This is a genomic window from Ruegeria sp. BA12, from assembly GCF_056539625.1.
This window is the reverse complement of record NZ_JBQFVF010000012.1, coordinates 1-111,396: the sequence shown is the minus strand read 5'-3', so window position 1 is coordinate 111,396 and position 111,396 is coordinate 1. Positions and strand designations below refer to the sequence as shown.

The window sequence follows — 111,396 nt, the reverse complement described above, 5'->3', positions numbered from 1 at the left end:
AAATGTGGCCCTGCAACGCGAGTTGGCCGAAAGCTGCGGCGGACCGGTTCTGGCCTATTGCGCCTCGGGCACGCGGTGTTCGGTAGTGTGGGCATTGGGGCAGTGCGATCGGATGAGTGCGGACGACATCCTGAACGCGACCACCAAAGCGGGTTACACGCTGGACAACCTGCGCCCGATCCTTGAGCAGATCCGCGGCGACACTGAGTAAACTAGCTAGGATTGTTGGGATCAGTTGTGGGCGTCGACAACCCGGCCAGCTGCGAAATTTCGGCAACCATTTGATCTGAGTCGGCGAAATTCAGGTTCGCTTCCAAATCCTCCGGTGCGATTGAATCGAACGGGACAGGCATCTGCGACATCTCTGGTTGTGCGGGCATGTCCGGTTCCTTATGGGATGCCACAGGCGACCGGGCCTCCAGAAACTCCTCGGCTTCAGATTGGGTCAACGCCGTAAGCGGTGCGCATTCGTTCAGGCGCACGGCGCGCATCCCGCCACATTGCCCCAAGCGACCAACGGCAGCGCGCGCGCGGTCGATCGTCAAGACCTGCGCCCGATCCAGCCGTGATCCCGTCAACGGCAGCACATCCCCAACGGCAAGGTCAGACAGCGACGCCAGCGGCAGGGTCATTCGGCAAATCACCGCGTTTAACTCTGCCCGTAAAACACCCGAAGCCTGTTCAAGGTTTGGACCTGTGTCCTCTTGCCTGACCTCCCCCTCCTGCTCTGCCAGATGATCGGGCAGGAAGACAGAAATCTGGCCCTGCCGCAGGCCACCGCCCAGTTCCACGGTAAGGTCAAACACCCGATACGTATCTTCAACCATCGCCAGTGACAATGTGCGCAAATCTGCCAAACGCGTCGAAAATTCATACCCCAACAAACTGGATTGATCCAAAGGCGCATCCACCAGTTCCACAGACCGTGCCAAGACCTGCTCGACCAACGGGGCAACCATCGCACCATCCGTGTGCGTGAAGGCACGAGGCGCAGGATCACCCGCCATTACCTCACCAATCGTTTGCACTTGAACGATGGCTGAAACAGCGCCCAGATCCATGCAGACAGCGGCAGAGATTCCATCGCTGTTCATAAACTGCAGCATCAACCAATCTTCCCCAACCGGCCCCGCCAGCATGTCCGGTGTACGGTTGGATTGTTTGGCCCCTATGACAACAAGCGGGAGTTGCAAATTGTCCCCGGCCGCGCGGGCAAAAGCCAGCCGCAGCGCCCGCAAGATCGAGCGTGGCTTATCGCCCTGCTCTTCCCGTCCCGCTGAAAGCTTGCGCGCCAATGCTGCGCTGACCGTTTGCGACATTCCCGAATCCGCTGTGTTTTTCCGCGTCTGACACCCTGTCTAAACCGGTGCTGGTTACGAATGTCTTTACAAGCACATCACTGCGCGGCCTGCCGATAGGCCAGTGGCAACCGAACACGGAAGGCCGCCCCGCCCTGACCGGGCAGATAGGTGATTTCACCGCCCAGTCGCTGCATAATCTCGCGGCAGATCGCCAAACCCAACCCGGCACCCCCGGCCTTGTCGACGCCAACACGGGCGAATTTTTCGAACACCATCGAGCGCGCCTCGGGCGGGATGCCACTGCCGTTATCGGCAAAATCAATCACAACTTGCCCACCAACATCATGGGCCGAGATTGTCAGTTCGGGCTCGTCGGCATCGCAATATTTCTGAGCATTGGAAATCAAATTGATGAACACCTGCCCCAGCCGATCCAGATCGGTTAACAGCGGGATACGCTCGGACGCTTTCGCGCGTTTGACGGTCAGTGTTTGCCCGGTTCCGGCCAATGCACTGGACACCGCCCGATCCAGAACCGAGCGAAGCGTATCCCCGCCCACGTTCAGGCTGACCTGTCCGCTTTCCAGCACGCTAAGATCAAGTAGGTCGTCCAACAATCGCGTCAGGCGCAAAGCTTCGTCGTGAATGATCGCGGCATAGCGCGTCTGTTCTTCGGGGCTCAGCCCGTCGGTGTCACGCATGATCTCGGAAAACGCGCGGATCGAGGTCATGGGTGTGCGCAACTCATGGCTGACCTGGCTAAGGAAACTATCCTTCTGTTCCGAGATTTGCGTGAGCTTGGTGTTTGCCTCGCGCAATTGCCGCGCGGTGCGGGAAAGCTCGGCGGATTTGACCTCCAGTTGGCTGGAATACTCCAGCAACTGCGCGGATTCGTCGGCCACCGCCAACAGGTCTTCGACCGAAACGGATGATCCCCCGACGATCTGGCCAATCATCGCATGCGCTGTGGCCGCACCGACAGAGCCGCTGAGTTCCCGTTCCAGACGTTCCAGAAAGGCGGGCGTGGGTTCCGGCAGGCTAGAGCGACCACCCTGCTGTTCTGCCTCGGCATGAAAGAAGTCTTGCGCCGGGCCCGCCCCCAAAATCCGCTGGGTCATGATCATCAAATCTTCGCTCTGGGCCACCGATCCCGTCCAGCCGCGCGGCGCGACCGAATGGTCGAAAACGTTAACGAATTGCGCTCCTTGCAGGCGTTCCAACGGGCTGGGAACGCTTAGCAACGATGCAACGCAGAACGCCACCGTATTCAGGGACAGTGACCACATTACGGTGTGTACCATCGGGTCCATACCTTCGATCCCAAACAGGGCCTGCGGGCGCAGCCAACCCCACCCGAAGGGCCCGTTTTGAACGACCGTTTCGGGTATCAACGCCCCACTCATCCCCGGCAACAGCAGTGTGTATATCCAAAGCAGGAAACCTACCGTCAGCCCCACCAGCGCGCCGGTCCGCGTAGCACCGCGCCAGAACAGACCGCCGACTAGTGCGGGCAGGATTTGAGAAATCCCGGCAAAGGCCACCAATCCGATTGACGCCAAAGCCGCGCCGCCACCGGACAGGCGGTAGTAAAAGAAACCCAGCGCCATGATGACAGCGATCGACACCCGACGCGCCATCAGAACGACATTCCGAACGTCCCCCGAAACCGAGCCGGACCCTTCCTGCGTGCTCAGCCAGATTGGCATGACCAAATGGTTTGACACCATGGTCGACAACGCCATTGCGGTAACGATAACCATCGATGTGGCCGAAGAGAAGCCGCCGATAAAGGACAACATCGCCAACCAATCATTGCCCTGAGACAAGGGTACAGTCAGGACAAACAGATCGGGATTTGACCCTTCGGGCATCAGGTCCAGACCAACGACCGCGATCGGCACCACAAAAAGGCTCATCAACAGCAGATACAGCGGAAAGGCCCAGGCAGCGGTCCTCAGATGCCCTTCATCCGCGTTTTCAACCACCATCACCTGAAACATACGCGGCAGGCAGATAAAAGCCGCGGCAGAGAGGAAAATAAACGTTGTCCAGCGCCCCGCATCCACATTCCACTGACCGATCTCAGAGGCGTCGATCCGGTCCATCATCGGCCCCACGCCCCCCGCAACGCCCCAGACCACAAAGGCACCAACCGCCAAAAGCGCGAACAGCTTGACCACGGATTCCAATGCGATGGCCGTCACTACTCCGTGGTGCCGTTCATTGGCATCCAGGTTCCGGGTCCCAAACAGGATCGCAAAGATGGCCAACCCTGCAGCAACCCAGAAAACACTGGCACCTTCGCGATACAGGCCCGAGGGGTCAGCCTCGGCAAAGATAGAAAACGACAGGGTAATGGATTGCAGTTGCAACGCGATGTAGGGGGTTCCGCCTAGCACAGCCAGAATGGTCACACAGATCGCCAGCGTATTGGATTTGCCATAGCGTGAAGAAATCAGGTCAGCGATCGAGGTCACTCGCTGACTGCGCCCGACCCGCACCAGTTTGCGCAGTCCCCACCACCAACCGACCATCACCAGCGTTGGCCCCAGGTAAATGGTTACAAACTCTAACCCCGACCGCGCGGCGTTGCCCACGGCGCCATAAAACGTCCAAGCCGTACAATAGATCGACAGCGACAGTGTGTAGATCAGTGGAGAACGAAGCCAAGCCCCCCGCCCGGCCGCCGCCATCCGATCCGCGGCAAACGCGACCCCGAACAGCAGAACAACATAGGCAAGGCAGACCAGAATAAGGACGTTCAGCGTGGCCATCAATCCGTCTCGGGCTCGGAATCGTCCGGAATGGCCATACGCCGGGCAGCAAAGCCAAACACTAGGCTGGCAACAATCAGGCCCGCCCAGCAGGCAAAGATGTAAAAAATCGCTGAGGACAGGGGCACCCCTTCCGGCGCACCCGGCTCATCAGGCCACAGCAACGGAATGGCCAGCAGCGCCGCCCCCAAAAATGGCAACAGGCGCGCGGCGTCTGACAGCCTGCGACGGCGATAACTCTGTCGCTCAAGAAAAAGCGAAGGCCGAACCCCCGAGGGCGGCCGGTCTTCGCCTGTGCTCATGACTGTGTCGCCTGCGCATGCAGGTCGCGCACTGCCGTCAGCATCTCGGTATTGGAAAACGGCTTGGTCATGAAGCGGCTGACACCGGCGTTTTCGGCCATTTCGCGATCTCGGGACTGGCCGCGGGCTGTCAGCATCAAAACCGGAAGGCCCTGCATATCCTCAAGCTCACGCAAGTCGCGTAGAATCTCCATCCCACTTTTGCCCGGCAACATCACGTCCAGAATGACCAGATCCGGGCTTGCCCCCTGAATGACCTGCAACGCGTCCGCGCCTTCGGCATGGGTTTCCACCTGCCAACCCTCACGCGTCAGCAGAAACCGAATGGCCTCGGCGATGTTGGGCTCATCCTCAATTAACAGAACCTTACGGCTCATTATCTGTCCTCCCCGTGACGGGCTACAAACTGGCAGACCCGTCTCCGACAGCTTACGCGCAGTGTCAGGAAACTGTCAAAAACCTTCGCTCAGAATTGACGGTTCGCGCCGCGACTTGCAGTCGCTGTGCGGGCAGACCCTGCAACTGGGCCCAACCCGGGCCACGGCCTGTTCGTCATGCGCCACGTCTTCGACCGAGCGTACCAGCATCACCGAGCGATAAACTGGCCCCTCGTCGTACCCGGAAACGGATTGCGGCCAGGCATAGGCATAACAGTCGAAGACAGCGGCCGTCCGACCAAGCTGTACAATGCGTTGCCGAATGGGCACCAAGGGCCTGTTCAGGGCCTGAAACAACGGCCACAGGGGGCAGGCTTCGCCAAAACGCGGCATAGCAAAGCCGGGGACGGATTTGTTGAACAGAATGCTGCCGGATGCGTCACACACCACCAGACCCGTCGGGCGGCCCAGATACCCGTCCGGCAGGGCCGCCAACCGACGCAGCACCGTCGCAAGATCCACCGAAAACCGGGACGCCAATTGCAGCGGGTTCAACGCAGATTCTGCCAAAGCCGCTTGCACATCCTCTAGCGGCATGGCCCGGGCATCTGCAGCATAGATGTCAAGAAAGTCTCGTGTCAGGGATTTGGCTGTCGCCGAATCCAGATCGCTCAGATCAATTTCAGCGCCGGGCCCACCCTGTTCGATCTGCGGGAAATGATGCCCGTTGGCGTCGAAAAACGCCTCGACATCCTCCAGCGGAACGCCCCGATGATCCCCGGCGGAATCGCTTTCATCAAGGTAAGCCACAAGCGATTTCGAGCTATCCGCCAAGCGTTCCGCATCCTGATGCAGGTTGCTGTGAAACCGGTCCCGCCATTCTGGTTCGATTTCCTGCGTGTCTGCCAGAATAGCCGCGGTTGAACGAATCGCAGCAGCGGTTGACAAGACCTCGTGCATGGACGCCGCCAGATGGGGATCATGAGTCAACCTGTCAGATAAGGTTTCGACTGTGCGCTCCAACGACACCACACGCCGATGCATCTGGGCCAGTACACCCGCCCATCCAGGGAACCGGCCCGCGAATTCTTCTAACCCGTCCAGTTCAGCCTGTTGACCAACGGCATCAGCCGCCGCCTCGCGTAGCGCGGCAATCAATGTGGCTTCGATCCCCTGTGTCAGCACCGAAGGTTCCACCGCCAGCACCGTCGCTATATTGACCAGCAACTTGCCACCGATCCGGCGGCGGTTGTGTTCGATAAGATTAAGGTAAGATGCCGATATCCCGACCCGCCGCGCCAGCTCAGCCTGGCGCATCCCGGCGATCTGACGCCTTTCCCGAATGCGACTGCCTGTCAGCGTATCGCGCATACCCTTACCCCTATCTTATACGAACTTATTAAGTCATTTCTTGAGGATGTTTTCAAAACTTGTTGTTCTTTTCTATTAGTTATGCGCAAATTTTCAAAACCACTTTACAAATTTAACACACCTGCACGCCGCATCGTTCACCAGCTATGATCAGAATCTGCGTACAGCCCCTTCTCATTTCACCCAATTCCCGGCACGATAGCTGGATGAGCGACCCCGCCTTTGAATATGCACCAATCGGATTAGTCGAATTAGAAAACCGGATTATCCGGCGCTGCAACCTGCAGTTCGCCCGCACCTTTGGCGGCGAGGTTGCGGATTATCGGAACATGCCTCTGTTGCATCTGTACCCCTCGGTCGCCGATTGGGAGCGCATAGGCGCACGCAGCCTGCAGGTGATGCGCGACACCGGGTATTACACGGATGAGCGGGTCATGCGGAGGCGCAACAGCGATCTGTTCTGGTGCCGTGCCCGCGGGCGCTCGTTAACACCGGACGATCCGTTCCGACATGGCATCTGGAGCTTTTCCGACATCTCGGAAGAACGTCCCCTGGTCGAACTGACTGTTCGCGAGCGTGAGGTTGCCATCATGTCTTGCCGTGGCCTGTCCGCAAAGGAAATCGGGGTTGAATTGGGCCTTAGTTATCGGACGATCGAAGCCTATCGCGCGCGCCTGCTTGAGAAATTCGGGGCACGCAAACTACCCGAATTGGTGGCGAAACTTTCAGGAATGCCACTGTAGCCCCTTTCCCCCCGGGGAAACTTGGGTAAAACCCTTATCTGTCAGGCCGAGACTGCGCTTTTCATGGCCGGGCGCTTGGCTTATAACGCTGCGTAATTAGACCAAAGCCCGCAGGAACAGACGGGCCAAAGGGGAACCGTCGAGGACACTCATGACAGACACCAAACACGAAGCGGATGTGGCATTCATCAAGGCACTGGCTGAATTGCTGCGCGAAAACGATCTGACCGAATTGCAGGTCAAACGCGAATATGGCGAAGAAGACAGCCTGAACGTGCGCGTCAGCCGCATGAACCAGGTCGCCGCTGCTCCGGTTCAGGTTGCCGTTCCTGCCGCAGCCCCGGCCGCGCCCGTTGCTGCCCCTGCCGCCGCGCCTGCAGCAGCCGAAGCCCCCGCCGCACAGGAAGATCCGGCCAGCCACCCCGGCGCCGTAACCTCGCCCATGGTCGGCACCGTGTATATGCAAGCTGAACCGGGCGCACCTGCGTTCATTTCGGTCGGCGCGTCGGTGTCCGAAGGCGACACGCTGCTGATCGTCGAAGCGATGAAAACCATGAACCATATCCACGCGCCCAAAGCAGGCACCATCAAGCGTATTCTGGTTGGTGATGGTGACGCTGTAGAATTCGGCACCCCTCTGGTCATCGTTGAGTAAGGCGGGCCCATGTTCGATAAAATCCTGATTGCCAACCGAGGCGAGATCGCCCTGCGCGTCATCCGCGCAGCGCGCGAGATGGGGATTAAGACGGTCGCCGTGCATTCAACCGCTGACAGCGACGCGATGCATGTGCGCATGGCGGACGAATCGGTATGTATCGGCCCTCCGCCCAGCCCGCAGAGCTATCTTTCGATGCCCGCGATCATCTCGGCCTGTGAAATCACCGGCGCACAGGCGATCCACCCCGGTTACGGCTTCCTGTCCGAGAATGCCGAGTTCGTGCAGATCGTCGAAGATCACGGCATCACCTTTATTGGCCCCACCGCGGAACATATCCGCATCATGGGCGACAAGATCACCGCCAAAGACACGATGAAACAACTGGGTGTGCCCTGCGTTCCCGGTTCGGATGGTGGTGTGCCTGACCTGGCAACCGCTAAAAAGATCGGCGAAGATTTCGGCTATCCCGTTATCATCAAAGCCACCGCAGGTGGCGGTGGGCGCGGCATGAAGGTCGCGATGAACGCCGATGAGATGGAAAGCGCATTCATGACCGCACGTGCCGAGGGCAAAGCCGCCTTTGGCAATGACGAGGTCTATATTGAGAAATACCTGACCACGCCGCGCCACATCGAAATTCAGGTGTTTGGCGATGGCAAAGGCAAAGCGGTTCATCTGGGCGAACGCGACTGTTCGCTGCAGCGTCGCCACCAGAAGGTGTTTGAAGAGGCCCCTGGCCCCTGCATCACGCCAGAGGAACGCGCCAAGATCGGCAAGGTCTGTGCCGACGCCGTGGCCAAAATCAACTATATCGGCGCGGGTACCATCGAGTTCCTGTACGAAAACGGTGAGTTCTATTTCATCGAGATGAACACCCGTCTTCAGGTTGAACACCCGGTAACCGAAGGGATCTTTGGCGTCGACCTGGTGCGGGAACAGATTCTCGTGGCTGCCGGTGAAGACATGTCGTTCGGTCAGGACGATCTAGAAATCAATGGCCACGCCATCGAAGTTCGGATCAATGCTGAAAAACTGCCCAACTTCTCACCCTGCCCGGGCAAGATCACGGCCTATCATGCGCCCGGCGGATTGGGCGTGCGGATGGATTCAGCGCTTTATGATGGTTACTCAATCCCGCCCTATTACGACTCACTGATTGCCAAACTGATCGTACAGGGCCGCGACCGGGCCGAGGCGCTGGCGCGTCTGGAACGCGCATTGGGCGAACTGATCGTGGACGGCATTGATACCACTGTGCCGCTATTTCACGACCTCCTGCAGGAACCCGATATTCACAGCGGCACCTACAACATCCACTGGTTGGAACGCTGGCTTGCTGAGAATATGCCTGACTAACCTACTGGGGGCGAAGGGCTGCAATCCTTCGCCCTTCGAGCATTCCGCATGAGCCTTTCCCCGGAACTCTTACTACACGGCTATTCCATCGGAATTTTTCCGATGGCTGAAAACCGCGACGCACCAGAATTGTTCTGGGTTGATCCCAAGTTCCGCGGAGTCTTTCCCTTGGATGGATTTCACGTCTCGCGCAGTCTGGCACGCCGCATCCGAAATTGCGGGTTCTCTGTCACCATAGATCAGGATTTTACCGGGGTGGTCGACGGCTGCGCAGATCGCGCCGACACCTGGATCAATGCCGAACTTCGCGAGCTTTACATACAAGTTCATCAGTCAGGCTATGCGCATTCTCTGGAAGTTTGGGAAAAGGATCAATTGGTTGGCGGTGTTTACGGCGTTACATTGGGGGCTGCATTCTTTGGGGAAAGCATGTTCTCACGCCGAACAGATGCGTCAAAAATCGCGCTGGCCTATCTGGTGGACCGACTGCGCCAAACCGGGTTTCGGCTGTTTGATACGCAGTTTCTGACAACTCATCTGGCGTCCTTGGGTGCAATCGAAATTCCGCGCTCGCAATACCGTCAGGACTTGGACGAGGCATTGAACGCCAACGCAGATTTTACCACGCCTTTGGTTCAGTCGCCCGAGGGTGTAATACAGCGGATCACCCAGACGTCATAGCGTGCATGATCCAGCGCGTTCAGGGCTGGAGACGTTGCAATCATCCAGCCGTCAAACAATTGATCCGACTTACCTTTTTCCCAGATCGTCAGATAGGCAAACGCATCACCTGTCGGGTTATCGACAGGATAGCGGCAATCCCCCAATGCAACATCCAGACCGAATACCTCTCCGGTCTGACCGTTTTGCATTTCGACATCGACGGTTTGGCCGCTGACTTTGTCCAGGCCCCGCAGGATTGCTCCGGGGGCGGATTGAACCTTTTCCTGAGCTGATGCGCCAGAGGCGACCAGCAGCGCAGCGATCAGGGCGAAACGCCTCATTCGCTGCTATCCCCGGCCACGAATTTGACCAGTAGTGAGATCAGGCTCACCGCGCCTTGGGTATCTTCGACCTGATCGCCCGGCTCGAAATAGAAAGGCGAACCACCGGGCATCACCTCAACGAAATTGCCGCCCAGCAGCCCTTCGGAAGAGATCACGATGGCGCTGTCATCAGGCACCAGAATACCGTCCCGGATCGTGAATGTCGTGTCCGCACGATAGGTGTCTGCGTTTAGGGTAACACCGGTTACCGTGCCGATCTTGACCCCGGCCAGACGTACATCCGTGCCGACACCGACACCTTCCAGCGACCGGAAGGAAGCCCCCAGTTGATACCCTTCACCGCCTTGCGACAGACCGGTGGATTGGCTTGCATAGACGCCGAAGGCAACGGCACAGGCCAATACGGCCCCGCCGACAAGAACTTCGGTCACATTATAAGTAGACATTGCTCGCCTCGTTTATTCCGGGCTCCAGGCCTCATAATCTTTGCGCTCGATCGGGTCTTGCCGACGCAGAGATCCCGCGGGTGCATAAGCCAGTGCGGTACCCGTCAGGTTTTCTTGATGGGGCTTTTCCCAGGATTTGTGCTGTAACGGTTTGTCGGTTGGCGGCTCGTCCCAGGTACGGTGCAGCCAACCGTGCCAATCCGGATCGATCCGGCTCGCCTCGGCTTCGCCGTTGAAAATCACCCAGCGCTTACTGTCATCGGCGTTTTGGTAGAACACGTTGCCTTCGTTGTCCTCACCGACCTTGACGCCCTTGCGCGCGGTATAAATCTGCGTGTTCAGAGTGGCCCCGTTCCACCAGGTTACGGCCCGCAATAGCGTGTTCAGGATTCCCATCGGCTGCCTCCGGTATTTCTGTCCCCGCAGATATGGACCAAAGGCACGCCAAGGTCCAGTGTCACAAAGGCTGCACTCACTATTCCGGCAAATAAGCCGTTACTTCGATTTCGATCCGGAATTTCGGATCAATCAAACCGCATTCGATCATGGATGTGGCCGGAGGGTTTTCTCCGAAATACTCTCGCAAAATCGGCCAGCAGGGTTCAAATTCGGCACGGTCCGGTAGCATGTATGTTACGCGAACAACATCAGCAAAGCTGGCCCCAGCCTCGCTCAGGGCTTTTTCGATTGTCACCAGTGCTGCACGACATTGTTGGGTCACATCATCGCCCTGCCCGACCGTCCCAGCCACATGAACCCAGCCACCGGCTACCACCGCACGGCAGTAGCCTATTTTGGCTTCGAATTCTCCGCCCGAGGAGATACGTTTGATCGTCATGATGCCTCCAAAAGAAAACGGCGCGGTCCATGCCGCGCCGTGTTTGCTAATTCGTTTTGAACTTAACCGGCCGAGGCCGATTCCGCCGCGTCCGCGTAGATAATCAGCGGCTGCTTGTCGGACGACACAGCCTCTTCGTTGACCACAACCTCAGTCACGTTTTTCATGCCGGGCAGTTCGAACATCGTGTCCAGTAGGATATCTTCGAGGATCGAGCGCAGACCCCGCGCACCGGTTTTCCGTTCGATGGCCTTCTTGGCAATCGATTTCAGCGCATCGTCGGTAAACGCCAGTTCGGCATCTTCCAGTTCGAACAGGCGCTGATATTGCTTCACCAGAGCGTTCTTGGGCTTGGTCAGAATGGTAACCAGCGCGTCCTCATCCAGATCTTCCAGCGTTGCCAAAACCGGCAGACGACCGACAAATTCCGGGATCAGACCGAATTTCAGCAGATCTTCGGGCTCCAGATCTTTGAAAATCTCGCCCACACCGCGTTCATCATTGTCACGTACGTCAGCACCAAAGCCCATGGCCGAGCCCTTGCCACGTTGCGCGATGATCTTGTCCAGGCCCGCAAACGCACCACCGCAAATGAACAGGATATTCGTCGTATCCACCTGCAGGAATTCCTGCTGCGGATGCTTACGACCACCTTGCGGCGGAACACTGGCCACGGTGCCTTCCATCAGTTTCAGCAGCGCCTGCTGAACGCCTTCGCCCGACACATCGCGCGTGATCGAGGGGTTTTCGGACTTGCGTGTGATCTTGTCGACTTCATCGATATATACGATGCCGCGCTGCGCGCGTTCGACATTGTATTCGCTGGCTTGCAGCAGTTTGAGAATGATATTCTCGACATCCTCACCCACGTAACCGGCTTCGGTCAGCGTGGTGGCATCTGCCATGGTGAACGGTACGTCCAGAATTCGAGCCAATGTCTGCGCCAGCAAGGTTTTACCGCAACCGGTTGGGCCGATCAGAAGGATGTTGGATTTCGCCAACTCAATATCGCCACCCGCCTTTTGGGCGTGGTTCAAACGCTTGTAGTGGTTGTGAACCGCAACCGACAGAACCCGTTTGGCCGTCGCCTGACCGATCACATAGTCGTCCAAAACCTCGCAGATATCTTTCGGTGTCGGAACCCCGTCCGAGGACTTCAGACCGCTGGCCTTGGTTTCCTCGCGGATGATGTCCATGCACAGTTCGACGCATTCATCGCAGATAAACACGGTCGGTCCGGCAATCAGCTTGCGCACCTCATGCTGGCTCTTGCCGCAGAAGCTACAGTAGAGCGTGTTCTTGCCGTCACCGCCTGAATTCGTCGCCATGTTCTACCTTTCGGGCTTCGTCCCTGCGGCCCATCCTGAACCGCGCTTGCCACCTGTTGGTGCAGCTTAGGCCAGCACCGAGACGGCTACAATCTCAAAATGCGCCCCCGCACCACCGGCCCGGGGGCTTAAACTCAGGCCTCGTCGCCGTCCAATTTGGCGCGGTTTTCAACGATTTCGTCGATGTGACCCCAATCTTTCGCCTCTTCCGGGCTCATGAAATTGTCACGATCAAGTGCTTTTTCAACTGCCTTTTTGGTCTGGCCCGTATGACGCACGTATATGTCATAAAGGCGATCCTTCAGTTTCTGTGTCTCGGCTGCGTGAATCATGATGTCGCTGGCCTGACCCTGATACCCGCCGCTGGGCTGGTGGACCATGATGCGGCTGTTGGGCAGCGAAAACCGCATGCCTTTTTCGCCACCAGCCAGCAAAACCGACCCCATCGAGGCCGCCTGACCGATTACCAATGTCGAACATTTCGGCTTGATATACTGCATTGTGTCGTAAATCGACAAACCCGAGGTCACCACTCCACCTGGCGAGTTGATGTAGATCGAGATCTCTTTGCTGGGGTTTTCCGCCTCAAGATGCAGCAGCTGCGCCACGACAAGATGGCTCATCCCGTCATGGATCGGGCCGTTGATGAAAATGATCCGCTCTTTCAAAAGGCGCGAGAAAATATCGTAGGCCCGTTCGCCCCGGCTGGTCTGTTCGACCACCATTGGGACGAGCGTATTCATATAGGTATCAACTGGATCGAACATTCTGAACCTGCCTGCTTTGCTATGGATCGGGACATTACCCGAAGAAACGTTACCCGAGTCTTAGTGTCGCCATCGGGGGGCTGCAAGGGGGACCGGATACTTCACCCCCTATCGCCGTGTTTTAAGGCCCAATCCCGCTGTCGCCAAAGTTATCGCGGTGATGTCCATCAAATCTCATCGCTGTCACATCACATCATTTTGATCCGTGCATATGGAAATACATGATCATAATATGTAACCAAACATAACGCGTATCGGATCCGCTCAAAACAACACCCACCCCGCTTACGCGTAGAAAAGGAAACAAACGATGGCCCTTCCCCAGCTTTCGCAAAATATGCCTCCCGAGTCGTTCGACAAGATGGTCAACAACGCGACGCGCGCGTCGAATTTTCTGAAAGCCATCAGCCATGAGGGTCGCCTGATGATCCTGTGCCACCTGGTGTCTGGCGAAAAATCCGTGACCGAATTGGAAGAATTGTTATCGGCGCGTCAGGCTGCCGTGTCCCAGCAATTGTCGCGCCTGCGCCTTGAGGGGCTGGTGACGCCCCGCCGCGAGGGCAAGGCGATCTATTATCGTCTGGCGGATGACCGCCCGCGCCGCATGCTGGAACTTGTCTACGACATGTTCTGTGGCGAGGAAAAAGGCTGAACTTTCAGCTTTTTACGATCCGTTGGCACAGGCCTGATAACCGTCGACCAATGCGCGCAGCAAATCCGTATATTGATCTGCGCCAGGGTTAAGGGCCACGCCGATCGGATCCAGATGATAGATTGCGGCGCCCGTTCCCTCAATCGCAGTTTTCACCAAACGAGTGTCGTATTGCGGTTCCGCAAAGGCGCAGACGATCTGATCTTCGGTAACTTTTTCCTGCAGGGCGGCCAGACGCGCGGGTCCCGGCGCCGAGGCGTCGCCCAAGCTGACGGATCCAGAGGTTTCCAAGCCAAAGCGCTTTTCGAAATACTGATAGGCATCATGGAATGTGATGAAGCTGCGTGCCTGCATGCCGCTTAAATCAGCAGCTATTTCATCCTGCAAGCCAGCCAGTTCGGCATCGGCGGCCTGTGCATTGTCTCGATACTGTTGCGCGTTTTCCGGATCAGCGGTCGCCAGAGATTCCGCGATTACCTGAATCCAAACCCGCGCATTTTCAGGGTCCAACCAGGCATGCGGATCAATTCCGTCATGGTCATGGTCATGACCGTGATCGTCGTGGCCTGCGTGCCCTTCTTCGTGGTCGTCGTGGCCTTCATGTTTGTCTTCGGCATGATCGTCATGACCATCATGATCGTCGTGGTCGTCATGATCAGAATGGTCGTCATGCTTGGCGTGGTCATCGTGATCATCGTGATCATCATGATGATCCTCTTCATGACCCTCTTCGGTAACATCGCGAAAATCGTACAGAACTGTTCCATCTGTATCCAGCAAAGTCACAAGCTGCGCATCCTCGGACAATGCACTCAGTGGCTTGGCCATCCAGGGAGTCAGCTCTTCGCCGACCCAGAACACCACATCCGCCGATTGCAATGCACGTGCCTGAGAAGGCCGCATCGCGTTACTGTGCGGCGAAGCACCCGGCGGGATGATCAGATCTGGCGATCCTACCCCATCCATGACGCGTGCCACCAAGGAATGAACCGGAGCAATATCAGTGGCGACCTTTGGGGCTTCGGCTGCAGCTTGACCTGCCAATCCGGCACCAATTACATAAAGGGAAAAACGGATCATGCGCACTCCAAGATGATATGTTATCACATTCTTTGGGCGCTTGATAAGCCTGGTGTTATAACATATCAAGCAGAAAATACCCGGAGCGCATCACCATGAGTACAGTTGGCTTCAGACAACACGACCACACGCATTGCGTTCATACAGCTCTGGCTCAGGCCGACGCAAAGTGCAAAGCGCAGCGCCTGCAATTCACACCGGTCAGGCGCCGCGTACTTGAGATTCTGCTGGAAAAACATCGGGCAATGGGTGCCTACGACATCCTCAGCGTCCTGTCCGCCGAGGGGATGGGTTCGCAACCGCCCGTGGCTTATCGCGCACTGGATTTTCTGGTGCAGAACGGGTTTGTCCACCGGATCGAACAACTGAACGCCTATACCGCCTGCGCCCACCCGACCCATGACCATATTCCGGCCTTCCTGATCTGCCGATCCTGCAAAGCTGTAGCCGAAACTGAAACCGAGCTGACGCAGGGCCGTTTGGGCGCTGCGGCCAGCACCTCGGGGTTTCGGATCGAGCGGGTTGTGGTCGAAGCCGAAGGTCTGTGCCCCGAGTGCATTGGGGATCAACCGTGACAAAAACGCTGATCTCTCTGAAGGACATGTCCATTCGCGTGGATGGCCGAACCATTCTTGAACATGTGAACGCCTCGGTTTACGAAGGCGAGATTGTCACGATTGTCGGACCAAACGGATCGGGCAAATCGACCCTTCTGCGCGCGATGATTGGTGCGGTCTCTCCTGCCCAAGGCACCGTGCAACGCGCGCCAGGCCTGCGTATCGGTTATGTACCCCAGAAACTGGCGCTTGATGCGGCCCTGCCGATGACAGTCCAGCGGTTTCTAGGTCTTCCCAAGCGCATCTCGGCCCGCGACGCCGTCAATGCATTAGACATTGCCGGGGTCCCCGACCTTCGCAGCAGGCAGATGACGAAACTGTCCGGTGGCCAGTTTCAACGCGTTCTTCTGGCGCGTGCTTTGCTGGAAAATCCGCAACTGCTGCTATTGGACGAGGCGACACAAGGGCTTGATCAACCCGGTGCGGCTGCGTTCTACCAACGGATTGAGCAGGTTCGCCGCGATTTGGGCTGCGCGGTCGTGATGGTCAGCCACGACCTGCATGTGGTCATGGCGGCCTCGGACCGAGTGCTGTGTTTGAACGGACATATATGCTGTGAAGGTTCGCCCAACACTGTCGCTGACGCACCTGAATACCGGGCATTGTTCGGCAGCGGCACCAAGGGAACCATGGCTTTGTATCAACATAAGCACAGCCATTCCCACCATCACGATCACCATCACGCACAGGACAATACCAACTGATGCTGGACGATTTTATGGTACGCGCCGCCCTTGCAGGGGTTGGCGTTGCAATTGCGGCGGCCCCTCTGGGTTGTTTCGTGGTTTGGCGTCGCATGGCTTATCTGGGCGAGGCGACCGCGCATGCCTCGGTTTTGGGGGTTGCGCTGGCGCTTGCGTTTTCGCTGCCCTTCCTGCCTGCTATTGTCGCTGCCGCTTTGGCCATGGGTCTGACCGTGACGCTGCTGCGTGGTAAGGGTTTTGCCATGGACACGTTGCTGGGCGTCATCGCCCATACTGCACTGGCAGCCGGATTGGTCACCGTAGCCTTGTTGGCGGATGTCCGACTGGATCTGAACGCCTTTTTGTTCGGCGACATCCTAGCCGTTACCAAAACCGATTTGACGACAATCTGGGTTGGCGGCACATTGATCCTTGCCCTAATGATCTGGAGGTGGTCGGCCTTGTTGGTGGCCACGCTCAACCCGGACCTGGCCTACGCCTCAGATATCGACCCAAAGCGCGAAGAAATGTGGTTGACCGTTGCCATGGCTCTGGTCGTGGCCGTTGCAATCAAGGTGGTTGGCGTTCTTTTGATCGCAGCCTTGCTGGTAATCCCTGCGGCGGGTGCGCGGTCTTTGGTCAGAACACCCGAAGCCATGGCGTTCTACGCCGCGATCATAGGCTCTGTGGCCGCATTGGGCGGGCTGTGGGGCGCGTATCTGGCCGACACGCCAGCCGGGCCCAGCATCGTTTGTGCGGCGGCTTTGATCTTTGTTGCAACCGCGCTGTTTGGTCCGTTGATCCGCAAGGAATAATACGGGACCCAAAGCTCTGGTTCCGTTCGGGAAAAACTGCTACGCAACACATAACTGACACAAATGGAGACACCGATGACCCGTGCAATTCTGATTGGCCTGGCCCTGTTCACCCTCACCGCTTGTGAAACCGCAAAGGGCGCTGGCAAAGACATCGAGAAAGCAGGCGACGCGATTCAAGGCGCGGCCACGGACGTGCAGGAAAACCTGTAAACCACTCCATTTATTGCTGGCTCGAGGCAGGAACCGCAACATATAGTTGATACCGGCCACGATCCGCAGTAAACTGCGGATCACAGGTGCATAGACGCGGTATTGCATTTCTGACAACACGACGGGGTTCTTGTGTACACACAAGAACCCCGTTCCCTTTTTTAAAGGGGATAGAGTGGCAGTCTGTTTCAAGCCAATGTCCGGCAAAAGGAAAAGGCGTCAGGTGCGCAGACGCGGTCCATGCATGCATCCTTGCGGATACTCCTGACGCCTTGCCGGGTCGACACGTCCGAGGAACGTCCCGAGCCAGTTGCCCCGGCCCCCTAAAGGGCCAAAGCCGCTGCGTCGTACCTGCTGGCACCACACAGCACGCGCCGACCTTCTGAGAGGGTAATCGCCTGATCCAAAGTCGAAACCTAGATCAGCCATTTGCCCACCGGTAAATCATTGCAACGAAAAACAAATCCTAAAATCCGCTCTCATCGCTCTGACCCCCTGGCCTTTGCGCCCCGCTTAGGTTCCGAAGAACCGTTGCAGTAATCAGACTGTTACATTCGGACCTGTCTCGAACAAGAAAATAGCACTGCAGCATGAAAATTAGACGGGGATAAGATGTTGATATGTGCCGGGAAGCTTATGTGGATAACTCTGGAAACTTCGAAGTGCCACTGGCTTGGCGGTGGAAAAATAAAATCATCCGACAATAACGCAATTTTGCAGTCTTTCTGCGAGTGCAAAGGCCATTAATCGGTCAAATTAGTAACAACCGTGAGATTCACCGATCCCCAGAGGCAAGTTTCCAAGAATCGATCCCACTTTTCGCAGCGGACATAATGTGAGTTTTGGGTCGAGCGCCATTGCCCACTTTCTGCAATACCGCGCTGAAGGATCGCGAAACCCGGCTGGCCTGTACCGAGGAACGCCGCTTTTGGGCATAGACCAATCCGAGCCCTGTTGCAGGTGGCACCATCACCGCCCGACCCGCCCCCTCACCGAGGGGATCATAGTTCCGCTTTTTGAGAAGCGCTCCGACCCGATCAGGATTACCTATTACGTGCTGCAACAAACCGCAGCCAGTACCCCCTACAGACCGATCGGGCCGGAAACGCTTCAGTTCACCTGACGTTCCAGAACGGTGCTGTAAGTCGTTCCGTTACGCAGGCTACGGAAATCCGCATAGATCTTTCCATCTTCGTACCGGGCGTCGATCAACGCGTTTGCGCCGATGATCATGGGCGAGGTTTCGATGATCCCGATACTTCCCGAACCGTCCAGGCTGATGGTGCCAGTGGCCTCATTTTCGTTCCACTCGGCATCGCCTTCACGACGCCATTTGCTGGGTCCCCAGAACACGTTGTCTTCCTGAATCTGGACATCCAGCATCCATTCAGCCTGATTGAACCTGGGCTCATCGCCGCGTTGATAATGGCTTGGTGAAACGGTTGTGTACGAGCCCAACCAAGTACCGCGCAGATCAGGCGCGGTATCGGCCAGCGCGGCCGTACCAAGGGTGAGGGTCGTGGCCAGAGCGGCTGCTCCGGCAGTCATGTATCTGGTCATTGGCTCTCTCCTTCTGTCGGGCCGATGCTGGCCTGCTCAACAGATTGGAAGGGCGCGATCCAGTTACAACTTACCTGAGGGAAACTTCATGATTGGTTCATGGACCCCTTAGACATCCACAGCGAACGGGGGCACGTCAAACCCCGCACCCCTGTCGCAAGCCTTTGTGAAGATTGATCTATTCGATTGCGATACTACCTGTGATCGTATTCACAAACTTCTTGGTGTCAGGATCGGTCAGCGACGAAAAACTCCCGCCCCCGGTTGCGCTGGCCCAACTGCCCGAACCGCCCGAGACGGTCCAGTCGCCCGTCAAAGCCCCATCCGCACCAAGGCCCGTGGCCGTCCAGGTCATCACCGCCTTATCGCCCGAGGTGGTATCGAACACACAATTCCCGGTGCCCGAGACCGCAGCCCCGTTGACCAGCAGCGCACCGAAGCACGAACCCGTTGCCCCCTCCAGCGGGTGCCCGGCGGTAACTTCGAAACTGTCATAGTCGGTCTGCGTTTTGACCACGGCGTTCCCGTCCGAGATGCCATAGACCTGGTTCGCGTTCGTCCCCATGCCCTTGGCTGCGGCGTCATAGGTCTCGGCCTGGGCCAAACCTGCGGACAAGCCTAGGGTCAGAACTGTGGCTGCGGTCGTCGTTAAGAATTTGTGCATAATAACCTCTCATTTCTGAGGGTCAGGCGTTGCAGGCACCCGAAGAATAAAGCCGCCCAAACGCGGTCCCCCGCGGACACAATAACAGATTGAGATGTGTGCGTCTAAAGTGGGGAACTATGCACCATGGATCAGCTTTCGAGCTTGCGGGCCACCAGATACGAAACCGGGAACGCCGCCACAAACCCCACGACAGCTGCGACCAGAATATGCGTCGCCGACGTGTAACCCATTGCCAAAACCGCAATTACAGCGGACCCGGCAAGGGTGGAACCAAGAAAGATGTGAAGGATCAGCATCAGGGTCAGCATAGGGTGCCTCGTTTTTCCAGTCTGTTTTCGCGCACACTAAAACCAAGCTTGAGGGTGGTCCTTGATCTGGGTCAGAATAAGTGGAAGTTCGAGGCGCGATCAGGCCCATGCCAAGGCCGTGCCGACCAGGACTAGGCCAATCCCGGCGACTTCGCGACCAGAGAAGTTTTCGCCGAACAGGAAGTAAGAGGCGATGGCGATCAGGATGACCTCGGCCCCCAGAATGCCGGTATAGATGATGCCCAACCGTTCCTCGCGCAGCGCGGCAAGCTCCAGTGTCGCCCCGGCCAGCAGGGTTGCAACGATCAGCAGGCCGAGGCCCACGCCGGGGAGTTTCCACCAGAACTTCATCGCGATCATGGCCACGGAATAGAGGCCCGCCGACCCGAGGGCGATGATGGGGATCAAGGATGTGGACATCTGCACCTCCTGCCGAGGGTTCCGTTGGGTCAAGTGTAGCAGGAGGGTGCGGTTGGGGCTGTGAGGTGGGTCACAGTGTGGGTGATGGGTTGAAAACCCATCCTACGTAGGGTGGGTTTTCAACCCACCAATCCACCCGTAGAGCGGGCTTCAGCTCGCCATCTCCATCCGATTAATGCGCGTTGGCTCGGCCAGGCGAATGGCGGGCTGAAGCCCGCCCTACGGTTTCCGTTTGAAAAGATACAGGTAGGATGCACCTACAATTACGGCAGAACAAATTGTATCGGCGATGTACCACGGTTCATAATGTGTCCAGCGGTAGGCAACGACGCCAACCACCCAAAGGCACACGAGAGCGAATTCGATTTTGGGGTTATTCCTGAACATACTCGCGAAACGTTCGATCTCTTTGACTGGAATTGCAACCGGTAGTGTAGACGGCCAATCAGCAGAGCTGAGGGCAGCGCCGGCCCGAGGGGAGGCGCAAACGCGCCGCCCGTTTTGCCGGAGGCAAACCTACGGTTTGACGGGGGCGGGTCGGCGCGGCCCGGCCCGGCGGTGCCGCTGGGCGGGTGAATACAGTATTTCCTACCATGCAAGGCCTGAGCTTATTTCAGTGTTTTTGACCAATCGAATCAAAAGAAGAATAAGGTAAGAAATATGCAGACACAGAGAAATGGGGTATCGGGTTAATAACAATACCTCGACCATCGCCGACGATAACTCCTGCAGAGGTCACGCCCAACAAAGATGATATCCTTTCCTGCCCTCCAACGCCCACAGAAATACTTGTATCGAGTTTTTCGGCGAAGTTCGCAACACCCGCAAAAAACACGCAGGCAGCAAAATAGATGAGCGCAAATCCTGCATATGCTCGATATACTCTTGATGCTGTCATCACTTGAGTGTTCTGAGGTGTAGCAAAGTTTCGGCTTAGCTCAACCTTGCTTACCAGCATCCAAGTAAGTGGAGCTGACACAAGGCATAACGGTATGAACCAAAGCGAATGCCATCCAACAAATAGAAAAGAGAAAACCAACAATCCAATCGAAAATGTCATTACTAATCGCTGCCTGCGAACCCAGCGAGCCAATAACTTTACATTCAAACGTGCATGTCGATCCAACTTCGACGTGTAGGCAGCAACGCCAAAGACTTTTTCGATGAAACCAAATACTGGAGGAATTAGGTCAGATGGTTGAAACTTGGACGTTATCAACGTGAACCGTAACACTAGCAATATCACACGTGCTAAAACAGCCGCTAAAGCAAGATTAGCAAAAAACTCAAAAGTCAAAGTGGAAAAAAAGTAGGCATCCAGAAATGGTCGCAGCGCCACCGGGATGTTCAACAAAAATCCAAATAGAAATATGTTGGAATAGCCGAATAGCGCAAGAACCGAAGAAACTACGAATATTACAGGATGCAGCGTAACCCATTCGAACATTTTGTTGACTGGGCTATCCATCCATCTTCAGCGCAGAAATAAACGCCTCCTGCGGGATATCAACCTTCCCGAACTGGCGCATCTTTTTCTTACCCGCTTTCTGCTTGTCCAGCAGCTTCCGCTTCCGCGTCGCGTCCCCGCCATAACACTTCGCGGTCACGTCCTTGCGCAGCGCCGAGAGGGTCTCGCGGGCGATGACCTTGCCTCCGATGGCGGCCTGGATCGGGATTTTGAACATGTGGCGCGGGATCAGGTCCTTGAGCTTTTCGCACATCGCCCGGCCCCGCATCTCGGCCCGGTCGCGGTGAACCATGGTCGACAGCGCGTCGACCGGTTCGTCATTCACCAGCACCGACATCTTGACCAGATTATCCTCGGTGTAGCCGGTCATCTGGTAATCAAACGAGGCATAGCCCTTGGTCACCGATTTCAGGCGGTCGTAGAAGTCGAAAACGACCTCGTTCAGCGGCAGGTCATAGACGACCATGGCGCGGCTGCCCGCATAGGTCAGGTCCAGCTGGATGCCACGGCGGTCCTGGCAGAGTTTCAGCACGTCGCCGAGGTATTCGTCAGGCACCAGAATGGTCGCCTTGATACGCGGTTCCTCGATATGGTCGACCTTGGAGGGGTCGGGCATATCAGCGGGGTTGTGCAGCTCGATCATCTCGCCGTCTTTCATGTAGACGTGATAGATCACCGACGGCGCGGTGGTGATGAGCTCGATATCGTATTCGCGTTCGATGCGGTCGCGGATAACCTCAAGGTGCAGAAGACCGAGGAAGCCGCAGCGGAAGCCAAAACCAAGGGCTGCCGAGGTTTCCATTTCGAAGCTAAAGCTGGCATCGTTCAGGGCCAGTTTGTCGATCGCGTCGCGCAGGTCTTCGAATTCGGAACTGTCGACGGGGAAAAGACCACAGAACACCACCGGCTGCGCGGGTTTGAAGCCTGTCAGGGCCTCTTCGGTGCCGTTACGGTCATTGGTGATGGTGTCACCGACGCGGGTGTCGCGGACCTGTTTGATCGAAGCGGTCAGGAAGCCGATCTCACCGGGGCCGAGGCTGTCGACCATCTCCATCTCGGGGCGGAAGACACCGACGCGGTCGACATGGTGCAGGGTGTTGTTCGACATGAACTTGACCCGCATGCCCTTTTTCAGCGTGCCGTCCATGATACGGACCAGAACGATGACGCCCAGATAGGCGTCGTACCAGGAATCCACCAGCATCGCCTTGAGCGGCGCGTCCAGATTGCCCTGCGGTGCGGGCAGTTGCTGCACGATGGCTTCCAGCGTCTCGTGGATGCCCTGCCCCGTCTTGGCGCTGACCTGAATGGCGTCGGTCGCGTCGATGCCGATGACGTCTTCGATCTGTTCGGCCACGCGGTCACAATCGGACGCGGGCAGATCGATCTTGTTCAGCACCGGCACGATCTCATGATCGGCGTCGATGGCTTGATAGACGTTCGCCAGCGTCTGCGCCTCAACCCCTTGGGTCGAGTCCACAACCAGTAGCGAGCCCTCGACCGCGCGCATGGACCGGCTGACCTCATAGGCGAAGTCCACGTGGCCGGGGGTGTCGATCAGGTTCAGCACGTATTGCTCGCCATTGTCGGCGGTATAGTCGATGCGGACCGTGTTGGCCTTGATGGTGATGCCACGCTCACGTTCGATATCCATGCTGTCGAGCAGCTGTTCCTTCATGTCGCGATCCTTGACCGTTCCGGTCTCTTGGATGAGCCGGTCAGCAAGAGTGGATTTGCCATGGTCGATATGCGCGACGATGGAGAAATTGCGGATATGAGCGAGGTCTGTCATGGGTTGGGATATGTCCGGAGATTTGGGTCTCGTCAAGCCGTGAAGCGTTGCAGCATAGGCGCGCAGTGGGTCTTTCTACCTAAATGCATTTACCCAGTATTTGCGAACGGATAGGATTATGCCGTTGATTGGCCCGAACACTAACGAGAAAGCAGTTTAAACGTTGGCCGACTATTCGATTTTCGTTCTTGGTGAAAGCCAACTGTCGATCACGGTGCCTCAGGGGTTGGACGGCATCACTCAGGGCACGGGCATACATTTGATCGGGCAGACGATCACGATTGACTCTCGCGCGGCGACCGAGGTCTTCATCACCGACGCGGGAAGCGACACCAATTTTGCCGACAACGATGGAAATCAGCGTTTGGATGGCGACCAGACGATAGACGGCACGCTATTCACCGACGGCACGCGAGTTGAGGCTGAGTACGGCATCACCTTAACAGATGGAGTGAACACTTGGCAGGCGGTCGCGTTCAACGTAACCAACTCTTCTCCGGCATACGGAACCGTTGAGGGGATTGCCTTTATCGGAGGGCCCGGTCAGTTTCCCCCCGCTGGCGTGCCCTTGACCGTTGTCAGCACGCAGGAAGGCCCGAGCTTTGATGAAAGCGAATATGTTACACCGATCTGCTATGATGCTGGAACTTTAATTGAAACGGAACAGGGTCACCTGCCAATCGAAGCACTGAAGCCGGGTGACAGGGTTTGGACACAGGATGATGGGTTTGTTTCGGTGCAATGGACGGGTGTCCAGGATGTCATTGCTGCAGGCCGCTTCAAACTAGTGAAAATTCCCGTTGGCGTTCTATCCAACTTTGCCCCGCTCAAAGTCTCCCAGCAACATAGGATATTGATTTCACATCCATTGGCCGAGTTGTTGTTCGCAGAGAATGAAGTTTTTGTCCCCGCCATAAGCCTTGTGGATGCCGGTATCGCATATCTGGCTACAGATCGAACGGCCCGCTTTCATCACTTTTTACTGGAACGGCATAACGTCGTCCGGGCGAACGGCGCAGCCTCCGAAAGTCTGCTGGCCGCATGTTTGGCGGATCAGCCAAACCCGGACAGGCTATTTTTTCCCGAACTCACGGGGCGTGTTATGGAAACAACAGACACGGCAAGACTGGCCTTAAAACGCCGTGAGGCCGCATTTTTGCTCCAATCGCTGTTGTCCATTGATCCGCAAACCCGATTGATTCATACTCCGCCGCAGACCGAGAGGGGCGTCAGATCACTCCGGGCAGGCAAAAACGAGGCAAGAGCATGAAAAAGTTCCTCCTAATCGCACTATGTGCCACATCTCTGACGGCGATAGCACCAGTCGAAGCTGCGCAGATCAAACAGGCGTGTCTGGCGTCTGATCGTACAGCCGCGACACGGGATCGATGCAACTGCATTCAACGCGTGGCCAATCAGGCATTGACCCGCAGCGATCAGAAAACCGTCGCGAAGTGGTTCACCGACCCCCACCAGGCGCAAGAGTTGAAGATGTCGCAAACTGCGCGCGATGATGCGCTGTGGGATCGGTATCAGAACTTTGGCCAGATGGCACAGGCGATCTGCAGCTAAGGCATTCTGAATCCTTGACCTGATCCGTCCTGCGCCCCAGAAAAGGCGCAGCGAAAGGTGTATCCAATGGTAATGAAAGGGCTGACCCTGCGTGGGCTCGAAGTGTTCGAAGCCTTGGCGCGGACGGGATCGGTGGCGCAGGCGGCCGAGATCACCGGGCTCAGCCAGCCTTCAGTGTCACAGCAATTGCGTAATCTGGAAAACGCTCTTGGCACCGAATTGGTGGATCACGGACGACGCCCGATGCGGCTTACCCAGGCCGGGCACAGCTTTCTGGCACGAACCGAGTCAGTTCTGGCCGAGCTGCAAATAGCACAAAGCGAGTTGACCGTGATGGACCTGGGGCACCTCACCACTTTGTCCATCGGGCTGATCGACGACTTTGACAATGACCTGACGCCTCGATTGGCGACCCTATTGGCCGACAGCCTGACACGGTCGAATTTCAAGCTCATTACCCTGCCCAGCCTGGATCTGTTCGCCGAGTTGGAAGCGCAACGCCTGCACCTGATGGTCTCGGCCCATTCCGGCGAAGTGCTTGAAGGTGTGGTCGAATATCCCTTGGTCCGCGACCCATTTATTCTGGTGACCCCCAAGGGGGTCGACAATGCCACGCAGGACCTGCCCTTTCTGCGCTATGCCCGTGAACAGCTGATCAGCCGCCAGATCGAGTCGCATCTGGCGCGGCAGCAACAGAAATATGAGGAACGGTTCGAGATCGGTTCGCATCTTGCCTTAATGGCCATGGTCGCACGCGGGTTGGGCTGGGCGATCACAACACCGCTGGGCTATATGCGGGCAGCGCGTTTCCACGACGCGCTGGCGGTCCATCCCGTACCATTCGGAGAGTTTTCGCGCACAATTTCCCTGTTCACGCGCACCGATTGGTCCGATCAGGTTCCACAAGAGGTCGCGGGCATGATGCGTCGCCTTATGCGCAATCAGATCGTCGACCCGGCGTTGGTGCAACTGCCATGGCTGACGGATAAACTGAAAGTAATGGGCTAGGCCCGCAGATGCGCTTGAAGCCCTTCAACGGCAGCTTCGATTAGGTCCAGCGCCCCGTCGAAATCACGGGTGTAATACGGATCGGGTACATGATCGGCACCCGTTTCGGGTGCGAAATCGGTGAGCAACTGTACAGGGGTAGTGCTCCCAGCGGGGCGCAACGCCTCGATACTTGCAATGTTTTTGGCGTCCATACCGATGATCAAATCGAACCGTTCGAAATCCTCGGCTACAAACAGCCGGGCTCGCAGGTCGCTAAGGTCAATTTCGCGGGCCTGTGCCGCTGCCTGCATCGGCCCATAAGGCGGATTACCAATATGCCAACCCGAGGTTCCGGCGCTATCGGTGGTGTGATGCGGCGCGCGGGCGCGAAACACGCCTTCGGCAGCAGGAGAACGGCAGATATTGCCGAGACAGACAAAGAGGATACGGTGGGTCATGGGCCAAGGTGTAACGCGAAGGGCAATGATGGAAAAGATCGTCATACTGACAGGGGCCGGTATTTCTGCCGAAAGCGGGTTGGGTACCTTCCGCGATGAAGGCGGGTTATGGGCACAACACCGGATTGAGGACGTCGCCACTCCCGAAGGTTTCGCCCGCGATCCCGCTCTGGTTCACCGGTTCTACAACGCCCGACGCGTGCAGGCCGCCAAGGCCAAACCTAACGCTGCGCATGCCGCGCTGGCACGGTTGCAATTGGACTTTCCCGGCGAGGTGGTGATCGTCACTCAGAACGTCGACAGCCTGCACGAATCTGGCGGCGCCGAGCATGTGATCCACATGCATGGCACGTTGGCCGGAGCGTTTTGCCCGGCATGCAGCCACCGCTGGGCATCACCACCCGAGATGGCCGTGGGCGAACCCTGCCCTACCTGCGGTGCCGCCACCGCGCGACCGGATGTGGTCTGGTTTGGCGAGATGCCCTATCACATGGACGCAATCTACGACCATCTGGCCGAAGCGACCCTGTTTGCTGCCATCGGCACCTCGGGTCAGGTCTATCCAGCCGCCGCCTTCGTTCATGAAGCCTTGCAATCCGGCGCCCGCACGGTCGAACTGAACCTCGAACCTTCAACCGGAGCCTCCAGTTTTGATGAGGTCATTCTCGGCCCCGCAACGGAAACAGTCCCATCTTGGGTAGATGGCTTGCTCAGCCCCAGATGACAGCAGACACCGGCAGGATTTTCCGTTTATAGTGAAGGCCTAACCAGCTGGGAGAGCATCATGTCAGACCCTCAATCCCCGCACGAGGAAATCCTCGAGGATGGCACTTTGGACGGCCGCGACGCTTTGGGCGATCAACTCGCGGGACTGTGGTGGACGTTCCTGTTGCGCGGCATCTTCGCTGGGGCACTGGGCATCGCTGCGCTGTTCTGGCCGACAGGCAGCATTTCACTGCTGTTGCGTCTGGTCGGTCTGCTTCTGATCGTGGATGGCGGCCTGACTTTGCTGGGCTTTGGTCGGCGTGGATTGATAGGGGGCGTAGGGGTCGGCGCCCTGTTGATCGGTCTGGTACTTCTCCTGTGGCCCGAAGGCGTGGCGCGGCTGACCTTCTTCTTGTTAGGGGCGTGGGCCCTGATCATCGGCGTTGGCTCGCTGATGGCATGGCGGCAAATGTCGGATCAACACCCCGATGCGCCCTCAGTGCGCAATTCCGGGGTCATAGCGCTGCTGATCGGGTTGGTGCTGATCTTCTGGCCCGGCAGCGGAATGGTGGCGCTGGGATGGGCCATTGCCTTCGGGGCCCTGGCCTTTTCGGCGGTGATGTTCTGGCTGACCGCCCGGTTCAAACGCGCCCATGACCGGGTCGCCATGCGCGTGGTCAATCGCTAACCACCTCCGGAAACGGCAACAGGCCGGGCAAAGCCCGACCTGACGCATGGATGAGGGCCGCAGCGCGGCCTGAAGACAGGCGTAGCCTCAGTTCGAATGTGTCCCGTGGCCGCCAGCGTCCTGACGTTCCAGATCAACCGGCACCTCGATCTCGATCTCTCCGGCCTTCTCAAAAATCAGCGTCACCGGTACGGTCGCGCCTTGCTCGAATGGGGCAGTCAGCCCCATGAACATCACATGGTCGCCACCGCGCTTCAGCATGTGGGTTTCACCGGCTGGAATGACAAAACCTTCTTCGACGTGCATCATCTTAGCTACGCCGTTGTCATCAATCTTGTGGGTATGCAGCTCAACACGTGCAGACGCATCGGATTCCACGCCAATCAACCGGTCGTCAGCCTCGCCCGTGTTTTTGATCATCATAAAGGCAGCACCGGCCTTGGCTGCTTTGCCTGCGGAGCGCGCATAGGCGTCATCAACGGCAATCGTATCCTGAGCAAAAGCAGATGTTGCCAGCGTTGCAGCGACCAGAGTGATCAGAAGTTTGGATTTGAGGGACATTGCACCTCTCCTTGTATAAGTGTCTGAAAGAAAATGTGTCTTCAGATCACAACCGGAGGCGCGCGCGCCGGTCTGAAGGGAACCGGCAGGGCAACCAGATTACCCGCCTTGCGCAAAGGCGCGGGCTGAAACTGTTCTGGCGCAACGGGCATGGCGGCTGCCGGGACAACGACCGCCCCCAAGAGGGTCAGCGCGTATTCAGGGCAGAAATGAGGGGGCTGAGTCGGCTGGCCTTCGGCGTCCATATAGACCACCACCGGGCCTGTACCAGTGCAAAGCACCATCTGCCCCACCGCCCTGTCCATTCCGCGCGATGCAGCCACCCCCTGCCCTGTCAGAATGACAAGCAGCGAAAGCGCCAAAGGCAGAAATCTGTTCAGAACGGGTTTCATCCTGCGCCTGATATAGGCCGGACTCAAAGCGGGCTTCAAGCGCAATCGAATACGCCTGAAACCCGCAACCACTGGGTTCGTGTCAGCTGTCCACGCCAGGACGTTTGACGGACCCTTTGGTCAGGCTCGTATGCAACCTGTTCACCTGTCGTTGCATCCGAAAGCATGTCCCAAACGTCTTGCCAAAAAAGGCAGCCAACAGGGAGAGGAAATCAGACAATTTAAAAGACATGGGGGTAAACTCCGCCAGATGAATATGACCAAACATAAAACAGTCTTGGCGCAGGGTATGTGAACAACATCACCGTGGCTGAAAATTTAATTCCAGTTCAGGAGCAGGCCGCGCAAGAAAAAACCCTGCACCTTGCGGTACAGGGTTGAATTCTTTCAAGGAAAAAGGGCTTAGGCCGTGGCTTGCGCCTTGGCAATTTCCTTTTTCACTTTCAGTGCGTTTGCCGACAGCTCTTCGTCCTTGGCTTTGGCCAGGAACGAGTCCAGACCACCACGGTGGTCGACCGAGCGCAGTGCAGCCGCCGAGATGCGCAGCTTGACGCCACGACCCAGGGTCTCGGACTGAAGGGTAACGTCGTTCAGGTTCGGCAGAAAACGACGACGAGTTCTGTTTTTGGCGTGGCTGACATTGTTGCCAGTCATCGGGCCTTTTCCGGTCAGTTCGCAACGGCGCGACATGGTTTCTTCCTTTGTTTCTGGAGGCCGGGCATGATGCCAGCGGCCAAATCACAAGGGGCGCAACCCGAAGTCGCGCCCGAAAACTGGTTGGATGCGTGTAGTGGGAATCGCCAGAAGGGTCAAGACAGATCGCGCGAAATCTTTGCTCAGGCATCACCGGGCGGTTGGATACACGCCTGCAAAAGCGGTTTTTTGTTCTTGCGATGGCGTTCCAACAGATGCGACTGCTGCCGTCCGCGCGGAATATAGCGGGCGGGCCGCGGTGTCAGTTTCTTTTCGATCAGCTCAGGAAATATCTCAAAAATCTCGCGGCGGGCCTCTGAACTCAGAGTTTTCAGCGCCTCGGGCCCTGTAAACAGGCTTTCTGTCGGCGCGCCTTCGGCAAAGATGACCTGATGTTGATCGAAAAGCAGATGGTAGTACTCAACCGATGTGACGTCTTTGTCCACGAATATACCGGGCAAGGCTGTTAGCTTGATGGCGGGAATCAGCACTTCGCGTTCGTCGAACATGCGTTGGGCAATGGGGGACTGGACCAGCATCCGATGCTGTCGCGAGACCAATAAGTCCCGACTTGGAAAACCGCCGCCCAGCGCCCCTGCCAGAATTCGAATGGGATAAAGTTTGGGGTTCCCCTTCAATCCGTCTAGATCAAAGCGTCGCCTCCCGATCCAGCGAATCTTTTGCAACCCCTTACCCAGTGTCTCAATCATGTCACCGGTGCAGAGATCTTGGATAAGCACCGGGCCGGATCGTGTCAAAATCTCAGTGTCGCGTGTGAAGCATGGAACCCCTGTTCCGTTCTCGAATGCCTGATAAGAGACGGACGGCCCAGACGGTAGGTTCGACGGCAGGATAAAAGTGCCGCTTGAGACCGAGTAGGAAACACCTTCGGCAACGGTGAAAGTTCCAAACGTATCGTCGGTGACGACCGTACCGACGGGCAGGTTCAAGCTGTCCGTTCCGCCGCCACCGCGAACGTCGCCCGTTACGTTTGTGCTGTTGATGTTCAGGGTGTCGTTGCCCTGCCCCAGCCGAACATCACCAACGGTAGATCCCTGAAGGTTGACCGTATCATCATCAATTCCGGCATTCACTTGCCCGACCACAGTACTGCCGGTGATAACGATATCGTCGTCTCCGCGATTGCCCCGCACGGAACCGGAAATCGTACTGTTGGTAACGGTTACGTCGTCATCGCCCTGTCTGGCGCGAATATTGTCAATTGGTCCGGGTACCGTTGTCCCGTTTAAAGAACCGGTATTGTCGGTGACTTCAATGTCGTCGTCGTTATTCGTCCCGTTGATATCGGGCATGTTCGACGGTTCCTGTCGCCTGAGCCAATCGCACAACTCAAAATTGCATTCGCGTCGATCTTACACGACAAATGATGAACGCGCCACTCTGCCCGGCCGGTTAGTCTGCCGCCAATTCAGTCAGCATTTGTTTGGCCGCGATCGATGGGCTAAGGACACCTTCACCTACCTGAGTGCTGAAACGATCCATCATCGCACGCGCCTGTGGTGTTTCGAGCCGGGCCAACAGGGCATGCCGGACCTCTTGATCGAACCAATATCGCGCTTGATTGGTTCGATTGGCCTCCCAATGGCCAGCTTCACGCCGCCAATCAGTCAGCGATTGCATTTCGGACCACGCGTCTTCCAAGCCGTGTTCTTCCACCGCCGACACTGTCATAGCCTTGGGAAAGGTCTCGGGGTCCTGCGGGCGCTTTCGCAACAGGCGCAGCGCTCCGGCATAGTCAGCGCAGGTGCGGATGGCAGTAGGCTTCAGATCTCCGTCAGCCTTGTTGATCAGAATCATGTCGGCCATTTCCATGATGCCGCGCTTGACACCTTGCAATTCGTCTCCGCCTGCTGGGGCCAGCAGCAACAGGAACAGGTCGGACATTTCGGACACAACGGTTTCCGACTGGCCCACACCCACGGTTTCGATCAGCACCACATCGAAAGCGGCGGCCTCGCACAGGGCAATCGCCTCGCGCGTACGTCGGGCCACACCACCCAGATGCGACTGGCTGGGGGATGGGCGGATAAAGGCGTTTCTCTCGCGGCTCAGACGTTCCATCCGGGTTTTGTCGCCCAGAATCGAGCCTCCGGAGCGGGACGAGCTAGGGTCAACCGCCAGCACCGCCACCCGCAGCCCCTGGGCGATCAGCATCATGCCAAAGCTTTCGATAAAGGTGGATTTGCCAACCCCTGGCGTCCCTGACAGGCCGATACGCAGCGATTGCCGTTTGGATTTAGCCAGATGCGCCAGCAATTCGGTCGCCTGTGCCCGGTGATCCTCACGGCCGCTTTCGACCAGAGTGATGGCGCGGGCAAGTGCGCGCCGCTCACCGTTCAAAATCCTGTCGCTCAGGCTGTCTATGTCCATTTCATCCTCGATGTGTTGCGGCACGACTACTTGCCGCCCCGACAAACTGTTTGTCCAGACTGGACCGCTGCGGAAATACGCCGCACACCAATTATTCGCACCCATGTGTTGCCGTTCCTCCGCTGTTAGCGGTTGCGCTACTCCTGTTCGCGCCGCGCACATGGCGGAACTGGACCTTGCCGTTTCGTTGGCGGATAAAGCCCGCATGACACGACTGCCCATTGAAGACGCCATCCCAGACCTGCTTGCGGCCCTCCAGGATTCAGGCCGCGCTGTTCTTCAGGCCCCTCCGGGGGCAGGTAAAACAACACGAGTTCCCCTGGCGATACTCGAGGCGGGCTTGTGCGAAGGCAAGATCGTGATGTTGGAGCCGCGCAGATTGGCCGCGCGCGCTGCTGCCGAAAGGATGGCCGACACTTTGGGCCAACGCGCGGGTGAGACCGTAGGTTATCGGGTGCGGGGCGAAGCCAAGGTTTCAAAATCAACCCGGGTCGAGGTCGTGACCGAAGGCATTCTGACCCGGATGTTGCAATCCAATCCCGACTTACCGGGTGTGGACGCCGTGATTTTCGACGAATTCCACGAACGATCCCTGAACGCCGATCTGGGATTGGCCCTTTGTTTGGAAGTCACCGGCGCTCTGCGGGATGACCTGATGCTACTGGCCATGTCGGCAACGTTGGATGCCGAGCCGGTTGGACGGTTGATGGGCGCGCCAATGGTCACCTCCGAAGGGCGCAGTTTTCCGGTCGAAACACACTGGCTGGACCGCCCTTTGGGGGCGCAGGCACGGCGGCTGGACGCTCTGGTCGATCTGGTTGTTCAGGCTGAAAGGGACACGCGCAAAACCGGCGGCGGGGTGTTGGTGTTCTTGCCAGGTGAGGGTGAAATTCGCCGGGCCGAGGCCGCCTTGTCCGCGCGCCTGCCGGAGAACTGCGTGCTGCGCCCCCTATTCGGGGCCATGCCTTTTGCCGCCCAGCGCGCTGCGATTGCGCCGGTGGATCAAGGGCGCAAAGTGGTGTTGGCCACGTCGATTGCCGAAACCTCACTGACCATTCCCGACATTCGGGTCGTGGTTGATATGGGGCAAGCGCGACGGGCGCGGTTCGATCCCGGTTCGGGCATGTCCCGTTTGGTAACCGAGCGTGTAACCCGCGCCGAAGCCACCCAGCGCGCCGGTCGCGCAGGCCGCGTGGCCGAGGGCAAGTGCTATCGGTTGTGGTCCAAGGGTGAAGAAGGTGCGTTGTCTGCTTATCCTCCGGCCGAGATCGAGGCCGCGGACCTGACAGGTTTGGCATTGGAACTGGCGCTGTGGGGTGCCGAACCGGGCGATCTGGCCTTTCTGACACCGCCGCCCGAAGGCACGATGGCCGAGTCAAAGGCTCTGCTGACGATGCTGGGCGCGCTGGATGCCAAGGGGCGGATTACCGAACACGGGCGCGCCCTGGCTGCCCTGCCCCTGCATCCGCGTCTGGGTCATATGTTGGTGTCTGCCGGTTCCGGTGCCGCCACTTTGGCCGCATTGATGGCCGAACGCGATCCGCTAAAGGGCGCGCCGTCAGACCTTTTGCTGCGGCTAGAGGCGCTGCGCGACATCCGCGCGTTTCAACGCAACCGCGTCTGGCAAGTGAATTCGGGCGCAGTGGATCGGATCAAAGCCGAAACCAAACGTCTGCGTACCAAGGGCCAGGCCAGTGATCTGAGCCCCGCCGCCATGGCCGCGTCGGCCTATCCCGACCGCATCGGACAGCGCCGCAAGGGTGACGTTCCCCGCTATGTTCTGTCAGGCGGCAAAGGGGTGGTGCTGGACAGCGGCGATACGCTGGCCGCGGCACCTTATCTGGTGGTCACGGACACCGACGGTAATCCGCGCGAAGCACGGGTGCGCATGGCCGCCCAGATCAGCGAAGGCGAAATTCGCGATCTGTTTTCCGGGCAAATCAGCTGGGTCGACAGCTGCGCCTGGTCAAAACGCGACCGCCGGGTGGTGGCGCGCAAACAGGAAAGGTTCGGCGCGATAACGCTGAGCGACCGTCTGTGGAAGGACGTGCCGGACGATGCCGTGGCGCAGGCCATGCTGGATGGCGTGCGCGATCTTGGATTGCGTCTGGACGGGGCGGCGGCGCGGTTGGCGGCGCGCGTTGAATTGGTGCGGACCGAAGGGGCTGATCTGCCTGACTTTACCATCGAAGGGCTAACAGAGTCGCTTGAGGACTGGCTGCTGCCCATGCTCTCGGGCGTACGCAACGCCGAAGAGTGGAAGCGGTTTGACCTGCTGCCCGCTCTGCGCGCCCGGCTAGACTGGATCCAGACGCAAGAACTGGATCGCCGCGCGCCCGGATCGTTCGAAACACCGCTGGGCCGAAAGGTGCCGATTGATTATGGCGGCGCGGTGCCTGAGATTTCCGTGCGCCTGCAAGAGTTGTTTGGCGTCACGCAGCATCCGGTTGTGGGGGGCGAGGCGTTGAAAATCACCCTGCTTTCTCCTGCGCAACGACCGATCCAGATCACCCGTGATCTACCGGGATTCTGGGCGGGCTCTTACGCCGATGTTCGCAAGGATATGCGCGCGCAATACCCCAAGCATCCCTGGCCCGAAGACCCGACACTGGCCGACCCAACCCTGCGCGCCAAACGGCGGAAATAACCACGACCCCGACATTCGTGATAGAGTTGGTTCAGGCAATTGTTTGTATCAGCCCTATTTCACTGTTATGTGCCGACGTTTCAGGCAAGAAAAGCACAGGATCGATCGACCAATGACGAAATGGCTGCGAAAAATCTGGGACGAGGTCGCCCGACCGATTTTCCTGCGCCCGCAACGGGTGCAGTTTGCAGCCCTTTGCACCCGTGAAACCCCAAGCGGACCAGAGGTTCTATTGATCACAAGTCGCGACACCGGGCGCTGGATCATTCCCAAAGGTTGGCCGGTTGATGGCATGGACGGTGCCGAAACTGCACTGCAGGAGGCGTGGGAGGAAGCAGGCGTGCGGGCGCCGAACCCCTCCAAGGAACCGATCGGGCACTATACTTACGATAAAATCCTGAACGATGGCACGGCCTATCCCGTTCTGACCAGTGTCTATCGGGTTGATGTTCAGGATCTGGAAGATGACTTTCCCGAAGCTGGCAAACGCGAGCGGGTCTGGGTTTCGCCCTCAACTGCGGCTGATCGTGTTAACGAGCCGGAATTGCGCGATTTGCTGCTGCAAGTGTGATAGTTTCGCAAAAAATTGATAACATAACTGTTGTCCCGAGGGGGGAAACCGTCTAGCCGCGTGCCGAAATGCACTGGCTGCTTGAAAAAAGATCATGTCGAATTTGACCTCGAAATCCCGCTGGCAGGCTCTGGACAGCGACCTTCACCGTATCTCGCGCGTTGAGAATGCCAACGCCCATGTGGCGCGCCCGCTGTTGGCCCCTGGTATTTCGCTGGCCTTTATTGCGCTGGCCGGGTTGTCGGCGGCGATAGTGTTCGGGCTGGCGGATGGCGGCCTGATCGTTGCTGCGGCAGCCGCCTTTGGGGCCTATATGGCGATCAATATCGGTGCCAATGACGTGGCTAACAACATGGGGCCCGCGGTTGGTGCCAATGCCCTGACTATGGGCGGCGCCATCGTTATCGCCGCCATCGCCGAAAGCGCCGGTGCCCTGTTGGCAGGCGGAGATGTCGTTTCGACCATCTCTAAGGGGATCATCGATCCGGCCTCGGTTCAAACCAGCAATGTATTCATCTGGGCAATGATGGCTGCGCTGATTTCGTCGGCCTTATGGGTCAACCTGGCCACATGGGTCGGGGCACCGGTGTCAACGACGCACTCGGTTGTCGGCGGCGTGATGGGGGCCGGCATCGCCGCAGCGGGTCTGAGCGCCGTCAACTGGAGCACAATGAGCGCGATTGCTGCAAGCTGGGTAATCTCGCCAGTATTGGGTGGGTTGATCGCGGCTGGGTTTCTGGCGCTGATCAAAACCAAGATTCAATATCAGGACGATAAAATAGCGGCTGCACGGCGCTGGCTTCCGATCCTTGTGGCCGTAATGGCTGCGGCGTTTGCCACCTATCTGGCCGTTAAGGGTCTTAAGCGGATCGTGAAGATTGAGCTTGAGGTGGCGCTGCTGATCGGCCTTGCAACGGGGTTCCTGGTCTGGTCGGTCACGGTGCCCTGGGTACGGCGCAAATCCGAGGGGATGGAAAACCGCACCAAATCACTGAAAACTCTGTTTGGCCTGCCGCTGGTCATCTCGGCCACATTCCTCAGCTTTGCGCATGGCGCCAATGACGTGGCCAACGCGGTCGGCCCCTTGGCCGCTATCGTACACGCAGCGGAATTCGGCGACTTTGCCGCAAAAGTTGCGATCCCCAACTGGGTCATGGTGATCGGAGCCTTTGGAATTTCGTTCGGCCTGTTTCTATTCGGGCCCAAATTGATCCGCATGGTCGGTAGTCAGATCACCAAACTGAACCCAATGCGGGCCTTCTGCGTGGCGCTGTCCGCAGCCATTACCGTTATCGTGGCCAGCTGGCTTGGCCTGCCGGTCAGCTCAACTCATATTGCCGTAGGCGGCGTGTTTGGGGTTGGTTTTTATCGCGAATGGCATTCAGATCGCCGGTGGAAACAGTCCAACCGCCAGCGTCCGGTCGAACAGCGGCTGGCCCGGGAAGAGCATCAGCGCCGCAAGCTGGTGCGGCGTTCACACTTCATGACTATCGTGGCCGCCTGGGTGATCACGGTCCCCGCAGCAGCGGCGATGTCAGCGACAATATTTCTAATCCTGACGGCCTTCGCCTAATCCGGCCTAAGACGCAATTTGATCCACAGAAATTGCGGTTTCAGGCGCGTCCTCGATCAAATCTCGTATCTTGGCGCAGATCGGGGTTTCGACGCCAATTTGCGCGCCCAGGCGAATGATCTCACCCTGAAGACTGTCGATTTCGGTCGGGCGACCTGCCATCAGATCATAGGCCATCGAGGTGCGCGCGCTGGGGTCAATGGTCAGCATTCGCGCAGCGATCCTGGAAAAGATCGGCGTTGGCAGGCGCAGGATATGCGGCGTCATCCATGCAGGCAGCGGAGTAGTCGAAGCGACCGGATGGTTCGCGGCGTTCAACACCATCAGAGCCTCGGCCATCTGATCGGCCATCAGGCGTCGCCAGTTCCGGTCCAGCAGTTGATCTTTCAACGTCATCCCCGACAGCGCATTCAGCGCGTTGTTGAGGTTGATTACCAGCTTACCCCATTGGACCGCTTCGATGTCATCGCTTTCCACAACCGGCATGTCAGCACTACTCAGCCTCTGACCCAGCGCACCGGGACCGCTTTGGATGACGATCTCACCAGAGGTGGCGCGATGAAAGCTGGCCGGTTCAGTCGGCACCACATTGAACGGCACCATTCCGGCGCGCACGTCATGCTCTGACAGAACCATGCGCAAAGTACGGGCGTTTTCCATACCGTTTTGCCACGATACCACCGGAATTGAGATGGGCGTGTATTCCGCGATCTGCGCAGCCATTTCCGCTGTGGCACCTGATTTAACGGTCACGATGACGACTTGGGCACCGGCCAGACAGGTTGCATCTTCGGTCAGGGTCAAATCTTGCGCGGCCACATGCCGGGTCAGGCCCGAAAAATCCGAAATCGTCAGTCCTCTTTCTTGGATCGGATCTAATATGCGTGCACGGCCCAAAAGGGTAACGACATGCCCTGAGTGCGCCAACAATGCCCCGCAATAGCATCCGATACTGCCTGCACCCGCGATCACGATTTTCATGGCATCCCTCCCGGCGCAAAGGATCGCCGGGAACGAGGGCACGGACAAGACCCCCTGACGTCTGGTCAGCGTGCGCGCCTTGGCCGTGTCCGTTCCAGTTCATCCGAGATCGGTATGAACTCTTGATCATCACCCGGCGGCAGGTGGAACGCACCTTTCGCCCAATCGGCGGTTTTCCATTCACGCGTGGCGGCCTCGATCTTTTCCTTCGAGGATGACACAAAATTCCACCAGATATAGCGCTCTTCGTTCAATGTCGCCCCGCCCAGCAGCATCAACCGCGCGCCTTGCGGCCCAGCCTTGACTGAAAGGGGATCGCCGGGGCGGAACACCATCATACGGCCCTGTGTGAACGTATCGCCTGCGATCTCGACGGAACCTTGGGTGACATAAACACCCCGGTCTTCATGGTCATCCGGCAAAGGAAACGACGCGCCGGGATCAAGTCGCACGTCCAGATAGAAGGTCTCGGACAGCATCGTAACCGGGCTGGTTTCACCATAAGCTGACCCCAGGATTAAACGGGCGCTGACACCTTGGTCCTGAATATGTGGCAGCGCACCTTGCTTGTGATGCTCGAAATCCGGAGCCATATCCTCATGCGCTTCGGGCAATGCTATCCAGGTCTGGATGCCGAACAGGCTGTGTTTCTTGTCTCGTGTCTTCTGACTGGTCCTTTCGGAATGAGTCACCCCGCGCCCGGCAACCATCCAGTTGACCTCGCCGGGGTAAATCATTTGATGCGTGCCAAGACTGTCGCGATGCTCGAACTCTCCTTGATAGAGATACGTCACCGTCCCAAGACCGATATGCGGGTGTGGTCGGACGTCGATGCCGTCACCAGTCAGGAATTCGGCTGGACCTACTTGGTCAAAAAAGATGAATGGCCCAACCAGCTGCCGTTTACTCGAGGGCAGCGCCCTACGTACTTCGAACCCGCCCAGATCACGAGCGCGCGGAATGATCAATGTGTCCAGCGCCGTGTTGTGTGACAGAGATTCGAGGCTTTGGGTCGGGTTCCAACTCATTGCTGCGCTCCTGCGATCAGGTAGTTGCGTTCACCATCGCAGAATACACGGTATTTTCAGCTTGAGTATTCGCCATTTCGCACAGATTAAGTGCAATTTCGATGTTATGTTATTTCATCCCATTGCTCAAAGTGCCTCTCTTGGCCAAAGCCGGGGGAAAAACGGCCCGTCGATGCGGTCGCCTTCGCTGTAACCGGCGGCCTCGAACTGCGCACGTTCGTCTTTCGCCCAATCTCCGCGATATCGGATAATCCCGTCCGGCGCTGTCATCCGCAGGCTAAACCGACGCACTGTTTCCGTCGGCGTGACCGAGGACAGACCACCATGCAGTGTTCGCATATCGAAATAGATGCAATCCCCTAATTCCATATCCCACTGCAACAAGTCATAGGCGCCGGGATCGGCGTTGATATCCGGGGGCTGGTGATACGTTCGGCCTGCGACCTCAGTGGCCCCAAGACTGGGATGACCATCCGCAAACCGAACCCGCATGAACAGCTTGTCCCATAGGTGAGAGCCTTTGACAAAGGCGATCCCGTTCTCTTTGTTCACCGGCTCAAGTGGCAGCCAAAGGACGCACATGGTGCCTTCGAAATCAAAATAGGACAGGTCCTGATGAAAGGGTGGGCGCGAGGCCGATCCGGCCTCACGCAGGAACCAGTTATCCATCACAAGGTTGATCGACGGGGCATCCAGTAAACCCGCAGCCAGCGGTGCGCATGGCGAGTGATGCACGAAATCCCTAAATTGCGGAATCTTGTTCCACGCCCAGAAATCCTCGAAATATGCAGGGGCGTCTGGGTCCTTGGTGTGACGAGTGAAATTGTCGGTCGGGTTGGCAAGGTCCGCACTGATACCTTCGCGCAACAAGTCCAACCAATGTTCCGAGAATTTCGAGCGCAGCACAACGGCACCGTCCCGCTTGAAGGCCGCAATTTCATCGGGCGAAACCGATTGTGTCTTGTCCATTTTTCAGCCTTTCGCATCGGTATACCGACGATGGCACTGCAACCCGCACAGGGTCAAAGAAATTCGCCGGGGCTTGGGGTGATCACAGAGTGGTGAAGATCGCCTCGGAATTGATCTGAACCGTGCTATCTTTGCGCTGTGGCGCGCTCAGGTTGCTATGGATGTTACCTTGCAGGAGGTCCCGACATGACGAATTCACACTTGTCTCGTAGATCCGTAATGGCGCTAGGCGGGGCTGTTCTGGTCGCTGGTGGCTCGGGCTTAGTGCTTCCCGCGCGCGCTGCTGGGCTAGCACCGACACCGTCTATGCGCGGCGGGTCGAACAACTACCGCCCCGGCGCAGCCATCGTCGACCGGATCGGCGGCGGCGGGTTCTGGATGACCGGTACGGTACGACGCGCGGGGGATGGTGCCCCCCTGCCCGGCCAGCGCATCCAAATCTGGGCTCATACAACCGAAGGGCATGAGCGGGATCCGCAAAGCCATGGTGCTACACTGACCGACGCCAATGGTGAGTTCCGGTTGGAGATGCCGCAGATCGTGCCCGCCTTTGGCCAGCCGCACGGGCATCTGGCCTATGACAGCGGCGAGTTTGAGACGGTATTCCTGCGTCCGATCATGGCAAGTTCAAAAGACCAGACCCTTGCCGCGCATTTCGTCCTGCAACCCGCCTGATTTACGTGATCCGCAGCCTTTTGATCTGGGCGGCTGTGATCGCCGCCATAGCTGTGCCGCTGATTGCGGCGGCGCATAGCCCTTTATTGGAGTGGCGCGACCCAGTCTACATCGTGGCCGGGTTTGCCGGAGTGCTGAGTATGGGGCTGTTGTTGCTGCAACCCTTGCTGGCCGGGCGCGACTTGGCTGGATTACTGCCTTTGGCCAGCCGGCGCTGGCATCGACGGGTTGGCATCACTCTGATCATCGCCCTTGTGGTGCATGTGGGCGGCTTGTGGATCACCAGCCCCCCGGATGTTGTGGATGCGTTGCTGCTCGTCTCACCCACCCCGTTTTCAGCCTGGGGCGTCGTTGCGATGTGGGCCGCCTTCGCTGCCGCCTGTCTGGGCATCTTTCGGCAGCGTCTGGCCCCGCGGTACCGTATCTGGAGGCTGGGTCACACAGGGTTAGCCGCCATAACCATTGTCGGCAGTGTCGTGCATGCGATGCTGATTGAAGGGACGATGGAGATCATGACCAAAACCGCCCTCTGCGTTCTGGTTCTGTTGGCGAGCGTCCGAACGCTCGCCAGATTGCGTGTGTGGGATATCCGGCGGCGCAGTTAAACGCCCAGACACCAGCGCATGACCGCCTTTTGGGCATGCAGACGGTTTTCAGCTTCGTCAAAGATTACCGAGTTCGGTCCGTCCATGACCTCGGATGTCGCCTCTTCCTCGCGGTGCGCAGGCAGGCAATGCATGAACAGCGCATCCGGCTTGGCATGAGACATCAACTCGGTATTCACCTGATAGGGGCGCAGCAGGTTGTGACGACGCTCTTTGGCCGATTGGGAATCGTGCATCGAGACCCAAGTATCGGCCACGATCAGATCGGCATCTTCCACGGCTTTGTAAGGGTCACGCTCGACCACGATTTTCGAACCCTTCTGACGGGCGAACCCCATGAATTCTTCCTCGGGGTCGAACTGAGCGGGACCGGTGAAGGTCAGATCGAATCCAAACTGGCCCGCCGCATGCAGGAACGAGGCGCAGACGTTGTTGCCGTCTCCGGTCCAGACCACTTTTTTTCCTTTGATCGGCCCGCGATGTTCTTCAAAAGTCAGCACGTCAGCCATGATTTGGCAGGGATGCGTACGGTCGGTCAGGCCGTTGATCACCGGCACGTCGGAATATTCAGCCATCTCGGTCAGGATGGTTTCATCGAACGTCCGGATCATGATCATGTCGACATAACGCGACAGGACACGGGCCGTGTCGGCAATGGTTTCGCCGTGGCCCAGTTGCATGTCCTTACCCGACAACACCATGGTCTGCCCGCCCATCTGCCGTACGCCCACATCGAAGGACACGCGCGTTCGGGTCGAGGGTTTCTCAAAGATCAGTGCGACCATGCGGTCCTTGAGCGGCTGATCATTATCCTGCGCGGCTTTGGGGCGACCCAAACGGGCCTGTTTCATTTCGCCGGCCTGATCGATCATCGTCCGCAGATCGCCTGCATCGGTTTTGTGGATATCGAGGAAATGGTTCATATCGTTTCGCTTTTGGCTGTCGGTCGCCGGGGGCTCTGCCCCCGGCCCCCCGGAGTATTTAGAAAAAGATGAGGATTACGCGGATTCGAGGCTGGCTTCGACTTGTGCGGCAGCCTTGTCGAGGCGGATCATGGCCTGAGCAATGTCATCCTCGGTCAGCGTCAGGGGCGGCAACAGGCGGATGACATTGTCGGCGGCGGGAACGGTGATGACCTCATTGTCATAGCCCGCGTTAACCACATCGGTATTGGTCGCCTTGCATTTCAAGCCCAGCATCAGGCCCGTACCGCGCACCTCTTCGAACACGTCGGGGTGATCGGCGATCAGGCCTTCGAGCTTCTGGCGCAGCATCCCCGCCTTGCGGTTCACGCCTTCAAGGAAAGCAGGCGTTGCCACCTGATCGATTACCGCGCAACCCACGGCGCAGCCCAGAGGGTTGCCCCCATAAGTCGAGCCATGGGTACCCACGGTCATACCGCTGGCCGCGTCTTCGGTGGCCAGCACCGCGCCTAAGGGGAAGCCGCCGCCGATGCCTTTGGCAACCATCATAATATCGGGGGTAATACCCGCCCATTCGTGGGCAAACAGCTTGCCGGTGCGGCCAACGCCGCATTGCACCTCATCCAAAATCAACAACAGGCCATTGTCGTCGCATATCTGGCGCAGGGCTTTGAGTTCCGCGTCGGGCACCGGACGAATGCCGCCCTCACCCTGAATCGGTTCGATCAGGATCGCGGCGGTCTTGTCTGTGATCGCATTGGTCACGCCGTCAAGATCGCCGAATGTGACATGCACGAACCCGGGCAACAGCGGGCCAAAGCCCTTGGTCATCTTTTCAGATCCAGCCGCCGCGATACCAGCCGACGACCGGCCATGGAACGAGCCGTCAAAGGTAATGATCTCGACCCGTTCGGGTTGCCCCTTGTCAAAGAAATACTTGCGGGCCATTTTCACGGCCAGCTCACAGGATTCCGTGCCCGAGTTTGTGAAGAAAACCGTATCGGCGAAGGTATGTTCAACCAACTTATCCGCCAACGCTTGCTGCTGCGGGATGTTGTACAGGTTCGAGACATGCCAAAGTGCGTGCGCTTGTTCAGTCAGCGCGTTGACCAGCGCCGGATGTGCGTGGCCAAGCGCATTCACCGCAATCCCGGCACCTAGGTCAAGGAAACGTCGGCCATCCGCCTCGGTCAGCCAGGCGCCTTCGCCCTTCACGAAAGTCAGGGGCGCGCGATTATAGGTCGGCAGAACGGACGGGATCATCGGATCATCCTTTTCGTTAGGTTAAGCCCCGTGAGTGATACACGAAGGCCGGATTCGTCAACAGATTTGGTGGGATTTGCGCGGATTTACAGCGCGCAATGGATCAAACAGGCCGGTTACGCAGTAATGCGTCGGCGTCGGAGTCGCAGGATATGTGCGTGTTTGATCATGCGGGGCCGTATAGCCGTGTGTTTGACTTCTGAAAACCCCGAATTTCCAAAATCAGAAACTTCACTTTGAAACTCAGCTTTTATCGCTTGCCATTTAGGGCGCAGTGACGCACCGCTGGGTCATGACACCCGCGCGCCAGAACCCTGCCCTTGCGGCTTTGCTGATCGTCACCGCCAGCGCCTTTCTGGCCGCAACCACACTTCTGGCTAAAGCGTTGGGGACGGATACCTTAGGCCCGGCGTTGCATCCGATGCAGATCAGCCACGGACGGTTCCTGTTCGCGTTTCTGGTGATCGTCAGCGCGGTGGGCGTTTTGCGCCCACGGTTAAGCCGCCCGCATTGGGGGTTGCATATTGGGCGGACGAGCTTTGGCTGGGTGGGGATTACGCTGATGTTCGCCTCGGTCGCGTTCATCCCGATCTCGGATGCCACTGCGATTTCCTTTTTGAACCCCGTCTTTGGCATGGTCCTGGCCATCCCGCTGTTGAAAGAGGGCGTTGGGCCGTGGCGCTGGCTGGCCGCTGCTGTTGCTCTGACCGGTGCATTGATCCTGCTACGCCCGACACCGGCCAGCTTCCAACCTGCGGCGTTGCTTGCCCTGACGGCGGCGGCTGTGATCGGGATGGAGCTGATCTTTATCAAAAAGCTTTCGGGCCGTGAAATTCCCATCCAGATTCTGTTGATCAACAACGCGATGGGGCTGACCATCGCCTCGGTCGCGGTCAGCTTTGTGTTCCAGATGCCAACGCCCGAACAATGGATCGCGCTGGTGGCAATCGGGGTGCTGATGGCCTGTGCCCAAGCCTGTTTCGTCAACGGGATGGCGCGCGCGGATGCATCCTTTGTGGCGCCAATCAGCTATGCCACACTGATCTTTGCCGCCCTCTATGACTTTGCGGTGTTTGGCGTTATCCCGGATGTGGTTAGCCAAATCGGTTCTGCAATCATTCTGACGGGCGGACTAATCCTTGTCTGGCGCGAGGCACGCGTCAGAACCGCCTAGCTAGGCGTTTTTTTGGGATTGCGGGATCCAAAACCTGCACCGTCATGCTTTCAGCCTGTATCCCTTTCGCAGCATCTGCCAGGTAATGGCGCAGACAATCAACGTTGCGCCACTGCAAACCGCGAAACCCAGTGCGGGTGAGCTGTCAGACACCCCGATCATGCCATTTCGCAACCCATCAATCAGGTAGAATACCGGGTTCACGTGGCTGAGGCGGTTGAGAACAGGTGGCAATGCCTCGACCGAATAGAATGTACCCGACAGGAAGGCCAGCGGCGTGACGATGAAATTGGTAATCGCCGCCATTTGATCGAACTTGTTGGCAAATATTCCCGCAAACAGGCCCAACGCCCCCATGAAAGCACCGCCGAGAACAACAAACAGCAGCGCAATCAACGGGTTCCGCGGCACCAGCCCCAGCACCAGCGCCAGCGCAACGGCAACCACACAGGCGATCAGAACACCACGCACGATGCCTCCCGCCAGATAGCCCAATAGAATTTCCAACGGAGACAGTGGTGGCATCAACGTATCAACAATGTTGCCCTGTACCTTGGCAATCACCATCGAAGACGAGGTGTTGGCAAAAGCATTCTGAATCACGGTCATCATCATGATACCCGGCGCCAGAAATGTCAGGAACGGCACCCCCATCACGTCGGGTCGGCTGGGGCCAATAGCGATGTTGAAGATCAGCAGAAACAGACCTGCGGTCACCAGCGGCGCCAACAGGGTCTGGGTCCAGACCGCCAGAAAACGCAATGTTTCGCGCTGAGCCAACGTAAAAAGACCCATCCAGTTAACCGCTCCGAAACGGTGTTCGTTCTGCTCAAGGGGTATCCGCATCATCTGACCTCAACCTGATTCGAAGACTGCTTGTAACTCGGGGCGCAGTGATTAGAATAGGGGGCTGAGACGATTTCCCAAGGCGGCCCGAATCCGGGGCCGCTTTCCGCTTTTGAAAGGCAAATGATGTCCTGGACTGACGAGCGTGTAGAGCTGCTGAAGAAAATGTGGGGCGAAGGCCAGTCGGCCAGCCAGATCGCCAAGGAACTGGGTGGGGTGACCCGCAACGCCGTAATCGGCAAGGTGCACCGTCTGGGCCTGTCGAACCGTGCCACCGGTGCATCCCCGGCCAAGGCCGAGCCCAAGGAAAAACCGACCCCCGCGCCCAAGGCCGAGGCCAAGCCGAAACCGACACCCAAAACCGAACCGGCCCGCCCGGCCCCCGCACCTGCGGCCGAGGCCAAGCCCGCTGTGCCTGCCCGCCGCCAGATCATTCCGGCTGGTCAGCCGCTGCCACCGCAGCCTTCGGCCAACGAAATCAGCCCCGAGGCTTTGGCCAAGGTCAATGAGATCGAGAAGAAGGCTAAGAAACTGACGTTGATGGAACTGACCGAGAAGACCTGCAAATGGCCTGTCGGCGACCCTGCGACTGAGGATTTTTGGTTCTGCGGCCTGCCTGTGGAAGCCGGCAAACCTTATTGTGAGGCGCATGTGGGCGTGGCATTTCAGCCGATGAGCTCGCGCCGCGACCGTCGGCGGTAAGGAAGATGCGCCAGGATCCGACTGCACTGGAGGATGCCTGGCTGAAACGGGCAAAACGCTTGTTGGCGCTGGCCGAAACCGGCCAGCATTTCACCAAAGACCCATTTGATCGCGAACGCTATGACGAGATCGCAGCCATGGCCCGCGCCATGCTGGCCGATTTGGGCCGGGTGCCCCTATCGCGGATCGAGGGGCTGATCTCGGATCATGCTGGTGGTTATGCCACGCCCAGCATCGACATTCGCGGCGCTGTAATCCGTGATGGCCACATTCTGCTGGTCCGCGAACGACTGGACGGGCTGTGGGCCATGCCGGGTGGTTTTGCGGACATTGGCAGCTCTCCAGCGGAAAATATGGAACGTGAAGTCTGGGAAGAGGCTGGGCTGCAGGTCCGTGCCAGACACCTCTATGCTCTGCGCCACAAGGCACGGCATCCCTACCCGCCGGATTCGCGAGATTTTTATAAACTTTTCTTCCTGTGCGATGAGGATGGCACGGACGCCCCGCAGCCGGGTGCCGAGACCAGCGACGCGGCCTTCTTTCCCCCGGACAAAATACCTGCACTATCTTTGGCACGAAATATTCACGCGGATGTCACAGCAGCGTTCCGCGCCCATTCAACAGACCAATCCCAAACTCTGTTCGATTGACCTATTGCGCCGGGTGCGAGGACGAATCCGGCATCGGCACCCAACCCGGCAGTTCATCGGGGGCGACCGAGACATGCAGTTGCTCGGACTGGTCCATCCCGACTTTGCGATGCTTGCGCAGCAGGAAAACCTTGCCCCACCCCCGCCAGGTCCCGACCGAAGTTGCAGTAGTTGAAGTTGGGAACCGGTCGCGCCAGCCTTCGGGCAGCGGCAATCCATGCTGCTCGGCCTTGTCCAGCATCCAGATCAGGGAAATATTGCTGAGGGGACGCGCCTCTTCAAACCCGTTCAATTGCCCGCCCACGTCGCCATGTGTGCCACGGAACCAGACCTGTTCCACATGCCCCTTGAATTCGGGCGTACATTTCCACAGAACCGGCTCGTACACCTCGCGCGTCTCGTCCAGCGCCATTGCGTGATAGCCATGCCGGGTGGCGGGGCCAAGTTCATGGTTGTGAAATGCGTGCTTATCCTCGGCCCAGCGCCATAGCAGCGGAAGACGCAGGCCCAACGCCTTGACGGTGTCCCAGACACCGATCATTTCAATTGCGAGCTCGTCATGACAGAATTTTTGGCGGAACTCACAGGCTGCCTCGCCGCTAGGCGTACATTCATAGTGGCGATAGGCCTGCTTGATGTTGCGCTCGGTCGCGTGTTCGGCCTTGAGCAGACCGATCATGTCGATCACGCCCGCAAGGCTGCGCACGCCGTAAGCGCCGCGCGAATAGCCGATGAAAAATATCTTATCACCAGGTTTGTAGCGTGACGCCAGATAGCCATAGGCCCGCCGGATTTGCCGGTTGATGCCGCGCCCCATCATCACGTCCAGAGAAGTTTTCCAGCTTTCCCACTGCACACCGGATTCGTAAAAGACTGAGACCTTGCCGCCCATCTCGCGGCACAGATGGTAGGTCTGACCCGCATGAGTTTCAAACCCCGGCTCCAACGTCGACATGGTGCCGTCAAGGATAATGACATGACTAATAGGTTCACGGTGCAGCGCCTCGGCCGAATGTTCGGACCGCAAAGGCCGTCCGAGCCATCCAAGTATCTTTTTACTTAGCCGTGACAGAACCATGCGTCAGCAATTCCCAAACTCTTAGGGGTGTGAATGGCATATCCGCCTGCCGTACCCCATGTTCCCAAAGCGCGTCCTGCACCGCGTTCGCCACAGCGGCCAGCGCGCCCACGGTGCCGGCCTCTCCGCATCCCTTCATACCCATTGGGTTCGAAGTTGACGGAACCGGCGCCGAGGTAAACTTTATCATGGGTATCTCAGACGCACGGGGCAAGGCGTAGTCCATCAACGAAGCCGTGAGCAGTTGCCCCTGCGCATCATGCTCAACACGCTCGGAAAGGGCTTGACCAATGCCCTGCACCACGCCGCCATGCACCTGCCCCTCGGCCAACATCGGGTTAATAAGATTGCCGAAATCGTCAACTACGGTGTAGCGGTCGACCCATGTTTCGCCGGTGAAACAATCAATAACGATTTCGGCAACATGTGCGCCATTCGGATAACTGCGTGCGTCCAGCGTAATGCGCGCCTCATGTTGCAGAAGATCGGTTCGGCCATCGGCGCGGGCCATCTCGGCCGCTTCGATCAATGTAGGCGTCAGGTTTGACCCTGGCGCGCGGAATGTTTCGTGATCAAAATTCACGTCAGCCTCCTCGACGCCCATCTTATCGGCCAGATAAGGCGCGAATGCGGCGATCATGACGTCGATTGTGGCCAGGGTGGCCGTGTTTTGGACTGTAACGGACCGCGATCCTCCTGTCCCTCCTCCGGCAGGTAACTGATCGCTGTCCCCCTGGATGACATTGATCTGATCCAACGGAACTCCGATCTGATCCGACAAAAACTGGGTATAGGCCGTCTCATGGCCCTGGCCGTTTGATTGCGTCCCCACATAGAGGTTCACGGTGCCATCTTCGCAGAATGCGATCTTTGCGTTCTCGGAAGGGTCGCCCAAAATACTTTCGATATAGTAACAGATGCCCTGCCCCCGGATCAGGCCGCGTTCGGCATCAGCCGCCTTACGGGCAGCAAAACCTAATGTCTGTTCACTCGCGCGGCTCAGGACCATGTCGAAATCGCCGACGTCATAGACCTCACCAGTCGTCGTTTTGTAAGGAAAAGCTTCAGGCCGGATGAAGTTTTTGCGCCTCAACTCCCACGGATCGACGCCCAATTCACGCGCGGCGCGGTCCATAGCCCGTTCAAGCACATAGATAGCCTCAGGCCGACCAGCGCCGCGATAAGCGTCCACCTGCGTTGTGTTGGTAAAGAACCCTTCGACCCGCAGATAAGAGGTCTGCACATCATAGGCCCCCATCAGAACTTTGCTGAACAGATTTGTCTGGATTGCCTGACCGAAATGGCTGTTATAGGCCCCAAGATTGACCTTGCTATGCACGCGGTAAGCGGTAATTCGGTGGTCTTCATCAAAAGCCAGCTCAGCCAGCGAAGTCAGGTCGCGCCCATGGTGATCAGACAGCATCGCCTCAGATCGGTCCGACATCCAGTGAACGGGTTGGCCCAGTTTCATCGCGGCGACAGCGACACAGAAATACTCGGAATACGGCATCACCTTCATGCCAAACCCACCGCCCACGTCGGGCGTGGTGACCCTAATGAATTCAGGTTCCAGCTTCAGCTTCTGCGCCAATTGCCCGCGCATCGCCCAGACGCCCTGCCCGCTATAGGCAAAGTGCAACCGCCCATCGGACCAAGCAGCCTGACAGCCGCGCGGCTCAATCGATGTAACGATCACCCGGTTATCCGCAACGTTCAGTTGCACTCTGTGCGCGGCGTCCTGAAAGGCCGCTTCGGTCGCTGCCTCATCCCCCATGCCCCAGTCAAAGGCACGGTTGTCAGGAGCTTCGATGTGCAGCGGTTCGCCGCTCATCTCCAGGTCAAGCTTGGCGGGCAGATCCTCGGTTTCCATCCAGATCAACTCGACCGCATCACGGGCCTGTATCTGCGTTTCGGCGATGACCACCGCGACCGGCTCACCGACAAAACGCACGCGGTCCTTGGCCAGCATGTGGCGATCCGGCGCCGCCGCTTTCGAGCCGTCCCGGTTCGACACAAGCGCCGCGTTTAAAACCGTGTCGATCCCGGCCTCAGTCAGTTCGTCCAGCGCCATGACCAGCCGCACGCCATTCGCCTCACGCGCGGCATCCAGATCCAGCGCGGTGATCCGCCCATGCGCAACCTGGCTGCGAAAAAACGCCGCAAACAGGGCGTCGCCGGGCACAGCATCGTCGATGTATAGCCCCTTCCCGGTTAGAAACCGCTGATCCTCGGTCCGTTTGACCGGCTGACTTTTTCCGAACTTGTCCATTGGATGCTCCTGCCTCGGCCTGTAGGGGCGACTTTAGGCTGCACCGGTTCGTTGTCCAGAGTACCCGCAGACCCTTCCCCTTCCCCTGCGCATTCGTTATTGCAGGCGCTGACCCAAGATTGATGACGCAGGACGCACCCCATGGTGATGGAAAAGACATTCAACGCGGCCGAGGCTGAGGCCCGCATTTACGAGACCTGGGAACAGGCCGGAGCCTTCAAGGCAGGCGCAAACAAATCGCGCGACGAAAGCTTTACCATCATGATCCCGCCGCCCAACGTGACGGGCGCGCTACACGTGGGCCACGCCTTCAACAACACGCTGCAGGACATTCTGATCCGCTGGCACCGTATGCGTGGCTTCGACACGCTGTGGCAACCGGGTCAGGACCACGCCGGTATCGCCACCCAGATGCAGGTGGAAAAGATGCTGGCTGCGACCCAACAGCCCGGACGGCGCGAGTTGGGCCGTGAGAAGTTCCTTGAGAAAGTCTGGGAATGGAAAGGCGAATACGGCGGCACGATCATCGAGCAGTTGAAGCGTCTGGGCTCATCCTGCGACTGGTCGCGCAATGCCTTCACTATGGCCGGTGCGGCGGGCGATCCACGCACGGGGCACGAGAACTCCGCCAATTTCCATGACGCAGTCATCAAGGTCTTCGTCGACATGTACGAAAAGGGCCTGATCTATCGCGGCAAGCGACTGGTCAACTGGGACCCGCATTTCGAGACCGCGATCTCGGACCTTGAAGTCGAGAATATCGAGGTCGCGGGTCATATGTGGCACTTCAAATACCCCTTGGCGGGCGGTGAAACATATGAGTATTTGGAAAAAGATGAAGATGGAAATGTGACTTTCCGCGAGGAGCGCGACTATATCTCGATCGCCACCACGCGGCCCGAAACCATGCTGGGGGACGGCGCGGTTGCGGTTCACCCGTCGGATGAGCGTTACGCGCCAATCGTTGGAAAACTATGCGAAATCCCGGTTGGCCCGAAGGAGCATCGCCGCCAGATTCCGATCATCACCGACGATTATCCCGATCCCGATTTCGGCTCGGGCGCGGTGAAGATCACCGGTGCGCATGACTTCAACGACAACATGGTTGCCAAGCGCGGCGGCATTCCGATGTACCGTCTGATGGACACCAAAGGCGCGATGCGGGCCGATGGCGCCCCTTACGCAGACGAAGCAGGGAAAGCGCAGGAATACGCGCGTGGGCGTAAATTTACCGAGAACGAAATCGACGCAATCAACCTTGTCCCTGATCACCTGCGTGGCCTCGACCGGTTTGAGGCGCGCGCGAAAGTGGTCGAAGAAATCACCGCCGATGGACTGGCCGTCTTGTGCCGCGCCGATGACGCACGTCTGGGTTCGACCGCGCTGAAGCCCGAGCATGAAGGTGCCGACAAGCTGGTCCCGCTGGTCGAGAGCAAACCAATCATGCAGCCCTTCGGCGACCGCTCGAAAGTTGTCATCGAGCCGATGTTCACCGACCAGTGGTTCGTCGACGCCGAAAAGGTTGTCGGCCCCGCGCTGGACGCGGTCAAAGACGGCACGGTCAAGATCATCCCCGAGTCAGGCGAGAAGACTTATTATCACTGGTTGGAAAACATCGAGCCCTGGTGCATCTCGCGTCAGCTGTGGTGGGGGCACCAGATTCCGGTTTGGTATGGGATCGACCTGTCCGCAGAAGGGTTCAAAGACGACGAGAACGACGGCGATCTTGATCTGGTCGAGTTAGGCCGTTTGCTGAACGAAGGCGGCATGCTGCACCGTGGAAATGTCATGGAATGCGCGGCGAGCCTTGAGGCCGTTACAGAAAAATTCCTCGACGACAATGCCAACATCCCCAGCCCGTTGAGCCACGCGACCGTTATCGAAGTCGCAGACAAACAGGAAGCGATCCATCAGTTCGCTGAAAGCCTTGCTCAATACGCTGTCGACCAAGACCCGACCAAGCTTGTCTATCCGGTGTGGCGCGACCCCGACGTCCTCGACACCTGGTTCTCATCAGGTCTCTGGCCCATCGGCACCCTGGGCTGGCCCGAGCAGACCGAGGAACTGGAGCGCTACTTCCCCACGGATGTGCTGATCACCGGCTTCGATATCTTGTTCTTCTGGGTCGCCCGGATGATGATGATGCAGCTGGCCGTGGTCGATCAGATTCCGTTCCACACCGTCTACCTGCACCAGCTCGTCCGTGACGAGAAGGGCAAGAAGATGTCCAAAACCACCGGCAACGTCATCGACCCGTTGGAGATCGTCGACGAATTCGGCGCTGACGCGCTGCGTTTCACCAACGCCTCGATGGCGGCGATTGGCGGCGTGCTGAAACTGTCCCGCGAGCGCATCACCGGTTATCGCAACTTTGGCACCAAACTGTGGAACGCCGTCCGCTTTGCCGAGATGAACGAGGTCTTCACCGACGCCGTGCCGCAACTGGACGTAGCCGACTTGAAACCCAAAGCCGCCGTCAACCGCTGGATCATCGGCGAAACCGCCCGTGTGCGGGCCGAGGTCGACGCGGCGCTGGAAAGCTACCGCTTCAACGACGCGGCCAATGGGCTCTATGCCTTTGTCTGGGGCAAGGTCTGCGACTGGTATGTGGAACTCTCTAAACCTTTGTTGCAAGGCGATGACGCCAAGGCGCAAGCCGAAACCCGCGCCACAATGCGCTGGGTTCTGGATCAGTGCATGGTCCTGCTGCACCCGATTATGCCTTTCATCACCGAAGAACTGTGGGGTCTAACCGGCAACCGCGCCAAGATGGTCGTCCACGCCGACTGGCCGACTTACGCCGCCGCCGACCTGATCGACGCTGATGCGGATCGTGAGATGAACTGGGTAATTTCGGTGATTGAAAATACTCGCTCGGCCCGTGCGCAGATGCGGGTTCCCGCAGGGCTCTATGTGCCGATGTTGGTGACCGAGATCGACGCCCACGGACAGGCAGCGTGGGACCGCAACGAGGCGCTGATCAAGCGTCTCGCACGGATCGACAGCCTGACCAAGGTCGACGACCTACCCAAAGGAACGATTTCCATTGCCGCACCGGGCGCCACTTTCGGCCTGCCACTGGCGGATATCATCGACATCGGTGCTGAAAAGGAACGGCTGGAAAAAGCCAAGGGCAAGTTGGCTAAAGAACTGGGCGGTCTGCGTGGACGTCTGAACAACCCGAAATTCGTGGCCTCGGCCCCGGAGGAGGTTGTTGCCGAAGCCAAGGCCAATCTCGCCGCCCGCGAAGAGGAAGAAGAAAAGCTGAACGAGGCGCTGGCCCGCCTAGCCGAAATCGCCTAATATTCATCTTTTCAAAAATACTCAAATCCCAAACCCCGCCGCGTTTGCCACGGTGGGGTTTACTTTTGCACACACGGCCCTTGCCCCCACTTGCAAGCCCTTGCTAGCAAAGGCGGATATAACCCCGAGGTCTCAGATGGCACGCGCATTCCCCCCGATCCAAACCATCTCAACCGGGCTGGTGGTCGCCATTGTCGGGTTCTTCAGCTCTTTCCCTATCGTGTTGCAGGGACTGGCGGCCATGGGGGCCTCGGCGCAGGACTCCGCGTCGGGCCTGATGATGGCGGCCATTGCCATGGGAGTGACGGCCATCGGTCTCAGCTTGTGGTACCGGCAACCCATCAGCGTTGCGTGGTCCACTCCGGGCGTTGCGCTGTTGGCCGTGTCCGCGATGCCTGCAGCAGGGTTTTCTGACGCGGTCGGCGCGTTCCTGTGCGCGGGAGCGCTGACCGTGCTGGCCGGGCTGTGGCGACCTTTGGGACGGTTGGCGGCGGCCATCCCGACAACATTGGCGCAGGCAATGCTGGGTGGTGTTCTGTTGCCCCTGTGCATCTTGCCCTTCAAGGCCGCTGTTGAACTGCCCTGGCAGGCTTTGCCGGTGATCCTGACTTGGTTCATCGCAGGGCGGGTGAACCGCTTGTTTGCGGTTCCGGCAGCGGTTGTCGCCGCAGCAATTGTTGTGGTTCTGAATGCGGGCGACACGCCCGTCACGCCAACCCATCTTGTCGCCGCACCGGTCTGGACAATGCCAACCTTCTCGCTGGCCTCTGCCGTCGGTATTGGCCTGCCGCTGTTCATTGTCACCATGGCCACGCAGAACATCCCCGGTATCGCGGTGATGCGCAGCTTTGGCTACACACCCGCCCCCGGCAGGTTGTTCTCTTCGGTCGGTTCGGCCAGCATCCTGTCGGCCCCGTTTGGGGCGCCGGCCACCTGCCTTGCAGCGATCACCGCCGCCATGTGTTCCAACGAAGACAGCCACCCAAACCCGGCCCAACGGTATTGGTCGGCGGTGATGGCAGGCGTATTCTATTGCCTGTTTGGTGTATTCGCGGTGGCCATCACCGGGTTTGCCGTACATGCTGATCCGCTGCTGATGGGCACCCTGACAGGGATTGCGTTGATCGGAGTGCTTGCCAACGCCACCCACGCAGCGCTTGATGTTCCAGCGGAGAGGGAAGCCGCTATTTTGACATTTGCCATCACTGCTTCAGGTATCTCGGTCTTTGGTCTGGGCGCGGCAGTCTGGGGTTTGCTGGCTGGTGGCATTGCGTATCTGGTCACGAAGCGAATTCGCTAGCGGTGCTCACTCGGCTTGGGATATAGTTTGACCATGCTCGGATCGCTTGGAAAACTGATCGAACGCCAGATCAAAAAGGCACAGGCCGAGGGCCAGTTGCAGGGGCTCGAGGGTGAAGGCAAACCATTGCCGGATCGGTCGGGTGAGGCGCAGAGTGATCCGGCCATCGCCGCCGGGCACCGGATCATGGCGCAGGCCGGTGTGCTGCCGGAAGAGTTCGAGATCAGGAAAAAGCTTGATGCCGCCCGAAAGGATTACGCCGAGTTGACCGATGCAGATGCACGTAAAGCTGCCATGGCGCGCATCGCCGATTTGGAGATGCGGTACAACATGGCCCGAGATGCGCGACGGGCCTTTATGCGCTAGCTACTTGAATTCAGGTTTTCGCCCCTGCATCTGCGCCATCACAACCTCCATCTGATCAGGTTTTCCGATCAGTTCGACCTGTTCGGCGGATTCTTCCAACAGAACCTCGGCGCGGGTCTTGGTTTCGGCCACTTCGATCAGGCGCTTGGCGGCGCGAATGGCCGAGGGACTTTTGCCCGCGATGTCTTCGGCCAGCGCCAATGCCTCGGTCAGTGGATCGTCTGACAGTTTCGTCACCAACCCCCAGTCCGCCGCCTGCTGCGCGCCGATGGGACGCGCGGTGTAGGTCAGCAGGCGCAGTACGTCCGAGCGCACCAGATGTGGCAGTAAAACCATCCCACCCATGTCGGGAATAATGCCCCACTTCATCTCCATCACCGCCAGCTTGGCGTCGGGGTGTGCGATGCGAATATCCGCGCCCAGCGCGATTTGCAGCCCGCCACCATAAGCAACGCCCTGAATGGCGCAGATCACCGGAACTGGAACACGCCGCCAGATCAGGGCAAGTTCTTGCATATCATTCGCATCCCCGTGGCTGCGGGTCATCAGCCACTCAGTCGGGTCCATATGCGCCATCTTGGCAAAGCTGGCCATATCAAGCCCGGCGCAAAAACTCTTGCCCTCGCCCGACAGGACCACGGCGCGTGCGTCCGAGGCTGCGACCTCTTGCCCGGCAGACAGCAACGCCTTGATCATCGCGTCGTCCAGCGCGTTCATCTTGTCGCCGCGCGTCAGCGTGACATGGGCGATGTGGTCTTTGTACTCGACGGATACGCGGGTCATGCGGGCCTCCTGATCTTGTTGACCCAACCATGCCCGGAAGGTCTGCCAAGTTCCACCTCAACGTTGGGGCACTTCTGGCTGCGCGTCGCAGATGGTTGTCTGACGAGTGGGTATGGGGTTATCTCGCACCATGACTGACCCACGCTACACTCCGCTTGCCCTGTCACTGCCTGCAACCGTGCCCTTTGTCGGGCCGGAAACGCAGGAACGTCAGCGCGGCGCGCCCTTTGTCGCCCGGCTGGGGGCGAATGAAAGCATCTTTGGCCCTTCCCCCCGCGCTATCGAGGCGATGGCAGCAACGGACATCTGGAAATATGGTGACCCCGAAAGCCACGACCTGCGACATGCACTGGCCGATCATCACGGTGTAAAGCCGGAAAACATCGTGGTCGGAGAAGGCATTGATGGCCTGCTGGGTTATCTCGTGCGGTTGCTGGTTGGCCCCGGCGATACAGTTGTGACCTCGGACGGGGCGTATCCGACCTTCAACTACCACGTGGCCGGGTTTGGCGGCGCGTTGCACAAGGTGCCCTATCGTGACGATCACGAGGACCCCGCGGCGCTGTTTGCCAAAGCCGTCGAGGTGGACGCAAAACTGGTCTATCTGGCGAACCCCGACAACCCAATGGGCAGTTGGCATCAAGGCGCGGATATCCTGGCCGCGATGGAGGCCCTGCCTGCAGGATGCCTGCTGGTGCTGGACGAAGCCTATGTGGAATGCGCGCCAGAAGGCACCGCAGCCCCGGTTTCAGCCGATGATCCGCGTGTGATCCGGATGCGCACATTTTCCAAGGTGTATGGCATGGCCGGGGCGCGGGTTGGCTATGCGATCGGCGCGCCGGGATTGATCGAAGCTTTCAACAAGGTCCGCAACCATTTCGGAATGAACCGGGCTGCACAAGCGGGGGCCTTGGCGGCCTTGCAGGATGCCAACTGGCTGTCGCAAGTTCAGGCACAGATCGCTAAGGCACGCGACCGGATCGGCCAGATCGCACGGGAAAACGGCTTGGTACCCTTGCCCTCGGCCACCAATTTCGTGGCGATTGATTGCGGTGGCGATGGAGCGTTTGCCAAAGCGGTGCTTGAGGGGTTAGTGGCACAAGGGATATTTGTGCGCATGCCCTTTGCCGCCCCACAGAACCGTTGTATCCGCGTCAGCTGTGGTACGGTTACGGATCTGGATGCCTTTGCTGCAGCTCTGCCAAAGGCGCTGGCCACTGCGAAGGCCACGATTTGACCCGGGCTTTGGAGGGTTCAGCGGCCAACGCGGCAGCTGCGGCCTCAAGCGCACCCGAGCCGCGCGGGATGTTCAGGGCGGCCATGGCGGTTTCCACCCCTCCCAGCATCGCCATGACCATCTGGCCGTTCACGTGGCCCATATGCCCCAGACGGAAACAGCTGTTCTGATCCTCCATGCCCAGCCCAATGCCAAGGGTCAGGCCCAGCTGGCGCTCGGTATACTGGCGCAGTGGTGTTCCCCGCCCATCGGTCAGACGCAAGGCGGTAACCGCGTGGCTGCGATGGCCGGGGTTGGATACGTTTATCTCAAGCGCGCCACCTTCTGCCCAGACCTCGCATGCCGCCCAGATGGCCTTGGCGAGGTGATCATGGCGAGCCCAGACATTCTCGATCCCTTCAGCATGGATCATGTCGAGCGCTGCCCGCAGACCATACAGATGATGCGTCGGCGCGGTGCCGTTGAAGTATTGGTAAAACACCTGCGGGTTCACACGCGGCTGCCAGTCCCAGTATTGCGAGACGCGCGGCATCGTTGCCCGTTTGGCCTGTGCTTTGTCATTGAAGAACACAAATCCCACGCCCGCCGGGGTCATCAACCCCTTTTGGCAGGCCGACACCATGACATCGACGCCCCAGGCATCCATCTCGAATCGATCACAGCCCAGCGAGGCGATACAGTCCGCCATCAACAACGCCGGGTGGTTCAGATCGTCCAGCAACGCCCGCAACGCCGGGATATCGTTGCGGATCGAACTGGACGTGTCCACGTGAACCGCCAGCACGGCCTTGATTTGATGAGCCGTGTCAGCACGCAGGCTATCGGCGATGCGATCCATATCCCAAGGCGAGGATGCACCGAAATCGATCAGCTCGACCTCGGCGCCAACTCCGCGCGCCATCTCGGCCCATCCGTGGGTGAACAGGCCCGAGGCCGGGGCAAGCACCGTTTCCCCCGCTGCAATAACGTTGGACAGGGCTGCTTCCCAAGTGCCATGGCCGTTGGCAATATAGATGGCGACGTTGTGATCCGTGCCCGCCACGCGTTTCAGATCGCGTGTCAGGGTCGGCACCATCTCGATCAGCTCGCCGTCATAGATGTTGGGTGACGGGCGGTGCATGGCCTGAAGCACAGCGTCAGGCATGACCGAGGGTCCGGGAATCGCCAGATATTCGCGCCCCTGCGCAAGAGAGAGATGGTTTGTCATGGGATCAACCTGTTTGAATTGACGCCCAACCTAGCGCAGCAAAAAGCCGCGTCAATCCATCAGCTTTGAGGCGTCACGCGCAAGGGCTTCGATCCCGGCCCAATCACCGCTCTGCACCATCTGTTTGGGCGCAACCCAGCTGCCGCCAGCGCAGGCGACATTCGTCAACGACAGGTAATCGCTGGCATTGGCTGGCGAAACACCACCCGTCGGACAGAACGTGATCTGCGGCAGCGGCGCGCCGATGGCTTTCAACGCGAGCGCGCCGCCAGAGGCCTCAGCGGGGAAGAACTTCAGCATGTCATAGCCTTTTTCCAGCAGGCGCATCGCCTCGCTGGCCGTGGCCGCGCCGGGCAGCAGAGGCAGGCCTTCGGCCTCACACGCTGCAATCAATACGTCTGTTGCGCCGGGCGAAACACCGAACTGCGCGCCTGCCTCTTTTGCGGCGCGTACGTCTTCGGGGGTGACCAGCGTGCCAGCGCCCACCACCCCACCGGGCACCTGCGCCATAGCCCGGATGGCATCCAGTGCCGCCGGAGTGCGCAAGGTCACCTCCAGGGCGGGTAAGCCACCTGCCACCAACGCTTCGGCCAAAGGCCGGGCTTGCGCGGCATCGTCGACGACCAGAACCGGAACGATAGGTGCCAGCTCGCAGATTTCGCGGGTTCGTTGGGTTTTTGACATGAAGATTACACTCCGAAAATGCTAGCACCCGCGTCGGCAGACCCGACGTTGTTGCGAAATACGGCGAACAGATCCCGTCCGACCCCGTGCTGATTGGCGGACAGATCCGCAGTGACCGGGGTGCGATCCAACACACCCGGAGTGAGGATTTCCAATTCGCCTTTCACTGCGTCAACGCGCAGCACATCACCATCCTGGAGATAGGCAATTGCACCGCCCTCCAGCGCCTCGGGGCAGACATGGATCGCGGCGGGAACCTTGCCCGAGGCACCTGACATACGGCCATCCGTGACCAACGCCACCTTTTGGCCCCTGCCCTGGAGGATCGCCAGGATTGGCGTCAGTGAATGCAATTCGGGCATGCCATTGGCCTTTGGTCCCTGGAAGCGGACCACAACGATCACGTCCCCGGTGAAGTCGCCCGCCTTGAAGGCCGCCTTGACCTCGGCCTGATCATGGAAAACACGCACGGGCGCTTCGACGATCTGATGTTCGGGCGCGACTGCGGAAACCTTCATAACGGCGGTGCCCAGATTGCCAGTCAGGCGTGACAGTCCACCGGTGGGCTGGAAAGGATCTTTGGCGGGGCGGACAATCTTGTCGTTCAGGCTGTGGCCCGCGCCCTCTTCCCAGACCAGATCGCCGTCTTTCAGCTTGGGTTCCTTGGTGTAATTGTGCAGGCCCTGCCCTGCGACTGTCAGGGTGTCCGGGTGCAAAAGCCCATCGTCGAGCAGCGTGCCGATGCAATACCCCAAACCACCAGCTGCATGGAAATGGTTCACATCCGCCAAACCGTTGGGATAGACCCGCGCGACCAGTGGGACGACGGCGGAAATATCGGAAAAATCCTGCCAATCCAAAACGATACCACCCGCCCGTGCCATTGCGATCAGGTGGATCAGCAAGTTGGTCGAGCCACCGGTAGCCATCAGCCCGACGATGCCATTCACGAAGGCTCGCTCATCCAACACCTGATAAACCGGCGTGTAGTTATTGCCCAACGCGCTGAGTGACAGGGCACGGCGCGCACCCTCTTCGGTCAAGGCATCCCGCAGCGGCGTGTTCGGATTGATGAAGCTAGAGCCCGGCAGGTGCAGCCCCATGAACTCCATCAGCATCTGGTTGGTGTTGGCAGTACCGTAGAAGGTACAGGTGCCAGGGCCGTGATAAGCAGCCATTTCGGCGGCCATAAGCTCATCGCGGCCAATTTCTCCGGCAGCGAATTTCTGGCGCACCTTGGCCTTTTCATCATTGGGCAGGCCGCTGGTCATCGGGCCTGCGGGCAGGAACACGGCGGGCAAATGGCCGAAGGCCTGCGCCCCAATTATCAGACCGGGAACAATCTTGTCGCAAACGCCAAGGAAAACAGCTGCGTCGTAGGTATTGTGGCTCAGCGCGACGCCCGTGGCCAATGCAATCACATCGCGCGAAAACAGCGACAGCTCCATCCCGGCCTCGCCTTGGGTGACGCCGTCGCACATGGCAGGTACACCACCTGCAACTTGCGCAGTGCCACCGGCAGTGCGGATCGCATCGCGGATCAGGCCAGGGTAGCGTTCAAACGGCTGGTGAGCTGAAAGCATGTCGTTATAAGCGGTCACAATACCAAGGTTTCCGGCGGCGCCGGTCGCCATCGCCTGTTGATCTGTCCCCGCCCCAGCATAAGCATGGGCCTGACCGCTGCAGGACAGATGCGCGCGAGCCGGGCCTTTGGATTTGGCCTGTTCCATCCGTTCCAGATGCGGGCCACGCAGGTCGGCGCTGCGGTCGATGATCCGCTGGGTGACGTCAGTGATAACAGAATGAACCATGGTTAACCTCCGATCTGACGCCAGCGACGTCCGTCGCGGTGCATCAGCATCAATGCTTCTTCGGGGCCCGAACTGCCCTGATCATAGCGTGCCGGGCGATCGCCGCGATCTTCCCAGCCTTGAATGATGGGATCGACCCAAGCCCAGGCGGCCTCGGCCTCGTCTCCGCGCATGAACAGGGTCTGGTCGCCACGTATGACGTCCATAATCAGCCGCTCATAGGCATCCGGCGCGCTGGCCTCGACGCCCAAAGCGTCGGCAAAACTCATGTCCAGCGCCACATCAGACAGGCGGAACCCGCCTGGGCCTGGATCTTTGATGGTGGTGCGTAGGGTGATGCCCTCGTCCGGTTGCAGGCGGATCACTAGCACGTTCCCGTGCAGCGGGCCAACATTCGGAAAGATCGTATGCGGCGGGTCACGAAAGAACACGGCAATCTCGGATTCCCGCGCCCGCAGCCGCTTGCCGGTGCGCAGATAGAACGGAACACCCGCCCACCGCCAGTTGCCCAGATGTACCTTCAGCGCGATGAAGCTTTCCGTACGACTGCCGGGGTTGCCAACGTGATCGACATAACCACCCTGCCCGTGTTCGGCGCGGTATTGGCCGCGCGCGATATCTTTCTGCTCAACAGGCTCCAACGCTTCGATCACCTTGACCTTTTCATCGCGCACAGCGTTGGGCGCAAATTTCGACGGCGGTTCCATCGCCGTCAGACACAAAAGCTGTACCAAGTGGTTCTGAATCATGTCCCGCATGGCACCGGACTGGTCATAATAAGCGCCGCGCCCTTCAACGCCCACAGTTTCAGCAACCGTGATCTGTACGTGGTCAATATGGGTCGAGTTCCATAGCGGTTCGAACAGGGAATTGGCAAAACGCAGGGCCATCAGGTTCTGAACCGTCTCTTTGCCCAGATAGTGGTCGATCCGGTAAATCTGATGTTCTTCGAAGCAGGTACGCAGCCCCTCGTTCAACGCTTTGGCGGACGCCAGATCATGACCAAAGGGTTTTTCCACCACGATGCGGCTGTCTGATGTGGCCAACCCGTGTTGGTTCAGCCGGTGCGCAATGCCCGAAAACAAGCCAGGCCCCACCGACAAATAGAACGCTCGCACGACGTCAGGGCGCAATGCTTTGGCCAAATTCGACCAGCCGGTATCGCCTGACGCATCAACAGGGACATACGAGACCCGGCTGAGAAAGCGATCCAGAACGTCCTTTTTGAATTCCGGCGCAAACTCCGCCATCGAGGCGCGTATCTGATCGCGGAACGCATCACTGTCCATGTCCGATCGCGCCGAGCCGATGATACAGGCGTCCTCGGGCATCTGCCCGACCTCAAAGCGGTGATACAGGCCCGGCAGAATTTTACGTTGCGCCAGATCGCCGGTCGCTCCGAACAGCACCAGATCGAACGGGTTAACCGGAATTACGCGTGAAACCATCGACGGGCTCCTTCAGTTCTACCTCTGCCAACATAGCACCAGAAAGTCGCAGCACTTGTGGTTTGAGCGATGTTAACGCTAACATTTGCAATTTGCATAAGCAATGCAGATGCAGAAAGCAAGCCCGGATTTGGGATGTCAGCCCTGATTGCGCAGCCACTCCATGACGGCGGGGCGCACCGATTGCTCACCCCGGTGCCGCGCATCCGCGATGATCTTGCGCAAAGATTGCAGATCGGCCCGCAGCAACACGCTTTTGACCGGACCGATCGAGGCCGGACGCATGGACAGTGTCCGAATACCCATCGCGGCCAGGCACAGCGCCTCAACCGGGCGACCGGCATCCTCACCGCAGAACGAAAGCGGCGTATTGGAGGAGTTGCAGCGCTCAACGATCTGCGCGATAAAACTCAGAAAGCTGACATTCAGCGTGTCATAGCGACGACGCACCAGTTCATTTTCACGGTCAGCAGCAAAGAAGAACTGCTTCAGATCATTGCCTCCGACCGAGACAAAATCGACCTCGTCAAAGAACTTTTGCGGCGCAAAGGCCAGCGATGGGGTTTCCAGCATCGCCCCGACCTCAAGCGTTTCGGGCAGGATATGACCCAGACGCTTTTCACGCTCGATGGTTTTATTGACCTCCCAGCGGGCCTCGTAGAACTCGTCGGCTTGCGCCACGAAGGGGAACATGATCGACAAGGGGCGGCCATTGGCGGCACGCAAGAGGGCCTGCAACTGCATCCGCATCACGCCGCGTTTGTCCAGACCGACGCGGATCGCGCGCCAGCCCAGCGCCGGGTTCGGTTCCGCCACGTGCTTCATGTAAGGCAGAACCTTGTCGGACCCGATATCCAACGTGCGAAAGATCACGCGCTTGCCTTCAGCAGCGTCCAGAACCCGTTGATATTGTGTCACCAATTCTGACCGCTTGGGCATCTGGTTGCGGATCAGGAACTGCAGCTCGGTTCGGAACAAGCCCACGCCCTCGGCCCCTGAATTATTCAATGAGGGTAGATCAGCCATCAGCCCCGCATTCATTACCAGATTGATCCGCTCCCCATCCCGCGTCACTGTCGGGGTTTCACGAATTGAGGCATAGCGTTCCTGCGCCTTGGCCTGCATCGCGATTTTATCTCGCACAGCGTTTGCCACGGTGTCTTCGGGACGCAGATGGACAATGCCCTGATCCCCATCGACCAGGATATGGTCGCCGTTCAGCGCCTCGGTCGTGATCCGGCCCACATGTACTACCAACGGAATAGCCAACGCACGTGCCACGATAGTGGCATGACTGCCGACCGAGCCTTCCTCAAGCACGATGCCTTTCAGTGATCGTCCGTATTCCAGCAGGTCTCCGGGACCGATATTGCGGGCGATCAGGATCGGATCAGGTGGCAGGTCAGCGCCATTTGTATTGCCTTGGCCTGTCAGAATGCGCAGCAACCGGTTGGACAGGTCATCCAGATCAGCCAGCCGTTCACGCAAATACGGATCGGTTACCTGCCCCATCCGCGCGCGGGCCTGCGATTGTTCTTTTTCAACCGCTGCCTCGGCGCTTAGGCCCAGGGCGATGTCCTCTTCCATCCGGCGCATCCAGCCTTTGGAATTGGCAAACATGCGATAAGCCTCAAGGACTTGAAGCTGTTCCTTGTCGCCGCCCTGCGAGATTTCAAGCATCTTGTCGACGCCAACGCGCAGCTCTTCGACCGCTTCATTCAGGCGTTCACGTTCGCGATGTGGATCATCGGCAATCGGGTTGGTGACCACGACGCGGGGCTCATGCAGCCAGACATGACCTTCGGCGTATCCTTCCTGTGCGGGACCACCGCTCAGCTGTACTGATTGCTGGTGCAGGGGCGACAGGGCCGCACCCTCGCCGATAAAGGCGCCCAGCTCGGCCATCTCGGCCAGAACCATGGCGACGACCTCCAGCGCATAAACCTCATCCGCCGAAAACTGGCGCGCCTCGCGGGATTGCACCACCAGAACGCCCAGTTTTTCACCCAGCCGTTGAACCGGCACGCCCAGAAAGGACGAAAACCGTTCTTCGCCGGTTTCCGGCATATAGCGGAAGCCTTTGGCCGACGGCGCGTCAGGGGTATTCACGACCTTGCCAGATTGGGCGACGCGGCCAACCAGACCTTCGCCCATACGCATCCGGGTCTTGTGCACCGCTTCGGGTGCCAAGCCTTCGGTGGCGCACAGCTCCAACGTGTCTTCGTCGCGAAACAGATAGACCGAGCAGACCTCGGCCCGGATGCTGTCGGCGATCAGATGCGTAATCCGGTCAAGACGTTCCTGACCGGCGGCTTCGCTCGCCATTTCTTCGCGCAGCCGCCCAAGCAGCTTGCGGGATTCTGTTTCGGTGCCGTCCGCCATGGCCCAACCAAATTATTGTGTCAGGCGAAATCCTTGGCTGAAATGCTCAGGCCGCCTTGTCCAGTTCAAAGGCATCATGCAGTGCCTGAACCGCAAGTTCCATGTATTTCCGATCCACAAGGACGGAAATTTTTATCTCAGAGGTTGTAATGACCTTAATGTTGATCCCCTCATCCGAGAGTATCTTGAACATTTTGGCCGCAACACCCGACTGAGAACGCATTCCGATGCCCACCACCGAGACCTTGCAGACATCTTCGTCCGCAACCAGTTCGGCATAGTTCAGCTCACCCGCGTCCTTGATCGCCAACAACGCTTTCTCGGCACGCGCGACCTGATCGGTCGGGCACGAGAAGGTCATGTCGGTGCGCCCCTCGTCCGAAATATTCTGAACGATCATGTCCACGTTCACGCCCTCATCGCTGAGCGCGGTAAAGATGATCGAGGCGATACCGGGTCGGTCCGCCACCGAAACGACGGTCATCTTAGCCTCGTCACGGGAATAGGCCACACCGGCCACAACATTGGATTCCATGATATCCTCCTCGTCAACGACCAGCGTTCCGGCCTCGTCGGATTGTTCCTCGAAACTTGAGAGAACGCGCAGTTTCACCTTATACCGCATCGCCAGCTCGACCGAGCGGGTTTGCAGCACCTTGGCCCCCAGCGAGGCCAGTTCGAGCATCTCTTCGAACGAAATACGGTCCAGTTTGCGCGCTTTTTCACAGATGCGCGGGTCGGTGGTATAGACGCCGTCCACATCCGTATAAATATCGCAACGCTCGGCGCCGAACGCGGCGGCAAAGGCCACGGCGGTGGTGTCCGAACCGCCCCGGCCCAGCGTGGTGATGCGCCCTTCGGGGCTGATGCCCTGAAAGCCTGCGACAACGGCCACTTTCATGCCTTCGTCGAATTTTTGGGTCAGATTTTCGGTCGGAATTTCTTCGATCCGGGCCTGACTGTGGGCACTGGTGGTCATCAGCGGCACCTGCCAGCCCTGCCAGCTGCGCGCGGGAATATCCATTTCCTGCAACGTCAGCGCCATCAGACCGGCGGTCACGTTCTCGCCCGAGGACACCACGGCGTCATATTCACGCGCATCAAATAGGGGCGAGGTTTCGTTGACCCATCCCACCAACTCATTGGTCTTGCCCGACATTGCCGAGACAATGACGATCACGTCATAGCCCTTGGCCACCTCAACACCGATGCGTTTCGCCGCGCGGCGGATACGGTCAAGGTTGGCAACCGACGTGCCACCGAATTTCATTACGAGTACGGGCATGGGGGTGGTCTCTCCGCGCCTTGGAATTCAGGTTCCGTGCGTCTTATGCGAGGGGGGCCCCAAGGGCAAGGGTTCAAAACCGCCCCGAATGCCGCATGGGGCTGCTTTACATCCGGCAGCGAGGCTGTCAGCCTTAGCCATCGAATTTTCCAAGAGGTTTTCCATGTTCCGCCTTGCCCTCGCAGTTGTCCTGCTGTCTTCCCCTGCCCTTGCACAGGTTTCAACTCTGGCCGCAACTGACGGCAAGAATGCTTTGGGCACTGTGCCCTGCGCCTCGGGCGGCGCACCGCTCGACAGCTGCCATGCCGAATTGCGCCACCATGACGACGGCACGACGACGTTGGCTGTGTCATTGGGCGGCGGTGAAGTGCGCAGCATCTATTTCACCGATGGCGTGCCGAATTCCAGCAGTTCACCTGCCAAGATCAGCCATGAAACACGTGGCGACCTGACCGTGATTTTCATCGACCCGGATGAGGTCTACGAAATCCCCACCGCAGCGTTGATACGTCAGTAAGCGTGGGGGCGACCGTCCCAGTTTTCGAAACAACCCGTTGTTTCCAGTGACAACGCATCGAACCTTTCAATCAGGCCCTCTGCGGCCTGATCCAGGGTGATATCGGCTTCGGGCCCGCCCATATCGGTCTGCACCCAGCCCGGGTGATAGATACCTACGGCAATTCCATCATCGCGCAAATCCGTGGCCAGATTGCGTCCCAGACTCAAGGCTGCGGCCTTTGACGCGCGGTAGATATAGCTGCCTCCCGGCGCGCGGGTGTGCGAGGCCATCGTCGATGAAATAATCGCAATCTTTCCCCGCGCGGCCCGCAGGTTCGGCAACAAAGCCTGAACGGTTAGAAACACGCCTGTCACGTTGATGGCAAAGCTTTGCGCCCACATGTCAGCGGGATAACCGTCAATGCTCTGCCCTTTGTCCAGATAGACCCCGGCGTTGCAGATCAGCAAATCGACGGGTTGATCTGCCAGATACGTGGCCACGTCGGAATGTTGCGAAGGGTCGGTAACATCCAGAACCACCTGCGCACTGCCATCCCGCGCGGTGCCGGTCAGCTTGTCCCCGCGGGCCCGGTAATTGTCAGCCAGCGTTCGGCCAATGCCACGATTGACCCCCGTAATAACTACATGCACAGCTTAATTTGTCTTTCTGCTGGGAACAAAAGGCAAAGGTGCCACTGGAACCCCATCGTCGATCAGGGCCTGCGCTTCGTCCGGCTTGGCCTCACCATAGATCGCACGCTCGGGCGCATCACCAAGATGGATTTTGCGCGCTTCGCTGGCAAAATCCTTACCCACATAGTCCGAGTTCTCTTCGACCTTGCGGCGCAGCTCGGCCAGCACCTTTTCAATGTCTGGCGCAGGGGCGGCCACATCTATCGTTTCAGCCTCGGGCATGGGGGCGATGGTCTTTGCCACGGCCTCACGGGCCGGGCGAACACGTGGGGTCATGATAGCCTTTTCAACATCCGCACATCCACACACAGCGCATGTGACCATGCCCGTGGATGCCAGTTTGTCGTAAGCGGCGGCCGATTGGAACCAACTGTCAAATGTATGGCCGTTGCTGCATTTCAATGCGTATTGAATCATGATCCGTCCAAATGTCGGTTGTCGAATTGATAACCACAGACATGGCAATATCAAGCCCTACCAGAGGCATCTTAGCGCATGATTGGCTCAAGTTTTTGAAACATTTGCCCAAGTTCGGGGAAATTGACGTGAACTGCGGCTTTTTTCGGCACAAACCATTGTCTCTGCCGCTGTTTGAATTCGGGAAAACACGCAGCAACCGATGTCACCAATAACGGAAAGACATCCACAACGCACAATACTGCGCCTTTTTTCTGATGACGTTTTCGATAGCAAAACTGCCCCATTGCCTGCGTGTCGCACTCTCCTCGAATGCCGGCCTCTTCCCACGCCTCCTGGCCTGCGGTCTGAGACGCAGTCAGCCCATCAATCAGCCACCCTTTGGGAATGATCCAACGGCGTGATTTGCGCGTTGTAATCAACAGCACTTCGGGTTGCCCTTGCTCAACACGATAGCACAAAGCCGCCGATTGCTGCAGCACCGGCAGGTGCCGGGCAATGTTGGAAACATGAGGCGAAAGCCTTGCGTCAATCACGCCGAGCCGCCTTTCATATGGATATTTGCCTGTTTGCCCGCGTTGTTTTGGTTTATTTAGCGGACGCTCAAATCATCAATACCATATGCGGTGAAATTCTCCAAGCCTTTGAAGAAAAATCACATTCGGGCGGCAAGTTTGCGCACCAGTTCATCGTGGGGAATATCGGCATCGACCGCCAAACGGCGCAGGCCGAAATGCACGCGGGCAATCTGCTGGTAATACCGCGTGTAGACATAGTTGGTGCCGCCTCCGGCAATGGCCCCCAATACCGGCACGGATTGCGCCGCCAATTTCTGCCCCAACACAACTGACAGCCGCGGAGCGACCGCTGCGATCAATTTCTGCATGGCAGGTCCTGTCAAGGTCAACCTGACCGAGAAGAACCCCAGATCGGCACCGTCGTCATTGGACAAAGGCCCGGCGGCGGACAGGACACGCACGCAATCAAATTTCACACCATCTTCCGACGGATCAAACCCTTCGCGCGCAGCCGCCCCTTGTATGGCACGCAACAGCATCGCGGTCGTCGCAGGTAATTCCATCAATGCAGTGGACATTCCGCCCAACCCTCCGGCTGCACCCATGGCCGTGGTTACCGCGGTGTTGACCCAGGGATGCTGGTCCGGCACAGCCCGTCTTGACCCTTCGGCAGCATGCATTGCCAACCACAGGGCCTGTTCCGTCGCACCCGTAAGGCCCTGCCTGATCGGTTCGGGCAATTGCTCCAACAAGGATTCTGCCGAACCTCCGAGGCTATTCAACAGCTTGACGCCCGGCCCTCCGGCCGTTCGGTAGTACCCCGCCAATCGGTCCAGTTCCGCCTCAGCATCCAGCTTTTCAACAAGAACCACGTCCTGCATAGATACCCTCCTGCCCATTAGACATCGGGATTTATGGCCAAGGTTTCAATAGTTCAGCGAGTCCAACGGGTAACAAGCCCGTCCACCCCGTCCCATACACCCGAGAATAATTCCAGCCCCAGAATTCGGTCCGGGTTGGTCGGAGGGGGCATTTCAACCCCATTCAGACGGGAAAACCCGAACCGGGCATAATAAGGTGCATCACCAACCAACATGACCCGATCCCAGCCCATCGCCCGGCCAGCTTCGATACCTTCGTGGATCAGAAAGCCCCCAAGACCCTCGCCTTGATGGGTCGGGTGTACGGCTACCGGCCCCAGCAGCAAGGCATCGTGATCACCCACATGCACCGGCCAGAACCGAATAGCCCCAGCCAGAATGCCCTGCCCGTCACGCGCAACCAAAGACAAGCCTGAAACCGGCGGCACATCATCGCGCAGACGATACGAAGACAGCGCCTCGCGCCCGGGCGCAAAGCACAGGTCATAGAGGGCTTCGACCTCCCACCAATCATCCGGCTCTTCCGGCCTGATCCCGAACTGCTGCACCTCAGCCCTCTTTTCCTTGCTGGCATTCGCCCTAGCACTTCGCTACGCCTTGGGCAAACGCTTGGAGTAGAGATGTTCTATCGACCCGAAGACGGCCATGGTCTGCCGCACAATCCATTCAACGCTGTTATTACCCCCCGCCCGATCGGTTGGATCTCCACCCGCAGCCCCGATGGGATCAACAATCTAGCACCTTATTCCTTCTTCAACGGGGTCGCCTACACGCCCCCACAGGTGATGTTCGCTTCAACGGGCACCAAACACGATCAGGACGGCGGTAAGGACAGTGTTTCGAACATCGAAGCAACCGGTGTGTTCTGCGTGAACGTGGTGGCACACGCACACCGCGATGCGATGAACGCCAGTTCCGCAGGCCTGCCCAAACATCACGATGAATTCGAACATGCTGGCCTGACACCGGTTGGATGCGAAACCATCCCCTGCGCTCGAGTCGAGGGCGTCCCGGCTGCTCTGGAATGCAAATTGACCAAGATTGTCGATCTGCCGGGCGAGGCAAATCGGGTTGTTTTCGGAGAAGTAACCGGTGTCCACCTGCGAGACGATTGTTTGAGGGATGGAATATTCGACGTGACGACCTTCAACCCGCTCGCCCGGCTTGGATATCGGGACTATTCAGTCGTAACCGAGTTGTTCTCGCTTAGTCGCCCAGACGATTAGGAATTACAGGGGGGCGCTGCCCCCGCCGCCCTTTGGGCGCCTCCCCCGAGGTATTTTCAGCCAGATGAAGCAGGGGATCCTGTATTCATCTGGTCGCAAATACCTCGGAGCGCGAGGCAGAGCCTCGCAAAATACTCAGTGGCCGCCCAGAATGCCGGTGCGAACAGAATAATCCACCGCCAGTTGGTAATCGGGGTCATCATCGCTGTCGACCATCAGATGCCCTGCTTTGTTCAGCAGCTTGTGGCAATCGCGGCTGAGGTGGCGCAGCATGACGCGTTTGCCTGCGGCCTCGTACTTCGACGCGACGTTTTCGATGGCCTGCAGCGCGGACTGGTCCACAACCCGGCTTTCTGCAAAATCCACGATCACCGTGTCAGGATCACTTGGCACATCGAACAACTCGACAAAACCCTCGGAGGAACCAAAGAACAGAGGCCCTTGGATTTCGTAGACTTTTGCGCCTTTTTCGGTTTCCGATTCACGCGTGATGGCATGGATACGCTTGGCGTTGTTCCACGCATAGGCCAGCGCGGAGACGATGACACCAACCACAACCGCGACCGCAAGGTCTTCCATCACCGTCACCACAGTCACCAGAACGATCACGAACGCGTCCGTCAACGGCACCTTGCGCATGATCTTGAACGAGTTCCAGGCGAATGTACCGATCACCACCATAAACATCACCCCGACCAGTGCGGCCAGCGGGATTTGCTCGATCAGCGGTGAGGCAAACAAGATGAACACCAGCAGGAATAGCGCCGCCGCGATACCGGCGATACGGGTCCGGCCACCGGACTTCACGTTGATCATCGACTGACCAATCATTGCGCAGCCGCCCATGCCACCGAAGAAACCGGTGGCGACGTTGGCAACGCCTTGCGCGATGCATTCCTGCGAAGCTCCGCCGCGCTTACCGGTGATCTCTCCAACAAGGTTCAACGTCAGCAGGGATTCGATCAGGCCGATTGCTGCCAGAATGACGGCATAGGGCAGGATAATTTCAAAAGTTTCCCAGGTCAGCGGCACCATCGGGATGTGGAACGGCGGCAAACCTCCCTCGATAGACGCCAGGTCACCGACGCGAGGCACGTCCAAACCAAAGCCAATCACCAGCGCGGCAACGACAAAAATACCGGCTAGCGGCGCAGGAATGATGCGCGTGATACGCGGCATGACCCAGATCACCGCCATGGTCAGTGCGACCAGGCCCAGCATCGTGTAAAGCTGCAGACCCGAAAGCCATTCGCCGCCACCTACGCCATGGCCGGTGTTTTCCATGGTGCCAGGCACTTTGAACTGACCCAACTGCGCCAAGAAAATCACGATAGCCAGACCATTCACAAAGCCCAGCATCACCGGATGCGGCACCAGCCGGATGAACCGGCCCCAATGCATGGCCCCGGCGATCACTTGCAGGATACCCATCAACACCACGGTCGCGAACAAGTATTCAACCCCGTGTTGGGCTACCAGCGCCACCATTACAACGGCCAGCGCCCCGGTCGCACCCGAAATCATGCCCGGACGGCCACCAATCAACGCCGTAATAAGACCAACCATAAAGGCCGCGTACAAACCAACCAGCGGATGCACGCCGGCCACAAAGGCAAAGGCCACTGCTTCGGGCACCAACGCCAGCGCCACAGTCAGACCGGACAGCAGTTCGATCCGCAGGCGCGAGGCGGTCAGCCCTTCGTCCGGCACCCAACGAAGATCGGGTTTAGCTATACGATTGGCAAAGCTTGCCAGCATGGCTCGGGGCATGGGACGGTCCTGTTGGTATTTTGGGTTCGCGCGAAAGGGGTCTTTTAGCGGTCAATCCCCGCAGGAGATACCGCGCCAGGTGGGACCCAGATATGCAACAGATGCATACCGGGCCATCAACCAACACAAACCGTTGAACCCACTTGCCAAATCCTCCGCTGCCCCTCAGACAGTCTGCATCGTATTTTTTCATTCGGAGCGCAGCCATGACCCAGACGAAAATCGCAATCATCGGCGGATCTGGTATCTACGATATCGACGGGCTGGAAAAGGCGGAATGGGTTACGGTTGAAACGCCGTGGGGTGCACCTTCGGACCAGATTCTGACGGGGGCTCTGAATGGGGTTGAAATGGCCTTCCTGCCCCGTCACGGGCGTGGCCACGTTCATTCACCGACCGAGGTGCCCTATCGCGCCAATATCGATGCGCTGAAACGGCTGGGGGTTACGGACGTGATCTCGGTTTCCGCCTGCGGGTCGTTTCGCGAGCATATGGCGCCGGGGGATTTCGTCATTGTCGACCAGTTCATTGACCGGACATTTGCGCGCGAGAAAAGCTTTTTCGGCACTGGTTGCGTCGCCCATGTCAGCGTGGCGCATCCCACCTGCCAGCGCCTGTCGGACGCTTGTGAGAGCGCAGGCAAGGCGGCAGGTATCACCATCCATCGCGGTGGCACCTATCTGGCGATGGAGGGGCCGCAGTTCTCATCCCTGGCCGAATCCAAGATGTATCGCGAGCATTGGGGATGTGACGTGATCGGCATGACTAACATGCCCGAAGCGAAACTCGCCCGCGAAGCCGAACTTTGTTATGCCTCGATCGCCATGGTGACCGACTATGACAGCTGGCACCCGGATCACGGCGAGGTCGACGTAACCGCCATTATCGCCACCCTTACCGGGAATGCGGAAAAAGGCCGGGCGCTGGTCAAGGGCCTGCCCGATCTGTTGGGGGCTGAACGCGCGCCCTGCCCGCATGGCTGCGATCGGGCATTGGAGTTTGCGATCCTCACTGAGCCCGAAAAACGCGATCCGGCGTTACTGGCCAAGCTGGATGCGGTCGCTGGCCGGATTCTTTAAACCACACTACTTCGCAAGGGTCTGCTGCACCTCGTCCCACAAGCCATACGACCAGAGGTCGTTGTGGGTGCCGTTGGGGATGACATAAAGTTCGGCCGTGTCGCCCGACATCGCCGCCAGCGCTTGGCCGTGATGCACCGGAACGGTTTCATCCTCGGTTCCGTGGAAGATCAGCGTTGGCACCGTAACATCGCCGATAAAGTCTCGGGTGGCGAACTGATCCTTCATCAAGACCGAAACCGGCAGAAACGGATAGCGCTCGGCCGCGACATCCACAGTCGCGGTGAAGGGGGCCTCTAGCACCAGTAACTGTGCATTCGGACGCTGTTGGGCGACAGCGGCCGCCACGCCGGTGCCAAGGCTTTGACCGTGCAGGACGACGGCTGCACCCTCAGACTCCAGTTGGTCAAACATGTGAACCCCATCTGAGATCAGCGCCAGTTCCGAGGGTTCGCCGCCACTGCCTGGAAAACCGCGATAACTGGGGGCGAGCAGGCCAAAACCACTGTTCAGGATTTCCCGCAGCCGGTCGGCCCGGTCACCCAGATTGCCGCTTTGACCGTGGAAAAAAAGAACGGTCGGCGCATCTTCAGTGGCCGGTGGCGCGGACCATGCCGTCAGCACAACCCCGTCGGACATGGGCAGAGAGATCACGTCGACATCGGCCAGCCCAACCTCATTGGGGGCGGGCAATTCTCCGGACGGTTTGTATAGCAGCTCATCCTGATTAGCGTACATGTACCCCACGATCCCGGCGTAAATCACGACGCTGATCAGGATCAGAAGGATCAGCACACGTTTCAGCCGCCCGTCGTTTGAGCGGGACATGTCCTTGAACGCTTTTGCATAGTCGGGATGTGTCTGCGTCACCTTCGCCTCCGATCCTTTGATATGCCCTAGGTTGTAGGGCCAGACCGGCGTTTCAAGGACGGTACGCACGCTTTAACACAATCTTTAACTTACTCAACTCGGGCACATTGTGACCGATGAAGGTGGCAAGGTCGCCCTGATCCTCGCAATTTGTTTATCTTAAACACGCCACAGAACCGCATTTGTGCCACAAAATCATTTCAGTACACCCCAAACAGAGGAGCACCATGAAACGACTCGAAGCCCTGGACGCCGCCCGCTTTTTTGCTTTCTGCGGCATGGTGCTGGTGAACTTCCGCATCGCGGCGCAAGTTGCGCCGGGGCAAGACTGGGCGTCAAACCTTGTCGACGCGTTGGAGGGGAGGGCCGCCGCGCTGTTCGTCATTCTGGCTGGTATAGGATTGGGTCTGTCGAGCATCCCCGCTGGTGTGCTGCTGCGGCGCGCGACCTTTCTGTTCGTTCTCGGCCTGATCAACATGACCGTGTTCGACGCTGACATTCTGCATTTCTACGCATTGTATTTTGTGGTGGGGGCGTCGTTTCTTTCGGCCTCGGGACGTATGTTGTGGCTGGGGGCGTTGGGAATTGTTGCGCTGGCCGTTTTGGCCAACCTTATCTTTGACTATGAGCGGGGCTGGGATTGGTCCACGCTCAGCTATACCGACCTCTGGACCCTGCCCGGCTTTTTACGAAATGCAATTTTCAACGGTTGGCACCCGGTTTTACCTTGGGCTGCTTTCCTGCTGATCGGCATGGCCATCGGGCGATCACAGCTTCGCACGATCTGCATTCAACACCGTCTGATCATGTGGGGATTTGGCGCTGCCGTGTTGGCCCTTATTCCACAAAGGTTGATGTCCGAACCGGAATTGGTTGCCTATCTAGGCACTGCGTCGATTCCGCCAGGGCCGTTCTATATCCTGGCCAGCACCGGATCGGCGTGCGTGGTGATCGGACTGTTGCTGAAGCTATGGCCGAAGATCGAAAAACTGCGCTTTGGCTCTGCCCTGACCGCTCCGGGACGGCAGAGCCTGACCCTATATGTGGCGCATATCCTGATCGGGATGGGATTGCTGGAGGAGCTTGGTTTGCTAAATGGCACACTCAAACCAACGCAGATCGTGGTTTACGCGCTCGGGTTCTGCGCTTTGTCCTCGGGTTTTGCCCTATTGTGGTTCCGCCGGTTCAAGCGCGGCCCACTTGAGGCATTGATGCGTCGCGTCACCGAGCCACGAAAGGCTTGACCTCACCGTCGCGGCGGGGCTTGGTGAGGGCGAAACCAAACGGGTAACCCCATGTCTTTTGAACTTTGGCTGGCTTTCGTGGCCGCATCGACCGCCTTGCTGCTTATCCCCGGCCCGACTGTGTTGCTGGTGCTTAGCTATGCCTTATCAAAAGGGCGCAGCGTCGCCGTGGCCTCGGCCACAGGGGTGGCGGTAGGGGATCTGGTTGCAATGACCGCTTCGCTACTGGGGCTGGGGGCGCTGGTGCTGGCCTCGGCTACTTTGTTTTCTGTGCTGAAATGGGTGGGTGCGGCCTATCTTGTGTGGCTGGGCATCAAGCTGCTGCGTAGCGCGCCCTCGGGCGGGTTAGAGGCGCCAGCGACCGGGCGAAATGTCACCGCACAAAGTGTCTTTGGCCATGCCGCCGCCGTTACGGCGCTGAACCCGAAATCCATTGCCTTTTTCATCGCCTTCGTACCGCAATTCCTGCGTCCGGCGGACCCATTGGGCCCGCAATTCGCTATCCTGATCGCGACTTTCGTGGGTCTGGCCTGGCTGAACGCGCTGGCCTATGCGCTGCTGGCTGACCGGCTGCGCCGGATGATCGGACGCGCCGGGGTAATCACTGCGATGACCCGGTTCGGAGGGCTGACTTTGATTGGAATGGGGGTTGCAACCGCCGTGCTGCGCCGCCCGGCCTGAGGGTTCAGCTCACTTCGTGTTCTTTCATGAACCCACGGATAAAACGTCGTATTTCGCGAGCGGCTGATGTATCCAGTTCCCTGCACAATTCAACAAATGCGTCCCGCTCATCCTTGTCCAGGCGCAGGACCAACTGGCTGTTTTTCTTGGCAGATACCTTGCTGTCCATCTTTCCCGCACACCCTGTTCAATGCCTAAATCCACAAGCGATACACCGCATATACAATGCATAGCAAATTCAGGTACCGGCGACCTACCAACAAAACAGAGTTTTGGCAATCAACCTTCCCGCGACTCAGGCATTCCATTTACCAGTCCGGCGCGTCCATCGTGGTCACCCACCGCACAGCATCTCTATTTCGTATTATCAAAGCTCAATTCCGCTCCCTGTCGGGAAGTCAGCGATAATCTTTCCTTGCAAGGCTGTCCTCAATGGGCCAAATACGCCCGCGTGTTTTGACGTCAGAGGGATTGGCAATGTCCAGAAACAAGTCGGTCAAGGATTACATCCGAACCATCGTCGATTTCCCGCATGAGGGGATCATGTTTCGCGACGTCACCACACTGTTCGCTGATCCGCGCGGTTTTCGTATGGCAATCGACCAGATGTTGCACCCCTATGCGGGTGAGCAGATCGACAAAGTCGTGGGCCTCGAGGCGCGCGGCTTCATACTGGGCGGTGCCATTGCCCATCAGCTGAGTGTTGGCTTCGTGCCGATCCGCAAAAAGGGCAAACTGCCCGGCACAACCATCAGCCAGGATTACAAACTGGAATATGGTGAGGCCATCGTCGAGATTCACGATGACGCCATTCAACCGGGCGAGAAAATCCTTGTCGTCGACGATCTGCTGGCAACGGGCGGCACCGCCGCTGCCGGGATCAAGCTGATTGAACGGCTGGGGGGTGAGATCGTATCATGCTCGTTCATTGTCGACCTGCCGGAACTGGGCGGCCGCAAGGCGTTGGAAGACATGGGTATGGATGTGCACGTTCTGTGCGAATTCGAAGGGCTGTAAACGCCCGTCATTCAATTTCCCAAAGGCAAGGCGCGGGAAGCGGCACGATCAATCCGCCCTCAAAACCGCACCCGGATTCATGATCCCCTGCGGGTCCAGCGCAGCTTTGATGGCACGCATTGCAGACAGCTTTGTCGCGCCGCCATAGCGCTCAAGATCATCGACTTTCAGACGCCCTACCCCATGCTCGGCACTGACCGAGCCACCAAAGGCCTCCACCAGATCATGCACAGCGTGTTTGACGGCCTGTCTCTCGCCATCAAACTCCGAACGGCTGTGGCCCAAGGGCGGGAACACGTTGTAGTGCAGATTGCCATCACCAACGTGACCAAAACAGTTGATGCGGAACAACCCAAGCGCGGCCACGACCTCGGCCCCGCGTTGAATGAATTCGGGAAATCGGGAAATCGGGACCGAGATATCGTGACTGGACACCGACCCGATCAGCCGGTTGGCCTCGGGGATACGCTCGCGCACGGCCCATAGGTCCATACGCTGCGCCTCGCTTTGCGCAATAACCGCCTCCCCGACGAGGCCAGCTTTGTCCGCTTCGATATACAGCGTTTCCAGCGCGTCGGCGGGCGAGTGCCCCGCAAACAATCCAAGCTCGATCAGAACGCACCATTCAGGCTGGGTCTCAAATGGCTGGCGCACATCTGGCAAAACCTCGGTCAGGAATTGCAGCCCCTGCTTGTGGATCAGCTCAAAGGTGCTGACCGCTTCACCCAGTTGGTCGTGGGCCAATGATAGTAAATCGATCGCCGCTTGGGGCGAAGCGACCTGAACCATCGCGGTTCCGACCGCCTCGGGCCGCGGAGAAAGTTTCAACGAGGCGGCGGTGATGATCCCCAATGTACCCTCCGCACCTATCAGCAGGTTACGAAGATCATAGCCGGTGTTGTCCTTGCGCAACCGGCTGAGCCCGTTCCAGATTTCACCGCTGGGCAGAACCGCCTCAAGCCCCAAACAAAGGTCGCGCGCATTGCCATAGCGCAACACGTTGACCCCACCCGCATTGGTAGCAAGGTTGCCCCCGATCCGGCACGATCCCTGCGCTGCAAGAGCCAGAGGGAATAACCGGTTCGCCTCTTCCGCGGCGGTTTGTACATCAGCCAGAATGGCACCTGCCTCGGCAATCAGAATGTTTTCGGTCGGGTAAACCGCCCGGATCGCGGTCATCCTCTCTAACGAGATCAAGAGGGGCGCTGGCCCGTCCGGCATTACCTGTCCGCCTACCAGCCCTGTGCCACCACCGTAAGGCACTACCGGTACCCGCTTATCCAAGGCCAATCGAACCAGCGCTGCTACTTCATCAACCGTTCGCGGTAAGGCCAACAAACCGGCATGTCCGGTAAAACGCCCCCGTGGCTCTTCCAGATAGCGTTCCGTGACCGGGCGCATAATATCTTCACCCAGATCAGCCCGGATCAGACGGGCCAGTTTCTCATCGGCAGGATTCAGTGTCATGCCACCTCATTGCCCAAGCGAACGCGCCCGGACAAGCCCTATTCCAGTTCGATCAGATACTGCGGCTCCAGCACGACCACTGTTGGCTGACTTGGCAGAGTACGCAGCGACACGGTGATTTCGGTCGCTCCCTTGCGTTCAACCGGAAAATCATTGCGGATATCGACCAAAAACCGGTCCAGCGAAAAGCCGGAAAACCAGTGCATCGGGATGATAACGGAACTTTTCAGCCGCTTGAGGACCGAGATCATCTCGGGCAGAGGCATCGTCGTTCCCCCATCCACCGCCGCCATGACAACATCCAGCCGCCCCAACGCCGCAAATTGTTCATCGGATGGTATATGGTGCAAATGGCCCAGATGGCCGATGCACAGCCCTTCCACCTCGAACACAAAGATCGAATTGCCGCGCTCTTCAACGCCGCCATACGCAGATCGGATATCGGTCGAGACATTGCGCACCAGCATCTCGCCCAGATCAAGGTAATGATCGATCCCCAGCCCAAACTCGCCCCACCCCGGCAACACATGCGGGATTGCAGGATCGGGATGAGCGGTCCAATGAGTACTGTGCGCATGGTTCATGGTGACCACATCCGGGATCAAATCGGCACTACCGATAAAGCCGGTGAAATCCGTCACTGCGTTCAACCCGCCCTGCGTCTGGATCAGGAAAGAGGCATGGGCGATATAGCTGATCCGCACGGAAAATTCCGGGATCGGGTCCTGCCACGCCGCCTTGTGAATATACTCGATCCCCGGCGCGGCATCCGCGATGGCGATACAATGGCTCGGCCGCCGCTCCTGCGCCACAGCACCGCCCGAGATCACCATCAATACCGCAACAATCCAGCGCATGGGGCAAGTGTAGCGCAGAACGCCAACAAGTCATGCCCCTTGTTCATCTGGCCAAAAATATCTCGGGGGAGGCGCGGCTGGCCGCGCCGGGGGCAGAGCCCCTAGCCCGCGTCCGTCTTGCCGCGCCGATCCGACCGCAGGCTGGCATACAGGACATGCGTCCGCCACCGCCCGTTGATCTGCAGATAAGACTGCGCCACGCCTTCATATTTAAAGCCCGAGCTTTCCAGCAACCCGCGCGAGGGCTTGTTTTCGGGCAGGCAGGCGGCCTCGATCCGGCTCAGATCCAAGCGGGTGAAGGCATAGTGGACAATCGCGCCAATCGCCTCGCGCATATACCCGTTGCGGGCAAAGGTTTGACCGGTCCAATATCCCAGCGTCCCGGCCTGCGCCGGGCCGCGTCGCACGTTGTCCAGCGTGATCGCCCCCAGAAGCACATCATCGGATCGACGGAATAGGAACAAAGGAATCGCTGTGCCACTGGCCACTGAACGCTGCGCCCAGTAGACGCGATTGGTGAAAGATTTGCGCGTCAGATGATCCTTAGCCCAGATCGGCTCCCACGGGGTAAGGAATTCTTGGGACGCTCGCCGCAGCGCCGCCCAATCGTTGAAATCAGAGTGAACGGGCGGGCGCAGGCTTAGGCGCTCGGTCTCGAGTTTCAGCTTGCGTCTGCCCAACAGCATCACGCCGCACGCCTCTCCTGCAATTCTGACAGCGTGGGCGCGGCGGAAACTGGACCGTAGAGCGCCAAGGCCGCCGGCGCCTGAAGCGCCATCTTTTCCGCAAACGCACGAACATCCCCCGTGCTGACTGCATCGATCTTGGCGACCGTATCCTCAAGCGACGGCACCCGGTCCCAAATCTGAACCAGACGCGCCAGACGTTCCGCCCGGTTTGATGGGCTTTCCAGCCCCATCAGCATCCCGGCTTTCATCTGCGCGCGGGCGCGGGCAACCTCTTCGGCGCTCATGTCTTCGGCGGCACGCTTCATCTCATCGATGGTAATCGTGGCCAGCTCTGCGACCTGATCCGCCGAGGTGCCTGCGTAGATCGTTGTTGTTCCGGTATCAGCATAGGCCCCGGTCTGCGCAAAGATCGTGTAGCATAGGCCACGCATCTCGCGCACCTCCTGAAACAGGCGCGAGGACATGCCGCCACCCAAAGCGGTGGAGTAAATCTGTGCCGTATAGATCTCATCGTCGCGGTAGCCGGGGCTTTCCAGCGCGAGTGCGAAATGGGCTTGTTCCAGCTCTTTCTCTTGTCGCGCTTCGCCACCGGTGAAGCGGGCCGTTTCAGGAACCAGCCCTTTGCGCGGTTGCAGATGGCCAAACATCTCTTCGGCCGTTTTCATCAGCGCGTCGTGATCCACCGCGCCCGCGGCAGACAAGATCATCTGTTCCGGCCCGTAGTGCTCAGCGACAAAACCCGACAAGTCCTCGCGCGAGAAGGCGCTGACCCGCTCAGTCGGGCCCAGAATGGTGCGGCCCAGCGGTTGATCGTGATAGCTCTGCTCTTGCAACCAGTCAAAAATCACGTCGTCCGGCGTGTCATAAGCCTGGCCGATCTCTTGCAGGATCACGCCGCGCTCGACCTCGATCTCGCGCGGGTCAAAGATAGGGTTCAGAACGATGTCACCAATCACGTCCATCGCCAGCGCCACATCGTCTTTCAGAACGCGTGCGTAATAGGCCGTCACCTCGCGCGAGGTATAGGCGTTGATATACCCGCCCACATCCTCGATCGCTTCGGCGATCTGCAGCGCAGACCTGCGCTCAGTTCCCTTGAACGCCATATGTTCAAGGAAATGGGCAATACCGTTCTGCTCGATCCGTTCATGCCGCCCACCGGCGGTTACCCAAATGCCGATGGCCGCCGATTGCAGCCCCGGCATATGTTCACTGACGATACGAAAGCCGTTCTTCAATTGGTCTTGTCTGACAGTCACTCAGCAATATGCCTTTTGATATGATCCTCAATGGCACCCAGATCATTGGCGATGCGGGTCACCCGTTCCGGACGTTCATATAGATCAGACATGCGAGAGGGAAGAGGCGGATGTACGTCACTCGCCTTCTCAACCGCCGCCGGGAATTTCGCCGGATGAGCGGTGGCCAAAGTGATCATCGGAACGTCAGCCGCACGGTGATCTTCGGCGACCTTGATACCGACCGCGGTGTGCGGGCAAACCAGCTCGGCGCTGTGGGCCAATGCGGATTTGATGGTGGCCAGTGTTTCATCCTCGGACACGCGGCCCGAGTCGAAATTCTCGCGCAGTGCTTCCATCGCGCCCTGACTGACGTTGAAGCCGCCATTCTTCAGCTCATCCATCAACTGCGATACAGCGCTGCCATCCTCGCCATAGGCATAGTACAGCGCACGTTCAAAGTTCGAGCTGACCTGAATATCCATCGACGGGCTGATCGAAGGAATGGTGTCGCCCTTGAAGTACCCCTGCCCCGAAAGGCAGCGATGCAGAATGTCGTTCTGATTTGTGGCCACAACCAACCGATCAATGGGCAGCCCCATGCACTTGGCGATATAACCGGCAAAGATGTCACCAAAATTGCCGGTAGGCACGGTGAAGCTGACCTTGCGATGCGGTGCCCCCAGGCTGGCCGCAGCCGAGAAATAGTAGACCACCTGCGCCAACACGCGGGCAAAGTTGATCGAGTTCACACCCGCCAGTTTCACCCCATCGCGAAATTCGAAATCGTTGAACATGTCCTTTACGGCAGCCTGACAATCGTCAAAGTCGCCATCAACGGCCAATGCATGCACATTGCTGTCTGCCGGCGTGGTCATCTGGCGGCGTTGCACCTCGGACACACGACCATGGGGGAACAGAATGAACACGTCCACGGCATCCAGCCCCCGGAACGCCTCAATCGCGGCCGAGCCCGTATCGCCGCTGGTTGCGCCCACGATGGTCACACGTTCACCGCGCCGCTTCAGGGCCACCTGGAACAGTTGCCCGATCAGTTGCATGGCAAAGTCTTTGAACGCCAGTGTCGGACCGTGGAACAACTCCAGTAGGAAGTGGTTTTCGTTCAGCTGCTTCAGTGGCGCACGGGCATCATGACCAAAGCCTTCATAGGCGCGGGCGATGATCGCCTTGAACTCATCCTCGGCAAAGGACCCGCTGACATAGGGCCACATCACGCTGAACGCGATTTCCTCATAGGGCAACCCTGCCAATGCTGCGATCTCTTCCTGGCTCATCACCGGAATTTCGGCAGGCAGGTACAGGCCACCATCGCGGGCCAGCCCGGTCAGCATCGCCTCTTCAAAGGTCAGTTCAGGCGCTTGGCCACGGGTCGAGATGTATTTCATTGCTCTTCACTTTCAGAAGGGGCGCGATTGCGCCACAGGAAATAACCGGTCATCGCGGCCCAGACCAGAGCCAGACCAAACCATGTGATTGCATATTGCAGGTGGTCATTGGGAATACCCGCAGTGTCGACAGACAGGGGCGTCACGCCCGGGTCAGTTTGTGAACGGGCGATAAGAAGCACCGGTTCAGCCCCCAAAGCAGCGGCCAGATTGGGCACGTCGCGGGCAAACCAGATATTGCTTTCCATGTCCGGTTCGGGTGTGTACCCGTCGACCTCATCGGGCCAATGCAGATTACCCGTTACCTCCATCTGACCCACCTGCCGTTCAGCCTGCTTGGCAGTGGTCGGAACAAACCCCCGGTCTACAAGAATTGTTCGGTCTTCAGTGCTGAAACGCTGAATAATGCGGTAACCTGCGCCAACAAGTTTGACCGAAACCAGAACATGGATTTCCCCGGGCTCCATCTCACCAGAAATCGTTACCGGCAAGTACTTGTCATCCTCAGGAGAAACGCTGTCGGGTAAGGCAACCGGTGCTGCCGTGATGCGAGTATCAATCTCGGACAGAACACCCTGTTTCCATGTCAGTCGCTGCATCTGCCAGAAGCCCAGAGACAACAGGATCGCCACACCGGCAATACCAAATATCAGCAGGAACAGGATGCGGCGCATATCGGGACCAGATTTCGTTACCTAAAGGCTCGGGTTGAACCGGCGCCTTGTTAAGGGTGCCACGTGCAAGATTGCAACCACGCAATTGTATCGGGCGCAATCTTGCGCCCTGGATAGAGAAAAAGCCGCCCCTTGGGGCGGCTTTTGCAATTGGATCGCCTGACCGGCGTTAAATCAGCGGGGCCTGACCCCAGATGTAGACGGCGAAGAACAGGAACAGCCAGACGACATCCACAAAGTGCCAGTACCAGGCTGCCGCTTCAAACCCGACGTGTTTTTCAGGGGTAAAGTCACCGCGTAGCGCCCGGATCAGGCAGACCGAAAGGAAGATGGTACCGATGATCACGTGGAAACCGTGGAACCCGGTGGCCATGAAGAAGTTAGAATAGAACTGATCGTCGCCGAATTTCCAGCCTTCGTGCGCCAGCAATTCATAATATTCAAAGCCCTGCAGGGCAGTAAATGCGATACCCAGTACGATACCGATAGCCAGACCGTTGATCAGCGCCTTGCGGTCATTGTCATGCACCAGCGCGTGGTGCGCCCAGGTGATCGCACAGCCCGACAACAGCAGAACCAGCGTGTTGATCAGCGGCAGGTGGAAGGGGTCAACCGCGTGAATATCCGGCTGGATGTACTCGGTGCCAGCATAGTCGTACATCGGATACATGCGGTGTTTGAAGAACGACCAGAACCAGGCGAAGAAGAACATCACCTCGGACATCACGAACAGGATGAAACCATAACGCAGACCGATGCGTACCACCGGTGTGTGATCACCGGCGCGGCTTTCGGCCACAACCTCGGACCACCAGGCGAACATGGTGTAAAGAACGGCCACCAGACCGGCCCAGAACACAAACGGTGTAACACCGTGCATCCAAAGGACGGCCCCGAACAGCATCACAAAGCCACCGATCGCGCCGATCAGCGGCCAGATCGACGGGGCCAGAATGTGATAATCATGGTTTTTTGCGTGTGCCATCAGCGTCCCTCACCTACAGGCGTTAGTTCGTATTTGTATCTGCCTGCTCATCCAGGGCTGCGTAGCCCTCGGGCAGGTCTATTTCGTAGAATGTATACGACAGAGTAATCGTATGCACATACTTGGCTTCCAGATCCTCGACGATTTCCGGGTCGACGAAGAAGGTTACCGGCATCTGCACCCGCTCACCGGGTTGCAGCACCTGCTCTTCAAAACAGAAACAGGCGATTTTCTGAAAATACCCACCGGCCGAATACGGCGCGACGTTGTAAGACGCCTGCCCGGCAATCGGACGGTCGGTCGGGTTGTGGGCTTCGTAAAAGGCCAATCCGGTCTCACCGATGCGCACTTCCATCTCACGCTCGACCGGTTTGAACTCCCACGCCATGCCTTTGGCTTTCGAGGCGTCAAAGCGGACAGTGACCTTGCGGTCCAGAATATCCTCGGGCGCGGTTTCGGCCACACCAACCGTACCGCCAAAACCAGTGACCCGGCAGAACCAGTCGTAAAACGGCACCGCCGCCCAGGCCAAACCGCCCATCAGCACGACCACACTGACCGTCTGCATCACTGTTTTTTGCGGACCGGACAAGGCCATCAGTTCTGAACCTCTTGTGTCGGCTGACCCAGGCTAGTGCCCGAGACTTTTACGATCGTTAGCCCAAAGATGATCACAATGAAGGCAGCCAGCGTCAGACCCACCCCCAGATTGCGGTTGAACCGGCGCTGGTGCAGTTCATGGCTTTTGCGCAGACTCATGACCAACCTCCCAATCCATAGGGTTTCAACAACGCCTCAGCCAGAATCGCGCCGAAGTGCAGGAACAGGTAGAGCAGCGACAGCTTAAAGAATGAGCGCTCGACCTTGAAGTTATCTGCCTCTGAGTCATCCTCGGTGCGACGCGAGATCTGCCACGCTCCGCGCAGGAACAGGGCGTTCATCACAACAGCAACGGTCAGATAGATCGGGCCACCGATGCCCGAGAAGGACGTGCCAACCGCCAGCAGCGCCAGCAGTACGGTGTAAACAAGAATGTGCCAGCGCGTCGCGCGGCGGCCGTGTGTCACGGTCAGCATCGGCACACCCGCATCGTCGTAATCCGAGCGCATGAACAGCGCCAGAGCCCAGAAATGCGGTGGAGTCCACATGAAGGTCAAGGCAAACATCAACCACGGCTCAAGCGTCATCGACCCCGTGGCCGCGACCCAACCGATTACCGGAGGGAAAGCCCCTGCCGCACCACCGATCACGATGTTCTGCGGCGTCGAACGCTTTAGCCACATCGTGTAGACCACGACATAGAAAAAGATGGTGAAACCCAGGAAGGCTCCGGCAAACCAGTTCGTTGCCAGACCCAGCATGATCACCGACAGGCCAGACAGCGCCAGCCCAATGGCCATGGCCTCGCCAGCATCAACCTTGCCGGACGGAATCGGACGGCCTTTGGTGCGCTTCATCACCTTGTCAATGTCAGCGTCCCACCACATGTTCAGCGCACCCGAGGCACCACCACCGATGGCAATGAACAAGATGGCGCAGAAGCCGACAAAGGGATGGACCGGCACAGGTGCCGCCAGCAGACCGACAAGCGCCGTGAACACCACCAACGACATGACCCGCGGCTTCAGCAGGGCGAAATAGTCGCCAAAGCTGGCCTCGTCCGCGCGGGTCTGCGCGGTCACGGTGCTGGCATTGAAGCTTGCGTCGCTCATGTCGGGTCCTTTTGGGGCGAAAGCTGCGCGATCACCGCGCAGCCTGCATCATGTATTCATCCGGCCAATGCCCGGATCAGTTCGAAGCAACCTGATAGGCCGCAGGCTGACCTGCGTACTCTTCCAGAGCGCCTTGCAGCCATTGCTCATAGGCTTCTTCGCTGACAACCTTGACGGTGATCGGCATGTAAGCGTGGTCCTTTCCGCACAGTTCAGAACACTGACCGAAATAGATGCCTTCCTTGTCAGCCTGGAACCACAGCTCGGCCAGACGACCCGGTACGCCGTCCTGCTTCACGCCAAAGGACGGGATGGTCCAAGAGTGGATCACGTCCGACGCAGTCACCTGCATAACGATGATCTTACCGACCGGCACAACAACGGCCGTATCGGTGGCCAGCAGCCACTCATCATCGCTGTAACCGGAATCGGCCAGCTTAGCGCGCATCGCATCATCCAGAACGAACGGCGTTACGTCGGCATCCGCCGGGCGGGCACCTTCGTCCAGAGTTGCGGGGTGACCCAGCAGATAGCTGTCGAACGCAAAATCGTGATCAACATATTCGTAGGTCCAGTACCACTGGTTGCCCACCACTTTGATTACCACGTCACCTTCGGGAATTTCCTGCTGTTTGAACAGAACCGGAAGTGAGAACGCACCGATAAAGACCAGAACCAGGATCGGCCCCAGGGTCCAAGCAATTTCAACCGGGGTATAGTGCGAGAATCGCGCCGGTGTCGGGTTTGCGCGCTGATTGTAACGCATGATGCAGTAGACCAGTAGACCCGCGACCAGCAGACAGATGACGGTGATGATCACCAGAATCATCGCGTCCAGTCTGTGAATCCCCACGGCAAGGTCTGTAGCTGCAGGCTGGAAATTTACACCGCCGGCAACCGGCTTGCCAATAATCTCAAGCTCCTGAGCCATGGCGGGAAGGCTGGAGAGGGCTGTTGCAAGCCCGGAAAGCATCAAAGCGTTCTTCATTTTCTGTCCTGATCGTCTGATCTTAGCTTCTCTGGCGAAAAGGTGTGAATCAGTCGCACCTCTCCCGTTGTCTTTGGCCGCGTTAAAAACCATATTCCGGCGGGTAGATAAAGCAAAATGCTTGCGTCAAACAGACGCTATTTTTGATCTGGATCAAACCGGAAAGGTCCCAACCGATGCCCAACGACCCGTTTCGCCCGTTTGAAAGCGTTCTTCCGCAGGACGAAGCGCTTGCAGTTTTGCAGTCGGCCACCGCCGGGGCCGTGGATGGTGAGCTGTTTGTCGAGCGGCGAAAATCCGAGTCTCTGGTCTTTGACGACGGGCGTTTGAAGACGGCGTCCTATGATGCTTCCGAAGGATTCGGCCTGCGTGCTGTGCAAGGTGAGGTGGCGGGCTATGCACATTCCACCGATGTTTCGATCCCGGCGCTGAAACGGGCCGCCGAAACCGCGCGTCTGGCGGTAGGCGATGGTGGTGGCACCTTGGCCGAGGCGCCCCGCGCCACCAACACGCGGCTTTATACGGACGAGGATCCGATCGAATCGGCAAGTTTCCCGGTGAAAATTGAAACACTGCGCGAAATCGACGCCTTTTCCCGCGACCTCGACCCTCGCGTCGTGCAAGTCAGCGCCACGATCGCCGCCGCTGTGCAAGAGGTCGAGATCCTGCGCCCCGACGGGGTTCTGGTGCGCGATGTGCGTCCGATGACCCGCCTGAACATCTCGGTCATTGTCGAACAAAACGGCCGCCGTGAAAGCGGCTCGGCCGGGGGTGGCGGACGCGTTGGTCTGGATGGCCTCATCGACCCGACAGACTGGCAGGACAAAGCACGCGAGGCGCTGCGGATCGCTTTGGTCAATCTGGACGCCATCCCTGCCCCGGCGGGCGTGATGGAGGTGGCCCTGGGCCCCGGCTGGCCCGGTATCTTGCTGCACGAGGCCATCGGACATGGGCTGGAAGGCGACTTTAATCGCAAGGGCAGCTCGGCCTTCGCGGGCCTGATGGGACAGCAGATCGCGTCAAAAGGCGTCACCGTCGTGGATGACGGCACGATTGCCGACCGACGCGGATCAATCACTGTAGATGACGAAGGCACGCCCAGTTCGCGGACAGTGCTGATCGAGGATGGCGTTCTGACTGGTTATATGCAGGACCGTCAGAATGCGCGTCTGATGAATGTTGCGCCCACCGGAAACGGGCGGCGGCAAAGCTATGCGCACAAGCCCATGCCAAGAATGACCAATACGGTGATGTTGGGCGGCAACGCCGATCCTGCTTCGCTTGTGGCCGATATCAAAGACGGTATCTGGGCCGTGGGCTTTGGTGGTGGGCAGGTGGATATCACCAACGGCAAGTTCGTGTTTTCCTGCACCGAGGCGTACCGCGTTGAAAACGGCAAGATTGGCGCCCCGGTCAAGGGTGCAACCCTGATCGGCGACGGACCCTCCGCCCTGAACCGCATCCGGGGATTGGGCAATGATATGGCGCTTGATCCGGGTATGGGCACCTGTGGGAAAGACGGCCAATGGGTGCCGGTAGGTGTCGGCCAGCCAACCGTTCTGATGGACGGCCTGACCGTCGGCGGATCTGCTGCCTGACACAGAATCGGTCACCGGCAAGGTTAACGCCACGTGTGGACAATCAATCGATATTGATGCCTGTCTGAGAATTTCCATCGGGCAGGCAGTTTATTTTCCTGTTTGTTATCTGACGGTTACACCAAACACGCTATCAATTCTGGGAAATTTTCTGAATAATTTGACAAGATTTACAAGCTGTTAACCCCCTCAGTCGTAAACCAGTTCTGCAATCAGGCGGAGCAACGGATGACCGAAGAGCAGCTTTCTTCCTATCACCCCACACTCCCACCCACCACGGAAGAGGACCGGTTCTCCTGGCTTCGTCTGTTGCGCTCGCGCAAGGTCGGCCCGGCGACGTTTCGTCGGCTGCTGCGCGAACATGGCTCAGCGCAGAATGCGCTGGCCGCGCTGCCTGAAATGGCACGTGCCGCCGGAATTAAAGGGTATGAAATTTGCCCGCCTGGCGTGATTGAGGCGGAGCTCAAGGCCGCAAAAGCCGCAAACGCGCGGCTATTGTGCCTTGGGTCCGCTGATTTCCCCACTGCCCTGAACGATTTGTCCGATGGCCCACCGATGCTTTGGGCCATTGGCGACGTATCCGTGTTGCGCAAGCCCTCAATTGCGATGGTCGGTGCGCGCAATTGCTCGTCTTTAGGGGCGCGGATGGCGCGTGGCCTGGCAACCGACCTCGGAAAACAGGGATATGTCGTGGTCTCGGGCCTGGCCCGCGGGATTGACACCTCGGCGCATTTGGCGGCGCTGAATACTGGCACGGTGGCGGTCATGGCCGGCGGCGTAGATGTGATTTATCCTGCGGAAAACACCGATCTGGCAAGGGACATCGCCCAATCTGGCCTGCGCCTGTCGGAACAGCCCATGGGCGTGGCACCGCAAGCCCGGCACTTTCCCCGTCGTAACCGCATTATCTCGGGCCTGGCACAGGCTGTTGTGGTGGTTGAAGCGGCAGCAAAATCCGGCAGCCTGATCACCGCACGCGACGCGCTGGATCAAGGGCGCGAGGTTCTGGCAGTACCCGGCCATCCTTTCGATGCCCGCGCCGCCGGTTGCAATCTGCTGATCCGCGACGGGGCCACTCTGGTGCGGTCCGCCGAAGACGTTATCGAAGCGTTGCCAGAACAACAGTCCGAATTATTCGAGACCACAGTTCCCGAAATGACACCCGAACCCGTCGCCTCGGGTGCCGCCCTTCATCGCGAAATTCTGGCTCGGCTTGGTCCTTCGCCCATCGCCGAGGACCAGTTGATCCGCGACATCGCAGCCACGGCAGGCGAGATTGGTCCGGCGCTGGTTGATCTGGAATTGGACGGGCGCATCCAACGTCAGCCCGGTGGGTTGCTGTCACTAACGGCCTGAGCAAGCGTCTCACGCCCCGCGCTGATTTTTTGAAGGCTATCGCGCTGAAATCGCCGTAAAATTCACGTATTTAAAGGAACGCATTGACAATTCGCTCTTGCCCTACACATCTTGCACGATCATAGAAGGCGCCCAATCCGTCGAGCGAGGTTTCCCCTTAAATGCCTGTTGTTGTTGTAGAATCCCCGGCCAAAGCCAAAACAATCAACAAATACCTTGGCCCTGATTACACTGTCCTGGCATCTTATGGTCATGTTCGCGACCTGCCCCCCAAGGACGGTTCCGTCGACCCCGAGCATGAATTTGAGATGAAATGGGAGGTCGGCAACGACAGCCGTAAACATGTCAAAGCCATCGCCGACGCGCTGAAGGAAGACAATGCCCTGATCCTTGCCACTGACCCCGATCGTGAGGGTGAGGCGATCAGCTGGCACTTGCAAGAGGCGCTGACCAAGCGCCGTTCGATCAAAAAGGATACGCCCGTCAGCCGCGTGACCTTCAACGCCATCACCAAAGACGCGGTGACCGAGGCGATGCAGAACCCGCGTGAGGTCGACATGCCGTTGGTCGAGGCGTATCTGGCCCGCCGCGCGCTGGACTATCTGGTCGGGTTCAACCTGTCTCCGGTTTTGTGGCGTAAACTGCCCGGCGCGAAATCGGCAGGACGTGTGCAATCGGTCTGTCTGCGCCTGATCGTCGAGCGCGAGATGGAGATCGAAGCGTTCAAACCTGTCGAATACTGGTCGGTACGTGCCCTGTTTGAAACGCCACGTGGTCAGACCTATGAGGCACGCTTGGTCACTCTGGCGGGCAAAAAGCTGGACAAGCATGACTTGGCCAATGCCACTCAGGCGGAAATGGCGGTTCAGGCGATCACCAGCCGCGCGCTCAGCGTTACTTCGGTCGAAGCCAAGCCCGCCGCGCGCAACCCCAGCGCACCGTTCATGACCTCGACCTTGCAACAGGAAGCCAGCCGCAAGTTTGGCATGGGTGCCCGCCATGCCATGCAGGTGGCGCAACGGCTGTATGAGGCGGGTTACATCACTTATATGCGGACGGATGGTATCGATATGGCGCCCGAAGCCGTGGCCGCCACCCGCGATACAATTGCCGACCGGTATGGCGCGGAATATGTGCCGGACAGCCCACGCATGTATAAGAACAAGGCCAAGAATGCACAGGAAGCGCACGAGTGTATCCGCCCAACGGACATGGCGCGGGATGCCAAGGCACTGAAGGTTACGGATGAGGATCAGCGCAAGCTGTATGACTTGATCTGGAAACGCACCATCGCCTGTCAGATGGCTGCTGCGCGATTGGAGCGAACTACAGTTGAGGTAGGCAGCGCCGATGGCCAGGTTGGCCTGCGTGCTACCGGTCAGGTGGTGCTGTTTGACGGCTTCATGCGCGTGTATGAAGAGGGCCGCGATGATGTGGCCGATGACGACGAGAAGCGCTTGCCGCAGATCATGCAGGGTGATCCAGCACCGTTTGCCAAGACATCGCTGAAAGATCAGTTCACCAAGGCCGAAGACAAGGCCGCTATTCTGTCCGACAACGAATCCGTTCTGGCCCTGCAACACCACACCCAGCCGCCGCCGCGCTATACCGAGGCCACCTTGGTCAAGCGGATGGAAGAGCTGGGGATCGGGCGCCCCTCGACCTATGCCTCGATCGTGACCACGATTCAGGACCGAGAGTATGTACGCAAGGACAAGAACCGTTTGATCCCCGAAGAAAAAGGCCGGATCGTTACGATCTTTCTGCTGAACTTCTTTCGACAATATGTGGGCTATGAGTTCACAGCCAATCTGGAGGAACAGCTGGATGATGTCAGCGCCGGTGGCCGCGACTATAAAGAACTGCTGGGCAAGTTCTGGCGTGATTTCTCGGCCGCCATTGGCGAGACATCGGAATTGCGTATTTCCGAGGTGTTGGACAAGTTGGATGAGGCACTGGCGCCGCAATTGTACCCCCCGCGCGAGGATGGTTCTGATCCGCGCGTCTGCCCGAAATGCGGCGTGGGCCAGTTGCACCTGAAAACCTCGCGCACCGGCGGGTTTGTGGGCTGCGGCAACTACCCCGAATGCACCTATACCCGTCCCATCGCGGGCGAAGGGGCCGAAGGCGACGAACGTCTGCTGGGTGAGGATGCAGGTGATGAGATCTGGCTGAAATCCGGCCGGTTCGGTCCTTACGTTCAGCGCGGCGAACCCACGCCAGAGAACAAGAAGCCGCCGCGCGCGTCCCTGCCCCGCGGGTGGAGCAAGGATGACATGGATCTGGACAAGGCGCTGACGTTGCTGTCCCTGCCCCGCCAGATCGGCGAACACCCCGAGGGCGGTATGATCAGCTCGAATTTTGGGCGGTTTGGACCGTATCTGATGCACCAATTGCCCGAGGAAGCAAAACCGGTCTATGCCAACCTCAAAGACCCCAACGATGTGTTCGAGATCGGTATGAACCGCGCAGTTGAAATGCTGGCCGAGAAGCGCGCCAATCCGGGGCGCGGGCGCAGGGCCGCTGCCAAACCGCTCAAAGAGCTGGGCGAGCACCCCGATGGCGGCGCAATGCAGGTTCTTGATGGGCGGTATGGGCCATACGTGAAGTGGGAAAAGGTCAATGCCACCATTCCCAAGGATATCAAGCCCGAAGACGTGACGCAGGAAATGGCCATTGAGCTGGTCAATGAGCGGGCTGCCAAGAAGGGCACCAAGAAAAAGGCCGCACCCAAGAAAAAAGCGGCAGCCAAGAAAACAACCAAGAAGGCGGCCACCTAAGGGTGGCTAGGTAGAAATACCACCACCCCCTTGGATTCGTTGACTTCCCCGTGACGTGGCGGCACAACCTGCCCATCACCAAGTCATTGGGGGAGTTTTCCATGAAGAAAGTCTATGCCAATGCCACCGAAGCGCTTGATGGGGTGTTGTCGGATGGCATGATGATCGCAGCAGGCGGGTTCGGCCTGTGCGGTATTCCTGAATTGCTGTTGGAGGCGATCAAGGAGTCGGGCGCTCAGGACCTGACCTTTGCCTCGAACAATGCGGGCGTCGATGATTTCGGCATCGGCATCTTGCTGCAAACCAAGCAGGTCAAAAAGATGATCAGCTCATATGTTGGCGAGAACGCGGAATTCATGCGTCAGTACCTGGCGGGTGAGTTGGAATTGGAATTCAACCCGCAAGGCACTCTGGCTGAGCGTATGCGTGCCGGTGGTGCAGGAATCCCCGGCTTCTATACCAAGACAGGTGTGGGCACCGTGATCGCTGAGGGTAAGGAGCATAAGGACTTCAACGGCGAAACCTATATCATGGAAGAAGGCATCTTTGCCGATCTGGCCATCGTCAAGGCATGGAAGGCCGACGACACCGGCAACCTGATCTTTCGCAAGACCGCCCGCAACTTTAACGTGCCCGCAGCGACCTGCGGCAAGGTCTGCATCGCCGAAGTCGAAGAGATCGTGCCACGCGGTTCGCTGGATCCCGACCAGATCCACTTGCCCGGCATCTACGTGAACCGGATCATTCAGGGCGATCACGAAAAACGCATCGAACAGCGCACCACCCGCAAGAAGGAGGAAGCATAATGCCCTGGGACCGCAATCAAATGGCCGCCCGCGCGGCGCAGGAGCTGGAAGACGGCATGTATGTGAACCTCGGCATCGGGATTCCGACGCTGGTGGCGAACTATGTGGGTGATAAGGACATCACTCTACAATCCGAGAACGGCATGCTGGGCATGGGCCCCTTCCCGTTCGAAGGTGAAGAAGACCCCGACCTGATCAACGCAGGAAAACAGACGATCACTGAATTGTCGCGCACGTCCTATTTCGACAGCGCCACATCCTTTGCCATGATCCGGGGCGGCAAGATTGCTGCAGCGGTTCTGGGCGCTATGGAGGTTGATGAGGAAGGTGATCTGGCCAACTGGATGATTCCAGGCGTTCTGGTCAAAGGCATGGGCGGCGCGATGGATCTTGTCGCCGGTGTTGGCCGCGTGATCGTTGTGATGGATCACACTAACAAGCACGGCAAGTCCAAGCTACTGAAGAAATGCACCCTGCCCCTGACCGGAAAACAGGTAGTGGATCGCATCATTACCAATCTGGGTGTTCTGGACGTGGTTGAAGGCGGCCTGAAGATCGTCGAAATTGCCGAAGGTGTAACCGAAGACGAGATTCGCGCCGCCACCGAGGCCAAGATCGTCAACTAATCCACTAGATTGAAAAGGCCCGCCAGTTCTGGCGGGCCTTTTCAATTCAATGTCTGGAACACACAGCCATCCGAAATCAGCTCGGGCGGGGTTGAACAAAGGGCCTTGGCGATCTGAAAAGCCGCAAGGACTTTGGGCACGTAATCCCGCGTCTCGGCATAAGGGGGAACTCCACTGTGCTTGCGCACAGCACCTTCACCCGCATTATATCCGGCCAGCACTAGGATCGGATCATTTCCAAATTCTTCCATCAACCAGTTCAGGTATTTGACACCGCCCGAGATATTCTGAGACGGCTGCAAGCTGTCCTTAACACCAAATCGTTTGGCGGTGGCTGGCATCAACTGCATCAACCCCTGCGCCCCGGCTGAGCTGACCGCATTCTCACGACCTGCAGATTCAACCGAAATCACGGCCAGCACCAAAGCCGGCGATACATTTGTTCCTACGGTTGAGCGCAGAATCTCGATCCCTTGTTGTTGCGCAATGTTCTGGAGCGTCTGCAAACGCGGTGAGGCCACATTGGTCGCGGCCAGCGCGTTTATGGCTGCATCTAACCGCCAAGCTCCTGCTTCGGCCAAAGCAGGTGAGATTTTATCCCAGAAAGCCTTGTAAGACCCGACCGGCTTGTTTTGCGATCCAGTCCCTGGAACACTTGGGGGTACAACCTTGGCGCGTTTGACGATCTCAGGAATAACGAGCTCGGCCCCGGTGCTGGGCGCGAAGGGCGCCGATGCATGTTCTTCGGGCGAAATCTGAACAGTTATCTTGGGTCGCGTCCCCGGTTTGGGGGGCTTTACTCTTTTATATACGCCCCTGGGTTCAACTTCATTCGCGATAGCGGGCAAGGGCCCTGACATCATCAAAGCCAACGTGCCGGCGCAGATCATTGCGTCCCGGAGTTTCATTTTGCCTGCCTCATGTTTTTTCTTTTACGGGATTTGAACCGCGAATCCCGTTGTAAAGCCAGAGAAACACGTCGAAATGGGGCAATTTCGCCTCATTTGGCGCAATTTTGCATCGGCAACACAGAACACCCCAATCGGTAACGAACTTTTATTTGTTTATTTTCAATAGGTTGAAGAAAAAACTACCAAAAAGTTAAGCGGAAAAGAAAAAAAATGGTGTTTAGCCCAATTCCTGCCACGCCTGACAGGCAATCATAGTGCCATACCGAGACGGTCGGGAGCGGACTGAGAGAGAAAGCTCTGATAGACCCCGAGGTTTATTTGACTTTTGATCCTTTAGGAGGGACGTAACATGATCAAGTTCATCAAGAACTTCCGCAAAGACGAAGACGGCGCCGTAACAGTTGACTGGGTCGTTCTGACTGCAGCTATCGTTGGCCTGGCCGCAGTTGCTTACAGCGCGATCGGTGATGGCACCGCAGCTCTGTCGGGCAAAATCGGTACCGAAATCAACGGCACCACGGTTGAAGACATCAAAACCAAGTTCGGCACGACGACCTCCGGCGGCTAATAGAAACGCCGGTAGAGATTTATATGGTGGGGCCATGCTTGCTTAGGCTTGGCCCCTCTTTTTATGCAATATCCCTAAAGTGGTACTCCTATGCTGAAGAGACTTGCAAAATTTTCTCACCAAGAGGACGGGGCCGTAACGGTTGATTGGGTCGTGCTGACAGCCATGCTGGTTGGCTTTGGCTCTTTCATCGGTCTTTACATCGCAGATCCTGTGCAAAACCTGGACGCAAAAAATGGTGCCGCAGTCTCTGCGGTTGAGGTTCAAGACATACGCACAAAGTTTTCCGCCACCAGCCCCTGATGCGGAAACGCCTCAGAATGAGTGCGGAATTACAATCACGAAATTAATCGAGATTGTCCCCCTTTTCGACACAATTTAACATTACGAAGAAATGGACTTCGTCGTAATGTCGCGGCGAACAAACCAAAATAGAACAATACGAGGGGACGTGAATGCGTGCAGTATTTGGACTTGTCCTGATTGTCGGGGTGGCTTTGGCCGGAGGCGCCGTCTATTTGGCGCGCGACTACATCGCACAGCATCAGGACCAACTCGCCCGAGAACGCCTGGCCGCGCAACAAGCGTTGGAAAATGCCGCCCTGGAAGGGACCACTGGCGTTCTTGTATCCAACCGAGCCATGAAATACGGAGAGCGCCTGACCAAGGAAGACGTTCGTGTCGTCAACTGGCCTGACGAAGCAATCCCGGAAGGCAGCTTCGTGGACATGGCCGTTTTGTTTCCTGAAGACGCTAAGGGAGACCGATTCGTCCTGAGAGCGATGGAAAAAGACGAGGCCCTCATGGAGGTCAAAGTCACCAATCCTGGGGAGGCCGCAGGTCTGACCTCACGGATAGAAAAAGGTAAACGCGCTTTTGCGATTAGCGTTGATGTTGCGTCTGGTGTTTCTGGCTTTTTGCGCCCTGGTGATAGTGTAGATGTGTATTGGACCGGAACCGTTAACAGCAACCTTCAGGCTGGAGTCGGCGAAATCACCCGCCTGATTCAGACCAACATCGAATTGGTCGCGATTGACCAGTCAGCGGGATCAGATCTGACGGGCACAACAATTGCGCGTACTGTGACAGTAGCCGCCACCCCAGAAGAAATCGCGGCTTTGGCCCAAGCACAGAACACAGGTCGCTTGTCATTGGCCTTAGTTGGGGTGCAGGACGACACAATCGCAAGTGCGGTTGAAGTGGACCAGCGAAAACTGTTGGGAATCAAAGAAGCAGCCCCCGCCCCGGTTCAGGCTGAAGAACGGAAATGCTACACGAGAGTTCGACGTAGCGGAGAAATTGTGCAAACCGAAATTCCTTGCACAAACTGACGTTAAATCAGAGATTTACCAACACAAGCCGCGCCAACTGCGCGGCTTGTTTCGTTATGCATGTTGCGCATTGTCCACATAAGGAAAATTCCAGAAACCCTTGATTATTGCAATAAATTCGTAATTCGCGCAGTGTTACCTGACATAGGGCATAGACCCAAAAAACGAGGCGTGATCGGAGAGGCAGGTCACATGACAATACGTACTTGGATCAGCGCAACCCTTATGGGGTTGGCGCTTATAGTTGGTCCGGTCGGCCATACGGCCTGGGCTGAAACTTTGCGCGTGGTAAAGAATGGTTCAGCGGAAACGCTGGACGTTCCGATGAACCGCGCAATTGTGGTGGAAAGCGAAGAACCTTTCGCCGAACTTAGCATTGCTAATGCCGGAATCGCCGATATCTCGTCGCTTTCGGATCGCACTATTTATGTGCTGGGTAAGGCTCCGGGCCTGACCACGCTGACCCTGTTTGACGGCGCGGGTAACCTGCTGGCAAATGTTCGGGTTCGCGTATCGCCGGATGTATCTGAATTCAAAGAGCGTTTGGTTCAGATTTTGCCAGGTGAACAGATCGAAGTGCGCACAGCCAATGATGGCATCGTCCTTTCGGGAACGGTTTCCAGCGGCGCAAAACTGGCGCGGGCACTGGAACTAGCCGAGCGTTACGCGCCCGAGCGTGTTTCGAACCTGATGTCAGTCGGGGGCGTACAGCAAGTCATGCTGAAAGTACGTTTTGCCGAGATGAACCGCTCGGTGGCCAAAAGCCTGACCGCTTCGCTGGGCTTCGGCGGCGGTGACGTGACAGGTGGTTTCAACACCCTCAACAATGCGGGCGCTCTGGCCAACGCACTGAACGACAACATCCCCATACTTCAAACAAATACAGGCGCCATCCTGTTCGGCTTTGGGGCCGGATCGACGCAGGTGCGTTTGCTGCTGGAAGCATTGGAGGCCAAAGGTCTTGCCCGCAGTCTGGCAGAGCCAAACCTGTCTGCCCTGTCGGGTCAGGAAGCAACCTTCCTTGCCGGCGGTGAAGTTCCCATTCCGGTGCCGCAAGAAGATGGTGTTATTGCCATTGAATACAAGACGTTCGGCGTTGAAATCGACTTTATTCCGCGCGTTGTGGATGGCGATCTGATCAATCTTGAGCTTGCCGCCGCCGTGTCCAGCATTGACACCAGTTCAGACTTTACTATCCAAGGCGATACAGTTCCTAGCTTTGTCACTCGTCAGACCAGCACGACGGTTGAATTGCGAGATGGTGAGAGCTTCGCAATCGCGGGGTTGATTCAAGATGACTTTGCAGACCTGAACAGCCAAGTTCCCTGGGTCGGTGATATTCCGGTGCTGGGAGCGTTGTTCCGCTCTGCGGAATACCAGCGCCAACAAAGCGAACTGGTTATCATAATCACTGCGCATCTGGTTTCGCCGACACGTGGTGAAGCGCTGGCATTGCCAACAGATCGGGTCAAGCCGCCCAGCGAATTTGATCTGTTCGTGAACGGCAAAGTCGGTCGTACAACGCGCCCGGGTGCCGGCGCAGCCTCGGAAGTGGCCAAGCAGGACTTTGGCAGCTCCTACGGCTACGTTCTGGATTGATAGGAGGATAGGACCAATGCAGAAGTGGATAATCACACTGGGTCTTTCGGTTGCTGTCGCCGCTTGCACGCGTGAAGCCGGGTATGAAGTTGATCAAGGTGCTTTCGGGAATGCGACCCTGAACAACACCCAGGTCATGAACGGCGAACTGACCTATGCCCAAATCCTGGGTCAGCGGTTCGCGGCCGAGGTTCCGACGCAGATCAACTTTGCCTTTGACAGCGCAAAGCTGGACGAAACGGCTCAGCGGGTTCTGTTGCGGCAGGCTGCTTGGATCAAACAGTTCCCCGAAGCGCGGTTCCGGGTCTATGGCCATACCGACGCCGTCGGTTCGACTGGTTACAACAAGGCACTGGGCCAGCGACGCGCCAATGCGGCGGTTGCCTTCCTGACACAGCAGGGCATCTCGCGCTCACGTCTTGAGGCTGTCGTTTCCTTCGGCAAGTCACGCCCGTTGATCGATACCCCGAATCGCGATCGGCGCAACCGCCGCACCGTGACCGAGGTTTCGGGCTTTGTGGATCGCAACCCGCTGGTTCTGGACGGCAAGTATGCCGCCATCGTCTATCGCGAATATGTACAAAGCGCGACGTACGAGGCGCAACTGCGTAGCCAGACACGAGTTGGCGATACAACCGAACAATAAGTCGGATTTGGGCGACATCGTCGCCCATTTCCCTACAATTGGTTCTTTTGCGCCTAAATCTTGCCTAAGTTCCAAGCCAAATTTTCAACAATTAGGTGACCTGCGGCCAAATCTGGCCGCGACGGGGCAAGAGCGAACCAGACAGAATCCTCGGGTTCTCTGGGTTGGTCGGCTCTCGCGACAAGGATTGTGTTAATGACGAGCGCATCGCCACAAGATGATAAAAACGCCATTCTGGCCTGCACCATCAGCCGTGACGTCCAGAATTTCGACCTTCTGATCGAAGATATGGAGGTTGCACTGGGAGAACGATGGGGTGATCTCGGTTTTGCCGAAGCTCTGGCATTCTTCAGCCAACCTGATGCCGATTCTTTGGAGTTTGTCGCCTTGGCGATTGACGGCGAAGATGAGGACAACTTGTCCTTGATGGGTGAGATCATCACGCGAGCCAAAGAAAAGAAGATAAAAATCGTCCTAATCGCCGAAGACGTCACTCCGGCGTCTCTGCACCAACTGTTGCGCAAAGGCGCGGACGAGTTCGTCCCCTACCCTCTGCCCGAAGGCGAATTGCAGGAAGCTATCGCCCGGATGAACCAGCCCGATCCAGTTGCAGTACAGCAGGCCGCTGCACCTTTGGCGCAAGGTGAATCGAAAGAAGGGGCCCTCTTTGTGGTCCACGGACTTGCCGGAGGCGTCGGTTCCACCACTATGGCAGTCAATCTGGCCTGGGAATTGGCCACCGTATCGGACAAAGACGCGCCATCAGTCTGTCTGTTGGATCTGGATCTGCAATTCGGCACAGTTTCGACCTATCTGGATTTACCACGGCGCGAAACTGTCTTTGAAATGCTTTCGGACACATCGCTGATGGATGACGACGTATTTTCTCAAGCGTTGCAAACCTATGAAGAGAAACTGCAGGTTCTGACAGCGCCATCGGACATGGTGCCGCTGGATCTGATCACACCCGAAGATATTCAGCGCGTGATCGAAACGGCTCGTCGGAACTTTGATTATGTGATCGTGGACATGCCCTCGACGCTGGTTCACTGGTCTGAAACCGTTCTTCAGGCCGCACATGTGTATTTCGCCATGATTGAACTGGACATGCGCTCGGCTCAGAACGCGCTGCGCCTGAAACGTGCGCTGCAGGCCGAGGAACTGCCTTTCAACAAATTGCGCTTTGCTCTGAATCGGGCGCCGAAATTTACCGATCTGAACGGCAAAAGCCGGGTCAAACGGATGGGTGAAAGCCTGGGTATCTCCATTGACCTGCAATTGCCGGATGGCGGCAAGCCGGTCATGCAGAGTGGCGACCACGGACAACCGCTGGCCAATGCAGCCGCCAAGAATCCGCTGCGTCGCGAAATCGCGAAGCTTGCGAAATCGCTTCATAGTTTGGGCAGCAGCGACGCTGAGGCCGCGTAACCAGTACTAAAGGGAGAGAGCCGCCGTGTTTTCACGTTACAAGAAACAGCCCGAAGCGCAGCCGGTTCAAACTCCGGCCGCGACACCTGAACCTGTTGCGGAAAAAAAGCCCACAGCTAATGCCGTCGCTCGACGGCCCGTGCAGAAAAAGGCGGCCGAACCGGTGGCCGGAGATCGCGATCGCAAGCGCAAGGAACGCCTTGGCGAGATCAAGATCGAACTGCATCGCGAACTGTTGGAAAACCTGAACCTAGCGGCGCTCGAAAATGCAGGCGAATCCGAATTGCGCGCGGAAATCAGCTCGATTGTCAGCGAAATTTTGGAAACCCGGAACATTGTTCTGAACCGCGAGGACCGCTCGCAGTTGAACAAGGAACTGTATGACGAAGTGACGGGTCTTGGCCCGCTTGAAACCTTGCTGCAGGACGATACTGTCAACGATATTCTGGTCAACGGTCCGCAACAGATCTTTGTGGAACGCGACGGTAGGCTGGAAATCAGCGACATCACCTTTAAAGACGAAAAGCACCTGATGCGGATCATCGACAAGATCGTGTCCGCTGTGGGACGTCGTGTCGATGAATCCAACCCTTACGTTGACGCTCGCTTGGCTGATGGTTCGCGTTTCAATGCGATGGTGCCGCCGATTGCCGTGGATGGATCGCTGGTCTCAATTCGTAAATTCAAAAAAGACAAGCTGGGCATCGATGACCTGGTGAATTTCGGTGCCTTTACCGAAGAAATGGCCGCTTATCTTCAGGCCGCCGTGTCAACCCGTCTGAACATCATCGTTTCAGGTGGTACGGGTTCGGGTAAAACCACCACGCTGAACGCCTTGTCCAGTTTCATCGATGACGCAGAACGCATCCTGACAATCGAGGATACGGCGGAACTTCAGCTGCAACAGACCCATGTGGGTCGGATGGAAAGCCGTCCGCCAAACGTCGAAGGCAAAGGTGAGGTCAGCCCGCGCGACTGTTTGAAAAACGCCCTGCGTATGCGTCCTGACCGCATCATCGTGGGTGAGACGCGTGGCGCCGAGGTGATCGACATGTTGCAGGCCATGAACACCGGCCACGACGGTTCGATGACCACGATCCACGCCAACTCGGCGCGCGACGGGATTTCGCGCCTGGAAAACATGATCGCGATGGCCGGTATCGAAATGCCAATCAAAGCGGTAAGAAGCCAGATTTCGTCAGCTGTGAACCTGATCGTGCAGGCCAGCCGTTTGCAGGATGGTTCGCGTCGGATGACCTCAATCACCGAGATTACAGGCATGGAAGGCGATGTGATCTCGATGCAGGAAATCTTTAAATTTCAACGTGTTGGACTAACACCGGACAACAAAATCATCGGTCACTTCACAGCGACCGGCGTGCGCAGTCACTATTCTGAGCGCTTCCGCCTGTGGGGCTTTGACCTGCCCGCTTCGGTCTATGAACCAACGAATATGTAGGAGATCTGGCAATGCAACTGCCTGTTGAGGCGCTCATCTATGTCGTGATCTTCGTCGCGGTGTTCGCCCTAGTCGAAGGCATCTATCTGGTGGCTTTCGGCAAATCCATCAGCCTGAACAGCCGTGTAAACCGGCGTCTGGATATGCTCGACAAAGGTGTCGGGCGGGAACAAGTGCTGGAACAGCTGCGCAAGGAAATGCAGCAGCATATGAAAACGCAGAGCATCCCGCTCTATTCGCTGTTGGCTGACAAAGCGCAGAAGGCAGCTATTGCCTTCACCCCGAAACAACTGATCATGGTCATGATCCTTTTGTCAGGCTTTGCTTTCGTCGGCCTGAGCGTCGGCACCGCAACGGAAATGGTTCTGCGGGTGGCATTGTCGGTCTTTATCGGTGTTGGCGGTGTCTACACCTGGGTGAGCCGGAAGGCCGGTAAACGCATGGGCATGATGGAAGAGCAACTGCCTGACGCGGTTGAATTGATGGTCCGATCCCTGCGCGTGGGCAACCCATTTGTGTCGTCTATTCAGATTGTCGCAAACGAAGTACAGGACCCACTGGGAACCGAGTTCGGTGTCATTGCCGACGAATGCGCCTATGGCCGGGACGTGGGTGAGGCGCTGAGTGATCTGGCTGAACGTCTGGACATGCAGGACCTTCGCTTTCTGGCGGTGGCCGTGGGTATCCAACAACAGTCAGGCGGTAACCTTGCTGAAATTCTGGCTGGTCTGGCCAAGGTGATCCGCGCCCGTTTCCGCCTGTTCCGGCGTGTAAAGGCGATCACCGCCGAGGCAAAATGGTCCGGCAAGTTTCTGTCAGGGTTTCCCCTTTTCTGCCTGCTGTTCATCATGGTGACAGATCCCAATTACTATGACGACGTGGTTGATCATCCCCTGTTCATCCCGGCCTGTTTCTTCGTGGGCATCATGCTGACGCTGAACCTGATCGTGATGCGCGTTCTTACCAACATCAAGGTCTGAGGGAATTGCAATGGAAGTTCTGGCCCCAATCAACGACCTGATCAAACAGTACCTTGGCGAATTCGGTCCACTTATCGTGATCGGCGTTTTGGGTCTGGCGATGATCTTAATCGCTGTTACTCTGATGTTGAACCAACCAGAGGACCCTCTGAAAAAGCTGCAAAAATCCACTGCCGCACCAAAACACGATAAGAAATCCAAAAAGGACAAGCTTCGCAACACCAGCCGCAACGAGCAGCTTGAAAAGTTCGCAACATTCCTTGAGCCGCAAAACGAAGCCGAACTGTCGGCAATGCAGCTAAAGCTGCGGCAAGCCGGATATCATTCAAAGGATTCTGTGCGTTTCTTCCACTTTGCACAATTTGCGCTGGGTATTATCGGCATTCTGGTCGGCGTCATGTTGGTTACCGTACTGTCGGGCGGCCAGGAATTCACCGGTCAACAGATGGCTCTTAGGGTTCTGATTCCAGCAGGTGCAGGATATTTTCTGCCGCGCTACTGGATCACCCGGCGTGTTGCCGAACGTAATGAAGCAATTGTCGCCGGTTTTCCCGATACGCTGGACCTTATGCTGGTCTGCGTCGAGGCCGGACAATCTCTGGATCAAGCCATTGTACGGGTTGCGCGTGAGATGAAGGCCTCCTACCCCGATATCGCGCAAGAGTTCGAAATTGTCGCTTATGAATTGAAGGCTGGTAAGGACAAGGACACGGTTTTGCGTGACTTCGGAACCCGCTGCGGCGTGCAAGATGTCAGCTCATTCGTGACCGTCATGATCCAGTCCGCGACGTTCGGCACCTCGATCGCCGAAGCGCTTCGGGTCTACGCTGGCGAAATGCGCGACAAACGGGTCATGCGCGCCGAAGAAGCCGCGAACAAGTTGCCAACCAAGATGACTCTTGCCACAATGATCCTGACGGTGCCGCCTTTGCTGGTTATTCTGGTCGGACCTTCGGCAAAAGGAATCGCTGATTTTGCGGCGGGTAATTAATAACCCAAATTTAGTAGGCTTCAGGCGCATCCACGTCGGTATACGCCACATGCTAAAGGCCGCCATGGTGATCGCCATGGTGGCCTCTTGCACTGAGACAGGGTCGTCAGATGATCTGGACGTCCCCGGAATTGACCCTAAAGGTCAAAGGGTGGACGAAATTACGGTGGGAAACCGGTTGATGGCCGCCGGGGAATACGAGCTGGCGCTGGATTCTTTTGCCCGCGCCGCATTGGATCAGGGGATGACAACACAAATCCTGACGGCGATGGGCACGGCCAATCTGGGACTCAGGCGTCTAGGACAGGCCGAAACCCTACTGCGACGGGCCGTCAAGGACAATCCTGACTGGCCAGTTGCTTGGAACAATCTAGGCGTGGTGCTGGTCGAAAAGGGCGAATATCCCGAGGCCGCGCAGGTTTTCAAGCGGGCCTTTGCGCTGGACAATGGCGAAAGTGACGCAATCCGGGACAATCTGCGCTTAGCGCTCGCAAAAATGGAAAATCCTGTTAATACTACGGCAGAAGAACAAGAATATACGTTGGAGCAGCAAGGCGACGGGCAATTCAAGCTGCGCAAGCTCCCGTAAAACAGGCAAGAGCAGTAAGGGACGCAAAAATGCGCCAACAATTCTTGATTGCGCCAATCGTGATGTGCGGGCTGATCCTTTCTGCCTGCGAAAAAGAAACCGAGGAAGAAAAGGTCGAGCGTACCTATCAGGAGGTCAACGTCATTGACGAGACCAACCTGAACGAGGTCTTGCTGACCGCCGCCGATCCAAATGAGGCGGTCACCTACTTTCAAGGCGCCGCCGCCAAAAATCCGGGTCGGATCGACCTGCAGCGGGGACTGGCGATTTCCTTGTCTCGTGCGAAACGGTCGACCGAAGCCGTCGCCGCCTGGAAAAAGGTGACGACGATGAAAGGTGCCGGAAACGTCGACAAGCTCGAATATGCTGACGCGCTTGTCCGCGCCGGCAATTGGGGGCAGGCCAGATCGGTTCTGGATACCATTCCACCCACTTATGAAACCTTCAAACGGTATCGGCTTGAAGCGGTGGTCGCAGACTCCAAACAGGATTGGAAACGCGCAGACCACTTTTATGAAACCGCGGTCGGCCTGACCACGCGCCCCGGTGGTGTCATGAACAATTGGGGTTATTCCAAGCTGACACGCGGCCAGTTTGCCGAAGCCGAACGCCTGTTTACGGAGGCGATCCGTCAGGACAAATCCCTGTTCACCGCCAAGAACAATCTGGTTCTGGCCCGAGCTGCGCAAGGAAATTACAGCCTGCCGGTTGTTCCCATGACACAGGTGGAACGCGCCAGGCTGCTGAACACGATGGGTATCTCTGCTGTCAAGCAAGGGGATGTGGCGACAGCCAAAAACCTGTTCCGCGAAGCCATCGCCACCCATCCACAGCATTTTGACGAGGCTGTCCGCTCGCTGCGCGCGCTTGAGGATGCCTGATTGATGAGTATTCCCGCGTTTGCTGCGCTGTGGTTTCTTCCGTTTGTTCTGCCGATCTGCTTTTACGTGGCGTTCACAGACTTGCGGGACATGCTGATCAAGAACCACGCCGTTGTTGCGCTGGCCGTCATTTTCGCCATTGTCGGGTTGTTTGTGCTGCCCCCGTGGTCCACCCAGTGGACCTCACTAACGATCTGGTCGTTCTCGGTGACACTTCCCCCTTACGTCTGGCACTTGCTGCATATTGTGACCGTGCTGATTTTGGGCATTCTGTTTAATGCCGCTGGCGTTTTGGGTGCCGGGGATGCCAAGTTCATGGCCGCCGCCTCACCTTTTGTCTGGTCTGGGGATTGGGTTCTGGTGATGTTTATTCTGGCAGCCACCACGCTTGCTGCCTTTGTCACACATCGATTGGCCATGTATACAGCGTTGCGCAACGTTGCGCCAAATTGGGAAAGCTGGAACAGGAAGAAGCACTTTCCAATGGGCCTGCCTCTTGGTGGCAGCCTGGCTATTTACCTGATCTTAGGCACTGTTTACGGCTCGTAAACTATCATTAACGCGCCTTGTCGCCGCCTTGGTACTGCCACAAAGCCGGGCCAGATTTCCCCTAAGCGGCCCTTTTTGGGGCCATTGGCGTGAATACTGGATAGACGGGCGACGCTCATGAATATGCAGACAACTTCGGTAATGGCCCCCCCTGCCCCAAAGGGTTTGGGCGAAATGAGACTGCCCATCGTCATGATGCGCGACATCATGTTGAAAACGATCTTTCGCAAGAATGTAGACACCGTATCCGAGATCGCCGTGGCGATTTGTCTGCCGGGCTCCGTCACGCAGGAACTGATCGACATGGCCCGCGAGCAAAAGCTGATCGAGGCCACCGGCACCCTGAATGCCAACAGCGGCAATGAGATGGGTTATCAGCTGACTGATGCCGGCAAGGCCCGCGCACTGGACGCGTTGAGTCAGTCAGAATATTTTGGCGCCATGCCCGTACCGCTGGACGTCTACCGCGAACAGGTGAAACGCCAGTCGATCCGCAACATTCAGGTGACCCGCGACCAGCTGATTGGCGCAATGGGCCACTTGGTTCTGCCCGACAGCCTGCTGGATCAATTGGGCCCGGCGGTCAGCGCCGGTCGCTCGGTCCTGATGTATGGCCCTCCGGGCAACGGTAAATCCTCGATTTCAAACGGGATTCGCGATGCACTGGGCGATAATGTCTATGTGCCTTTCGCCATCGAATATGCCGGTCAGGTGATTACGGTTTATGACCCGATCGTTCATACTGCGATTGAACAGGAGCCAGACGATCCCAACAGCCTGCGCCGCCGCAAACGGTTCGACACACGCTATGTTCAGTGCGAACGTCCAACCGTGGTTACAGGTGGTGAATTGACGCTGGGTATGCTGGATCTGGTTTATAACCCCACAGCGCGAACCTATCAGGCCCCTTTGCAGTTGAAATCGACCGGCGGTATCTTCATCGTGGACGACCTTGGCCGTCAGCAGGAACCACCGCAGGCCCTGATTAACCGTTGGATTGTTCCGCTGGAAGAGAACAAGGATATCCTTGGCCTGCAGTCGGGTGAAAAGTTCGAAGTTCCCTTCGACACGCTGGTCATCTTCTCGACCAACTTCCACCCGAATGAAATCTTCGACCAAGCGGCCCTGCGCCGGATCTTCTTCAAGATCAAGATCGACGGCCCGAACCAGGAGAACTTCCTGAAAATCTTTGCCATGGTGGCGCGCAAACGCGGCATGCCGCTTGACGAGGCTGCTCTGGTCCATCTGTTGAAGGTTAAATACCCGACCATCAACAATATCTATGCGAATTATCAGCCGATCTTCCTGATCGACCAGATGATCTCGATCTGCGAGTTTGAGGGCATCCCTTATCAGATGAGCCCTGACCTGATCGACCGCGCATGGTCCAACATGTTCGTCAAGGACGAGACCATCGTCAAATAACGCCGTGCCATTTCGGTAAAGGGCCGGGTAATCTGCGCGTATGACGCAGATTCCCGCCCGGATCGCATCTTGGTTTGCCGCCAAGGGCTGGTCCATTCACCCCCATCAACAAGATATGTTCAACCGGGCCTTGGACCCGGCCACGTTGCTGATCGCGCCGACCGGGGGCGGTAAGACAATGGCCGGGTTTTTGCCAACATTGGCGGAACTTGCAGGGGGAACGCATGAGGGATTGCACACGATTTATGTGTCTCCGCTCAAGGCACTGGCCGCCGATATCCGCCGCAACCTGCGCGGCCCTGCCGATGAGATTGGCCTTCCCATTCGGATCGAAGACCGCACCGGCGACACCTCGGCCACGCAGAAAAAGCGGCAGCGTGTAGACCCACCCCATATTTTGCTGACCACCCCCGAAAGCTTGGCCCTGCTGACCTCTTACGAGGACGCGCCTCGGATGTTTGCGGGGGTGCAACGGGTGATTGTCGACGAAATCCACGCATTGGCCGAAAGCAAGCGAGGAGATCAACTGATGCTGGCCTTGGCGCGGCTGCAAACCCTGTGCCCTGACCTGCGCCGGGTCGGTCTTTCAGCTACGGTCGAGGACCCGCAGGCCATCGCGCGCTTTCTGGCCCGGCACCCGGACCCTTGTCAGATTGTGCAGGCCGACCCCGGACCTGATCCGGATATCCGCATGCTGGAAACGCAGGAAATGCCCCCCTGGTCCGGTGGTGGCGCTGCTTATTCGATCCCGGCGGTGCTCGAGCAGATCAAGCAACACAAGACGACGCTGATTTTCCACAACACCCGCGCGCAGGCCGAAATTTTCTTTCACAATCTGTGGCTTGCCAACGATGACGGCCTGCCCATCGGCATTCACCACGGCAGTCTGGACCGGCAGCAACGCGAGCGGGTCGAGGCCGCCATGGTGCGGGGCGACCTGCGCGCCATAGTATGTACCGGCAGCCTGGACCTTGGCATCGATTGGGGTGACGTGGACCTTGTGATCCAAATTGGTGCGCCGAAAAATGTCAAACGGCTGGTGCAACGGATCGGGCGGGCAAACCACCGCTACAACGCGCCCTCCAAGGCCCTGCTGGTACCTGCCAACCGCTTTGAGGTGGTGGAATGCGTCGCGGCACTTGAGGCCGCCAGAGCGCATGATCTGGACGGTGAGCCGCGCGGCTCTGGCCCCCGCGATGTGCTATGCCAGCATATCTTGATAGCGGCTTCGGCAGGCCCGTTCGACGCCAGCGCGCTTTTTACGGAAATGACCACAGCGGGGCCATACGCGCATCTGTCACGCGATGAATTCGACGCCTGTCTGGAATTCTGCGCGACCGGAGGTTACGCCCTACGCGCCTATGATCGCTGGCAGCGCTTGCAACAGCGCGCAGACGGACAAATGCAGCTGCGCGACCCGCGCGCAGCGCAGCGTATCCGCATGAACTTGGGCACTATTCAGGACACCGACACGCTGAAGGTACGTTTGAAACGCAACCGCGGAGGCAAACCGCTGGGTGAAGTGGAAGAGGCCTTTGCCGCCTCGCTAACGCCCGGAGATACCTTTCTGATCGGGGGGCAGATTGTCCGCTATGAGGGCCTGCGCGAGATGGTGGTTGAGGTCAGCCGCCGTGCGGACAGAAAACCTAAAGTTGCTGTTTTTGCGGGCACGAAATTCGCCACCTCGACGCAGTTAAGCGACCGGATTCTGCGGATGTTTGCCCAGCCGGATTGGCCGCAACTGCCTAAACACACTGCCGACTGGCTGTCTCTGCAGCGCGACATGTCTCGCCTGCCTCAACGCGACCGGCTGCTGATCGAAAGCTTTCCGAATGACGGGCGCGAGAATCTGTGCGTCTACGGTTTCGCTGGCCGCAACGCACAGCAGACGCTGGGCCTATTGCTGACCAAACGTATGGAGGAAACCGGGCTCGCCCCGCTGGGTTTTGTCGCAACCGATTATGCCACACTAATCTGGGGGCTGGATGCAGTGACCGACCCGCGGCCCCTGTTTCAACTGGATGCCCTGCGTGACGGGCTTGAGACTTGGTTGGCCGGAAATGCCGTGATGAAACGGACCTTTCGCGCCTCGGCCACGATTGCTGGGCTGATCGAACGGAACATGGGCGGTCAGCGCAAAAGCGGTCGTCAGGCGACGTTCTCGTCGGATATCCTTTATGACACCTTGTTGAAATACGACCCGGATCATTTGTTGATGCAGATCACCCGCGAAGAGGCCATGCGAGGGCTGGTGGATTTCGGGCGGATCGAAGCGATGATCGCCCGGATCGGAGACCGTATTGATCTGCTGCGGCTGGATCGCGTATCGCCTCTTGCCGCCCCTTTGTTTCTTGAGGTCGGCAAGGTTCCGGTCAAGGGCGCGGCCGAAGAACGGCTATTGGCAGAAGAAAGCGCACGTCTGTTGAAGGCGGCGGGGTTAACACCTGATTGATACGGCTTGCGTCCGGAGGTGAAACACGCAAAGAACGCATCATGAACGAAGTGGCGTTTTCATTTGCGGGGCAGACTCTGAAGGCATTAGGATCAGGGGCCCTGTGGTGGCCGGATCAGCAATTGCTGTGCGTATCCGACCTGCATCTGGGCAAGTCTGAGCGCATCGCTCGGCGGGGCGGCCCGAGTCTGCCGCCTTATGACAGTCAAGAAACCCTGACCCGGCTTGCTGTGGATATTGCCAGAACCAATCCTGCCACCGTGATCTGCCTGGGCGACAGCTTCGACGATCTGGAAGCTTCGGTTGCAATGCAAGCGGCTGAACAGCGTGATATCACGGCCCTGCAGGCTGGTCGGCGCTGGATCTGGATCGAGGGTAATCACGACCCTGGCCCGATTGATCTGGGCGGTACGCATCTGTCCGAGTGTAAGATTGCCCCGCTGACTTTCCGCCATATCGCGCAGGCACCAGCGCAAGCCGAGGTGTCAGGCCACTACCACCCCAAAGCACGTCTGAACGCGCGGGGTCGAACCATCACCCGGCCCGCCTTTTTGGTGGACAAGACGCGGCTGATCCTACCGGCCTACGGCACATATACTGGCGGGTTACACAGTACGGATCATACACTGGACGCTTTGATGGATGATCAGGCCATAGCCATACTCACCGGATCGCATCCTCGGGTCATTCCAATGCCCAGATAGAGTGGCTTAGATAAGGCCGTCTAGCTCTAGCCCCGGTTTGTATTTTCGGCTGATCGGAACCAGATCGGTGTTCTTCAGACGCAAGAAGGTTTTTCCGTCCAGCTTTTCAACCCCGACAATGGCATCGTCTGCCACCCAATGGGAACGATGCGTACAGTGGCCGGGTACCGGTTCCATCTCGGCGATCGCATCAGTCAGGCGGGATCGGATGGTGAATGTCCCCGCTGAAGTCACAACATCAACCGCATGGTCGCGGACTGTCAGTCGATAGATCTGACCGGAAAACGACTCTGGCAAACGCTTGGTCAGGCGTGGCGAGGGTAGCGCGATCTGATCCTGCACCGGCTCATCAACGTGACTATACCCGCGCACCAGGACCAGCCCGGTTGCAAACAGGGCACCATAAGGGGCCACCGCCAGAACATCCGGCGCCTGTTGCCCCCCGGCAGAGAACAGCAGATATGACATAAGCCACATAGATGGCACGAACAGAACCAGAATGAAGAAAACCAGCGCAATGTCACGCCAGCTGAAATGGGCTTCTGCGAAAAATTTCCGGCTCACGCGTCTGACGATCCAGGTCACGCACAGGGCCAATCCCAGTACACCGATCCAGAAAACAAGCCGCTGGGGATAGGTCAGGTAGATGGCCGGAAAAGGCTGGAACGCACTGGCCAACAAAGGCGGGAAACCAACGCCTGCAATCACTCGGCGTAACGTGAATTCGGCCAGAATTGGTCTGGGCACTTCGGTCATACATACTCAACAAACAAGACTACAGGTTCCAGCCCAACACCACACGGCTTTCACCAATCTCTCGTAACCGGCTGGAATAGCTTACTTATCACCAATTTACCGGACATTCAAACCCGGCCCTTGAAACTTAATTCAATCTTCAGAAAGCAAATGGACCAAAAAGCGTTTGCTCTTCGGTCCATTTGTTCAAATTTATTTTCCCTGAGATCAAGCTGTCAGGCCTTCGGGCTCTGGCAAGGCATTGGCGCGGCAACAGGCGGTCAGTGTGTTGGCCAGCAGGCAGGCAATGGTCATCGGT

Annotated in this window: 113 protein-coding genes (1 of these 113 only partly in view); 53 read left to right on the top strand and 60 right to left on the bottom strand. The window is 58.0% G+C overall.

Annotated features, from left to right (window positions below; translation table 11 throughout):
• Positions 1–211, top strand: the 3' portion of a protein-coding gene (locus ACR0B0_RS18870) for a protein tyrosine phosphatase family protein (RefSeq protein ID WP_170362573.1). It extends 221 nt beyond the left edge of the window; the window shows 211 of its 432 coding nt (coding positions 222–432); its start codon lies beyond the left edge, outside the window; its stop codon occupies positions 209–211.
• Position 212: 1 nt separating this feature from the next.
• On the opposite strand, the gene ACR0B0_RS18865 is transcribed toward ACR0B0_RS18870, so the two are convergent.
• The 5 genes from ACR0B0_RS18865 to ACR0B0_RS18845 form a co-directional block, all read right to left on the bottom strand.
• Positions 213–1,319 (bottom strand): FliM/FliN family flagellar motor C-terminal domain-containing protein, encoded by a 1,107-nt coding sequence (locus tag ACR0B0_RS18865; RefSeq protein ID WP_480649103.1) that lies wholly within the window; start codon positions 1,317–1,319, stop codon positions 213–215.
• Positions 1,320–1,396: 77 nt separating this feature from the next.
• Positions 1,397–4,075: a sensor histidine kinase gene (locus ACR0B0_RS18860; RefSeq protein WP_170553944.1), complete on the bottom strand. Its 2,679-nt coding sequence runs from the start codon at positions 4,073–4,075 to the stop codon at positions 1,397–1,399.
• Positions 4,075–4,377, bottom strand: a complete 303-nt coding sequence (locus ACR0B0_RS18855; protein WP_170351332.1) for a hypothetical protein — start codon at positions 4,375–4,377, stop codon at positions 4,075–4,077. Before ACR0B0_RS18855 ends, ACR0B0_RS18860 begins: the two co-directional genes overlap by 1 nt.
• Complete coding sequence (locus tag ACR0B0_RS18850; RefSeq protein WP_170379195.1) at positions 4,374–4,754, bottom strand: response regulator transcription factor; 381 nt, start codon at positions 4,752–4,754, stop codon at positions 4,374–4,376. The genes ACR0B0_RS18855 and ACR0B0_RS18850 overlap by 4 nt, the downstream gene beginning before the upstream one ends.
• Before the next feature lie 75 nt (positions 4,755–4,829).
• On the bottom strand, positions 4,830–6,125 hold the full coding sequence (locus ACR0B0_RS18845) for a helix-turn-helix transcriptional regulator (protein WP_170379193.1): 1,296 nt from the start codon (positions 6,123–6,125) through the stop codon (positions 4,830–4,832).
• Between the two features lie 206 nt (positions 6,126–6,331).
• Here ACR0B0_RS18845 and ACR0B0_RS18840 point away from each other — a divergent pair, with 206 nt between their 5' ends.
• From ACR0B0_RS18840 to aat, 4 genes are all read left to right on the top strand, one after another.
• On the top strand, positions 6,332–6,868 hold the full coding sequence (locus tag ACR0B0_RS18840; protein ID WP_170351335.1) for a LuxR C-terminal-related transcriptional regulator: 537 nt from the start codon (positions 6,332–6,334) through the stop codon (positions 6,866–6,868).
• A 151-nt stretch (positions 6,869–7,019) separates the two neighbouring features.
• A complete protein-coding gene (accB, locus tag ACR0B0_RS18835; RefSeq protein ID WP_170351336.1) occupies positions 7,020–7,523 on the top strand; it encodes an acetyl-CoA carboxylase biotin carboxyl carrier protein in 504 nt (167 codons plus the stop codon).
• A gap of 9 nt (positions 7,524–7,532) precedes the next feature.
• Positions 7,533–8,882 (top strand): acetyl-CoA carboxylase biotin carboxylase subunit, encoded by a 1,350-nt coding sequence (gene accC / locus ACR0B0_RS18830; protein WP_170351337.1) that lies wholly within the window; start codon positions 7,533–7,535, stop codon positions 8,880–8,882.
• 48 nt (positions 8,883–8,930) lie between these two features.
• Entirely contained in the window at positions 8,931–9,563 is a 633-nt protein-coding gene (gene aat / locus ACR0B0_RS18825) for a leucyl/phenylalanyl-tRNA--protein transferase (RefSeq protein ID WP_480649100.1), read from the top strand.
• Here the strand turns inward: aat and ACR0B0_RS18820 are convergent.
• The 6 genes from ACR0B0_RS18820 to ACR0B0_RS18795 form a co-directional block, all read right to left on the bottom strand.
• Complete coding sequence (locus ACR0B0_RS18820; protein WP_480649098.1) at positions 9,518–9,886, bottom strand: DUF2155 domain-containing protein; 369 nt, start codon at positions 9,884–9,886, stop codon at positions 9,518–9,520. The two genes, aat and ACR0B0_RS18820, sit on opposite strands and share 46 nt — an antisense overlap.
• Positions 9,883–10,335 carry an outer membrane lipid asymmetry maintenance protein MlaD gene (gene mlaD, locus ACR0B0_RS18815; RefSeq protein WP_170379185.1) on the bottom strand — a complete coding sequence of 151 codons (453 nt, stop codon included), beginning with the start codon at positions 10,333–10,335 and terminating at the stop codon, positions 9,883–9,885. The genes ACR0B0_RS18820 and mlaD overlap by 4 nt, the downstream gene beginning before the upstream one ends.
• Positions 10,336–10,347: 12 nt before the next feature.
• Positions 10,348–10,731 carry an NADH:ubiquinone oxidoreductase subunit NDUFA12 gene (locus ACR0B0_RS18810; RefSeq protein WP_170362565.1) on the bottom strand — a complete coding sequence of 128 codons (384 nt, stop codon included), beginning with the start codon at positions 10,729–10,731 and terminating at the stop codon, positions 10,348–10,350.
• Positions 10,732–10,810: 79 nt separating this feature from the next.
• On the bottom strand, positions 10,811–11,173 hold the full coding sequence (locus ACR0B0_RS18805; protein WP_170362564.1) for a RidA family protein: 363 nt from the start codon (positions 11,171–11,173) through the stop codon (positions 10,811–10,813).
• Between the two features lie 62 nt (positions 11,174–11,235).
• Positions 11,236–12,501: an ATP-dependent Clp protease ATP-binding subunit ClpX gene (clpX, locus tag ACR0B0_RS18800; protein ID WP_170507477.1), complete on the bottom strand. Its 1,266-nt coding sequence runs from the start codon at positions 12,499–12,501 to the stop codon at positions 11,236–11,238.
• A 134-nt stretch (positions 12,502–12,635) separates the two neighbouring features.
• Complete coding sequence (locus ACR0B0_RS18795) at positions 12,636–13,268, bottom strand: ATP-dependent Clp protease proteolytic subunit (protein WP_170326811.1); 633 nt, start codon at positions 13,266–13,268, stop codon at positions 12,636–12,638.
• A 310-nt stretch (positions 13,269–13,578) separates the two neighbouring features.
• On the opposite strand from ACR0B0_RS18795, the gene ACR0B0_RS18790 reads away from it, so the two are divergent.
• Positions 13,579–13,920: an ArsR/SmtB family transcription factor gene (locus ACR0B0_RS18790; RefSeq protein WP_170351344.1), complete on the top strand. Its 342-nt coding sequence runs from the start codon at positions 13,579–13,581 to the stop codon at positions 13,918–13,920.
• Between the two features lie 12 nt (positions 13,921–13,932).
• Here the strand turns inward: ACR0B0_RS18790 and ACR0B0_RS18785 are convergent, their stop codons facing one another.
• Positions 13,933–15,000: a zinc ABC transporter substrate-binding protein gene (locus ACR0B0_RS18785; protein WP_480649095.1), complete on the bottom strand. Its 1,068-nt coding sequence runs from the start codon at positions 14,998–15,000 to the stop codon at positions 13,933–13,935.
• Positions 15,001–15,095: 95 nt separating this feature from the next.
• On the opposite strand from ACR0B0_RS18785, the gene ACR0B0_RS18780 reads away from it, so the two are divergent.
• The 4 genes from ACR0B0_RS18780 to ACR0B0_RS18765 all read left to right on the top strand — a co-directional run bounded on the left by ACR0B0_RS18780 (position 15,096) and on the right by ACR0B0_RS18765 (position 17,328).
• Entirely contained in the window at positions 15,096–15,575 is a 480-nt protein-coding gene (locus tag ACR0B0_RS18780) for a Fur family transcriptional regulator (RefSeq protein ID WP_170362560.1), read from the top strand.
• 26 nt (positions 15,576–15,601) lie between these two features.
• Positions 15,602–16,321, top strand: a complete 720-nt coding sequence (locus ACR0B0_RS18775; RefSeq protein WP_480649123.1) for an ATP-binding cassette domain-containing protein — start codon at positions 15,602–15,604, stop codon at positions 16,319–16,321.
• Positions 16,321–17,115: a metal ABC transporter permease gene (locus ACR0B0_RS18770; protein WP_170398827.1), complete on the top strand. Its 795-nt coding sequence runs from the start codon at positions 16,321–16,323 to the stop codon at positions 17,113–17,115. Before ACR0B0_RS18775 ends, ACR0B0_RS18770 begins: the two co-directional genes overlap by 1 nt.
• 75 nt (positions 17,116–17,190) lie before the next feature.
• Positions 17,191–17,328 (top strand): entericidin A/B family lipoprotein, encoded by a 138-nt coding sequence (locus tag ACR0B0_RS18765; protein ID WP_082643663.1) that lies wholly within the window; start codon positions 17,191–17,193, stop codon positions 17,326–17,328.
• Between the two features lie 1,110 nt (positions 17,329–18,438).
• Here ACR0B0_RS18765 and ACR0B0_RS18760 read toward each other — a convergent pair.
• The 6 genes from ACR0B0_RS18760 to lepA all read right to left on the bottom strand — a co-directional run bounded on the left by ACR0B0_RS18760 (position 18,439) and on the right by lepA (position 23,543).
• Positions 18,439–18,888, bottom strand: a complete 450-nt coding sequence (locus ACR0B0_RS18760; protein WP_170351349.1) for a hypothetical protein — start codon at positions 18,886–18,888, stop codon at positions 18,439–18,441.
• Positions 18,889–19,066: 178 nt separating this feature from the next.
• Positions 19,067–19,552 (bottom strand): hypothetical protein, encoded by a 486-nt coding sequence (locus tag ACR0B0_RS18755; RefSeq protein WP_480649093.1) that lies wholly within the window; start codon positions 19,550–19,552, stop codon positions 19,067–19,069.
• Positions 19,553–19,683: 131 nt separating this feature from the next.
• Entirely contained in the window at positions 19,684–19,863 is a 180-nt protein-coding gene (locus ACR0B0_RS18750) for a CTP synthetase (RefSeq protein WP_170362555.1), read from the bottom strand.
• 99 nt (positions 19,864–19,962) lie between these two features.
• The gene (locus ACR0B0_RS18745; RefSeq protein WP_480649091.1) at positions 19,963–20,283 is read right to left on the bottom strand and encodes a hypothetical protein; all 321 of its coding nucleotides are present in this window, start codon (positions 20,281–20,283) and stop codon (positions 19,963–19,965) included.
• 613 nt (positions 20,284–20,896) lie between these two features.
• The gene (locus tag ACR0B0_RS18740; protein ID WP_480649089.1) at positions 20,897–21,751 is read right to left on the bottom strand and encodes a hypothetical protein; all 855 of its coding nucleotides are present in this window, start codon (positions 21,749–21,751) and stop codon (positions 20,897–20,899) included.
• Entirely contained in the window at positions 21,744–23,543 is a 1,800-nt protein-coding gene (gene lepA, locus ACR0B0_RS18735) for a translation elongation factor 4 (RefSeq protein ID WP_170351354.1), read from the bottom strand. The genes ACR0B0_RS18740 and lepA overlap by 8 nt, the downstream gene beginning before the upstream one ends.
• 163 nt (positions 23,544–23,706) lie before the next feature.
• Between lepA and ACR0B0_RS18730 the strand changes: the two genes are divergently transcribed.
• The 3 genes from ACR0B0_RS18730 (at position 23,707) to ACR0B0_RS18720 (ending at position 26,123) form a co-directional block, all read left to right on the top strand.
• Positions 23,707–24,813, top strand: coding sequence for a Hint domain-containing protein (locus ACR0B0_RS18730; RefSeq protein ID WP_480649087.1), 1,107 nt, complete (start codon positions 23,707–23,709; stop codon positions 24,811–24,813).
• Entirely contained in the window at positions 24,810–25,115 is a 306-nt protein-coding gene (locus ACR0B0_RS18725) for a hypothetical protein (protein WP_480649085.1), read from the top strand. The genes ACR0B0_RS18730 and ACR0B0_RS18725 overlap by 4 nt, the downstream gene beginning before the upstream one ends.
• 66 nt (positions 25,116–25,181) lie before the next feature.
• Positions 25,182–26,123, top strand: coding sequence for a LysR family transcriptional regulator (locus tag ACR0B0_RS18720; protein WP_170414383.1), 942 nt, complete (start codon positions 25,182–25,184; stop codon positions 26,121–26,123).
• Here the strand turns inward: ACR0B0_RS18720 and ACR0B0_RS18715 are convergent.
• Positions 26,120–26,563, bottom strand: a complete 444-nt coding sequence (locus ACR0B0_RS18715) for a low molecular weight protein-tyrosine-phosphatase (RefSeq protein ID WP_170379235.1) — start codon at positions 26,561–26,563, stop codon at positions 26,120–26,122. The genes ACR0B0_RS18720 and ACR0B0_RS18715 overlap by 4 nt on opposite strands.
• Positions 26,564–26,591: 28 nt before the next feature.
• Here ACR0B0_RS18715 and ACR0B0_RS18710 point away from each other — a divergent pair, with 28 nt between their 5' ends.
• Together ACR0B0_RS18710 and ACR0B0_RS18705 are read left to right on the top strand one after the other, a co-directional pair.
• Positions 26,592–27,287 carry an NAD-dependent deacylase gene (locus ACR0B0_RS18710; protein WP_480649121.1) on the top strand — a complete coding sequence of 232 codons (696 nt, stop codon included), beginning with the start codon at positions 26,592–26,594 and terminating at the stop codon, positions 27,285–27,287.
• 60 nt (positions 27,288–27,347) lie between these two features.
• A complete protein-coding gene (locus ACR0B0_RS18705; RefSeq protein ID WP_170351359.1) occupies positions 27,348–27,956 on the top strand; it encodes an HdeD family acid-resistance protein in 609 nt (202 codons plus the stop codon).
• 87 nt (positions 27,957–28,043) lie between these two features.
• Here ACR0B0_RS18705 and ACR0B0_RS18700 read toward each other — a convergent pair whose 3' ends face one another.
• The 5 genes from ACR0B0_RS18700 to meaB form a co-directional block, all read right to left on the bottom strand.
• Positions 28,044–28,517 carry a copper chaperone PCu(A)C gene (locus tag ACR0B0_RS18700; RefSeq protein WP_170362548.1) on the bottom strand — a complete coding sequence of 158 codons (474 nt, stop codon included), beginning with the start codon at positions 28,515–28,517 and terminating at the stop codon, positions 28,044–28,046.
• Between the two features lie 41 nt (positions 28,518–28,558).
• A complete protein-coding gene (locus ACR0B0_RS18695) occupies positions 28,559–28,909 on the bottom strand; it encodes a hypothetical protein (protein WP_170379163.1) in 351 nt (116 codons plus the stop codon).
• 402 nt (positions 28,910–29,311) lie between these two features.
• Positions 29,312–29,599: a 50S ribosomal protein L28 gene (gene rpmB / locus ACR0B0_RS18690; RefSeq protein WP_480649082.1), complete on the bottom strand. Its 288-nt coding sequence runs from the start codon at positions 29,597–29,599 to the stop codon at positions 29,312–29,314.
• A 146-nt stretch (positions 29,600–29,745) separates the two neighbouring features.
• Complete coding sequence (locus tag ACR0B0_RS18685) at positions 29,746–30,915, bottom strand: Hint domain-containing protein (RefSeq protein WP_480649080.1); 1,170 nt, start codon at positions 30,913–30,915, stop codon at positions 29,746–29,748.
• Positions 30,916–31,015: 100 nt separating this feature from the next.
• Positions 31,016–31,993 carry a methylmalonyl Co-A mutase-associated GTPase MeaB gene (meaB, locus tag ACR0B0_RS18680; protein WP_170351482.1) on the bottom strand — a complete coding sequence of 326 codons (978 nt, stop codon included), beginning with the start codon at positions 31,991–31,993 and terminating at the stop codon, positions 31,016–31,018.
• A gap of 205 nt (positions 31,994–32,198) precedes the next feature.
• On the opposite strand from meaB, the gene hrpB reads away from it, so the two are divergent.
• From hrpB to ACR0B0_RS18665, 3 genes are all read left to right on the top strand, one after another.
• Positions 32,199–34,640, top strand: coding sequence for an ATP-dependent helicase HrpB (gene hrpB / locus ACR0B0_RS18675; protein ID WP_480649078.1), 2,442 nt, complete (start codon positions 32,199–32,201; stop codon positions 34,638–34,640).
• A 112-nt stretch (positions 34,641–34,752) separates the two neighbouring features.
• A complete protein-coding gene (locus tag ACR0B0_RS18670) occupies positions 34,753–35,211 on the top strand; it encodes an NUDIX hydrolase (RefSeq protein WP_170351364.1) in 459 nt (152 codons plus the stop codon).
• 94 nt (positions 35,212–35,305) lie between these two features.
• Positions 35,306–36,784: an inorganic phosphate transporter gene (locus tag ACR0B0_RS18665; protein ID WP_480649076.1), complete on the top strand. Its 1,479-nt coding sequence runs from the start codon at positions 35,306–35,308 to the stop codon at positions 36,782–36,784.
• Positions 36,785–36,790: 6 nt separating this feature from the next.
• Here ACR0B0_RS18665 and ACR0B0_RS18660 read toward each other — a convergent pair whose 3' ends face one another.
• From ACR0B0_RS18660 to ACR0B0_RS18650, 3 genes are all read right to left on the bottom strand, one after another.
• A complete protein-coding gene (locus tag ACR0B0_RS18660) occupies positions 36,791–37,765 on the bottom strand; it encodes a 2-dehydropantoate 2-reductase (RefSeq protein ID WP_480649074.1) in 975 nt (324 codons plus the stop codon).
• 65 nt (positions 37,766–37,830) lie between these two features.
• Positions 37,831–38,793, bottom strand: coding sequence for a pirin family protein (locus ACR0B0_RS18655; protein ID WP_170351367.1), 963 nt, complete (start codon positions 38,791–38,793; stop codon positions 37,831–37,833).
• Positions 38,794–38,919: 126 nt separating this feature from the next.
• Positions 38,920–39,762, bottom strand: coding sequence for a phytanoyl-CoA dioxygenase family protein (locus ACR0B0_RS18650; RefSeq protein WP_480649072.1), 843 nt, complete (start codon positions 39,760–39,762; stop codon positions 38,920–38,922).
• Between the two features lie 186 nt (positions 39,763–39,948).
• On the opposite strand from ACR0B0_RS18650, the gene ACR0B0_RS18645 reads away from it, so the two are divergent.
• Positions 39,949–40,437, top strand: coding sequence for a peptidase associated/transthyretin-like domain-containing protein (locus tag ACR0B0_RS18645; protein ID WP_425082184.1), 489 nt, complete (start codon positions 39,949–39,951; stop codon positions 40,435–40,437).
• Positions 40,438–40,445: 8 nt separating this feature from the next.
• The gene (locus ACR0B0_RS18640) at positions 40,446–41,042 is read left to right on the top strand and encodes a ferric reductase-like transmembrane domain-containing protein (protein ID WP_480649119.1); all 597 of its coding nucleotides are present in this window, start codon (positions 40,446–40,448) and stop codon (positions 41,040–41,042) included.
• Here ACR0B0_RS18640 and argF read toward each other — a convergent pair.
• Both argF and ACR0B0_RS18630 read right to left on the bottom strand, forming a co-directional pair.
• Complete coding sequence (gene argF / locus ACR0B0_RS18635) at positions 41,039–41,965, bottom strand: ornithine carbamoyltransferase (RefSeq protein ID WP_170398860.1); 927 nt, start codon at positions 41,963–41,965, stop codon at positions 41,039–41,041. The two genes, ACR0B0_RS18640 and argF, sit on opposite strands and share 4 nt — an antisense overlap.
• Positions 41,966–42,040: 75 nt before the next feature.
• Positions 42,041–43,228 (bottom strand): acetylornithine transaminase, encoded by a 1,188-nt coding sequence (locus ACR0B0_RS18630; RefSeq protein WP_480649069.1) that lies wholly within the window; start codon positions 43,226–43,228, stop codon positions 42,041–42,043.
• A 292-nt stretch (positions 43,229–43,520) separates the two neighbouring features.
• On the opposite strand from ACR0B0_RS18630, the gene ACR0B0_RS18625 reads away from it, so the two are divergent.
• Entirely contained in the window at positions 43,521–44,402 is an 882-nt protein-coding gene (locus tag ACR0B0_RS18625) for a DMT family transporter (protein ID WP_480637366.1), read from the top strand.
• A 42-nt stretch (positions 44,403–44,444) separates the two neighbouring features.
• Here the strand turns inward: ACR0B0_RS18625 and ACR0B0_RS18620 are convergent, their stop codons facing one another.
• The gene (locus ACR0B0_RS18620; RefSeq protein ID WP_170362588.1) at positions 44,445–45,248 is read right to left on the bottom strand and encodes an ABC transporter permease; all 804 of its coding nucleotides are present in this window, start codon (positions 45,246–45,248) and stop codon (positions 44,445–44,447) included.
• A gap of 126 nt (positions 45,249–45,374) precedes the next feature.
• Here ACR0B0_RS18620 and ACR0B0_RS18615 point away from each other — a divergent pair, with 126 nt between their 5' ends.
• Entirely contained in the window at positions 45,375–45,950 is a 576-nt protein-coding gene (locus ACR0B0_RS18615; RefSeq protein ID WP_170414445.1) for a GcrA family cell cycle regulator, read from the top strand.
• Between the two features lie 5 nt (positions 45,951–45,955).
• Positions 45,956–46,600 carry an NUDIX hydrolase gene (locus tag ACR0B0_RS18610; RefSeq protein WP_217354400.1) on the top strand — a complete coding sequence of 215 codons (645 nt, stop codon included), beginning with the start codon at positions 45,956–45,958 and terminating at the stop codon, positions 46,598–46,600.
• A 1-nt stretch (position 46,601) separates the two neighbouring features.
• Here ACR0B0_RS18610 and ACR0B0_RS18605 read toward each other — a convergent pair whose 3' ends face one another.
• Together ACR0B0_RS18605 and ACR0B0_RS18600 are read right to left on the bottom strand one after the other, a co-directional pair.
• On the bottom strand, positions 46,602–47,678 hold the full coding sequence (locus ACR0B0_RS18605; RefSeq protein WP_170362536.1) for a DUF2235 domain-containing protein: 1,077 nt from the start codon (positions 47,676–47,678) through the stop codon (positions 46,602–46,604).
• Entirely contained in the window at positions 47,656–49,947 is a 2,292-nt protein-coding gene (locus ACR0B0_RS18600) for a xanthine dehydrogenase family protein molybdopterin-binding subunit (RefSeq protein ID WP_480649067.1), read from the bottom strand. The genes ACR0B0_RS18605 and ACR0B0_RS18600 overlap by 23 nt, the downstream gene beginning before the upstream one ends.
• A 141-nt stretch (positions 49,948–50,088) precedes the next feature.
• Here ACR0B0_RS18600 and ACR0B0_RS18595 point away from each other — a divergent pair, with 141 nt between their 5' ends.
• The 3 genes from ACR0B0_RS18595 to ACR0B0_RS18585 all read left to right on the top strand — a co-directional run bounded on the left by ACR0B0_RS18595 (position 50,089) and on the right by ACR0B0_RS18585 (position 54,916).
• Positions 50,089–53,250 (top strand): valine--tRNA ligase, encoded by a 3,162-nt coding sequence (locus ACR0B0_RS18595; protein WP_480649065.1) that lies wholly within the window; start codon positions 50,089–50,091, stop codon positions 53,248–53,250.
• A gap of 136 nt (positions 53,251–53,386) precedes the next feature.
• Positions 53,387–54,550 (top strand): benzoate/H(+) symporter BenE family transporter, encoded by a 1,164-nt coding sequence (locus tag ACR0B0_RS18590; RefSeq protein WP_170351376.1) that lies wholly within the window; start codon positions 53,387–53,389, stop codon positions 54,548–54,550.
• A 33-nt stretch (positions 54,551–54,583) separates the two neighbouring features.
• On the top strand, positions 54,584–54,916 hold the full coding sequence (locus tag ACR0B0_RS18585) for a DnaJ family domain-containing protein (RefSeq protein WP_170351377.1): 333 nt from the start codon (positions 54,584–54,586) through the stop codon (positions 54,914–54,916).
• Here ACR0B0_RS18585 and ACR0B0_RS18580 read toward each other — a convergent pair whose 3' ends face one another.
• Positions 54,917–55,699: a crotonase/enoyl-CoA hydratase family protein gene (locus ACR0B0_RS18580; RefSeq protein ID WP_480649063.1), complete on the bottom strand. Its 783-nt coding sequence runs from the start codon at positions 55,697–55,699 to the stop codon at positions 54,917–54,919.
• 130 nt (positions 55,700–55,829) lie between these two features.
• Between ACR0B0_RS18580 and ACR0B0_RS18575 the strand changes: the two genes are divergently transcribed.
• On the top strand, positions 55,830–56,936 hold the full coding sequence (locus ACR0B0_RS18575; RefSeq protein WP_170351379.1) for a pyridoxal phosphate-dependent aminotransferase: 1,107 nt from the start codon (positions 55,830–55,832) through the stop codon (positions 56,934–56,936).
• Here the strand turns inward: ACR0B0_RS18575 and ACR0B0_RS18570 are convergent.
• From ACR0B0_RS18570 to ACR0B0_RS18545, 6 genes are all read right to left on the bottom strand, one after another.
• Positions 56,869–58,143, bottom strand: coding sequence for a pyridoxal-phosphate-dependent aminotransferase family protein (locus ACR0B0_RS18570; RefSeq protein ID WP_170351381.1), 1,275 nt, complete (start codon positions 58,141–58,143; stop codon positions 56,869–56,871). The genes ACR0B0_RS18575 and ACR0B0_RS18570 overlap by 68 nt on opposite strands.
• Before the next feature lie 51 nt (positions 58,144–58,194).
• Complete coding sequence (gene eda / locus ACR0B0_RS18565) at positions 58,195–58,827, bottom strand: bifunctional 4-hydroxy-2-oxoglutarate aldolase/2-dehydro-3-deoxy-phosphogluconate aldolase (RefSeq protein ID WP_480649061.1); 633 nt, start codon at positions 58,825–58,827, stop codon at positions 58,195–58,197.
• Positions 58,828–58,832: 5 nt separating this feature from the next.
• Positions 58,833–60,638, bottom strand: a complete 1,806-nt coding sequence (gene edd / locus ACR0B0_RS18560; RefSeq protein WP_170351385.1) for a phosphogluconate dehydratase — start codon at positions 60,636–60,638, stop codon at positions 58,833–58,835.
• A gap of 2 nt (positions 60,639–60,640) precedes the next feature.
• A complete protein-coding gene (gene zwf, locus ACR0B0_RS18555; RefSeq protein WP_480649059.1) occupies positions 60,641–62,086 on the bottom strand; it encodes a glucose-6-phosphate dehydrogenase in 1,446 nt (481 codons plus the stop codon).
• Positions 62,087–62,224: 138 nt separating this feature from the next.
• A complete protein-coding gene (ptsP, locus tag ACR0B0_RS18550) occupies positions 62,225–64,468 on the bottom strand; it encodes a phosphoenolpyruvate--protein phosphotransferase (RefSeq protein ID WP_170398904.1) in 2,244 nt (747 codons plus the stop codon).
• 46 nt (positions 64,469–64,514) lie between these two features.
• Complete coding sequence (locus ACR0B0_RS18545) at positions 64,515–65,753, bottom strand: aspartate kinase (RefSeq protein ID WP_170351389.1); 1,239 nt, start codon at positions 65,751–65,753, stop codon at positions 64,515–64,517.
• Between the two features lie 163 nt (positions 65,754–65,916).
• On the opposite strand from ACR0B0_RS18545, the gene ACR0B0_RS18540 reads away from it, so the two are divergent.
• Positions 65,917–66,270 carry a hypothetical protein gene (locus tag ACR0B0_RS18540; RefSeq protein WP_170351390.1) on the top strand — a complete coding sequence of 118 codons (354 nt, stop codon included), beginning with the start codon at positions 65,917–65,919 and terminating at the stop codon, positions 66,268–66,270.
• On the opposite strand, the gene ACR0B0_RS18535 is transcribed toward ACR0B0_RS18540, so the two are convergent.
• The 5 genes from ACR0B0_RS18535 to ACR0B0_RS18515 all read right to left on the bottom strand — a co-directional run bounded on the left by ACR0B0_RS18535 (position 66,264) and on the right by ACR0B0_RS18515 (position 69,308).
• Positions 66,264–66,902: an SDR family oxidoreductase gene (locus ACR0B0_RS18535; protein WP_480649057.1), complete on the bottom strand. Its 639-nt coding sequence runs from the start codon at positions 66,900–66,902 to the stop codon at positions 66,264–66,266. The two genes, ACR0B0_RS18540 and ACR0B0_RS18535, sit on opposite strands and share 7 nt — an antisense overlap.
• Before the next feature lie 3 nt (positions 66,903–66,905).
• Positions 66,906–67,361 (bottom strand): DUF1178 family protein, encoded by a 456-nt coding sequence (locus tag ACR0B0_RS18530; protein ID WP_170351392.1) that lies wholly within the window; start codon positions 67,359–67,361, stop codon positions 66,906–66,908.
• A 71-nt stretch (positions 67,362–67,432) separates the two neighbouring features.
• Positions 67,433–67,897, bottom strand: coding sequence for an NUDIX hydrolase (locus ACR0B0_RS18525; RefSeq protein ID WP_170351393.1), 465 nt, complete (start codon positions 67,895–67,897; stop codon positions 67,433–67,435).
• A 119-nt stretch (positions 67,898–68,016) separates the two neighbouring features.
• Positions 68,017–68,760: an EcsC family protein gene (locus ACR0B0_RS18520; protein WP_170379120.1), complete on the bottom strand. Its 744-nt coding sequence runs from the start codon at positions 68,758–68,760 to the stop codon at positions 68,017–68,019.
• A gap of 53 nt (positions 68,761–68,813) precedes the next feature.
• On the bottom strand, positions 68,814–69,308 hold the full coding sequence (locus ACR0B0_RS18515) for a GNAT family N-acetyltransferase (RefSeq protein ID WP_170351397.1): 495 nt from the start codon (positions 69,306–69,308) through the stop codon (positions 68,814–68,816).
• 72 nt (positions 69,309–69,380) lie between these two features.
• Here ACR0B0_RS18515 and ACR0B0_RS18510 point away from each other — a divergent pair, with 72 nt between their 5' ends.
• On the top strand, positions 69,381–69,986 hold the full coding sequence (locus ACR0B0_RS18510; RefSeq protein ID WP_170351399.1) for a flavin reductase family protein: 606 nt from the start codon (positions 69,381–69,383) through the stop codon (positions 69,984–69,986).
• Positions 69,987–70,121: 135 nt separating this feature from the next.
• Here ACR0B0_RS18510 and ACR0B0_RS18505 read toward each other — a convergent pair whose 3' ends face one another.
• Positions 70,122–71,756, bottom strand: a complete 1,635-nt coding sequence (locus ACR0B0_RS18505; protein ID WP_170351401.1) for a SulP family inorganic anion transporter — start codon at positions 71,754–71,756, stop codon at positions 70,122–70,124.
• A gap of 206 nt (positions 71,757–71,962) precedes the next feature.
• On the opposite strand from ACR0B0_RS18505, the gene ACR0B0_RS18500 reads away from it, so the two are divergent.
• Positions 71,963–72,835 (top strand): S-methyl-5'-thioadenosine phosphorylase, encoded by an 873-nt coding sequence (locus ACR0B0_RS18500; RefSeq protein ID WP_480649055.1) that lies wholly within the window; start codon positions 71,963–71,965, stop codon positions 72,833–72,835.
• 6 nt (positions 72,836–72,841) lie between these two features.
• Here ACR0B0_RS18500 and ACR0B0_RS18495 read toward each other — a convergent pair whose 3' ends face one another.
• On the bottom strand, positions 72,842–73,705 hold the full coding sequence (locus ACR0B0_RS18495) for an alpha/beta hydrolase (protein WP_367647966.1): 864 nt from the start codon (positions 73,703–73,705) through the stop codon (positions 72,842–72,844).
• A 227-nt stretch (positions 73,706–73,932) separates the two neighbouring features.
• On the opposite strand from ACR0B0_RS18495, the gene ACR0B0_RS18490 reads away from it, so the two are divergent.
• Both ACR0B0_RS18490 and ACR0B0_RS18485 read left to right on the top strand, forming a co-directional pair.
• Positions 73,933–74,949: a DUF418 domain-containing protein gene (locus tag ACR0B0_RS18490; protein ID WP_480649053.1), complete on the top strand. Its 1,017-nt coding sequence runs from the start codon at positions 73,933–73,935 to the stop codon at positions 74,947–74,949.
• A gap of 51 nt (positions 74,950–75,000) precedes the next feature.
• Positions 75,001–75,630: a LysE family translocator gene (locus tag ACR0B0_RS18485; RefSeq protein ID WP_170379113.1), complete on the top strand. Its 630-nt coding sequence runs from the start codon at positions 75,001–75,003 to the stop codon at positions 75,628–75,630.
• Positions 75,631–75,634: 4 nt separating this feature from the next.
• Here ACR0B0_RS18485 and ACR0B0_RS18480 read toward each other — a convergent pair whose 3' ends face one another.
• Positions 75,635–75,799 (bottom strand): hypothetical protein, encoded by a 165-nt coding sequence (locus tag ACR0B0_RS18480; RefSeq protein ID WP_170516929.1) that lies wholly within the window; start codon positions 75,797–75,799, stop codon positions 75,635–75,637.
• A gap of 308 nt (positions 75,800–76,107) precedes the next feature.
• On the opposite strand from ACR0B0_RS18480, the gene ACR0B0_RS18475 reads away from it, so the two are divergent.
• Positions 76,108–76,647, top strand: a complete 540-nt coding sequence (locus ACR0B0_RS18475) for an adenine phosphoribosyltransferase (protein ID WP_170351410.1) — start codon at positions 76,108–76,110, stop codon at positions 76,645–76,647.
• 48 nt (positions 76,648–76,695) lie between these two features.
• On the opposite strand, the gene ACR0B0_RS18470 is transcribed toward ACR0B0_RS18475, so the two are convergent.
• The 11 genes from ACR0B0_RS18470 to coxB all read right to left on the bottom strand — a co-directional run bounded on the left by ACR0B0_RS18470 (position 76,696) and on the right by coxB (position 86,663).
• Positions 76,696–78,114, bottom strand: a complete 1,419-nt coding sequence (locus tag ACR0B0_RS18470; protein WP_480649050.1) for an FAD-binding oxidoreductase — start codon at positions 78,112–78,114, stop codon at positions 76,696–76,698.
• Positions 78,115–78,152: 38 nt separating this feature from the next.
• Positions 78,153–78,971 (bottom strand): MBL fold metallo-hydrolase, encoded by an 819-nt coding sequence (locus ACR0B0_RS18465; protein ID WP_170351414.1) that lies wholly within the window; start codon positions 78,969–78,971, stop codon positions 78,153–78,155.
• 101 nt (positions 78,972–79,072) lie between these two features.
• Entirely contained in the window at positions 79,073–79,657 is a 585-nt protein-coding gene (locus ACR0B0_RS18460) for a GNAT family N-acetyltransferase (RefSeq protein WP_170351416.1), read from the bottom strand.
• Entirely contained in the window at positions 79,657–80,919 is a 1,263-nt protein-coding gene (locus ACR0B0_RS18455) for a M16 family metallopeptidase (RefSeq protein WP_480649049.1), read from the bottom strand. The genes ACR0B0_RS18460 and ACR0B0_RS18455 overlap by 1 nt, the downstream gene beginning before the upstream one ends.
• Positions 80,916–82,304 carry a threonine synthase gene (thrC, locus tag ACR0B0_RS18450; protein WP_170351420.1) on the bottom strand — a complete coding sequence of 463 codons (1,389 nt, stop codon included), beginning with the start codon at positions 82,302–82,304 and terminating at the stop codon, positions 80,916–80,918. Before thrC ends, ACR0B0_RS18455 begins: the two co-directional genes overlap by 4 nt.
• The gene (locus ACR0B0_RS18445; RefSeq protein ID WP_480649047.1) at positions 82,301–82,978 is read right to left on the bottom strand and encodes an SURF1 family protein; all 678 of its coding nucleotides are present in this window, start codon (positions 82,976–82,978) and stop codon (positions 82,301–82,303) included. The genes thrC and ACR0B0_RS18445 overlap by 4 nt, the downstream gene beginning before the upstream one ends.
• 169 nt (positions 82,979–83,147) lie before the next feature.
• Positions 83,148–83,963, bottom strand: coding sequence for a cytochrome c oxidase subunit 3 (locus ACR0B0_RS18440; protein ID WP_170351424.1), 816 nt, complete (start codon positions 83,961–83,963; stop codon positions 83,148–83,150).
• A 22-nt stretch (positions 83,964–83,985) separates the two neighbouring features.
• Positions 83,986–84,561, bottom strand: coding sequence for a cytochrome c oxidase assembly protein (locus ACR0B0_RS18435; RefSeq protein WP_170351425.1), 576 nt, complete (start codon positions 84,559–84,561; stop codon positions 83,986–83,988).
• Positions 84,561–84,722 carry a hypothetical protein gene (locus ACR0B0_RS18430; protein WP_480649045.1) on the bottom strand — a complete coding sequence of 54 codons (162 nt, stop codon included), beginning with the start codon at positions 84,720–84,722 and terminating at the stop codon, positions 84,561–84,563. The genes ACR0B0_RS18435 and ACR0B0_RS18430 overlap by 1 nt, the downstream gene beginning before the upstream one ends.
• A complete protein-coding gene (cyoE, locus tag ACR0B0_RS18425; protein ID WP_170351429.1) occupies positions 84,719–85,675 on the bottom strand; it encodes a heme o synthase in 957 nt (318 codons plus the stop codon). Before cyoE ends, ACR0B0_RS18430 begins: the two co-directional genes overlap by 4 nt.
• 76 nt (positions 85,676–85,751) lie before the next feature.
• Positions 85,752–86,663, bottom strand: coding sequence for a cytochrome c oxidase subunit II (gene coxB, locus ACR0B0_RS18420; RefSeq protein ID WP_170351431.1), 912 nt, complete (start codon positions 86,661–86,663; stop codon positions 85,752–85,754).
• Between the two features lie 176 nt (positions 86,664–86,839).
• Between coxB and tldD the strand changes: the two genes are divergently transcribed.
• The 5 genes from tldD (at position 86,840) to ACR0B0_RS18395 (ending at position 93,829) form a co-directional block, all read left to right on the top strand.
• The gene (gene tldD / locus ACR0B0_RS18415) at positions 86,840–88,261 is read left to right on the top strand and encodes a metalloprotease TldD (protein WP_170351433.1); all 1,422 of its coding nucleotides are present in this window, start codon (positions 86,840–86,842) and stop codon (positions 88,259–88,261) included.
• A gap of 228 nt (positions 88,262–88,489) precedes the next feature.
• Complete coding sequence (gene dprA, locus ACR0B0_RS18410; RefSeq protein ID WP_480649043.1) at positions 88,490–89,617, top strand: DNA-processing protein DprA; 1,128 nt, start codon at positions 88,490–88,492, stop codon at positions 89,615–89,617.
• A 161-nt stretch (positions 89,618–89,778) separates the two neighbouring features.
• Entirely contained in the window at positions 89,779–92,397 is a 2,619-nt protein-coding gene (gene topA / locus ACR0B0_RS18405; RefSeq protein WP_480649041.1) for a type I DNA topoisomerase, read from the top strand.
• A 101-nt stretch (positions 92,398–92,498) separates the two neighbouring features.
• Complete coding sequence (locus ACR0B0_RS18400; RefSeq protein ID WP_170362511.1) at positions 92,499–93,203, top strand: CoA transferase subunit A; 705 nt, start codon at positions 92,499–92,501, stop codon at positions 93,201–93,203.
• Positions 93,203–93,829: a CoA transferase subunit B gene (locus ACR0B0_RS18395; protein WP_170351441.1), complete on the top strand. Its 627-nt coding sequence runs from the start codon at positions 93,203–93,205 to the stop codon at positions 93,827–93,829. Before ACR0B0_RS18400 ends, ACR0B0_RS18395 begins: the two co-directional genes overlap by 1 nt.
• A 41-nt stretch (positions 93,830–93,870) precedes the next feature.
• On the opposite strand, the gene ACR0B0_RS18390 is transcribed toward ACR0B0_RS18395, so the two are convergent.
• Positions 93,871–94,737 carry a lytic transglycosylase domain-containing protein gene (locus tag ACR0B0_RS18390; RefSeq protein ID WP_170351443.1) on the bottom strand — a complete coding sequence of 289 codons (867 nt, stop codon included), beginning with the start codon at positions 94,735–94,737 and terminating at the stop codon, positions 93,871–93,873.
• A 352-nt stretch (positions 94,738–95,089) separates the two neighbouring features.
• Between ACR0B0_RS18390 and ACR0B0_RS18385 the strand changes: the two genes are divergently transcribed.
• The 15 genes from ACR0B0_RS18385 to pdeM all read left to right on the top strand — a co-directional run bounded on the left by ACR0B0_RS18385 (position 95,090) and on the right by pdeM (position 110,342).
• Positions 95,090–95,308, top strand: coding sequence for a Flp family type IVb pilin (locus ACR0B0_RS18385; protein WP_170351445.1), 219 nt, complete (start codon positions 95,090–95,092; stop codon positions 95,306–95,308).
• Between the two features lie 90 nt (positions 95,309–95,398).
• The gene (locus ACR0B0_RS18380) at positions 95,399–95,611 is read left to right on the top strand and encodes a hypothetical protein (RefSeq protein WP_170351447.1); all 213 of its coding nucleotides are present in this window, start codon (positions 95,399–95,401) and stop codon (positions 95,609–95,611) included.
• A 152-nt stretch (positions 95,612–95,763) separates the two neighbouring features.
• Entirely contained in the window at positions 95,764–96,639 is an 876-nt protein-coding gene (cpaB, locus tag ACR0B0_RS18375) for a Flp pilus assembly protein CpaB (protein ID WP_170362506.1), read from the top strand.
• Positions 96,640–96,831: 192 nt separating this feature from the next.
• Positions 96,832–98,238, top strand: a complete 1,407-nt coding sequence (locus ACR0B0_RS18370) for a type II and III secretion system protein family protein (protein ID WP_170351452.1) — start codon at positions 96,832–96,834, stop codon at positions 98,236–98,238.
• 16 nt (positions 98,239–98,254) lie between these two features.
• Positions 98,255–98,884, top strand: coding sequence for an OmpA family protein (locus tag ACR0B0_RS18365; protein ID WP_170351453.1), 630 nt, complete (start codon positions 98,255–98,257; stop codon positions 98,882–98,884).
• Between the two features lie 195 nt (positions 98,885–99,079).
• A complete protein-coding gene (locus tag ACR0B0_RS18360; protein WP_170351455.1) occupies positions 99,080–100,312 on the top strand; it encodes a CpaE/TadZ family protein in 1,233 nt (410 codons plus the stop codon).
• 25 nt (positions 100,313–100,337) lie between these two features.
• Complete coding sequence (locus ACR0B0_RS18355) at positions 100,338–101,771, top strand: TadA family conjugal transfer-associated ATPase (RefSeq protein WP_170351457.1); 1,434 nt, start codon at positions 100,338–100,340, stop codon at positions 101,769–101,771.
• Between the two features lie 11 nt (positions 101,772–101,782).
• A complete protein-coding gene (locus ACR0B0_RS18350) occupies positions 101,783–102,751 on the top strand; it encodes a type II secretion system F family protein (protein ID WP_170351459.1) in 969 nt (322 codons plus the stop codon).
• A 10-nt stretch (positions 102,752–102,761) separates the two neighbouring features.
• Positions 102,762–103,742 (top strand): type II secretion system F family protein, encoded by a 981-nt coding sequence (locus ACR0B0_RS18345; protein WP_170398949.1) that lies wholly within the window; start codon positions 102,762–102,764, stop codon positions 103,740–103,742.
• Between the two features lie 49 nt (positions 103,743–103,791).
• Positions 103,792–104,331, top strand: coding sequence for a tetratricopeptide repeat protein (locus ACR0B0_RS18340; protein WP_480649039.1), 540 nt, complete (start codon positions 103,792–103,794; stop codon positions 104,329–104,331).
• Between the two features lie 29 nt (positions 104,332–104,360).
• Positions 104,361–105,212 (top strand): tetratricopeptide repeat protein, encoded by an 852-nt coding sequence (locus ACR0B0_RS18335; RefSeq protein ID WP_170362504.1) that lies wholly within the window; start codon positions 104,361–104,363, stop codon positions 105,210–105,212.
• Between the two features lie 3 nt (positions 105,213–105,215).
• Positions 105,216–105,761 (top strand): prepilin peptidase, encoded by a 546-nt coding sequence (locus ACR0B0_RS18330; protein ID WP_170414273.1) that lies wholly within the window; start codon positions 105,216–105,218, stop codon positions 105,759–105,761.
• A gap of 117 nt (positions 105,762–105,878) precedes the next feature.
• Complete coding sequence (locus ACR0B0_RS18325; RefSeq protein WP_170351466.1) at positions 105,879–107,186, top strand: P-loop NTPase family protein; 1,308 nt, start codon at positions 105,879–105,881, stop codon at positions 107,184–107,186.
• A 40-nt stretch (positions 107,187–107,226) separates the two neighbouring features.
• A complete protein-coding gene (locus ACR0B0_RS18320; RefSeq protein WP_480649036.1) occupies positions 107,227–109,638 on the top strand; it encodes a ligase-associated DNA damage response DEXH box helicase in 2,412 nt (803 codons plus the stop codon).
• Between the two features lie 41 nt (positions 109,639–109,679).
• Positions 109,680–110,342: a ligase-associated DNA damage response endonuclease PdeM gene (gene pdeM / locus ACR0B0_RS18315; protein ID WP_170351470.1), complete on the top strand. Its 663-nt coding sequence runs from the start codon at positions 109,680–109,682 to the stop codon at positions 110,340–110,342.
• A gap of 6 nt (positions 110,343–110,348) precedes the next feature.
• Here the strand turns inward: pdeM and ACR0B0_RS18310 are convergent, their stop codons facing one another.
• Positions 110,349–111,098, bottom strand: a complete 750-nt coding sequence (locus ACR0B0_RS18310; RefSeq protein WP_480649034.1) for a LytTR family DNA-binding domain-containing protein — start codon at positions 111,096–111,098, stop codon at positions 110,349–110,351.
• Positions 111,099–111,396 lie beyond the last annotated feature (298 nt).

Excerpts from the sequence above, each read along its gene's own strand:
- ACR0B0_RS18505 (WP_170351401.1), bottom strand. The coding sequence starts at position 71,756 with ATGCCCCGAGCCATGCTGGCAAGCTTTGCCAATCGTATAGCTAAACCC.
- ACR0B0_RS18485 (WP_170379113.1), top strand. The coding sequence starts at position 75,001 with ATGTCTTTTGAACTTTGGCTGGCTTTCGTGGCCGCATCGACCGCCTTG.
- accB (WP_170351336.1), top strand. The coding sequence starts at position 7,020 with ATGACAGACACCAAACACGAAGCGGATGTGGCATTCATCAAGGCACTG.
- ACR0B0_RS18545 (WP_170351389.1), bottom strand. The coding sequence starts at position 65,753 with ATGCCCGTACTCGTAATGAAATTCGGTGGCACGTCGGTTGCCAACCTT.
- ACR0B0_RS18390 (WP_170351443.1), bottom strand. The coding sequence starts at position 94,737 with ATGAAACTCCGGGACGCAATGATCTGCGCCGGCACGTTGGCTTTGATG.
- clpX (WP_170507477.1), bottom strand. The coding sequence starts at position 12,501 with ATGGCGACGAATTCAGGCGGTGACGGCAAGAACACGCTCTACTGTAGC.
- ACR0B0_RS18465 (WP_170351414.1), bottom strand. The coding sequence starts at position 78,971 with ATGCGCTGGATTGTTGCGGTATTGATGGTGATCTCGGGCGGTGCTGTG.
- ACR0B0_RS18740 (WP_480649089.1), bottom strand. The coding sequence starts at position 21,751 with ATGGATAGCCCAGTCAACAAAATGTTCGAATGGGTTACGCTGCATCCT.
- ACR0B0_RS18625 (WP_480637366.1), top strand. The coding sequence starts at position 43,521 with ATGACACCCGCGCGCCAGAACCCTGCCCTTGCGGCTTTGCTGATCGTC.
- dprA (WP_480649043.1), top strand. The coding sequence starts at position 88,490 with ATGACCGAAGAGCAGCTTTCTTCCTATCACCCCACACTCCCACCCACC.
- aat (WP_480649100.1), top strand. The coding sequence starts at position 8,931 with ATGAGCCTTTCCCCGGAACTCTTACTACACGGCTATTCCATCGGAATT.
- ACR0B0_RS18600 (WP_480649067.1), bottom strand. The coding sequence starts at position 49,947 with ATGGACAAGTTCGGAAAAAGTCAGCCGGTCAAACGGACCGAGGATCAG.
- ACR0B0_RS18710 (WP_480649121.1), top strand. The coding sequence starts at position 26,592 with ATGGAAAAGATCGTCATACTGACAGGGGCCGGTATTTCTGCCGAAAGC.
- ACR0B0_RS18540 (WP_170351390.1), top strand. The coding sequence starts at position 65,917 with ATGTTCCGCCTTGCCCTCGCAGTTGTCCTGCTGTCTTCCCCTGCCCTT.
- ACR0B0_RS18820 (WP_480649098.1), bottom strand. The coding sequence starts at position 9,886 with ATGAGGCGTTTCGCCCTGATCGCTGCGCTGCTGGTCGCCTCTGGCGCA.
- ACR0B0_RS18440 (WP_170351424.1), bottom strand. The coding sequence starts at position 83,963 with ATGGCACACGCAAAAAACCATGATTATCACATTCTGGCCCCGTCGATC.
- meaB (WP_170351482.1), bottom strand. The coding sequence starts at position 31,993 with ATGGACATAGACAGCCTGAGCGACAGGATTTTGAACGGTGAGCGGCGC.
- ACR0B0_RS18385 (WP_170351445.1), top strand. The coding sequence starts at position 95,090 with ATGATCAAGTTCATCAAGAACTTCCGCAAAGACGAAGACGGCGCCGTA.
- argF (WP_170398860.1), bottom strand. The coding sequence starts at position 41,965 with ATGAACCATTTCCTCGATATCCACAAAACCGATGCAGGCGATCTGCGG.
- ACR0B0_RS18865 (WP_480649103.1), bottom strand. The coding sequence starts at position 1,319 with ATGTCGCAAACGGTCAGCGCAGCATTGGCGCGCAAGCTTTCAGCGGGA.
- ACR0B0_RS18370 (WP_170351452.1), top strand. The coding sequence starts at position 96,832 with ATGACAATACGTACTTGGATCAGCGCAACCCTTATGGGGTTGGCGCTT.
- edd (WP_170351385.1), bottom strand. The coding sequence starts at position 60,638 with ATGGTTCATTCTGTTATCACTGACGTCACCCAGCGGATCATCGACCGC.
- ACR0B0_RS18400 (WP_170362511.1), top strand. The coding sequence starts at position 92,499 with ATGAAGAAAGTCTATGCCAATGCCACCGAAGCGCTTGATGGGGTGTTG.
- ACR0B0_RS18805 (WP_170362564.1), bottom strand. The coding sequence starts at position 11,173 with ATGACGATCAAACGTATCTCCTCGGGCGGAGAATTCGAAGCCAAAATA.
- ACR0B0_RS18770 (WP_170398827.1), top strand. The coding sequence starts at position 16,321 with ATGCTGGACGATTTTATGGTACGCGCCGCCCTTGCAGGGGTTGGCGTT.
- ACR0B0_RS18380 (WP_170351447.1), top strand. The coding sequence starts at position 95,399 with ATGCTGAAGAGACTTGCAAAATTTTCTCACCAAGAGGACGGGGCCGTA.
- lepA (WP_170351354.1), bottom strand. The coding sequence starts at position 23,543 with ATGACAGACCTCGCTCATATCCGCAATTTCTCCATCGTCGCGCATATC.
- ACR0B0_RS18615 (WP_170414445.1), top strand. The coding sequence starts at position 45,375 with ATGTCCTGGACTGACGAGCGTGTAGAGCTGCTGAAGAAAATGTGGGGC.
- topA (WP_480649041.1), top strand. The coding sequence starts at position 89,779 with ATGCCTGTTGTTGTTGTAGAATCCCCGGCCAAAGCCAAAACAATCAAC.
- ACR0B0_RS18810 (WP_170362565.1), bottom strand. The coding sequence starts at position 10,731 with ATGGGAATCCTGAACACGCTATTGCGGGCCGTAACCTGGTGGAACGGG.
- ACR0B0_RS18580 (WP_480649063.1), bottom strand. The coding sequence starts at position 55,699 with ATGACCCGCGTATCCGTCGAGTACAAAGACCACATCGCCCATGTCACG.
- ACR0B0_RS18500 (WP_480649055.1), top strand. The coding sequence starts at position 71,963 with ATGACCCAGACGAAAATCGCAATCATCGGCGGATCTGGTATCTACGAT.
- ACR0B0_RS18460 (WP_170351416.1), bottom strand. The coding sequence starts at position 79,657 with ATGCTGTTGGGCAGACGCAAGCTGAAACTCGAGACCGAGCGCCTAAGC.
- cyoE (WP_170351429.1), bottom strand. The coding sequence starts at position 85,675 with ATGAGCGACGCAAGCTTCAATGCCAGCACCGTGACCGCGCAGACCCGC.
- ACR0B0_RS18780 (WP_170362560.1), top strand. The coding sequence starts at position 15,096 with ATGAGTACAGTTGGCTTCAGACAACACGACCACACGCATTGCGTTCAT.
- ACR0B0_RS18840 (WP_170351335.1), top strand. The coding sequence starts at position 6,332 with ATGAGCGACCCCGCCTTTGAATATGCACCAATCGGATTAGTCGAATTA.
- ACR0B0_RS18595 (WP_480649065.1), top strand. The coding sequence starts at position 50,089 with ATGGTGATGGAAAAGACATTCAACGCGGCCGAGGCTGAGGCCCGCATT.
- ACR0B0_RS18320 (WP_480649036.1), top strand. The coding sequence starts at position 107,227 with ATGACGCAGATTCCCGCCCGGATCGCATCTTGGTTTGCCGCCAAGGGC.
- ACR0B0_RS18365 (WP_170351453.1), top strand. The coding sequence starts at position 98,255 with ATGCAGAAGTGGATAATCACACTGGGTCTTTCGGTTGCTGTCGCCGCT.
- ACR0B0_RS18715 (WP_170379235.1), bottom strand. The coding sequence starts at position 26,563 with ATGACCCACCGTATCCTCTTTGTCTGTCTCGGCAATATCTGCCGTTCT.
- ACR0B0_RS18345 (WP_170398949.1), top strand. The coding sequence starts at position 102,762 with ATGGAAGTTCTGGCCCCAATCAACGACCTGATCAAACAGTACCTTGGC.
- ACR0B0_RS18490 (WP_480649053.1), top strand. The coding sequence starts at position 73,933 with ATGAAACGACTCGAAGCCCTGGACGCCGCCCGCTTTTTTGCTTTCTGC.
- thrC (WP_170351420.1), bottom strand. The coding sequence starts at position 82,304 with ATGAAATACATCTCGACCCGTGGCCAAGCGCCTGAACTGACCTTTGAA.
- tldD (WP_170351433.1), top strand. The coding sequence starts at position 86,840 with ATGCCCAACGACCCGTTTCGCCCGTTTGAAAGCGTTCTTCCGCAGGAC.
- ACR0B0_RS18795 (WP_170326811.1), bottom strand. The coding sequence starts at position 13,268 with ATGTTCGATCCAGTTGATACCTATATGAATACGCTCGTCCCAATGGTG.
- ACR0B0_RS18745 (WP_480649091.1), bottom strand. The coding sequence starts at position 20,283 with ATGTCCACATCCTTGATCCCCATCATCGCCCTCGGGTCGGCGGGCCTC.
- ACR0B0_RS18705 (WP_170351359.1), top strand. The coding sequence starts at position 27,348 with ATGTCAGACCCTCAATCCCCGCACGAGGAAATCCTCGAGGATGGCACT.
- ACR0B0_RS18665 (WP_480649076.1), top strand. The coding sequence starts at position 35,306 with ATGTCGAATTTGACCTCGAAATCCCGCTGGCAGGCTCTGGACAGCGAC.
- ACR0B0_RS18435 (WP_170351425.1), bottom strand. The coding sequence starts at position 84,561 with ATGGCCTTGTCCGGTCCGCAAAAAACAGTGATGCAGACGGTCAGTGTG.
- ACR0B0_RS18360 (WP_170351455.1), top strand. The coding sequence starts at position 99,080 with ATGACGAGCGCATCGCCACAAGATGATAAAAACGCCATTCTGGCCTGC.
- ACR0B0_RS18605 (WP_170362536.1), bottom strand. The coding sequence starts at position 47,678 with ATGGTTCTGTCACGGCTAAGTAAAAAGATACTTGGATGGCTCGGACGG.
- rpmB (WP_480649082.1), bottom strand. The coding sequence starts at position 29,599 with ATGTCGCGCCGTTGCGAACTGACCGGAAAAGGCCCGATGACTGGCAAC.
- ACR0B0_RS18845 (WP_170379193.1), bottom strand. The coding sequence starts at position 6,125 with ATGCGCGATACGCTGACAGGCAGTCGCATTCGGGAAAGGCGTCAGATC.
- ACR0B0_RS18445 (WP_480649047.1), bottom strand. The coding sequence starts at position 82,978 with ATGCGCCGCATCCTGTTCCTGCTGATATTTGGTATTGCCGGTGTGGCG.
- ACR0B0_RS18860 (WP_170553944.1), bottom strand. The coding sequence starts at position 4,075 with ATGGCCACGCTGAACGTCCTTATTCTGGTCTGCCTTGCCTATGTTGTT.
- ACR0B0_RS18570 (WP_170351381.1), bottom strand. The coding sequence starts at position 58,143 with ATGACAAACCATCTCTCTCTTGCGCAGGGGCGCGAATATCTGGCGATT.
- ACR0B0_RS18330 (WP_170414273.1), top strand. The coding sequence starts at position 105,216 with ATGAGTATTCCCGCGTTTGCTGCGCTGTGGTTTCTTCCGTTTGTTCTG.
- ACR0B0_RS18310 (WP_480649034.1), bottom strand. The coding sequence starts at position 111,098 with ATGACCGAAGTGCCCAGACCAATTCTGGCCGAATTCACGTTACGCCGA.
- ptsP (WP_170398904.1), bottom strand. The coding sequence starts at position 64,468 with ATGGCGGACGGCACCGAAACAGAATCCCGCAAGCTGCTTGGGCGGCTG.
- ACR0B0_RS18755 (WP_480649093.1), bottom strand. The coding sequence starts at position 19,552 with ATGCACAAATTCTTAACGACGACCGCAGCCACAGTTCTGACCCTAGGC.
- ACR0B0_RS18520 (WP_170379120.1), bottom strand. The coding sequence starts at position 68,760 with ATGCAGGACGTGGTTCTTGTTGAAAAGCTGGATGCTGAGGCGGAACTG.
- ACR0B0_RS18575 (WP_170351379.1), top strand. The coding sequence starts at position 55,830 with ATGACTGACCCACGCTACACTCCGCTTGCCCTGTCACTGCCTGCAACC.
- mlaD (WP_170379185.1), bottom strand. The coding sequence starts at position 10,335 with ATGTCTACTTATAATGTGACCGAAGTTCTTGTCGGCGGGGCCGTATTG.
- ACR0B0_RS18350 (WP_170351459.1), top strand. The coding sequence starts at position 101,783 with ATGCAACTGCCTGTTGAGGCGCTCATCTATGTCGTGATCTTCGTCGCG.
- ACR0B0_RS18470 (WP_480649050.1), bottom strand. The coding sequence starts at position 78,114 with ATGACACTGAATCCTGCCGATGAGAAACTGGCCCGTCTGATCCGGGCT.
- ACR0B0_RS18660 (WP_480649074.1), bottom strand. The coding sequence starts at position 37,765 with ATGAAAATCGTGATCGCGGGTGCAGGCAGTATCGGATGCTATTGCGGG.
- ACR0B0_RS18775 (WP_480649123.1), top strand. The coding sequence starts at position 15,602 with ATGTCCATTCGCGTGGATGGCCGAACCATTCTTGAACATGTGAACGCC.
- ACR0B0_RS18650 (WP_480649072.1), bottom strand. The coding sequence starts at position 39,762 with ATGGACAAGACACAATCGGTTTCGCCCGATGAAATTGCGGCCTTCAAG.
- ACR0B0_RS18430 (WP_480649045.1), bottom strand. The coding sequence starts at position 84,722 with ATGAGTCTGCGCAAAAGCCATGAACTGCACCAGCGCCGGTTCAACCGC.
- ACR0B0_RS18610 (WP_217354400.1), top strand. The coding sequence starts at position 45,956 with ATGCGCCAGGATCCGACTGCACTGGAGGATGCCTGGCTGAAACGGGCA.
- ACR0B0_RS18480 (WP_170516929.1), bottom strand. The coding sequence starts at position 75,799 with ATGGACAGCAAGGTATCTGCCAAGAAAAACAGCCAGTTGGTCCTGCGC.
- ACR0B0_RS18700 (WP_170362548.1), bottom strand. The coding sequence starts at position 28,517 with ATGTCCCTCAAATCCAAACTTCTGATCACTCTGGTCGCTGCAACGCTG.
- ACR0B0_RS18325 (WP_170351466.1), top strand. The coding sequence starts at position 105,879 with ATGAATATGCAGACAACTTCGGTAATGGCCCCCCCTGCCCCAAAGGGT.
- ACR0B0_RS18630 (WP_480649069.1), bottom strand. The coding sequence starts at position 43,228 with ATGATCCCGTCCGTTCTGCCGACCTATAATCGCGCGCCCCTGACTTTC.
- ACR0B0_RS18760 (WP_170351349.1), bottom strand. The coding sequence starts at position 18,888 with ATGACCAGATACATGACTGCCGGAGCAGCCGCTCTGGCCACGACCCTC.
- zwf (WP_480649059.1), bottom strand. The coding sequence starts at position 62,086 with ATGGTTTCACGCGTAATTCCGGTTAACCCGTTCGATCTGGTGCTGTTC.
- ACR0B0_RS18790 (WP_170351344.1), top strand. The coding sequence starts at position 13,579 with ATGGCCCTTCCCCAGCTTTCGCAAAATATGCCTCCCGAGTCGTTCGAC.
- cpaB (WP_170362506.1), top strand. The coding sequence starts at position 95,764 with ATGCGTGCAGTATTTGGACTTGTCCTGATTGTCGGGGTGGCTTTGGCC.
- eda (WP_480649061.1), bottom strand. The coding sequence starts at position 58,827 with ATGTCAAAAACCCAACGAACCCGCGAAATCTGCGAGCTGGCACCTATC.
- ACR0B0_RS18695 (WP_170379163.1), bottom strand. The coding sequence starts at position 28,909 with ATGAAACCCGTTCTGAACAGATTTCTGCCTTTGGCGCTTTCGCTGCTT.
- ACR0B0_RS18670 (WP_170351364.1), top strand. The coding sequence starts at position 34,753 with ATGACGAAATGGCTGCGAAAAATCTGGGACGAGGTCGCCCGACCGATT.
- ACR0B0_RS18720 (WP_170414383.1), top strand. The coding sequence starts at position 25,182 with ATGGTAATGAAAGGGCTGACCCTGCGTGGGCTCGAAGTGTTCGAAGCC.
- ACR0B0_RS18850 (WP_170379195.1), bottom strand. The coding sequence starts at position 4,754 with ATGAGCCGTAAGGTTCTGTTAATTGAGGATGAGCCCAACATCGCCGAG.
- ACR0B0_RS18340 (WP_480649039.1), top strand. The coding sequence starts at position 103,792 with ATGCTAAAGGCCGCCATGGTGATCGCCATGGTGGCCTCTTGCACTGAG.
- ACR0B0_RS18855 (WP_170351332.1), bottom strand. The coding sequence starts at position 4,377 with ATGAGCACAGGCGAAGACCGGCCGCCCTCGGGGGTTCGGCCTTCGCTT.
- ACR0B0_RS18655 (WP_170351367.1), bottom strand. The coding sequence starts at position 38,793 with ATGAGTTGGAACCCGACCCAAAGCCTCGAATCTCTGTCACACAACACG.
- ACR0B0_RS18530 (WP_170351392.1), bottom strand. The coding sequence starts at position 67,361 with ATGATTCAATACGCATTGAAATGCAGCAACGGCCATACATTTGACAGT.
- ACR0B0_RS18510 (WP_170351399.1), top strand. The coding sequence starts at position 69,381 with ATGTTCTATCGACCCGAAGACGGCCATGGTCTGCCGCACAATCCATTC.
- accC (WP_170351337.1), top strand. The coding sequence starts at position 7,533 with ATGTTCGATAAAATCCTGATTGCCAACCGAGGCGAGATCGCCCTGCGC.
- ACR0B0_RS18475 (WP_170351410.1), top strand. The coding sequence starts at position 76,108 with ATGTCCAGAAACAAGTCGGTCAAGGATTACATCCGAACCATCGTCGAT.
- ACR0B0_RS18725 (WP_480649085.1), top strand. The coding sequence starts at position 24,810 with ATGAAAAAGTTCCTCCTAATCGCACTATGTGCCACATCTCTGACGGCG.
- ACR0B0_RS18585 (WP_170351377.1), top strand. The coding sequence starts at position 54,584 with ATGCTCGGATCGCTTGGAAAACTGATCGAACGCCAGATCAAAAAGGCA.
- ACR0B0_RS18395 (WP_170351441.1), top strand. The coding sequence starts at position 93,203 with ATGCCCTGGGACCGCAATCAAATGGCCGCCCGCGCGGCGCAGGAGCTG.
- ACR0B0_RS18765 (WP_082643663.1), top strand. The coding sequence starts at position 17,191 with ATGACCCGTGCAATTCTGATTGGCCTGGCCCTGTTCACCCTCACCGCT.
- ACR0B0_RS18335 (WP_170362504.1), top strand. The coding sequence starts at position 104,361 with ATGCGCCAACAATTCTTGATTGCGCCAATCGTGATGTGCGGGCTGATC.
- pdeM (WP_170351470.1), top strand. The coding sequence starts at position 109,680 with ATGAACGAAGTGGCGTTTTCATTTGCGGGGCAGACTCTGAAGGCATTA.
- ACR0B0_RS18590 (WP_170351376.1), top strand. The coding sequence starts at position 53,387 with ATGGCACGCGCATTCCCCCCGATCCAAACCATCTCAACCGGGCTGGTG.
- coxB (WP_170351431.1), bottom strand. The coding sequence starts at position 86,663 with ATGAAGAACGCTTTGATGCTTTCCGGGCTTGCAACAGCCCTCTCCAGC.
- hrpB (WP_480649078.1), top strand. The coding sequence starts at position 32,199 with ATGACACGACTGCCCATTGAAGACGCCATCCCAGACCTGCTTGCGGCC.
- ACR0B0_RS18620 (WP_170362588.1), bottom strand. The coding sequence starts at position 45,248 with ATGCGGATACCCCTTGAGCAGAACGAACACCGTTTCGGAGCGGTTAAC.
- ACR0B0_RS18750 (WP_170362555.1), bottom strand. The coding sequence starts at position 19,863 with ATGCTGACCCTGATGCTGATCCTTCACATCTTTCTTGGTTCCACCCTT.
- ACR0B0_RS18645 (WP_425082184.1), top strand. The coding sequence starts at position 39,949 with ATGACGAATTCACACTTGTCTCGTAGATCCGTAATGGCGCTAGGCGGG.
- ACR0B0_RS18785 (WP_480649095.1), bottom strand. The coding sequence starts at position 15,000 with ATGATCCGTTTTTCCCTTTATGTAATTGGTGCCGGATTGGCAGGTCAA.
- ACR0B0_RS18685 (WP_480649080.1), bottom strand. The coding sequence starts at position 30,915 with ATGCCCGATATCAACGGGACGAATAACGACGACGACATTGAAGTCACC.